Raw genomic sequence first — 94,940 nt, forward strand, 5'->3', positions numbered from 1 at the left:
ACCAACAACCATCGACCCCGACAACCTTGCAGCAACAACAAACAGCCTCGAAGGTGGCATCAACGCCCCCATAAAAGAACTAGCCCGCAGACACCGCGGACTATCACTACCGCATCAACGCACAGTGTTGGTGGGTTAAGGGTCAAAAAGTGTGTCCGGAATCGCGGATTTTCACGGATTGACCTGTAGGTTTCCGGAAAGTATATGCTCCGGAAGCATATATCTAGCCCCCGACGGGAAATCCTCGGTGTGGCAGCCGTGATGTGCTATGCGCGGCGTGGTGTGGTGTCGCAATGTCGAAGAACCAACCACGCTGCCACTGCGGCGGTGAAATGAAACGCAACGGCACCACCAGCAAAGGCACCACCAGATGGCGCTGCAAACAATGCGGCGCCTCCAGCGTCAAACGTCGAAACGACATCACCAACGCGGCAGTGTTCACCCAGTTCATCGAGCATTGCACCACCGCAATATCACTCGACGACCTAGCCAAACGAAACGGTGTTAGCCGCGCCACCATGAAGCGGCGCTTCAAGTGGTGCTGGCTCGTTGATGTGCCTGACCCCACCGCCGGCCACCACAAGCGGATCTACGACCAGGTATTTCTCGATGGCACCTACACCGCCGGTGGCTGCCTGATCGTCGCGGCGACCATCGACCACGTGATCGCCTGGCACTGGTGCAAACACGAAACCACCCGCGACTACCAACTGCTGCTTGAACGCATCGAAGCCCCACTCATCGCCGTCATCGACGGCGGCCAAGGCGCATACAGCGCAATCAAAAAGTGCTGGCCGACTACGAAATTCAACGCTGCCTCGTCCACGCCCAACGCGTGGTCCGCCGCTACACCACCACCAACCCACGCACCGATGCCGGGCGCACCATCTACCGACTTGCGCTGAAACTGACCCGGATCACCACACTGGATGAAGCCGCCGCGTGGGGTGTGCAACTGCACGAGTTTTCAACGATCTACCGGGAATGGATGAACGAGAAAACCATGATCAAAGACCCCAAAACAGGTGCATGGACCCGCGTGTGGACCCACCACAACGTGCGCAAGGCCTACAACAGCCTCAACCATCTTTGGCGGTCCGAGATGCTGTTTGTCTACCTCAACCCGCCAGCAGGAGTCCTTGCGCCCGAGCGGATCAAATCCACCACCAACAGCTTAGAAGGCGGCATCAACGCCCAGCTCAAACTGCTCGCCAGAACCCACCGCGGCAGATCAGGCGAACGACAACGCCGCATGCTGGATTGGTGGCTCTACTTAAAAACGGAACTGCCTGACGATCCAGTACGAATCGCCAGGCAGTCCGACTGGGGCCAGGGCCAACTCGCCAAAGTATCCACCCTGACCCAAACCGAGAACCAAGCCGACCACGAAACAGGACGCCCAGCCCTCTACGACAACGCTATCGACACCGACTACACCCACTCAATCGGCATTCAAAAAGGCCAAATCTAACCCCCGCGACACGCCGAGCCAGACACACATTTTGACCCTTAACCCTTTAAATGGATATAATTAGACCCATGTTGATTTCAGGTACCGCTTTCTTGCGGTTGCGCACCAACCGCTAAGGCGGTTTCCTACCCCGTAGGTTAAAAACCGCTCCGGTCCTTTAGCCGGGCGGCTATTTGTCATGCCCGGCTCCCTTTCAAATCCAAGGAGCACACCTGATGTCTGCATACGGACACGGCCGTCACGAGCATGGCCAAAATTTTCTCACCAACCACAAGATCATCAACTCCATCATCGACCTTGTGAAACAAACCTCCGGCCCCATCATTGAGATCGGACCAGGAAGCGGTGCCCTCACTCACCCGATGGCCCACTTGGGGAGGGCGATAACGGCAGTTGAAGTGGACGCAAAACTAGCTGCCAAAATCACACAAGAAACCTCCTCGGCGGCGGTCGAAGTGGTCCATGATGATTTCCTTAACTTCCGGTTACCCGCCACTCCCTGCGTCATTGTGGGAAACATTCCCTTTCACCTCACCACTGCCATTCTTCGAAAGTTGCTGCATGCGCCAGCATGGACTGACGCTGTACTCCTCATGCAGTGGGAAGTCGCTCGCCGCCGGGCCGGGGTAGGCGCAAGCACGATGATGACGGCTCAGTGGTCCCCATGGTTCACATTTCACCTGGGTTCTCGGGTACCAAGGCCTGCTTTCCGGCCACAGCCAAACGTTGACGGGGGGATCTTAGTGATCCGCCGGGTGGGTGACCCGAAGATTCCGATAGAGCAGCGCAAAGCCTTTCAGGCGATGGTGCACACCGTTTTCACTGCCCGGGGACGCGGGATAGGGGAAATTCTCCGAAGGGCAGGGTTGTTTTCATCACGTTCAGAAACACAATCATGGTTGCGCTCGCGAGGAATCGACCCCGCGACCCTACCTCCCAGATTGCACACCAACGACTGGATCGATCTCTTCCAGGTGACTGGTTCCTCTCTACCTCACCATCGACCCATTTCACCATCGGGAAGTAGTCAACGACCTCCTCAACGGAAAAACCGAAGCCGGCGGCGTTAATCCCCACCAAAACCGAAATCCACCAGTAGTACTAAAAGGGCTCTTCCGGTTTTAGAGTGCATTGATTAGTTCGCCGGGGGTTCGGGCGTGGCACAAGATATTGGGGTCCTTGGCTTTGTAGGAAAAAGGTATCTAATCCATCCGTACAAAACTAAGGACCTACTGTGCAGCCTAACGGAAATGTCATCGTCGATACCATCTGCCGCACCGCAAAACTAGGAACTACTATCACCGGTGCCACAGAAAACGGTGACGTCACTGTTATTGAAGCCGAACCCGTCGAGCCGATCAATGAATGCCCTACCTGCGGGCAGCCTGGAGTATTCCGCGACCACGTCATCCGCAGCCTGGTCGATCTGCCCATCGTCGGCCACCCAACAACTTCATGTGCGCCTTCCACGCTACCGGTGCACCAACAAGCGTTGCTTGCAGAAGATCTTCCGTGCTGGCCTTGCCTGCGCGCCCGACAATTCAAAGACCACGGACCAGGTGACCCACTGGATCCTGCAACGACTCTGCCTAAATCGGATGAGCGTTGCCGCTGCACCCAAGTCATTAGGCCTGGGGTGGGATATGAAGTGTCCCAGGTTTTGTTCCGTTTGATGAAACCCGTTTTTGAAACAACGTACGGAGCACAACGCACGCCGATGCCAAAGCTTCCGCAACATCGACTACCTCATCAAACCCACGACAGTGGGATTCACACCCTCAATCCCCACGCGTGCAATCTGGGTTAAGGGTCAAAAAGTGTGTCCGGAATCGCGGATTTTCACGGATTGACCTGTAGGTTTCCGGAAAGTATATGCTCCGGAAGCATATATCTAGCCCCCGACGGGAAATCCTCGGTGTGGCAGCCGTGATGTGCTATGCGCGGCGTGGTGTGGTGTCGCAATGTCGAAGAACCAACCACGCTGCCACTGCGGCGGTGAAATGAAACGCAACGGCACCACCAGCAAAGGCACCACCAGATGGCGCTGCAAACAATGCGGCGCCTCCAGCGTCAAACGTCGAAACGACATCACCAACGCGGCAGTGTTCACCCAGTTCATCGAGCATTGCACCACCGCAATATCACTCGACGACCTAGCCAAACGAAACGGTGTTAGCCGCGCCACCATGAAGCGGCGCTTCAAGTGGTGCTGGCTCGTTGATGTGCCTGACCCCACCGCCGGCCACCACAAGCGGATCTACGACCAGGTATTTCTCGATGGCACCTACACCGCCGGTGGCTGCCTGATCGTCGCGGCGACCATCGACCACGTGATCGCCTGGCACTGGTGCAAACACGAAACCACCCGCGACTACCAACTGCTGCTTGAACGCATCGAAGCCCCACTCATCGCCGTCATCGACGGCGGCCAAGGCGCATACAGCGCAATCAAAAAGTGCTGGCCGACTACGAAATTCAACGCTGCCTCGTCCACGCCCAACGCGTGGTCCGCCGCTACACCACCACCAACCCACGCACCGATGCCGGGCGCACCATCTACCGACTTGCGCTGAAACTGACCCGGATCACCACACTGGATGAAGCCGCCGCGTGGGGTGTGCAACTGCACGAGTTTTCAACGATCTACCGGGAATGGATGAACGAGAAAACCATGATCAAAGACCCCAAAACAGGTGCATGGACCCGCGTGTGGACCCACCACAACGTGCGCAAGGCCTACAACAGCCTCAACCATCTTTGGCGGTCCGAGATGCTGTTTGTCTACCTCAACCCGCCAGCAGGAGTCCTTGCGCCCGAGCGGATCAAATCCACCACCAACAGCTTAGAAGGCGGCATCAACGCCCAGCTCAAACTGCTCGCCAGAACCCACCGCGGCAGATCAGGCGAACGACAACGCCGCATGCTGGATTGGTGGCTCTACTTAAAAACGGAACTGCCTGACGATCCAGTACGAATCGCCAGGCAGTCCGACTGGGGCCAGGGCCAACTCGCCAAAGTATCCACCCTGACCCAAACCGAGAACCAAGCCGACCACGAAACAGGACGCCCAGCCCTCTACGACAACGCTATCGACACCGACTACACCCACTCAATCGGCATTCAAAAAGGCCAAATCTAACCCCCGCGACACGCCGAGCCAGACACACATTTTGACCCTTAACCCGGATTGGTGGCTGTATCTACATACAGAAGTCCCTGACGATCCGGTCAAGATCGCCAGGGACCAACGATGGGGTCAAGACGCACTTTCCACAGCAACAGACCTGATCACCCACAACACCACAGCCACTACCAATGACATCGGTGCACCAGCAGAATACGACACCGCCATCGACACCAGCTACCAACACAACCTCGGCATCCAAAAAGGCTGGATCAAATAACCGCAACACGCCCGGAAAAGACACACTTTTCTTTACTTAACCCTAACCCCGCGCTACTCCCCTTTTCCAGCGGTGACAGATACAACAAAACCCCCGGTCGGTGAAGACCGGGGGTTGGAATCCAGTGGAGCTAACGGGATTCGAACCCGTGACCCCCACACTGCCAGTGTGGTGCGCTACCAGCTGCGCCATAGCCCCGCTGCCTACCAGGCGATTTACTTCTAAATCCCTGTGAAGCGAACGGTGTTAAAGCTACAACACTGGAATTAACTTCTCCAAATCGCCTGGTTGCGCTGGGGTAGCAATCGCTTGAGCGCTATTTGCCTTCCAGCACATTCGGAACCCAGGAGCCCAGAGTCTCATCCGGATTCATCGGCGGGTCGAAGCGCTTGCCATTCTTGTACAGCAATGGCGAGGAGACGTCACCCTCTCGCTTTTCGACTTCCTTGTCATTCTCGCGGGAGATCTTCGCCCCCTCGTCCTTAACGGACTTGTCACGAATCTTGTCAACCACGCCGCCGTCGACGCCCATCTTGTCTGCAGCGTTAGCCAGATCGTCCCACTCCCACTGACGGGTAACGGTGGACTGCTCTTCCATCATCAGGCGGTGAAGGTTCCAAAACGCATCCACGTCACCAGTCTTTGCCACTGCCCAGGCGACAGCCGCACCACGGGTGGAAGGACCGGACTCGTCGCCACGATCCAGGAAGTTCAGGAAGCGGAACTCCACCTTCACCTTGCCGTCTTCCAGTGCCTTCTTCACATCGTCGCTAGAGGCAGTCTCCAGCTGCGCGCAGTAGTGGCAGCTGAAATCCTCGAAGACCTCGACGGTCGGCACGTTGTCGCCTGCATTCTCTGCTTCCAGGGTGACGATGCTGTCCTTGGCCGTCATCTTCACCTTTACCTCGTCGTTCGGCAGGCTGATGTTATCGACCTTGTGCTTCTGGTTGTTGTACACAATGAAACCAATGGCTACAGCTGCAATGACGAGAATTGCAATGATTCCCCACAGGAAGCCGTTGCCCCCTTTAGATGCATTAGGGGCCTTAATCTTTTGGCTCACCGAGTGTTCCTTTCCGAAATGGTGACGTGTCTACTGCGCATGAGGGTATCGCAAGAGTCTGGCAAAACACTGAATCGACCCCGTGATTTTACGCAAACCTGCAGCGATTGCCCCAGGGAAGAGGCCGCCCCAATGTTGTGGGTCTAGCCCAGCACGCCATCCACGACAACCTGCGCCTCCTCCAGCACCTTCTCCAGGTGGTCGGCACCGTTAAAGGACTCAGCATAAATCTTGTACTTGTCCTCCGTACCGCTTGGGCGGGCGGCAAACCAAGCGTTTTCAGTGGTCACCTTCACTCCCCCAATAGCCGCGCCGTTGCCTGGAGCCTCCGTCAAGATCGACTCGATCTTCTCCCCCGCCAATTCGGTTGCTTCTACGTCGTTGGCGCTGAGCTTCTTCAGACGCTCCTTCTGCTCACGGTTGGCCGGGGCATCGATGCGCTTGTACTGCGGCGCGCCTAGTTCCTCGGCCAGCTCCCGATAACGCTCTGAAGGGCTCTTGCCGGTCGTTGCCTTAATTTCGGACGCCAACAGGTCAGCGATGATGCCGTCCTTATCAGTGGACCAGACCTGCCCGTTGCGACGTAGAAAGGAAGCACCTGCGGATTCTTCTCCGCCAAAGCCCACGGATCCATTGACCAGCCCCGGCACGAACCACTTGAACCCGACCGGAACCTCCATCAGGTTGCGTCCCATACGAGCCACAACGCGGTCAATCATCGAGGAGCTCACCAGGGTCTTGCCCACGGCGGCCTCTTGCGGCCAGTTCTCACGGTGACTAAAGAGGTATTCGATGGCCACGGCAAGGTAGTGATTTGGGTTCATCAGGCCTGCGTCTGGGGTGACGATTCCGTGGCGGTCGGAGTCGGCGTCATTACCAGTAGCGATGTCATAGGAAGACCCGCCGGCGCCTGCGACAGAATCGACCAGCGAGGCCATCGCGGACGGCGAAGAGCAATCCATGCGGATCTTGCCGTCAGAGTCCAAGGTCATGAAACCGAAGGCGGGATCGATGGTGGGGTTGACAACCGTGAGATCGAGGCCGTGCACATCAGCGATACGGTCCCAATACGCCACGGAGGCACCACCCATGGGATCGGCGCCGATGCGCACGCCTGCGTTGCGGATAGCCTCGATGTCGATAACCTCCGGCAGAGCGGCAACATAGTTGCCCAGGTAGTTGTGGCTCTCCACTAGTTCGGTGGAAGTGGAACGCAGTACGCCAGCGAGGTTTGCGTCCAGGTATTCGTTGGCACGGCGGGCAATCCAGCTGGTGGCGTCGGTATCCGCAGGCCCACCGGTCGGCGGGTTGTACTTGAAGCCGCCGTCACGTGGCGGGTTGTGAGAGGGAGTCACGACAATACCGTCGGCGCGGCCAGCGTCGTTGCCTTCCGGCCCACCGGGCAGCTGCTTGTTGTACTCCAGGATCGCGAAGCTGACAGACGGGGTGGGCACAAAACCGCGTTCCTGATCCACCTTGACCGTCACGCGGTTACCAGCCAGAACCTCCAGCGCGGTAGCCTCGGCCGGTTCAGATAGAGCGTGCGGGTCACGTCCAATAAAAACAGGACCGTTGATTCCCTGCTCGCGGCGGTAATCGACGATGGCCTGGGTGGTTGCCAGGATGTGTGCCTCGTTAAAGGCACCGTCGAAGGCGCTACCTCGATGGCCGGACGTGCCGAAGCTGACGCGCTGGCCCGGATCAGCCAAGTTTGGAACCGTAGCGGAGTAGGCCTCGAGCAGGGCCGGGATATCGGTAAGGTCTTCGGGGGTGGCGGGCTGGCCAGCGCGTGGGTGCATTTTTAATCCTTCGGTCGGTGCCTGAAGCAGTGGTGCCTTAAAGCAAATTTTTGTGCTCAATATTTATGGTGCCCGATTCTGCACCGTTTTTCAGCGCTCTTGCACCCGAAAAACGCCCCCTTGATGACTCTTTAACACCGGGTAGCCGCAAAGCGGAACCTATCGAGGAATTTTTGGAAACCGTTTCATCTCTCCCCGCTACCGGCGTACTGTCTGTAGTTCATGCAAGACGTTTCATTCGCGGAGAACCTCCAGAACATTCTGGACTCGATCGACAAGTTTGTGTGGAGCCAGTGGCTGCTCATCCCACTGCTGCTTCTCACCGGACTTTGGCTCACGTTCCGCCTGCGTGGTGTGCAATTCCGCAAACTGTGGGTAGCGCTGCGGCACGGCCTGATCGACCGCGATGACGAGGGCGGCGAGGGCGACATCACCCAGTACCAGGCGCTCACCACTGCCCTGGCTGCGACCGTGGGAGTGGGCAACATTGTGGGTGTGGCCACTGCAATTTCTGTCGGTGGTCCCGGCGCACTGTTCTGGATGTGGGTTACTGGCCTGGTGGGCATGGCTTCGAAGTATTCGGAGGCATTCCTGGGTGTGCGTTTCCGCGTTGCCGATTCAAAGGGCAACGTATCCGGCGGCCCGCAGCGCTACCTGTCGCTAGGTATTCCCGGCGGACTCGGAAAATTCCTCGCGTGGTTCTTCACCATCGCGGCAATCATCGCCTCCTTTGGCATCGGCAACCTAACACAGGGCAATGCAGTTGCCGCTGGTTTGGAAGATACCTTTAATGTCAGCCCCACGGTCACCGGCGCGGTGATGTTCGTGCTCGTGGGTGCGGTGCTGTTGGGCGGCATTGGCTCGATCGGTAAGGTCACCTCGGCGTTCGTGCCACTCATGATCCTTATTTATATCGGCGGTGGACTTGTGGTGCTGACGCTGCACGCCAATGACATCCCGGCGTCTTTCGGACTTATTTTTAGTGACGCCTTTACGGGAACCTCTGCAACCGGTGGATTCCTAGGCTCGGGGATCATGCTGGCTATGCAAATGGGTGTGGCTCGTGGCATTTTCTCCAATGAGTCGGGCATGGGGTCGGCTGCAATTGCCGCTGCAGCGGCAAAGACCACCCACCCCGTGCGTCAAGGCCTGGTGTCTATGACTCAGACCTTTATCGACACGATCATTGTGGTGACGATGACCGGCCTGGTGATCATCACCACCGGTGTGTGGGATACCGGTGAGGACAATGCGGCCAACATGACAGCTCAGGCGTTCAGCAAGGGCATCGGCTCGGAGTGGGGCGGCACTATCGTCTCCCTCTCCATCGTCTTCTTCGCTTTCTCCACCATCCTGGGGTGGTCCTACTATGGCGAGCGCAACGCAGAGCGGGCCTTTGGCCCCTGGGCTTCCCTGCCCTATCGCATGCTGTTTACCTGTGTGGTCTTTGTTGGCGCGACCACAGAGATCGGATTGGCATGGACTTTCGCAGATATTGCCAATGGCCTGATGGCACTACCGAACCTGGTGGGTCTGCTGATCCTCTCCGGCCTTATCGCCCGAGAAACCAAGGCGTACTTGGCCTTCGACCCCACCCTGCGGGCACGCCCGGCAGATGTCGAGAAGTTCCTCATCGATACCAAGAACCCCTGGCGCAGCGCGCTTTAATGAGGGCACCTGCAGGCAGTTCTAAGTCCCTCTGTTTTTATGATTTCGCCTCGCACGGGAGTGATCTAAATTACAGTCTCGGGCATGACTTTCGCATCGCAACACGGCCTTAACGCACCACTTACTCCCCTGCGCTTCTTGCAGCGTTCCGCCCAGGTTCACCCGGACAAGGTAGCCGCGATCGACGGGCCACGCCGAATCACCTTTGCGGAGTTCAACCAAGATACGCAAGCCTTTGCTCACGCACTGATCGCCGACCACGTGGCCGAAGGCGATCGTGTAGGCATTCTCGCCGCCAATAGCTACGAGGCTCTGCTGGCACAGTTCGCCGTGCCGCTGGCCTGTGCAGTGACCGTACCGATCAATACCCGTCTGGCTCCGGCGGAAGTCAACTACATTCTCGATCACGCCTCCATCGACGTACTCATTGGAGAAAAGGATTTTATCGACCCCATCCTCGCTTCCGGAGAAAGGAAACTCCGCCGCGCGGTGTACATCGCCAATAAGGAAGGCGTGGAGCCCCAGGTTGATAGCCCAGCTACTGACCCCGAAGGGGCGTCACTAGTAACGACCTTTAGTGAGTACCTGGCCGAGCATCGCGATGAAGAGCCTCTGCCCTACCGCGTGCGTGACGAGAACGAAACCATCGCAATCAACTACACCTCCGGCACAACCGGCAAGCCGAAGGGCGTGATCTACACCCACCGCGGCGCATACCTGAACGCGCTAGGGCAGGCTCATACCCAGCATTTCAGCCACGACACGGTGTATCTGTGGACCCTGCCGATGTTCCACTGCTCCGGCTGGTGCACGGGTTGGGCAGCTATGGCCGTCAGTGCAACCCAAGTGGCGCTGCGCGCGGTTCGTGGCCCTGAGATGTGGGAACTCATCCGCACCGAGGGCGTGACCGCTATGTGTGGCGCGCCGGCTGTACTAAACACCCTGGTAGACGACGAAAACAAGCGCCGGGTAACAAACCTGCGCGTGACCACAGCAGGCGCACCTCCGAGCCCGACGACCATCACCCGCTGCGAGAACATCGGCGTGGAAGTCACGCACGTCTACGGTCTGACCGAAAGTTACGGCCCGTTTACCGTCTGCGAGGCACAACCCGAGTGGGAGGACATGACGGTTCGCCGTCGCGCGGTGCTGAAGGCGCGCCAGGGTGTGGCGTCCATTACCAACGAGGATGTGCGCGTGATCGAGCCGACGGAAGGCCAGGACGAGGCACTTATCGACGTACCCGCCGACGGTGCGACGTTGGGTGAGATTGTGCTGACCGGTAACGGCATCATGGCCGGGTACTTCAACGACGAAGAGGCCACTGCACATGCCTTCCGTGGCGGTTGGTTCCACACCGGCGACCTGGGCGTGATGCACCCCAATGGCTATATCCAGCTGATGGACCGCGCGAAGGACGTGGTGGTTTCCGGCGGCGAGAACATCTCCACCATCGAGGTTGAGCAGGCCGTTATTAGCTATCCGGATGTCTCCGACTGTGCTGTGATCGGCGTGCCGGATGAAAAGTGGGGCGAGCGCCCACGCGCGTATGTGGTGCTGCGCCCGGAGGCTCATGGTGCGGATCAGTCCGCGGTGGAAGAGGCCGTGATCGCCCACTGCCGTGCCCACATCGCGGGCTATAAGGTGCCACGTGATGTACGGATTCTGGACGAGCTTCCCCGCACCTCCACAGGCAAGGTGCGCAAAAACGAGCTGCGCGAAGAGGCCTGGGCGGGTCACGAGCGAAACATCAATTAGCCGTTAACCCAGTATTCGCCCGACCTTTCCCTGCCCGCTGCCTCGAGGCCGACTGTTCGTCACGCACGCCCTTTACCCTGTGCGCTCATGGGCAATAAAGGTATTTTTTCTCGACGCCGATTCTTCAAAGCACTAGGCTTCAGCGCCGGTTCCGCAGCCTTCGTGGTGGGGCCGCTTGCCAATGCGGGTGCTGCTCCAGGCACGGGTGCGGGCAGTTCCGGCCTGGCCGGTAGCGACCTCGCGGGCAGCGGGCTGACCGGTAGCTCGGCGCTGGGTTCGGCGAATACGCCGAATATGGCCAGCTCGGCCAGCTACACCCCAAGCAACATCGGTAGCTCCGAGACCGGTTGGGTGATGGGCCGTAAGGGTTCCGGCCCGAAGGGCAAGTTCCTGGCTGGCGACCTGCAGGTCGTGACTGTCACGGAGGATTCGGCGACGATCAGCTGGCTGACGTGGGATGCGAAGGTCAGCATCGCAGAACGCCCCGTGGGCATGCCGACCGAAGGCACGCTGCGCGTGTGGCCGGAGGACAACCCACAGGATACGAAGATCGTCCGCTCCGAAAAGAATGCCTTCTTCCACATCATGACGGTCGAAGGACTGCAGCCCGAGACGACGTATCGTTTCAGCGCTTCCTCCCACGGGGTCGAAGCCAACGCGACGCACAATTACTTCCAGGAGAACAAGCGGGAGTTCACCACCCTGCCGCGTCTATCCGGTGACCTGCTGCAGACCGTCATTGTGGCAAACGACCTACACATGGGTGAGGCCCAAGATGGTCTGTGGTTCGATGGCTTTCCACCACCGGCGGTACCTAATCCAAAATCTGCACCCTACCCGGAGGTGTGCCTGGACGCGGTGATTCAGACCGCCGAGGCTTACGGAGCCACGCACCTGTTTGTCAACGGCGATGTGACCAGCGAGGCCCGCCCGGCCGAGGTCCGTCGTGCGAAGGAGATGCTGGACAAGTTCTCCGGCACATGGCGCGTGACCCGTGGCAACCACGACCGCCCGCACAAGGCGGACGGTTCCTCTGGATACGAGACTGCTACTCCTTATGGCAAGGAGCACTTCGACCCCTTCGGCGATGTTTTCGAACCCCGGCAGCAGGCCTGGATGATGGATCTGGAGCCCGCGGGCGTGCGCGTGATCGGCATCGATTCCACGGAGCTGGATAAGTCCGGCGGGCGGATCGAGCCACAGCAGTTCCGTCAGATCGAAGGCTTCCTGCGCCGCGATCCAAACAAACCGACCGTTCTGATGCTGCACCACCCCATGACGCGCGAAGCCGGCTGGTCGAACGCCGCCGGACCTGCTTTCATCCTGCGCGACCCGGATTTGATCCGACTGCAGAAGATGATCCAAGCAGCCCCGGGCGTGAAGCTGGTGCTGGCGGGCCACACCCACCGCGCCCACCGCGATAAGCCGGACTTGGATACCCACGCGGTTTTCCTGGAGACTCCGGCGGCGAAGAACTGGCCCACCGGCGCCACGCAGCTGCGCTTTTACTCCGACGGCATTGCCGTGAACTTCCGTCACAACATGGGTGAGGAGGCTCTGGACTGGGCCAGCCGTACCCGCTGGACCAACTTCGGTCTGGCGCCGGAGATCCTGCTGGGGCCGACGGACGCGCGCAACCTGGTGGTGCGCTACTAAGGCGCCCCAGCGCGGCTGGAGCGCGCGGCTTCGCTATAGAACCATCGCCGCGACCCAGCCGGCGATCAGCAGCGGAATATTGAAGTGCAGGAACGTCGGGATCACGGAATCCCGGATGTGGTCGTGCTGGCCATCCGCGTTCAGGCCCGACGTGGGGCCTAGGGTCGAGTCGGAGGCCGGGGAGCCGGCGTCACCAAGAGCACCCGCAGTACCCACGATCGCCACAGTAGCGAGCGGCGAGAAGCCCATCGACGCGCACAAAGGCACGTAGATCGTTGCGACAATCGGCAGGGTGGAGAAGCTAGAGCCAATGCCCATGGTGACCACCAAGCCGACCAGCAGCATCACCAGCGCGGCGGCGGCCTTGTTGCCCGCGAACAGATCGGCGGAGGTGTTGACCAGGCTTTCGACCTCGCCGGTAGCCTTCATGACTTCGGCGAAGCCCTGAGCGGTGATCATAATGAAGCCGATCAAGGCCATCATGCGCATGCCAGCGGTGAAGACATCGTCGGCCTTCTTCCAATCAACTGCGCCGGTACCCATGAAGATCGTCAAGCCAACCAGGGCGCCGATCAGAAGCGAATTAGCCTCCATATCCATGGACTGCATAACTACCTGCACGGCGAAGGTCGCGATAATCGCGATGATGGAAACGAAGATCTTGTAGCGGGAGATCTCCTCGTCCGATGTGGTCCCGGCATCCGTGATCGGGCGATCCTCGTACGTGCGTGGCTTGCGGTACGTAATAAACACCGCCACCAACAGGCCACAGAGCATGCCCAGCGCCGGGATTCCCATTGCCGACATCACGTTGATGCCGTCAGTGTTCATACCCGCTTTGGAGATGTTAGCCATCAGAATGTCGTTCAGGAAGATCGAACCGAAGCCCAGCGGAATCCACATGTACGTGGTGATCAGGCCGAACGTCAGGATACAGGTGACCAGGCGGCGGTCCAGCTGCAGCTTATTAAAAACGCTCAACAGCGGCGGAATGATCAGCGGAATGAACGCGATGTGCACGGGGATGAGGTTCTGGCTCATCACGGCCATTGCGAGGATGCCTGCCAGCATCAGCCATTTCGTTGCGGCGACGGCGCGACTCTTTGTTTCTTCGTTTGTGACGCCCAGTCGCCCCAAGATCGAATCTGCCAAAAGCTTGGGCAGTCCTGCGCTGGCTACGGCCATCGCGAAGGCGCCAAGGAGGGCATAGCTCAGTGCAATTTGTGCGCCGCCGGAAAGGCCTTCTTGGAATGCCACCATCGTGGCATCGAGGCCAAGGCCGCTAAGGAGACCACCGATAAGAGCTCCGATGAACAGCGCCAACACCACATGCACCCGAAGCAGGGCGAGGGCCAGCATGACGACGACGGCAACGAGGACTGCGTTCATGCACCTTAGAGTAGTGTGAGGGGCCAGACAATAGGAAATCCCAACAGTAGCTACCGTCCGTAGCGCCGTGTCTGTTTCGTCAGGCGGGCTGCAATATTGGCACCGCTGAGCTTTCGCGCCTGCAGCAAGAACTCCCGCCCTTCCGAATTGCGGGTGAATACCGCGCGCATCGGCAGCCCCACGCGCTCTAACTGCCCCACGAATTCATCCACGTTCTCCCGGCGCGTGCCGATAACATCAGGCACAGACTGGGCGCAGAAGATTCCGCGGATGTGGAGGTGATGCGCGGGCGTAATCAGATAGCGCGCGTTACGGACTTCCCCAGACAGCTGAGACATGGCGTCCGCAAAAAGCTTCCTTTCGGCGAAGGTCCCGCCGGACAGGCGCACATTCGCCCCGACAGCCCCTTCGTCGACGATGGCCATGAGGTTGCGAGTTTCGATCAAGCCGAGTGCGCTCAGCGTGCGCGCTAACGCCGTGGCCTCGGCCTTCAGGCGCTTGGTGGTATCTGTCAGCTGTTGGACTTTCCGCGTGCGCATTAGCGCCGCAGCGCCACCGAGCAGCGCAAGCACCCCGAAAGCCAGCCACTGTCCCCCGACCGGGAGGTGCGGCAGAACGCGCCCCACCGCCAGCCCGAACATGACCGCGAGGAAGAAGATGTAGCCCAGGATAACGTCCAGGTACGGCACTACTCCGGCCGAGGCGGGCTTTTCAACGTCGACGTGGAACTGCATCTCGTAGGGCTGGCCATCCGGCACATTCCCCATGCCCAATGCCTCTAGCCACTGGTTGCGCATGAGATCCCGGCGGAAGGCTCGGGCCAGCATCTGTTCGTTGGCAGCATCGATGCTGCGATAGGCGCGCAGGGGTGGCTCGGCGAAGCAGCGCTCGAAGCCGTTCTCGATCACTGGCGCATCGGCACGCGGCGCGACGAAGGCCTCGAAGCGCTTCTGCAGCGAACGCACGTCGTGCGAGCCCAGGACTTCGAGCGACTCCCCCGCACCGACGTTCAGCGCCTGCGCCCCGCTCTGTACCGCCTGGTCGAGCCATGTCCCGCGCCCGGCACCTTGGCTCGGTTCGCACGTTGCGATATGCCAAATGTTCGCGGTCTTATCTGGAACGGCGGGATCCACCCGGATCACCCGGCCGCGCATCTGGTTGGTCAGCATAAACGCCCGCACGGAGCTGGCGATGATGAGCGCATTGGCGCAGGGTGAATCCCACCCCTCCCCCAGCAGGGCGGCGGTGCCCACCAGGATCGTGAACAGTCCTTCCTGGAAGGCGCGGGTAATGGCGGGAACGGATACCCGCGTGCCGCCGGAAAAGCGCACCTCCACATACTCGTCGTTGAGGTTCTTGGTGGCGGTGACTTCCCCATCGAGGTCCACCGCGAAGCGCTTCACCTCGTCCAGCGCCGCCCGCGGGATGACGATCACCGAACCACTGATGGCGGCGATCCTTGCGGTACCTCCTACGCGCCGTCGCAGTGCTTCGAAGATGGGGATGACGCCCACGTGGACCAGGGCATCGTCGCTGCCCACGCTGGACAGGTAATCCCGTTGGACGTAATCCGCGAGGATCACCAGGCGCAGGTTGTCGGACATCGCGGAGACTTCTTCTTCGGCAATGTCACTAACGGCGCGGATTTTGCCCGCGGAATGGGTGAGGATGCTGTTGACCCTCGTCTCCCCGGTGACGGAAATCTTCCCCTTGTTCAGCAGATTGTTGGCCCGCAGAGCGGAGGCCACTGAAGAGCTGGCGCGGAAGAAGTCGGGGTGATCGATGACGAACTGCAGCCCCAGCTCGCCGGCGAGTTCCGGGCGCTTTTCGCTGAGTATCGCCTGGACATGTGGCGCAATCGGATGCCCAGCAGCGGCAAGAAGGATTTTGAGGGCGTAGAAATTCTCCTCGTCGTCGAGGGCCACCTGCAACTGTTCGTCCGTGAGTTGGCCGAGATCCTCCGCCAGTTGCGCCAAAATCCCCTGCCGTTGCAGGTCTACTAACACTTCGTTTCCACGCCGACGCAGCTCGGCGATTTCCTGCTCTTCTGCCTGGCTGGGCTTCGTAACGTAGACGTAGTCCTGATGCGGGCACAGGTTACCGGCGGCCACGAGTTCGGGGGCGAAGATTTCCTCGTCGATAGGGCCGCACAGCTGTTCATAGCGTTGCCATTCGCTGGGGGTGGAATCGTACGGCGGGGTAGCCGTGAGCGCGATGGTGTTGGGCACTGCTTTTCGGCGGCCCAGCTGTTCCATGAAGGCTGTCAGGGCGCGGTGCCACTGGGAGCGCAGGTGGTGTGCTTCGTCGAGGCACACCGTTCCGATGTCGCGGACTGCGTCCAGGATGTCGAGGTCCGCGAAGTCCTCCCCCGTTTCCTCGTCGAGCGCCTGGGTGTATGCGGAGTACAGCGCCTGGTAGGTGATGACCGTCAGGAAGGCCGGGTTGTGTAGCGAGGTGGAACACCACTCCCGCGGGTTCGATGCGCCGTTGTGTTGGAAGTGCGCTGCAAAACGATCGATCCACTGGTCGCGGATAGTGATGGTGGGAGCCAGGATCAGGGCTGGTTTGCCGAGGCGGCAGATAAGTTCCAGGCCGAGAATCGTCTTGCCGGATCCAGGCGCGGCAACGACGTGGATGCGGTGATCCTGCTTCAGGTCATCGAAGCGTTCGAGGATACGCTGTTGATACGGCCGGAAGGTCCCGGCAAAGCGCCAGCTGGGTTGCGGTTGTGTCTCGGGCGCTACCATGCGGGCAAGTCTAACCGATCAGGCACACATGCCCTCCTTGTAGTCAGCGAAAACCTTCGCCTAAATGCGTTCCTACCTCTCCTCTTCCAGACACTGCCCACTAAAACCTTCAAGCTCTTCAGAAGCGCAATATACTATGGACAGCGTCTTTCACCTCGAGCGTTGAAGCTCTATTCACCGAGACAAGCAAACTTGGCACCCAATCAAAGCCGACTCCAGTACATTCCACACAAAACAGACTACAAGGGATAATATGTCACACTTTCACCCATTCTTATCCATCGTGAGCGTCATATCGATAGCAATGGGCAGCGGTCCGATACCCAGCCCTCCGACTCCAATAACATCTGAAAACAAGCCCCCTCTTCCTGAACTAGAAAAATCGATAGAGTACATTCAGTCAGATACCCCCTCCGAAGCAATAAGAATAATAAACCAGAAGGATAAAATCACACAACCTTACGCCCTTTCTCAAAGATTTGGCCCTTGTACACTAATTCCGAGAAATATACACGTGAGAACAAGGACCAACAACGGGGATGCTCGAGTAATTGGATTTAAACCAGTTACCATCTGCAACCAAAAGGTTCAATCCATTCGGCACGAAAGTAGACTAAAGTATAAATATTATTTGTGGTGGAAAGACGCTAGCCTTAAGCACGGAGTCCCCACCCGTTCGACAAACAGAGGCGCAGCGCGACTAGAACAAAAAAATATTGAATTCCAATGTAAAGGTCTAGTCAACACTTCTTTCATCGGCAATACGGTAGGCACAGTAGTCGCCAACGGGGTAACCTATCATGCCGTCATTAATACTGATACATTTCGCACCTCCTGTAGAGCCTGAGGAGGCCCCATGCTTAAAGCTGCATACCCGAGCGTGCTCGCACTCTTCTCTCACCAAAAAGAAACTCTTCAAGAAGACTTCGTCGGTGTCGCACGTAATCGAAAACAAGCAGACGCAATGGCCGAATATGTAGAATCAAAAATGTACAGCTGCTGGATTGAAGAAGTAACCATTAAAGACTGGTATAGGACCCTACTCAGAAAACTCCCTTCCGATGTAATCTTTCTGGTTTTCCGATCTGGACCTGCCCAGGAGGAAGAAAGAAGAGCAGACGATTTTGACCCAGAACTAGTGGGGGCGTTCACTTCTAAGCTAGCCGCTGAACGATGCGCGGTTGCCCTAGATCGGAGGGTCGAAACTGGTAACCCCCTGCATAATAAACTAAACCAGCACCATGTTTGGGAAGCACATTATGGCTTTCTCCCTAAATATCTGAAAGCGGATGGCATTCCAATTCCAGCTTGTTAATCGAGCACGGCAAAACCCCAGCTCATTTCTGAACTGGGGAAATGCGTTCTGTGGAGCCGCCGGGAATTGAACCCGGGTCCTTTGCGACCTCGCCAGGGCTTCTCCGTGCGCAGTTCGCTCATGACCTCTGCTCGACCCTCCAGCACTCGCGAACCAGCCTGGATGATGGGCCCAGTTGCTCGAAAGGTGTCCCGCACGGCCCAAGCAACAAAGCCGTGCGGCAAGTCCCTTTAGTCGATGCCAGCTACCGGGTCAGGGACATCCCCGGGCTGACAGACACGCGGTCGCTGTAATTAGGCAGCGAGGGCGTAGTCGCGCTGAGTGTTCTCGGCGCTTATAAATTCGCAGCGACGCTTAAAATCGGTGGTCGTCTGCCTTCACCGGCACGCTTCCCCTGGCTCAATGCACAAAGTCGAAACCAAGTCGACCCCATGATCCCTGCTGCGGAAACGCTTGTACAACAGGAAATTTAACCTTACACCCCTGCACCGCGGCAGTTCAAGAACCCTACTTTTCAGCCTCGTTTTCCGGATCAGCGTCCTGCGCGGAGTCGAGCCCAGTCTCGTCCCACTTCGCCTTACGCTCCTTGGACTTCCTATTGTTCTTCACTGCCATGAGTCCCACTGCGATGCCGATGACGATCGGTACCCATACCTTGCTGTAATCGGCCATAAATCCGATCACGCGCAGAATCGGCTCCATCCATTCGGGTAGGTGCCAGTCCGGTAAATGCCAATCCGGCCAGGGAATGGAAGGAAGATTAATGTCCGGCCACGGGATCGATGGCAGGTTGATGTCCGGCCAGGGAATATTGATATCCCAGTCGGGTAGAAAGCTAAGTAACCATGCAATCAGCTTGGAAGCCAGAGGGCCTAGCACGATGACGGCCAGCGCCCAGCTACCCTTCCCTAGGCCAGTAATCAGCGGATAGAACCAGCGTTTGAACGGTGATTCCTCCATCGCTGCCCAACGCTGCGCCGCCCGCGACCCCTCTGGCGGGTCGAGGTGCACTACCCCTTCTTCATCCTTGACCTTTACCTCGAGCATCCAAATATCTAGAAAATTCGAGGTCCACCCCAGGTACGGCGCCGCAAGCGTCACCTCCCCGCCGTATTCCCCGGGTTCTAAGGTCGTGTCGGTCTTTCCCAGGTCAAGTTTCTGGTTAGCCAGGTTCTTAAAGCGTCCGATCGTCACCCCATCACGGCGCACCAGCAGTTCTAGATTCTTATCTAGGTCTTCTTCCAGCTTGGCGAATTTCTGCACCAGTTTATTGCTGCTCTGGTCGCTGTCTTTACTTGTGGACGCCCCCTCGTCCACCTCCACGACTTCATCGTCCGCTGTCTTTTCCGCCGTTTCTTCCGCGGATTTTTCTTTCTTGCTTTTAGGAAAGTCAGGATCGATGCGACGCAAGGCCGGTGGTTCCCCAACAATTACTTCGAGCAGCCCGAACTCCGGGTGTTGAAGAGACCAACGTTCCACGTGCACTGCCTAGCCCTTAATCCCCTTGATTCGGCGCCCCATCTCGCGCGTTATCTCGCGCTCCTCGGTGCGTCGCTTGATGTCTTGGCGCTTGTCATACTCCTGCTTACCGCGAGCCAGTGCCAGCTCCACCTTCAACTTGCCAGAGACAAAATACAACTGCAGCGGAACCAAGGTGTTGTTACCGTCACGAACCTTACCCATCAAAGAGTCGATTTCCCTGCGGTGCAGCAGCAGCTTCCGCGTACGTCGAGGACTGTGGTTTGTCCAATGTCCCATGGAATACTCCGGGATATGGAGACCGCGGAGCCAGACTTCACCTTCATCAATGGTGGCGTAGGCGTCCACAAGAGAAGCCTTACCCTCCCGCAGAGCCTTTACTTCAGTGCCCACCAGCACGACGCCACACTCGTAGGTATCGATGATGTGGTAATCGTGGCGTGCCTTGCGGTTAGTGGCAACGACAAACTGACCCTTGGGGGTCTTTCCCTTTTTCCCCTTCGATTTCCCCGAATCGGTGGGAGTGCTCTTTTTTGCTGCCATGACAGACACACACTACCACCGGGTTCTCCCCTAATGAAAAGGCGTCAATGTTAGTTCTTCACGTACCAGCGCAAGGTCACCTGGGCGGTGACCGCAGCGACGACCACGCCAACCAGCACGACAAACGGCGCCGCCAACCACAGGTCACTGTTAGTAACCCGCGCCACCAACTGTTGGTCGTACACAGCCTTCAGGGCACGGTCCACTACCAGCACCTTAGCTGCGAACATCCCGGCGACAGCCAGCACCGCACCGATCAGGGCGGCCATCATGGCCTCCAACACGAACGGGGCTTGGGTGTACCAGCGCGAAGCGCCGACCATGCGCATAATGCTGGTCTCGCTGCGGCGCGAGTAGGCGGTGATCTGCACCATGTTCATAATCAGGAAGATGGCAGCCACGGCCTGCACAAAAGCAACGATGAACGACGCATTGCGGATGGAGTCCAGGTTTCGCATCGCAGACTGCAGGTTATCGCCTTGATCCACGATATTCGTCACTGCCGGGTTGTCACGCAGCGCTTCGATGGGGCCATCGTTTTCCGGATCCGTCAGGCGAACGTGGAAGGCGGCGGGCAGCGCGTCTTTCTCGGTCTGCTCCACCAATTGCGGATCGGATTCTCCGAATAGTTCCACAAAGCGTTCGTAGGACTGTTCCTTATTGCGGAAGGTCACCGACTTCACGCCCTCGTCACCCTCCAGCTGCTGCTTAATACTGGAGCACTCCGGGGAAGTACATGTGGGATCGGAGCTCGAGATTTTGTCGTCGAGCTGCACCATAACCTCGATGCGGTCGAAGTAAATATCCTTCGTCCGTTCCGTCATCGCACTGAGCAAAAAGCCGGTAGCCAGCAGTGCTAGGGCGATGGAGGTCGTGATGATCATCGCGATGGTCATCGTCATATTGCGGCGTAGGCCCGAAAACGCCTCGCGGAGCACAAAGTTGGTTTTCATAAATGTTTCCCTTATTAACTTCTAGCTTTGCTAGGCCCGGTCTAGCGGCCTACGCCGTACATACCTAGTTCGTCATCGCGCACAAGCTTGCCCTTGGAAAGCTCGATCACGCGCTTACGCATGGAATCAACGGCCACGTCGTCGTGAGTAGACATCACCACGGTCGTACCGTTCTGGTTGATGCGGTTCAACAGCATCATGATCTCTGTGGACGTATCGGGGTCCAGGTTGCCGGTCGGCTCGTCCGCCAGCAGCACCAAAGGCTTATTTACTGACGCCCGCGCGATCGCCACGCGCTGCTGCTCACCACCCGACAGCTCGTGTGGGAAGCGGTTTTCCTTTCCGTCGAGACCGACAGTCTTCAGCGCTGCTGGAACCAGGTGCTGGATCTCCGAGCGCTTCTTGCCGATAACCTCCAGGGCAAAGGCAACATTGTCAAAGACTGTTTTCTTCGGGAGCAGACGGAAGTCTTGGAAGACATAGCCGATGCGCTGACGCAGCTTCGGCACATCGCGACCCTTGATCTTGTTTACGTGATAGCCGGCGACGTGGAGGTCCCCGGAATCCAGCTTTTCCTCGCGCAGAATCAACTGCAGAAACGTCGACTTGCCGGAGCCCGACGGTCCGATGAGGAAGACGAACTCACCCTTCTCGATGTCCAGGGTGATGTTGTCCAAGGCGGGGCGCCCGGACGACCTATAACTCTTGGTTACGTTTTCGAAGGTGATCACGAGCACACAGTGTAGCGAAACTAATGAGCTAAAGATAGTCCAAAGCGACTGAAGTGACTCATGTGACTGCTTTTCTAGAGCCAGAATTCGGCTATCTTCTGTCCCGACGCACCTCAGAATGTAAAGTCACAACCTAATCCGGTTGAAGTTGGCGTCACAAAGAAATGGCGCCAGTACCCTACCCTCCTCGACCCTCCTCGATTTGGCGAGGATAGAAAGAGCTCATGAGCGAAAAGAAGACCGCGACGAAGAACGACAACCAACCCGGGGGCTTCCTCGGAACGATCGAGAAAATCGGAAACAAACTTCCAGACCCTTTTTGGCTGTTCGTTATCCTCGGCGGCCTAGTTCTCATCTCCAGTTTCATCTTTAACAAAATCGGTTTGACCGCCACCAACCCGGAGGATGGCAAACCCGTGGAGATCGTGAACCTATTGAGCTCCGAAGGCTTAAAAGAGATCCTCTCGGGCGTGGTGGAGAACTACGTCAGCTTCCCACCGCTCGGCCTCATCATTACTGTCATGCTGGGTGTTGCCGTGGCGGAATACTCGGGCTTGATCAGCGCAGTGGTGCGCGCGATTGTCTCTCGGGTCGGAGCTAAAACCCTGACCTTTGTGGTGGCATTGGCAGGTGTAACAGGTTCCGTGGCCTCCGACGCGGTGTATGTGATTCTGATTCCTCTCGGTGCCGTCTCGTTCCGTGCGGTGGGACGCTCCCCGATCGTCGGCGCCATGGTTGCCTTTGCAGCATCCTCGGCGGGCTTTAACTCCTCGCTAGTACTCAACATCACCGACGTACTGCTGGGTGGAATTTCCACCTCGGCAGCGCACATCGTAGATAAGGAGTACGACGTCTCCCCGCTGGCCAACTACTTCTTCGTGGCCGCTAGCGCCGTCGTGCTGGCGCTGATCATCACGGTTCTTACCGAGCTATACATGAACAAGCGAGCTCAGGAACTGGTAAACCACGACGAGATCGACTATTCGGAAGTCACCTTTAATACCGGCCGCGAGGGGGACGACGAGCTCGCGGGCAACGTACCGCAAGAGAAAATCACTGCGGCACTGCAGCTTGACGACGATGAATCGCGTGCGCTGCGCGTTACCGGTCTTGCTGCGGCAGTGATGACAGCACTCTACTTTGCCTTGCTTTTCGTTCCTTTCTCTCCGCTGCAGGGCGAGGGCGGCGAGGTAATGTCCAGCCCACTTATCACTGCAGTGGCCGTGCCGATCGGTGCTTCGTTCCTTATCCTCGGCCTGATTTACGGCCTGGGCATCAAGTCCATCACCAAAGCCAGTGACGTTCCGGACTTCATGGCTCGCGGGCTGAAGTCTCTGCTGCCGATGATGGTGCTCTTCTTTGCCGTTTCCCAGTTCCTCGCCTGGTTTAAAGCCTCTAACCTGGGAGCTTGGACAGCAATTAAGGGTGCGGAGCTGCTACAAAAGGCCGATCTTCCGCCGCTGCTACTCTTCGCCGCCTTTGTAGTTCTGGTAGCGGTGGTCAACCTCTTCATCACCTCAGGCTCCGCACAGTGGGCGCTGATGGCCCCCATCGTTGTGCCGATGTTCATGTACGTAGGCTTCTCCCCCGAGGTCACGCAGATGCTGTTCCGTATCGGCGATTCCCCATCGAACATCATCACCCCGATGAGCCCCTACTTCGCCCTGGCACTAACCTTCCTGCAGCGCTACTACAAGAAGGCGGGAATCGGAACCCTAATGTCGCTGGCACTTCCCTATTCCATCGCAATGCTCGTGGGCTGGTTCCTGTTCTTCGCGCTGTGGTGGATGGTCGGCCTACCTCTCGGCCCCGGCACGCCGATGGATTACCCCGCCGCACAATAGGGCGTTCCTGCCTGAATTAACCCCACAACACACATAGTCGACCCCACGGTAGCCCGTTTCACCCCGCCTTATTAGGGTGGGAAACGTACCCGTGCACATAGCTTGGCCAAGGCTCACACATGATGCCCTGGCTAATGATTTAAGAATTGAGGTCGGCGTTGAACAGCCAGGCTAATACTCCTTTACCTAATAGTTCCGATGTCGAAGCGGTGGTCACTAAAGCCATCCACCGCGCCGAACAGTGGCTCGAGGTCGAGGAAACTTCTGCATCCACCAAACAGCTGGCAGACATGGTGCACGATCCCGACGGCGTAGAGTTCACCTTTGCCTTCGTCGACCGTGTAGCCCGTCCTGAAGACAATCATGTTTCAGCCAAGGAGTTCGCCAAGATCGCAAACCCCTTTAAGCGCACCGAACCGGTGCCGGGGTTCATGAGCCTGATCGATTCGATCCTGGTCACTGCTGGCTCCATTGCCGCACCACTGTTGCCGAATATCGTGATGCCGATTGCGCGTGCCTACCTGCGCACCACTGTCGGTCACCTGGTGCTCGACGCGGAATCCAAAGCCCTCGACCGGATGCTGGATGACTACCGCGACAGGGGCTTCCAACTCAATCTCAACCTGCTGGGTGAAGCCGTGCTGGGCGAGGCCGAGGCTCAGCGCCGTCTCGATAACACCATCGACCTGCTGAAGAATCCGCGGGTCGATTATGTCTCCGTCAAGGCGTCCTCTGTGGTCAGCCAACTCAACCACTGGGATTTCGAGGGTTCCATCGAGCGCCTCAAGGATCGCCTACGCCCGCTTTATCGCCAGGCGATGAAGCGCAACCCGCACCCCTTTATCAACCTGGACATGGAGGAATACAAGGACCTCCACCTGACCATCAAGCTATTCACCGAGCTGCTCGACGAAGAAGAGTTCCGCGACATGGAAGCGGGCATCGTGCTGCAGGCGTACCTGCCTGATACCTTCGATGCTCTCCAGGAACTGGCGGAGTTCGCCGCGCAGCGTCGCGCCAAGGGTGGAGCGAAGATCAAGGTGCGCCTGGTGAAGGGCGCGAACCTTTCCATGGAGCGCGTGGATTCTGAGATCCACGACTGGCCGCAGGCTCCTTTCCTCACCAAGGCGGAAGTCGACGCAAACTATGTGCGCCTGCTGGACTGGATCCTGCAGCCCGAACACGCAGAAAACCTGCGCGTTGGCGTGGCCTCGCACAACTTGTACCACCTGGCACTGGCTCACGAGCTCTCTGTTGCCCGAAACGTCGAGCACCAGCTGGATGTGGAAATGCTGCAGGGCATGTCCCCTGCACAGTCCGAGGCCGTGCGCGATGTTGTCGGCAATATGATCCTCTACACCCCGGTGGTAAAGAAGGAAGACTTCGACGTTGCCATCAGCTACCTGGTGCGCCGCCTGGAGGAAAATGGTGCGAAGCAGAACTTCCTCTATGCACTGTTTACCCCGGAGGATGACGAGACGGACGTCACCGGCATGACCCCGATGCAGGGCCAGGAGCTGCGCTTCCGCAACTCCGTCCGCGATCGCTGGGATACCTTCGCCGGTTCGCGTCGTACCCAAAACCGTTTGGAGGAAGAGGCCGAGAAGAAGGGCACCCAGTCCGCAGGCCTGCCGGGCAACTTCGTCAACGAACCCGATACCGACCCGACTCTTCCCGCAAACCGCGAGTGGGCTCTGCAGATCGTCGATCCTGCTAACGATCCAGGCCCTGCCCAGACTCCGCAGGTTACGGATCCTGCAGTTATTGACGCCGCCGTCGCGCGTTGCCGCGAGGCTTCCGAGCAGTGGTCTAAGAAGACCGGCGCGGAGCGTGCAGAGCTCCTGGACCGTGCAGCAGATGCACTGGCCAACAACCGTTCAAAGCTGATCTCCGCGGCGGTGTTCGAGGCCGGCAAGACCGTCGCAGAGACCGATCCCGAGGTCTCCGAGGCTATCGACTTTGCCCGCTACTACGCTGAGAGCGCCCGCCAGCTGGATCACGTCCGCGGCTCCGTGTTTACTCCCTACAAGTCGGTGGTTGTCACCCCACCGTGGAACTTCCCGATTGCGATCCCGCTGGGCGGCGTGTTTGCCGCACTGGCAGCTGGCGCTTGTGTGATCATCAAGCCCGCCCCGCAGGTCCTTCGTATCGCAGAGGTATTCATGGGTATCCTGCGCGAGGCTGGGATTAGCGAGGATCTGGTACAGCTGGTCAACGCAGACGAGGCCGAGGCCGGCAAGCGCTTGGTCAGCCACCCGGATGTAGAGTCCGTAATCCTCACTGGCGCGTCCGAGACCGCGAAGCTGTTCCGTAGCTGGAAACCGCGCATGGTCATTAACGCGGAGACATCCGGTAAGAATGCAATCATCGTCACACCTGCCGCGGACCCGGATCTGGCGGTCGCGGACATCTTCAAGTCCGCTTATGGCCACGCTGGTCAGAAGTGCTCCGCCGCCTCACTGATCATCACGGTCGGTTCGATCGGCAAGTCCAAGCGCTTTATCAACCAGCTGGTTGATGCGGTGCGTTCCATGAAGGTGGGTCCGGGATCCGACATCTCCACGTACATGAATGGAGTGATCGAAGCTCCGGGAGACAAGCTACTGCGCGGCCTGACCGAATTGGAAAAGGGCGAGAAGTGGCTGGTTAAGCCCCGCAAGCTAAACGACGAAGGCACCCTGTGGTCCCCGGGTCTGCGCGATAATGTGAAGCCCGGCAGCTGGTTCCACACCCACGAGTGCTTCGGCCCGGTGGCGGGCATCATGCACGCCGAGACCCTGGACGAGGCCATCGAGTGGCAGAACTCCACTGGCTTCGGCCTCACCGGCGGCATTCACACCATCGACGTGGAGGAAACTGCCTACTGGCGCGAGCGCGTGGAGGTCGGCAACGCATACGTGGAGCGCGGCATCACGGGCGCCATTGTGCAGCGTCAGTCCTTCGGCGGCTGGAAGAACTCCTCCTTGGGCAGTGGCGCGAAGGCCGGCGGACCGAATTACGTTGCCCAGCAGGGCGTGTGGACCGAAGGGGATATCAGCGAGCTGGCTGCCGGCACCCTTCCGACGCACATCACACAGCTGCTCCGCGAGATCCGTGGACTGGGTTCCCCTGCTCTGTCCAAGGACGATCACGTGTGGCTGCGCCGCGCCGCGGAGTCGGACGCCTACGCAATGTCCACCGAGTTCGGCGTCGAGCACGATAAAACGGCACTGGTGGTGGAATCCAATGTGTTCCGCTATAAGCCGCTGCTCGAACCGCTGCGCGTGCGCGTGTCCGAGGGTGCGAATCCTCGCGATCTGCTGCGCCTGAAGCTGGCTTCCGCCGCCACGGGTACAGAGTTGGATATTTCCGCCAACCCGGAGATTGCCCGCGAGTGGGGTGAGCTGGGCGAGCAGATGCGTACCTCTTCTGACCGGGACTTCGCCGAGGAGATCGCCATCGCTCAGTCTGTGCGCGTCCGCGCCCTGGGCAATAGCCCGGAGGAGTTCTACGAGGCCGCTGCGAAGTCCGGCTCCGTGATCCTGGATCAGGATGTGTTGCCCGATGGTCGCCGCGAGCTGCTACCGCTGCTCCTCGAGCAGGCAATCTCCACTACGGAGCACCGCTTCGGCTACATCCACGGCCTCACCCCTTAAAAGGCTGAGGCTTAGGCCTCCTGCTGCTGCGCCATGCGCCAGCGGATGCCTGCCTCAAGGAAGCCGTCGAGGTCACCGTCTAGCACCTTGCTCGGATCGTTAACCTCGACGTTCGTCCGCAGATCCTTAACCATCTGGTACGGGTGCAGCACATAGTTGCGCATCTGGTTACCCCAGGAGTTCGAGCCGTCGCCCTTGAGCGCATCCATTTCGGCTTGTTCTTCTTGACGCTTCCGCTCCAGCAGCTTCGCCTGTAGCACTCGCATGGCGGAGGCCTTGTTCTGGATCTGCGATTTCTCGTTTTGGCATGTCACCACGATGCCGGTGGGCACGTGGGTCAGGCGTACTGCCGAGTCGGTGGTGTTCACCGATTGCCCACCCGGGCCAGAGGACCGATAGACGTCCACGCGCACGTCGTTTTCATCAATGTCGATGTGGTCGGTCTGCTCCACGACGGGCAACACCTCTACCTCGGCAAAGGACGTTTGACGACGGCCTTGGTTGTCGAATGGGGAAATGCGCACCAGGCGGTGGGTGCCCTGTTCCACGGAAAGGGTGCCGTACATATATTCGCCATGGATGACAATGGTGGCGGATTTAATGCCGGCCTCCTCGGCATAGGAAATGTCGTAGACCTCGACCTTGTGCCCTGCCTTTTCCGCCCAGCGGGTGTACATGCGCAAAAGCATGTCTGCCCAGTCGGCAGCATCCACGCCACCGGCGGCACTGCGAATATTTACCACGGCTTCGCGCTCGTCATACTCCCCAGACAGCATGGTCGTCACCTCAAGAGATTCAATCTCCTGACGCAGTTCTGTCCGCTCTGCATCGGCTAGCTGCACGGCTTCCTTGGCTGCCTCCGGGTCATCCCCGGCCTCTTCGTCGGCCATGTCGTAGAGCACGGGCAGATCGTCCAGACGCTGGCGTAGCCCCGTCACCTTCTTCAGCTTCGCCTGCACACGAGAAAGCTCGGAGGTTACCTGCTGTGCGTAGTCCGGATCATCCCACAGCGAGGGGTCGGCGGACTTACCCTCCAGTTCGCGGGCGCGGTCGCCCAGCTCGTCGAGATCCAGCACCTTCTCGATGGTGGTCAGGGTGCCGTCCAGGTCGCTTAAGTCTGCAGAAACTTCCGGTTGCATAATGCGCAAGTCTACCCCGCGGCATGCACAATGGAATGCATGGCTACTAACGGTTCTGATTCTTCATCCCCTATCCCCGAGGACATGCTGAACGCGATCATTAAGACGTTCATCGTGGCGCATGTCGACGATTCCGATCATCATCTGGCTCAGGCGCTGGTCTACAACGCAGGTCGACTTGCGTGGCGCATGCGTCAGACGGGAGTGGATACAGAGCACAAGACATCTGTCAGCGATGTCGTCACCGCGGCCGATCGGGCTGCGGAGAAGTTCATTGCCGACGCCCTGCGTGCGATCCGCCCTGAGGATGGGCTCTTGGGCGAAGAGGGCACGCGAGTGGAGTCGAAGTCGGGTCGCACGTGGGTTATCGACCCGGTCGATGGAACGTACAACTTCACTACTGGCTCCGATTACTGGTGTTCCGCCCTAGCTTTGGTCGAGGGTGACCCGGATGAACCGGATGCCCTGTTGTTCGGTGCAGTTCACCGTCCGGCGATGGGCTATACGTGGTTCGGCGGTCCTGATATTCCTACGACTCGTGACGCCACTAGCATCAGTCTGTCGAATACCTCCGCGGAGCTGACTTGCCTCGGTGGCTACCTACACCCCACCGATATTGCGGACAGTACCCGACTACGCAGTTGGTCCGCTGTGGCCACGCAGTTTGCCACGGTGCGGATGCTGGGGTCTGCGTCCATTGACTTGGCCTGCGTCGCCGGAGGCGAGCTCGGCTGCTGGATGCAGCACAGCGTGGCCAGCTGGGATTGGTTGCCGGGGCGTGCTTTGGTGGAGGGCGCTGGGGGCGTCACAAAGAAGGAAGAGAAAGACGGCACAACCTGGTTTATTGCCGGGGCGCCGGACGCGGTGGAGCAGGCTGCCACAGCTCTGCGTGAGGCGTAGCCCCTACCCCTTATTCACACCAGTCACATCTTCCCCATAGCCTTACGCGCGCCACAGGGTTATCATGTGTTGCATGACGGACGCGGTTTCCACATATGCAGATGACCTAACCCTGGCGCTTTCGCTTGCCGACGCAGCCGATGCGATCACCATGGCGCGCTTCGAGGCCAACGATCTCAGCGTTGAGTCTAAGCCGGATCTCACCCCTGTCAGCGATGCCGACACCGCCGTGGAGAAGGAGCTGCGCTCTATCATCGCCGCCCACCACCCCGATGACGCCCTGCTGGGTGAAGAGTTCGGCGGCGACGTCACCTTCGCTGGTCGGCAATGGGTCATCGACCCCATCGACGGCACCAAGAACTTCGTCCGCGGGGTACCCGTATGGGCCACGCTGATCAGTCTGCTCGTGGATGGCAAGCCCGTCGTGGGCGTGGTCTCCGCTCCTGCATTGGGTCGGCGTTGGTGGGCAGCCGAAGGCGCTGGGGCGTGGAGACTTTTCAATACTCCAGCCAGCGCAAGCATCGAGGCTGGTACTACTGAGGGCGGAATCCCCTCGGCAGGCGCGCGACAACTTGAAGTATCGAAAGTCGGCCAGGTCGAGGATTCCTCGATCGCCATTTCTTCACTGTCCGGGTGGGCACAATGTGGCAAGCGCGAACAGCTGATCAGCCTCACGGATTCCGCGTGGCGCCTCCGTGGCTACGGTGACTTCTGGTCCTACATGCTGGTCGCCGAAGGAGCGGTGGATATCGCGGCGGAGCCGGAGGTGAGCCTCTGGGATCTGGCCGCACTAGTGCCGATCATTACGGAAGCCGGCGGGCGATTCACTGCCCTCAACGGCGAGGACGGTCCGCACGGCGGATCCGCCGTCGCGACGAACGGCCTGCTGCACGAGGCCACTCTTCAAGCGCTGTCCTAGACCTCTCTAGATCTCTACACGTCGAGTGCCAGGTACACGGTCTCCAGGTACTCCTCGATACCCTCAAACCCACCTTCGCGCCCCAGACCGGACTGCTTCACGCCACCGAAGGGCGCAGAAGCATCCGACAGGGCACCCCGGTTCACGCCCACCATGCCGGCTTCCATTCGCTCGGCAAAGCGCAGCGTCTTTTTCATATCCTCACCCATGACATAACCCGCCAGTCCAAAGACCGTATCGTTGGCGATCTTTAGTGCCTCATCATCACTGGAGACCCGCTGCACAGCAGCAACGGGGCCAAAGATTTCCTGGTTAGCAATCTCAAACTTGGGCGTCACACCCGTAAGCACCGTGGCGGGGTACCAGAAACCATTCGGATCCAGATCAGGGTGCGTCTCCCCCAGCTTCTCCAATGCCTCATTGCCGCCGAGAGCCACATTCGCACCCTCCTCAACGGCCTTCGCAACCAGGTCGCGCACGCCATCCCGCTGCTCTTCGCTCACGAGCGGCCCCATCGTGGTCTTCGAATCAGTACCCGGCCCCATGACGAACTCGCTCATCTTCTGAACCAACCCGGATTCAAACTCGTCGGCCAAAGACTCGTGGACGATGAAACGGTTAGCAGCCACGCACACCTGCCCTGCCCCACGCATTTTGGCCGCGATAGCCTGCTCCACAGCTTTGTTCACATTTGCATGCTCCAAAACGACGAAAGGCGCGTTGCCACCAAGCTCCAGGGATGTGCGGATCGTCTTCTTCGCTGCGGTGGCCGCCAGCGTTTGCCCCACCTCAGTGGAGCCGGTGAACGTCAGCTTGCGCAGGCGATCATCGTCCAGCAACGCGGAAACGCGACGAGCCGAAGACGTCGGCAGGACCTGGAACACCCCATCTGGAATACCCGCAATTCGGCCCAGCTCCGCGAAATACAGCATGGTCAATGGCGTGAGCTGAGCCGGCTTGGCAATCACGGTGCATCCCGCGGCCAACGCAGGAGCAAGCTTGCGGGTAACCATCGCCAGCGGGAAGTTCCATGGAGTAATAGCCAATACCGGCCCCACCGGGCGGTGTGTAGTCACGATGCGTCCATTGCCCGCGGGCGCAACCCGATACTCGCCACTAATAGCCGCGGTTCGCTCACTGAACCACCGCAGATATTCAGCAGCGTAAGTCACCTCGCCCTTCGAATCCGGTAGCGCACGTCCCAGCTCCAGAGACTGCAAAGCCGCCAATTGTTCAGCGTGCTCGTTTACCAGGTCGAACAGCCGTCGCAAGATCTCGGAACGCTCCCGAGGTGCAGTTTCGCCCCACTCTGCTTGCACCTCCACAGCCTTTTCCATGGCCTCTCGCGCATCATCTTCTGTTGCCGCCGCGACTTCCGCGAAAGGCTTCCCCGTGGCGGCGTCAAGAACAGAAAAGGTTTCCCCTTCGGATCCAGAGCGCCAGGCTCCACCCAAGAACAACCCCGTGGGCACCTCGAAGGTTTGCCCGGCTGCGCTCAAAGTAGTGCTGAAATCAGATGGAATGGTGAAAGAAGTCATGCCTCCACATATACGCGCCTTCCGCGCCCACTACATTTACGCGCCTTCAGCGCCCACTACGCAGACCACCACGCACCCGCGGCATTTCCACTACCGTGGAAAGTGACATTTGCAGTGATGAAAGGAGCCCGGCAGTGCCCATGCCACAACAACGCGAATCCGCACATAAGACTCGGGAGTGGAAGAAGCTCACCGAATACGCCGACGCAACACGCGGCACCCAACTGCGGGAGCTTTTCACCGAGCAGCCGGGGCGCTCCAGTGACATGACCTATAACGTTGGCCCGCTGCATGTGGACCTGTCTAAGAACCTCATCGATGAGCGTGGTCTGCGACTACTGCTAGACCTGGCTCGCGCGCGTGGCCTGGAAGATCACCGCAGCGCCATGTTCGATGGCGAACACATCAATAGCACCGAGGACCGCGCTGTACTGCACACCGCGCTGCGCATTCCCGTGGATCGGGAGTTTAGTATCCCGGTTGATTCCGAAACAGGCGAGACACAAGACGTAGCCGCCGATGTACACGCCGTGCTGGGCCGTATGCGCGATTTCGCAAAGGCACTGCGCTCTGGCTCGTGGCAAGGTGTCACCGGCCACACCATCAAGCATGTGGTCAACATCGGCATCGGCGGCTCCGATTTGGGCCCGGCAATGGCTGCACAGGCGTTGCGCCCGTACATGACGGCGGGAATTACGCCACACTTCATCTCCAATATTGACCCTGCGGACGTGGCCGGCACCCTCGACGGACTCGATGCTGAATCCACGCTGTTCGTCATTGCCTCCAAGACCTTCACCACGTCCGAGACACTGGCCAACGCCCACGCCGCGCGCCGTTGGCTGCTGCAAAACCTCTCCGATGCTGGGGTTGAGGTCGAGGGAGATGACGCCATCCGCGACATCACTGCCAAGCACTTCGTGGCCGTATCCACCGCTGCAGAGAAGGTCCAGGACTTCGGCATCGACACGAAGAACATGTTTGAGTTCTGGGATTGGGTAGGCGGCCGCTACTCCGTGGACTCCGCGATTGGCCTGTCGCTGATGGCGGCCATTGGCCCACAGGACTTCATGCGATTCTTGGAGGGTTTCCACGAGGTAGATGACCACTTCCGCACCGAGCCGTTGGAGATGAACATTCCGGTACTGATGGGCATGCTCGGTGTGTGGTACACGGACTTCCTGGGAGCACAATCGCATGCCGTGCTGCCGTACTCCGAAGACATGGCGCGCTTCCCCGCGTACCTTCAGCAGCTGACAATGGAGTCCAATGGCAAGTCCGCGCAGCTGGATGGCACGCCGGTGGAAATCCCCTCAGGCGAGATCTATTGGGGTGAGCCCGGCACTAACGGCCAGCACGCTTTCTTCCAGCTGCTGCATCAAGGCACGCACCTGGTTCCGGCGGACTTCATCGGCTTTGTGAACCCGCACGACGATGCGGTTGCTGCGGATGGTTCCACCAGCATGCATGACATGTTGATGTCCAACTTCTTCGCCCAGACTCGTGTACTGGCCTTTGGCAAGAACGCAGAAGAGCTGGAGGAAGAGGGTGTGGCTCCTGAGCTCATCCCGCACAAGGTGATGCCCGGCAACCGCCCGACCACCACCATTCTGGCTAACAAGCTGACCCCGAAGGCGCTGGGCGCACTGATCGCCCTGTACGAGCACATCGTTTTCGTCCAGGGCGTGATCTGGGGCATCAACAGCTTCGATCAGTGGGGTGTAGAGCTCGGCAAGAAGCAGGCAAACGCACTCCTTTCTGCGGTTACTGGCGCGGAGCGCAGTGACGCCGGCGACTCCTCCACCGACGATTTGATCGCTTACTACCGCCAGCACCGGGTCTAGCGCTAACAAGTGGGATAAGTGATTGGATACACAGGATTGCTAACACGGAGGTCTGGGGCGTCGATATCTAAAACGAACCCCGCTTCCGAGTGGCTTGGAGCGTTGCTTGAAATGCTCTAGGCATTTCTTTCCCTACAAAAAGCGGGGGTTCGCCACTGTCCGAGATTCGCAGGCCTCGCCTTCCCAACAAGGCGGTGCACCGAAATCTGCTAACCCCATCGCGGGATCCCTTAATGGAGTGCCGATGCTCCTGGCTGTCCCCATTTTGATTCCGTGGTTGGCGCTTTATGCAATTTGGGTTGCCCTGCACCCTGGCCAAGGATAAGCACTGTCCTTTCGCCGAGCAGGGCGAGAAGGTCGCGCCCAAAAGTTTGAGGGCACGAAGATCTAAGCGCGACAAAGGCTCCCCGCCGAAGCGGGGAGCCTTTAAAGTTGCTGCACTACCAGAGGATCTAACGTCCTTAGAACAGACCCTTGGTGGGCTTGTGCATCACGTCAGTGGTGGTGACTTCGCGGGAGTCAACGTTCTGGTCATTGGCGGTGGACTTGTCCTCCTCCAGACGACCAGTCTGCGTGACGGTGATGTAGTTCACCAGGCGGCCCAGCTTGGTCTTGCCGTCGCCGAAGTTCAGGTTAGCCAGCAGCTTGGACTCACCCGGGTTGACCGGGTTGGACAGGGTGACCTCGAAGCTGCGGACAGACTTGGCCTTGTCGAAGCCCAGGTCGCGAGTGTATGCACCGTTGAACCAGCCCGGAGTGATCAGGCGGTCAACACCCTTTGGTCCCTTTTCGGTGTGAACGTCGATGCGGAAGGTGGTAGCCGGGAAGTCCTGGTAGTAGATCTCGGAGCCAACGTTCTTAGCGGAGATGGAAACCAGGCCAGCGAAACCTGCGGACTTGCCAGCAGCAACGTGGATCTCAGGCTGCAGGTCGTACTTCTCGGCCGGAGCCTCAGCTTCCGGCTTCTCGGCAGGCTTCTCAGCCTCTGCCTCTGGCTTCTCAGCCTCTGCTTCTGGCTTCTCAGCGTCAGCGGCCGGAGCCTCTTCTGCTGGAGCTTCAGCGGGCTTCTCAGCCTCATCGGCAGTGACATCGGTTGCTACTACGTCGTTGTTGAAGCCAGGGTCAACGGCGTCTTCTGCGAAAGCGTTGCCAGCGCCTGCGAAGGCGGTGGTCACACCAATAGCGGCAGCGAGGGTCAGGGAAGCTGCATTCTTCTTCATGTGAGGGGGTTCCTTACTTTGTAGAGGTGCGGGTCGAAGCGTTGCGAGAGTTGATGCGAGATGAAGGTATTCAAGCGCTCCGACGCCACGGGAGTTTTAGCGAAGGGGGTTTTAAGCCTCTGCGGCTGCGTCGTCAGCAGGCTTGTCAGCAGCCTCGGAGTCGGCCGGCTTGTTTGCGGCAGCGTCATCGGCTGGCTTGTTGGCGTCGTCAGCTGGCTTCTCGGCCGGCTTGTTAGCCTCTTCAGCTGGCTTGTTGGCGTCGTCAGCTGGCTTCTCGGAAGGCTTCTCCGCATCCTCCGGCTTAGCCGGAACTGCGGAATCAGCCGGGTTGCCGTACAGCTTCATGTTGACCTGGTTCTTCACCGGGGTCAGAGCGGACCACGGGGTCGGGGTGGACCAGGTGCCGTTCGCCTTGCAGAACTGCTGGGTACCGGTCATGTTGATGGTGCGGAAGCCGTAAGTAGCCTCGCCGGTGTGGCCGGCCGGAACGTCGTACGGGCCGATCTTCTGGCCAACATTCCAGCTCAGGGAGTAGGAAGCCTCAGCGCCGATGCTCTTAGCCAGCTCGTAGGCAATTCCGACGCTGCCCTTGCCGCTCTTGGCAGATGCCTCGCCGCCCAGGTTTGCGCTGACCGTCTCGGTGCGGTCGCCCTTGATGCTGATGGTGATGGTCTGGGTCTTGGACAGTTCCTGGGTCAGCGGGATGGTGTTCTTGGACTGGTTGGTAGCAGAGATGGTGCCAGCCGGGGTGAACTTGTCGTCAACCTTGTAGACGACGGTGCGGTAATCCTCACCGGAGTTGCAGACCGGGTGCGGGTTCAGGATGTTGGCCTTGATGTGGTCGCTGCCGTGGGTGGTGTTGACGATCGGCAGGGTGGGGTTCAGCTTCGGGGTTTCCGGGTAGTGCTCTTCCTTGGTGATGGCAGATGCCGGGGATGCGACTGCAGCTGCAACGATGACAGCAGCAGCGGCAGCACTTGCGCCGTTCTTCCACAGGTTCTTCATGTTTTGTGCTCCTCTTGCACGCCCACTGGTCGAAAAATGCGGTCCGACTACAGCCGGTCCGCGTTAGCGAGTGCATTGGTGATGCTGCGATAGTGCACGTCGCTCTACTTCAAAGGGTCTTGCGAGTCTTCGCCCAGGTGGCTTTGTTCGAATCAGGTTAAGGGGTGCCCTCGCCTGGGTGATGCTCGGTATTCGTGAGGACCGCACACCGCTCAGGCTCTGAGTGACGAGATCCAACTTTAGACCCTCGAAGCTTCTCATTGTTCGACAATTTTGCACCGCAGTGCACCACATTCAATCCCAATGTCATCTTGCGTTAACCTCTAGTTAACCGTAGAAAACTTAGCCAACCCTTAAAACGCCTCTCAGGCGCGCCCGAAACGACATTCACTGTTGATGTACCCAATTCGAACTCGATTTCAATTAGCCTCAGGCCGCGACCATATAAAACTCGATCAAACTGTAGCCCCACCCTGTTCCCGCCGAACATTTCTCAAAATATAAGAACCCTCACCCCTTTTTCGAGCAAAACATTTCAACCATCAACCTGCGATTCACCCCATAACCCCCACTTTAGTGAACTTTAGGTAAACTCTTCTCACCAGGCATTTCTTTAATGGACGCGCTACATTTTACCCCAATATGGGGTTATTGTATCTCGCTTCACTACCCCTGCTGGAGCTTCAATCCTCAGTGCCCTTGACAGTTTGGGCACCACCAAATGATGCGCTCCAGCTCGCCTGCATCCAGTTCCGGATCTCCTTCAGCCCAGCGCCCGCCCAACGTCCCCTGCAAAATTGCCGCCCCACACCTCCGGCACGCTTTCCCTGCACGCCCAAACACCCACGTGCTGTACCCTGGCCGGCGATCTCCAGTAAAAACCCGGTGCGGTTCAAGACGGTTGTCCCACATCAATCGTCGCGCCATATCTATAGCCTTGGCGACGCCTTCTTCTCCCACTCTCCCGACTTCCACTTCCGGGTGCATTCCCACGAGGAACATCACCTCAGCGCGATTCTCGTTGCCAATTCCTGCAACATTCTTCTGATCCAGCAAAGCAGCCCCCAGGGAGCGCGTGGGCCGTGCCATAATCCGCTCGATTGCCTCATGCCTTCCCACCGTCTCCCACTCATCCGCCAGAATGTCCGGCCCCAAATGCTCCACCACCTGCGGGAAGTCGGCAAAGGGAAAGACCCGCACAAATCCCAGATCGTGCCCTACGATCTCAATCTCTGCCCCTCCCGGATGCTGCGGGCTGAAGCGCAATACAATGCGGGCACTGTAGCCAGGCCGACGCCAGCGTTCACCCGCCCGGTGAATCGCCCATACCCCCTCCATCTTCAGGTGGGTGTGGATCACCCGCTCCCCAATGTGCATGAATAGATGTTTGCCATAGGGCCAGACCCGGTGCACTTCATCCCCATCAAAAGTCTCGGTCGCAAACCGCGGTACACGAATATCCGTGTACCGCACCGTCCGCCCGGTCATCCATTGGAGTCGGTTGGAAAGTTGTAGAACGGAATCACCCTCAGGCACGGATACTCAATCCTTTCGGAGTAAGTCGCGCCCCAGCGGCTACCCAATCCGTCGTATTAATGTCCATCACCGAGGAACCATTGACCTTCTCCACGGTCACAGGACTCAATCGTCCAGCACGGACGGCTTCCCGTAGGACTCGAACCACCAGATCTATTTGCGCTGCGGGAATTGCCGGCGACTCCGATGTGGCGTCATTAAAATCGGGCCGAGCAAAAAACACCACGTTTTTACCTCCGCGAGAGACATACGCCTCGGCGCGACCTGCCGCAACGATAATCATGGCGCCAGCAGAACGCGTGGGAGCCATCAACTCGGCGCTCGAACTACCTGGCTGTACAGTGCTTGAACGCGGCCACGGCAGCGTGGAACCGTAGGGGTTCGCCGGATCCAGAACTGACAGCAGCAGCGGAACGGAGGCTTCCGAATTGTTCATTGCCTCTCCACCACGCCCATCCTGCGCGCGCCGCAATTGGGAGATCACATCGCGCGGGGCAAACTGCGCACCGCCCAGGCCTTCGACGATATAGCCGCGAAGGACTTCACCGGAATCCTCCCAAGCGCTCAAAGTTCGATAAGCCTCGGCAAAACCACCGGCGGCCTTTTCAGCAACGACGGCTCCGCGGGTCACCACCGCATAGCGGTCGATCCAAGCCTCGGACAGCACGAGAGCCTTTTCAGCAGCGTCCGGCCTTTCTACGCCACCGGCACCCGCAGTACCTATAGCACTCACTGGACTAACGCCCGATACCGCCGACCAACGCCCTGGCACGGACGAGTGCGCATTCAATGCCTGTCGGGCTGCTCGCGCAAAACCACTGCGCCCCATCCGTACCCGTCGCACCGAGCCACGCCCCTGGTTTCTCCGCGGTGCGCGATGAGCTTGTTTACCGGTGGTCCCTGCTTCCACCAACCGTGCTCTCAGAGCCGCGAAACTATCGGGAGTAACCAGCCCAGCATCGAAGAGTTCCCACAGCGCCGCGTCCACTTCCGCATGTCCCGCTCCCGTCGCCGACTGCAACTCAGCTGCCAGAAACGCACCACCTCGTTGCAGATGCTCGAGGATCTGCGTGGCCACCATGCCGAGGGATGTCCCTTCCTTCTTTTCGACGCCGCGTTCCAGCCCTGCATCACCTCCTAGCAGGTACTCGGCCATGCCAGTGGGCATAAAACTCACCCAGGCATCCTTGGCTCCGGCCTGTCCGGCACCAGTGGTGAGAACCTCCCCGGTGCTGAGCAGCTCATCTAAATCCCTCGGCTGATAGTCCGGAATGCGAGCTGGAAGCACCAGTGTTTCCCATGCACTGGCGGGAATTGGCACTCCGGCAAGTTGTTCGAGCACGCTGAGGAGCTCCTCGCGCTGCATGTGCCCCAACCCATGCCAATCAGCCAGGAACTGAGCATAAGTCTGCTGCGTTACGGGTTCCAGCGCTCCGCGGGCTGCGGCCAAAGTCGCTGAACGCAGACGGCGCAGCATCCCTGTGTACACGTATTGCATCTCGGACTGGGCATCTGCCTCTGCGCCACTTGGCGAGACGGAACCGGTGGCGTCCTCGAGAAACACAAAGTGCCCCGAGCTCAATCGACGCTGCTGTGCTCCCTTAGTATTTTGCGTCCATTTCGTAAGCAGGGCATCGGCCGTTGCGCGTCCCAGGCCAAACTCCGCTGCAGCCTCTGAGGCAGTAGTAGGTCCGCGGTTCTTCATCCACCGCAGCAATAATTGGTCAATGGCATTATCCACCTGATCAACCTGCTCAGCGGCGATGGCAACTCCCGGTGGAACTGGCACTCCCAGCCCATCGCGCAGCAGCGCCATGTCCTCGACAGCAGCCAATTTGGCCTGACCGCCGAAGTTGACCTCCATCAGGCGAGTCGGAATCAATTCGCGCAGTTGATTGAGGCTATCCTCCACTGTCCCCGCCCACGGCTCAAGGCGCTCACACACGCCCTCGGTGCTCAGCGGGCCGAGCGCACGCAGCATATCCACAGCCTGTTCCACGCTGCCAGCCTTGCGCCCCTCCGCCAGCCACTGAGCGGCGTCCACCACGCGCCGTACCGCAGCCGGGTCTAGGGCCATGCCCTCCTCACGGGTGCCCAGTACTTTGGCAAGCAACGCAGGATCCACGGCCAGGGCTGCGGCCCGTTCTGCAGAATCGCCCTCATAAATAAAGGCGCTGGTGTAGGTGAACAACAGCGACTCCGCAAAGGCACTTGGCCCCTCGGTTGTGACCTCCGCCAAACGCACACCACGCTGCCCTAGCCCCGCCACCAAGGTCTTCAAAAAATCCAGGTTGTACACGTCGTGTACACACTCCCGCATGGTTTCCACCATCACGGGGAACTCCGGATGCTCGCGGGCAACATCCAACAATTGGGCGGCACGCTGGCGCTGCTGCCACAACGGTTGGCGCTTGCCCGGGTTACGGCGCGGCAGCAGCAAAGCCCTAGCTGCACACTCGCGAAAACGCGCGGCAAATAGGGCGGAGGATCCCACTTCTTCCATCACATCCGATAGCGTGGCCTCTGCCCGCTCGGAGCCGCCAAAGCCGTGTTCGCCGAGCAAAAGCTCCATTCCCGGAGGTTCCTCGGAATACGGCAGGCGCAGCACCATACCGTCATCTCCTGCCACTGCCATTGCGTCGATACCTGTGCGGCGGTTCAGCTCTGCACCCAACGCCAGCGCCCAAGGTGCATTCACTCCCCGACCAAACGGCGTGTGCACCACCACGCGCCAATCACCAATGTCATCGCGGAAGCGCTCGATCAGCACGGTGCGTTCATCCGGGATGATTCCAGCGGTTTCCTTCTGTTCCTGGTAGTAGGCATCGAGGTTGGCGCGAGTGTGGGCGTCCACAAAATCGGCAGAACGTATATCCCCTAAAGTGTCAGAACCCCAGGTACGGCGGTTCTCACCAATGGCCATGCCCAGCTGCACCGGGCGGCCTGCGGCATCACCCACCCAAAATGGCAGTCGACCAGTGTGCCCGGCGGCGGGGGCAACGATCACCTGGTCGCGGTTAATTTCCAAAATCCGCCAACTGCTCGCCCCCAGGGTGAACACATCGCCCACACGAGATTCGTAGACCATTTCCTCGTCCAGCTCGCCCACCCGGCGCGCGCCGTCGTTCTCCCCGGCAGCCAGGAAAACCCCGAACATGCCGCGATCCGGGATGGTGCCGCCGCTGGTTACCGCAAGGCGCTGTGAGCCGGGACGGGCTTCTAGGGTGCCGGCCACAGGGTCGTACACCACGCGGGCTTTTAGGTCAGCGAAGTCAGTAGAGGGATAACGCCCGCTGAGCATCTCGACAACCCCATCGAAGGCCTCCCGCGGCAGCGTGGAATAGGGATGAGCGCGGCGTACCACCCGCCACCACTCCTCCACGTCGAGCGCGTCTTTTCCGGCACTCGCCTGCACACTTGCAGCCACGGTCTGCTGCGCCAGCACATCTAGCGCATTATGCACCACGTGCAGTGGCTCCAATTCTCCCTTGAGTAGCCGGTCGACGACCACCACCGCAGCCTCAGCGTCCTGCTTGTGCAATGGGTAGATCGTCGCGTGGCTGGTCGCTCCCACGTTGTGCCCGGCGCGACCACAGCGCTGCACTGCCGCAGCCACTGACGGTGGCGCCCCAACCTGTACCACGTGGTCCACCAATCCCATATCGATGCCGAGTTCCAAGGAACTCGTCGCCACCACGCAGCGCAGTTCACCGGACTTCAACGCTGCCTCAATGTCCGCGCGTTCCTCCTTCGACACGGAACCGTGGTGTGCCCGTGCCACGCCTTCACCGCTGATCCCTCGCACTGCGCCGGACTGTGCCATCAACTGTGCTGGGTCGCGCCGTGTTAAAGCCGCCAGTGCATCGGGATCATGTTCTTTCGCCCACTCCTCGTTGAGAGCCCCGGTGAGCCGCTCTGCTGCGCGCCGGGAGTTCACGAACACGAGGGTGGAGCGGTTTTCCATCACCTGCTGGTAGATCGCCTTTTGCACATGCGGCCATACGCTCTTTTGCTGCGGTAGCGCGGATTCTTTGTCCACGCCACTGGCCACCCGTGCGCCCGAGCCATTCTGTGTGCTGCCACCCACGCCCTCGCCAATGAGGCTGGGGCCAAGCAGTGCCTCATCTATGGGGCCTATTGGTTCCTCTTCTGGCTCTTCTGTTGACGCCCCCTCGTCCGCCACCTCATACTTCGCCAACGCGATGTCCTCCGCTGCCGGAGGATCTTGAAAATCCTCCACCACGCTGGTTACCTGCACATCCCACGATTTCGGCTGCTCTGGGTTCACCACCGTTACCGGTCGATCACCGCCGAGGAAACTAGCAGCCTTATCCACGGGATTCACCGTCGCCGATAGTCCGATGCGCTGAACTGCCTGACCCGTCAACATCTCTAAACGTTCCAATGACAGAGCCAGATGTGTGCCGCGCTTCGTTCCCGCCACGGCATGCACCTCGTCGACGATGACGGTGTCCACATTCGCCAGCGTGGCCGCGGCCTTGCTTGTCAGCATGAGGTACAGAGATTCGGGGGTGGTCACCAAAATCTCCGGTGGATTGCGCAGCAGCTTAGAGCGTTCCGACTGCGGGGTATCTCCGCTGCGCACTCCCACCCGTACGGGCGCTACGGTTTCCCCCATCGCGTCTGCCACGCGCGCAATGCCGGCCAGCGGGGCAGCCAGGTTTCGGCTGACGTCTACGCCCAGTGCTTTCAGCGGGGAAATGTACAGCACCTTGGTGGGACTGGACTTTTCAGGCGTGGGGGCGTCATTAAAAAAAGATCCCCCAGAAAGCTTTGACAGTGACCAGAGAAAAGCCGCTAGAGTCTTGCCAGAACCGGTCGGCGCTACAACCAGTGCATTCTGACCTGCAGAGATAGCCTTCCATGCTTGGGTTTGCACGACCGTCGGCTCGGCGAATACATCCCGGAACCACGCTGCAACGGGGGCATAAAAGGAATCCAGCGGGTCAACAGCCATGTGACCATTTAAACAGACCGCTAAAGTAAGAACTATGACGGCTGAACTCAATGATGCGACGCTGGCCCAGAGACTCGCGCAGGGCACCGGGGAAATCCTCAAAGGCGTAAGAAACGTAGGTCTGCTCCGCGGCACCGAACTCGGGAAAGCGGGCGACGCACTAGCACAGGACTGGATTGCCCGGTCCCTCATCCAGCACCGTCCGAATGATGCGATGTTGTCGGAAGAGGCCGAAGATGACCTCGCGCGCCTGGACAACTCCCGGGTGTGGATTATCGATCCGCTTGATGGCACCCGCGAGTACGCAGGCGGCCGCCAGGACTGGGCCGTGCACATCGCCTTGGCAGAAAACGGCGAGATCGTCGAATCCGCCGTGGGCATGCCGGATCTGGGGCGCGTGTTCAGCAGCGCCGAGGTCCGTGCCGTTCAGGGACAGCGCACTAACCGTCTAGTCATCAGCCAAAACACCACTCCCGCCATTGCAGAGTTCATCGCCGAAGACTTGGGCATGGAGCTGGTCACCATGGGTTCCTGCGGCGCTAAAGCCGTCTCCGTGATCCTGGGAGATAACGACGCTTATGTGCACGCCGGCGGCCAATACGAGTGGGATAACGCCGCTCCTGTGGGCATTGCACAGGCCGCTGGTCTGCACACCTCCCGCTTGGATGGCACCCCGCTGCGTTATAACTGCGAGTCTCCTTACCTGCCGGATCTGGTCATCTCCCGCCCCGACCGAGCCGACGAAATTCTGGCCTCCGCCGCGAAGTTCCACGAGAAGCACGGAGCTTATTCTCTCTAGATGTTTAGCCCCCTTAGCCCTTAAGCTAGGGCGGTATGCTTCCTTTTTCCTTCTTGACGCCCCGCCCGGCCTCCCGCAAAAAACTCCAGCTGGATGCCGATGTGCCAGCCACCTTGCAGGGGCGCTTCGTGCTGGGTGCTCCGGCCAATAACCCGCAGAAGGAGCTTTCGGAAGAGCACCCCTATCCCCTGGTTTTTATCCACGGCACGACGGATAATTCCTTCCGGTGGCAGAAGGCCACGACGTACTTTGCGGCCCGTGGCTACTCTGTGTGGGCCTTTAACTACGGCAAGCCGGAAGTCGGCCGTCCCGCTATACCTGGGGTGTTTGCTGTGAACGATATCGACGAATCCGCCGTAGAGATCGCGGAAACAATCGATTACATCCTGGACGTGACAGGCGCCAGCAAGGTGGATCTAGTGGGACATTCCCAGGGCGGGCTGCACATTAAGAAGTACATTGCAGAACATGGCGGACACGAGAAGGTGCATCGTGCGGTGGGCATTGCCGCGACCTATCACGGCACCACGATGACGGGTATGTCCTCGATCCTGCAGAATCTGGTGGATCGCAACCCGGAGTTTGCGGATCTGGTGGCGGGTAAGGCTGCGGTGCAGCAACTGAACCGTTCAGAGTTGATCCGCAAGCTCAACGAGCTGCCAGATACCCACCCAAACGTTACTTATACGAACATCTACACCTCGAAAGATCTTACGGCCACGCCGAATTCGACGTCCCAGCTGGAGTCGGTCGACGGAGCCGATGTTGCCGAGGCGGAGGTCGGCGAGGTCTGCGGGTTGTTGCTACCCCCGGGGCATGCTTCGCTACCTGAAAACGATCACGTCATTGGCCTAGTGGAATGGGGATTGACCCGCGACCAGGGGGATTGCACACCTGTGCACGTGGGTTGTAACGGTGGCCAACGGTGGAAATTAGGCTATCGTTTCTTCTATGACAACTAAGTATCTCGCAGTTGGGCGTATTCGCAGTGCCGCCCGTGCCAGTGTCGCCGCACTGGCTCTCACCCTGACTTCCTCTCTTTTCTCTGCCGCGCTCGCTCCTGCCGCTTTGGCCTCCCCTAGTGATGACGCCGCCGTGCCAGATGGGCTCGTAGGTAAGCATGTGGCAACTACCCCTGTGAACAATGCCCTGTGCGTGCCTTCGCCGGAACATCCGAATCCTGTCGTTTTCATCCACGGCACGTCGGATAACTCCACGCGCTGGCAGAAGGCCGCCAATGCTCTTACGGAGCAGGGCTTTTGCACCTGGGCTTTCAACTATGGAAAGCGTCAGGATAGCAAGCCGAATCTGCTTGGTCTTTATGCCACGGAGGATATCGACGATTCCGCCAAGGAGATCGCATCAACCATCGACTACATCTTGTCTGTCACGGGTGCAGAGAAGGTCGATTTGGTTGGGCACTCTCAGGGCGGACTTCACCTGAAGAAGTACATCGCGGAAAACGGCGGCGGAGAAAAAGTCGACCGCGTGGTCGGCGTGGCTCCGACATATCACGGCACCACGTTAAATGGCATGGATAAGATGCTGCGCCCGATCATCGAGCGCAACCCAGAACTCGCGGAATCCGTGGCGGGCAAGGCCGGCGTGCAGCAGCTGATCGGCTCGGAGGTAATCAACCGGCTGAACGAGAAGCCGGATACTGACAAGCGCGTGCAGTACACCAACCTGTATTCCTCGGCTGATACCACCGCCACCCCGAACAGCACCTCCCAGCTGAAGTCTGTCGACGGCGCTGACGTGGCCAACGTGGAGATCGGAAAGGCCTGTAACCTTCTGATTCCGCCGGGGCACGCCGCCCTGCCACAGAACAACCAGACCATCGGTCTGATTCTGTGGGGTTTAACACGCAAGGCGGGCGACCATAATCCCACTACCAGCGACTGCGCCAACCCGACCAGCAAGTCGACACTCAAATCCTGACAGGCTCCGCGCCCCGTGCGTGCCACCTCTGACTGTCCGACGTAGACTATGTGGGACTTTGAATTAGAGCAGGAAAGGCAGGCGGAGCGTCAGTGGATACCCAGCAACAGCCAGGCTCCATCCCCACCCCGTATGAAGATCTGCTCCGGCAGATTTTGGAGACCGGTACTCCCAAGGGAGACCGAACGGGCACCGGCACCACCAGCCTGTTTGGTCGTCAGCTACGCTACGACCTCTCTGCGGGTTTCCCCCTGATCACCACCAAATCGGTGCACATTAAGTCCGTGGTTGGCGAGCTGCTGTGGTTCCTCCGGGGTGATTCCAATGTGCGCTGGCTGCAGGAAAACGGCATCCGCATTTGGAATGAATGGGCGGACGAAAACGGTGACTTAGGGCCGGTTTATGGCGTGCAGTGGCGCAGCTGGCCCACCCCGAACGGCCAGCACATCGATCAGATCTCGGGGGCTTTGAACATGCTTCAGACCAACCCCGACTCCCGCCGCAATATCGTCAGCGCATGGAATGTTTCCGAGCTGAACAACATGGCTCTGCCACCATGCCACCTGTTGTTCCAGCTGTATGTGGCAGACGGCAAGTTGAGCTGCCAGCTGTATCAGCGCAGCGCGGACATGTTCCTGGGCGTACCTTTCAACATCGCGAGCTACTCGCTGTTAACTCACATGTTTGCCCAGCAGGCGGGTCTGGAGGTTGGCGAGTTCATCTGGACCGGCGGCGATTGTCACATCTACGACAACCACGTGGAACAGGTAAAGCTGCAGCTTTCTCGCGATCCTCGCCCGTATCCGCAGCTACAGCTAAACAAGGCGGCGGATATGTTCTCCTACGACTTCTCCGATATCAAGTTCACCGGTTACGACCCGCACCCGGTAATCAAGGCAAAGGTGGCCGTATAAATGACGACTAACGAAAAGCCCCACCGTCCGACTGGCTATGAGCCCGGAGATTACCCGGATCTCACCGCCGCAGCGGTGAGCTACGCGCTGGAGGCTAAGGGGATTTCCCGCGACCAGGTTGAGATTGGCATGATCTGGGCACAAACCACCGATGGCGTCATTGGTGATGGCGCAGACATGCCGTGGTATCTGCCAGAGGACTTGAAGCACTTCAAGAACGCTACAAGCGGCTATCCCGTCGTCATGGGGCGCACCTCCTGGGAAGCACTAGACGATGGCTTCCGTCCACTGCCGGATCGCACAAATTATGTGATCACCCGGCAGGATAACTATGACGCCCCCGGTGGCATTGTCGAACCGTCGATCCCCAGCGCACTGGCCAACGCCGCCGAGCAGATCCTGAACGAGCTGACGGACAGCGCCGACAAAGGCGAGGGCGCTGACGACCGCACCCCTACAGTGTGGGTGCTGGGTGGCGGTCAGGTGTACGCCCAGTGCATGCCCGTGGCTGACCGCATCGTCATCACGGAGATTGATATGGAGGCACCCGAACGATTCCAGGTGTATGCACCACTGGTTCCGGAAGAGGAATTTGAAGAGTCGGCGCAGGACTGGCAGGAATCGGAAAAGGGCCACCCGGTCGACCAAGAAGTCGATACCGAGCAGCCCTTGCGCTACCGCTTTTGCACCTGGACGCGACGCTAGTCCAGGGCATCAGTTCATTCTGCGCCTGCTTCGCGCGGCTTCTGCTCTTGGGTTTTGCCGCGCTTTCGCGGATGCTCTTGACGATCGCCTCTGAATCAAGGGTGCCATCCGCTTTGAAGAATCCGACTGATTTTGCCACCCCCGACGTCGCGGCACGGTACGGGGCGCCTGGCACCGTGCTCATTGGGCTCGGCTTGGAAGCCGTCGGCGTCCTTATCCTCGTCCTGCTTATGGTCATCGCCGCGCCGCTGAACCTGTACGGCTTGGGCCTGGGGTTCGCCTCCGCGCAGCTGACCGGCACGATGCTGCGGGATATTCCCGTCTATGACTCCAGGCAAGCCTCCGCAACGCAAACGACCGTGTGCCTGGGGCAGTGCTGTAGGCCTTAAGCGTAGGCATAGCCAACGCCGCGCAGTGGTCACTCGTAGCCGCTACCGTATTCTTCGCTCTGAGCTTTGTCGGTGCACTTAGGGTGCTCCGTGCTGCGGGGGGAGAAGGGTGCCCCCGCAAACAACGCCAATCTCGGTGCCCGCGTTAATCGCGTCCCGAATTGATTTTCCACCCGCGTGCTGCTTTGCGTTGCTGCCAGAAGTGACGGTAGATACCGGGGACATCGGAAAGCTCAGAATGCGTGCCCAGCTGGCTGACTTGCCCGTGTTCATCCAAGACTACGATTTGATCAGCAGATTTGATTGTATCCAGCTTATGGGCGATGACAATGAAAGTAGATTGCTCCCGTAGCTCGTCCATCGCAGCAAGAATGTTTGCCTCATTTTCTGCATCGAGCGCGGAGGTAGCCTCATCAAAGAGTACAATCGGCGCTTGTTTGAGAAGCGCGCGAGCTACAGATACGCGCTGGCGTTCACCACCGGATAGAAGCCGCCCGCCTTCACCAACTGGAGTATGCCACCCTAGGCGGTTGGCAATAGAAGTCACGCCTGAAAGATCAGCTGCGCGGAAGACTTCCTCATCGGAGGCGTCGGGACGACCAACGCGGATATTAGCGATTAACGAGTCGTCGAAGAGGTAGACGTCCTGAAAGACCATGGACAGTCTGGACATTAACTGTTCGGTTCCAAGCTCGCGGATATCTACGCCGTCAACCATCACCGACCCGGAATCTACATCCCAGAATCGCGAAATAAGGCGCGCAATTGTGGTCTTTCCGGAGCCAGAAGGACCGACAATGGCGGTAACGGTGCCTGATCGAGCATGGAAAGCGACATCTACCAATACTGGTTTATCGCCGTATCCAAACGTGACATTACGCAGCTCTACATTTCCCGAACCATCGCCTGGGCGCGGAGTAGTGGGTTCTGGCAGGGAAGGAGCATCGGTGATGAGCTCAGTTTCTGCGAGCGCGATACGGCCGGCATCTAAACCGACGAAAGAAGAACCCAGCTCCTCAAGCGTGCGGGTAAACCTCAAGCTGATTCCGATGATCGCAATTGTTTCTAGTGGCGATAGGGCGCCTTCAACGGCAAAATCCGCGGAGACCATAATGAGAGCCACGATGAAGATCTGCACTACTATGCCGTTGAGTAGCAAAGCTAATGTGGATACCCATAGCTCGCGTATTCGTGCTTTATGGTCGATTTCTAGCGCTTGCTCTAGTGGCGCAAAAACTTGTGATTGTCCTGCCGCGCGCAGGGCTGGTTGACGGTTAGCAAATTCTACGATGCGCTGGGAGAGCTCTTTACTCGGCCCCAGTGTGCGGTTCGATGCTTTCTCACGAATCCATGCAGCCAACTGCATCACCACGAGCGCCAATGGTGCGATGATAAGAAGGACCAAGCCCAGCTTCGGGTTCCAGAAACACGCTCCTACTAACAAGGTGACAAGTGCCGCGCTATCGCGGTATACCGTTCCTTGAATATGCGCAATGGTCTCGGCCGCCACCATAAAGCGATCTGAAACGAGGCGAGATAGGCCGCCAGTATTAGCCGGTACGAACCAGCCGAGCGGTAGCGTTGCTAATTTATCGCCCACAGTCGTGTGCGCGGTTCGGATGAAATCCAAGGCCGTGTGGTAAGAGGCCATGGTTGCGAAAAATCGTAGCGCAAAAGCTACGAGCGCAATTGCCAAAAGCGTCCACATCCATGGTGCGATCGTCGTATCCCCATCGAGTGCCTTTGTAAGTGGCACGAGCGTGAGAACGGCGAGGCCGTCAAGCACGCCCACGATAAGAGATAGACAAGCATACCTTTTATTGAGCTTATGGCCTACAGGGCCTTGCAGCTTTTTGACACTGCGAGTGAGTAGCGGATCACGAAGACGCGAACTAGCAGGCGTAGTGGCATTAGACATGAGAATTATCCTTCATAGGCTTGAGGCAGATTATTTGGTCTGCGCCTTGGATGGACTCCGGCTTGTGGGCGATGACTAAGACGGTCTTGCCTCTGACGAGTGTGGCTAGAGCTGCTTGAATTTCTGCTTCGCAGTCAGGATCAGTTGCCGCAGTAGCTTCATCCAGGATCAAGATTGGGGCATTGGTAACAATTGCCCGGGCAATAGAAATGCGTTGCTGTTGTCCACCGGATAAAGAGATGTCCTCACCAACAACGGTGTCGAGCCCAGCCGGTAAAGCGCGAATATCAGCAGCTATGTGCGCAGCCTCTGCAGCTTGCCAGATCTCTTCATCGCGGGCTTCTGGGCGTGCAAGGCGAATGTTTTCCCGAATACTCATACGCAGTAAGTGAGGATCTTGTAAGACGAAAGCCACAGTGCGGTACAAACTGTCGAAAGTGAGATCACGGATATCCACGTGGTTGATAGTGATTGTGCCCGAATCTGGATCCTGGAAACGCGCCAGCATCGTTGCTGCTGTGGATTTGCCAGCCCCAGAGGGGCCAATCAATGCCGTGACAGTGCCTGCTTTTAGTTGCGCAGAAAAGTCTTGGAGGACTGGTGTGTCTGGGGCGTAGCTAAAGCTGACCTTATGGAACTCCACCTCCATGTCTTGACTATTGGCATCGAGGCTCTTTTGGCCTTCTTTCACGTGGGAAATTGTCATGACTTCATCAAGGCGCAACGCCGCATTGCCAGCGAGCTGGTAAGACCACATCATTTGGCCGACGGTTTGAATCGTGCCCGGGAGCACCAGCGCAATTAACGTTGTTGCGATGACTTCAGCGACCGTTACATAGTCACCAGCTATCAGCAGGGAACCGACTCCTACATTGATAAGGATGAGGACAGGAACCGCCACCACAGACTCTGAGATTGCGCTAACACGCAGAAGAGGACGTACCCACTCGTAATAGAATTCCGCGAATTTTTGGGCAGCTTCGCGATATCGAGCGTGGGCTTTGCCAACGGTGCCGAAAGCCTTGATGACGGAAATACCTTCGGAGAACTCCACCGCAGTCGCAGAGACCTCACCCAGATAATTATCCATTTCCGCAGTTTTTGTGCCCATATCTTTCATTGAATACGCTTGGATTGCTAGGAAAATGGGCACAGTGGCAATAGAAAGAAGACCAAGGCGCCAATCCAAGATAAAGGCATAAACCAGAAGCGCGAGGGGCGTAAAGATCGCGGCGACCTTCTCTACAGGAGCGTGGGCTGTCAGGGTGTGCAGAGTTAACGTATCGTCCTCGACGGCTTTGCGAACTTTGCCGGAATTAGTCTGGCTAAACCACGAGAGTGGTGCTTTCGCAATAGCGTTAATAATTCGGCGCCGGTTAATCCCCACCAGCTTTGCATCAGCGAAGTGGGTGATCGCAAGGGCAAGGAAATAGAAGAATAGCTGGCCCAAAAAAGTAGCAAGTAGCCATTTCACAATGGACGCGACGTCATCAGTATTGCCGTCGATTAGAGCATTTCCCAGTGCCACCAACGCGACGTAGGGTGCTACGGCGAGTATCGAGGATATAAGCGCGAGAAACTGTGCGAAGTAGATGGTTGTTTGCACTGGGGCCAGTAGCTTTTTTAGAGCGACCTGGCCGGCTTTTAGTTTTGCGCGAGCCTCTTCTTCCGGTGACGCACCGTGTGATTCTGGTGCGTGGGTTCCGCTTGATTCTGTGGAACTCTGTCTTATTTCAGACATTTCTTTCTCAATCCTTGTTGATGTCAGTAATATCGATGATTCTGGTGACTGATTCTTGGATGAATTCGTGGTCATGGGTGATGACGATGACCACTGCTCCGCTTGCTGCAAGAGATCGAAGCAGCGCAGAGATGGATTGCAGTTGGCGCCAGCCCACACCAGAGGTAGGTTCATCGAAGATGTAGACCTCTGCTTGCTCGGCTTGGGCTGAAGCTATGGCTAAGCGTTGCCGTTGCCCACCGGACAGAGACTGCGGATGCCGTTGGGCCATTCCTGCCAGATCGAGGCGATGGAGAATCTCATTGACATCGATGTGGTCCCGCTTCTTCTTTGCCAGTCCGAGCGTGACTTCTTCTTCGGTGGTGGCTGCGAATAATTGGCGGCCAACATCTTGCATCACCATGTACGCGGCACGTCTGCGGGCAGCCGCTCCTACTCGTTTGCTGTTCAAACGGAGATTACCGCCGCGTTTGGGAGAAGCAAGACCACAAATGATCCTGGCGAGGGTGGTTTTTCCAGCGCCGTTGGGCCCGATTAAGGCAGTGACTTCGCCGCTGGGGAAAAATGCGTGGTCAATGTTTAGCACCTCATGCGTGCCATAAGAAAAACAGATGTTGCTTAACTCGAGTCCGCTCCGCTGGGGATCGGCGTTTTCGAGCGTGGGTGGTACCGGCACGCTCGCGGGCAGGGGAACGTGGTGTAAGCTGCGTAGCCCCAATTGTTTGCGTTCGGGTTCGTCTAAGCCATAAAACTCCTGAGCGTGGAAACTCCGCGTTATTTTTCCCTGAGTCAAGTAAATGACTTGGTCAGCGATATCTTTTAAGAAAAAGAGGCGGTGATCAGCGATAATGATCGTTGTGCCTAATTCCTTCAAGCGGTGTAGCACGCGTGCAAGAATATCGATGCTTTCCATGGAGAGATTGGACGTGGGTTCATCGAGAAGCACGAGACTGCCCGGGGACACAAGCGCGCATGCGCATGCCACGGTTTGTAACTGTCCACCAGATAATTCTTTGAATCGCCGGCCCCGAAGATCGTTAATGCCTAGTAGCTCGACCGCTGATTGAATCCTCGACTCAATTTCTGTGGGATCCACACCAAGGTTTTCTAGCCCGAAGGCCAATTCTGCATTGACGCTTTCAGTGAAAAATTGTGTCCTTGGATTCTGGAATACTGAGGCGCTGAACTCGATGGCTCGGAACAGCGGTTCTTCCGTAGGGTTAAAAGCCTGGTCATCCTTTATAATAGTGATGGTGCCTAGTAGCTCTCCTGGATTGAAATGGGGGATGAGCCCGTTGATCAACTTGAGTACCGTGGACTTTCCCGATCCGGAATCACCGGTAATCAGTAGGCACTGTCCTGGAGAGACAGAAAAAGACACATCAGATACACCTTGAATGCCTGGCCGAGCGCCCGATGGATATGTAAAAGAAACGTTGTGGGCGTTTACACTGGTTGCGATACTGCGTTCGTTCATAAGTGGACCTCCATGGGAAGCCAGACAGAGGCAACAACGAGGCCCAACCCAGCTAGTGCAGTTGCATCGACAAGCTTGAAGGAAAGATCGGCGGTGGTGGTCGGACGTATGGGGCCTCCCAATCCGCGGACAAGAGCAGAGGCAGCGAGCTCATCACCAGCGCGGACGACGGCGCCTAATAGGGGGATGATCAGCATCGCGGACGAATGTGTGGGCTGTGTGATCCAGCTTTTTACTCCAGGCTGGAGACCCCGAAGGACCATAGCATCGCGGATCGCTTTGGCTTCTGCCACGATTATCGGCAAAACGCGCAGGAAAACCGCCGGTGGAATGGTGGCCCAGCCTGGTAAACGCAGGTCCCGCAGTGCTGAGGTCAACGTGGATGGTGTGAGAGTGAGCAAGCCGAATGCGCCGATGGACATGCTGATGACAAAACGGCTTAGCCACGAAAAAATTGCCGCTGAAAAAGCGAAAAATGTGGAGCCAGGAAGCTGTAATAGGCCCCAATACCCTAGATAGGATAATGCAAAAGCGAACAGGCAAATAAGACCATAGTGTGGCTTTACTGTAGCTAGTGCGATGGAGCTGAAGGCGATAGAAATCAGCAGTGTCGGTAGGTGGCCGTGGCTGAGAGCTACCGCATTGATTACTAGAACAGAAAGCAGCACGGTCCGTGGATCGATCGAAGATCGACGAAGCACGCCCTGTTTTTGCAGGCTCACAGGAGACCAGCGCTTTCAAAGTGTTTGTGGCTGACGCGAACTCCGACCTTTCCTCCGATAAAGCCGACGATGAGCGCACAAATGGCCAGTACTCCAATGGTCCATGGCTGGAAGATATCCGACATAGCATCGGCGTATTCTTGACCCATTTGGTCTGCGATATCGACGTAGTATGAGTCTGTATCCAGAATTAGCGGGATAAAAGGCAAAGAAATCCAGACACAGAAGACGCCGTAGGCAATAGGGAAGGACTTGGCAATACTGAGGTGGCTTTTTGCAATAATCAAATCCGCGATAAACCCAAGAATTATGCTTCCCAGCAAGGTCCAGAAGTAGTGTCCGGTAAGCATGAATGCTAATCCGTTAATACCACCGACGAGGGTGAAAGCACCCATTTTGGGCGTGCGGGCGGCATAAAGCGCTAGCACGATTCCGTTTGCGATTGCCGCGATAAACCATCCAATAAACATGAATTGTGGTCCTGCGAATCCAATCATTCCGCTTATAAAGGTGATTACAAAGTAAAGTGCAGCAAAGATGCCAGCGTTGATGAGATCTCTGGTGTTTAAACGTGCCGTCGACCCACTGGATGAGCTTGCACTCCGTGCGGGCGTAGAGGACTGTTGGGCCATAGTAAACCTCAATTCATGAACAGCAGGAAAGGTAAGGCTTACCTAATACAGATAATACTCTTTATAAACTACTTCTAGTTTTGATCTGAAGATTCACCCTTAATGGGGGTGAATGCAGATAAGTAGACACCAAACCAGACCACGACTACCGACTACGCACCGACAAAGTCGGCACCAACGGCAAGACAACCCTGCGATGGGGCAGTAAACTACGCCGCCTCTACATCGGCCGCCGATGGGGCGGGGGAACCAATCACCATGGTGTCTGCATCGACAACCACGTCGACATCAAAATAACCGCCACCGGGGCACAAATCGCTGCCTACACACTTACCGAAGAAAAGATCTACTACAACAAGAAAGACAACGAACTCAACCCCAGTCGGGGCAACCAAAAACAAAAATCTCGAGACACCGACCGGAACGATGTCTCGAGACTTCCAGCGTGCCCCAGAGAGGAATCGAACCTCCGACACCGGCTTTAGGAGAGCCGTGCTCTATCCACTGAGCTACTAGGGCAATCGCATGGCAAACGGCAACCAGCGCTCATCCGCAGCCTGCCGACCATGCGAACTACATAATACAAGCCAGGCTTTGTTCCCTGTTAACCAGACCTTCGGCTCATTGACACTAGAGGCGTCAGCACCAAAATCGCCGGCGCTGCACCCGCAGCGAAGCTACGATCGATAAGTATGGGCGACGCAGTATCTAAAGATACCTACACACCGAAACAACGCACCCGCTTCCGCGAGCGGCTCAACGCCGAGCTGGAGGTCTTCGATAAGCACCTTCAAGACTCTGAGTTCATCAACCAGGGCACCATCGGCCTGGAACTAGAGATGAACCTCGTGGACACAAACATGCAGCCCAACCGCTGCAATGAAGAAGTGCTGGCGAAGCTGGAAGAAGCCTATCCGGGCGAATACCAGTCTGAAATCGGCTCCTACAACGTGGAGATGAACCATCCACCACTATCCATCACCGGTCGCGGGTTGGAGCAACTCCAAGAAGGTCTCGACGAACGCCTGCACGCCGTGCAAAAGGCTGCTGAGCAGTTGGATTCCCGCGCAGTGATGATCGGCACCCTGCCAACGCTGACCACTGACTTCCTCAGCGATCCCGCCTGGATGACGGACGAAAACCGCTACAAGGCACTCAACAATGCAGTCCTGGAATCCCGCGGCGAACTCGTGCGCATCCAGCTCGAAGGTGCACTGCCTGGCCGTGTACTCGGCACCGTGGATACCTACCGCCATGACTTCGAGGACATCGCCCCGGAGTCCGCCTGCACCTCCATGCAGCTGCACCTGCAGGTGGCGCCGAACCTTTTTGCCAACGCCTGGAATGCCTCCCAGGCCATCGCTGGCGTGCAAGTAGCGCTCAGCGCAAACTCGCCTCTTTTCGTCGGCCATAAGCTCTGGCACGAATCACGCATTCCCGTCTTCCAACAGGCCATCGATACCCGCACCGCAGAACTCGTCAACCAAGGAGTACGTCCCCGCGTATGGTTCGGCGAACGGTGGATCACCAGCGTATTCGACCTCTTCGAGGAAAACGGACGCTACTTCTCTCCCCTCCTCCCCGAGGACCGCATGGAAGCCGGCACACCAATCATGTCCGGCGACAGTCCCGGCCTGCACTACATGAACCTGCACAACGGTACGGTCTGGCGTTGGAATCGCCCGATCTACGACCCGAACCTGGAACGCTCGCACATCCGCGTAGAAAACCGTCTGCTCCCCGCCGGCCCCACTACCGCCGATATCGTCGCAGACGCTGCCTTCTACTACGGCCTCGTCAAGTTCTTGGGAACGCAGAATCGCCCCGTGTGGTCACGGCTTTCTTTTAACGACGCCCACAAGAACTTCATCACCGGCGCCCGCGAGGGGCTGCGCGCCAGCATGCGCTGGCCACGTCTGGGCAATGTTCCGGTGCGCACGCTCATTACTGAACACCTACTTGACCAGGCAAAGGAAGGGCTTGAGCTACTCGACGTAGATTCCGAACTGATTGACACCTACCTGGGGATCATCGAGGGGCGCGCACGGAGCGGCCAAAACGGTGCCACCTGGCAACTGGATACCATCAACCGACTCGCCCCGAACAGCGAACCGGATTCTGAGGAACGCGCCGAGGCGCTGTCCACAATGCTGCAGCGCTACGTGGCTCACCAAACCTCCGGCCAGCCGGTACACACCTGGTCCGTCGAGGGACACGCCTAGCACCCCTTACTGTGACTCGGCTGTTCCCGGGACTAGCGCCCCTTACTGTGCTCGGCTGTTCCCGGGATTAGCGCCCGGTGAAGTGCGGAGTGCGCCCCTCAGCTCGCGCCCGGCGCGCCTCCTGCACATCCTCACTGGCCCAGATGGCAGGGATCATCTGCTCCAACTCCGCATCGGCGTACATGTCGGAGCTGTTCAGCACTCGTTTTGAATGCTTCATAGACAGCGGAGCCTGCTGCGCCACCCGATATGCGATGGCTGTGGCATCCGGGGTGGCGTCATCAAGCAGTACAGAAAAACCTGTGGCTCTTGCCTGTTCGGCACTTACCCGAGCACCTGCCAAGAACACGTTCCGTGCCAGTGCCCCGCCCATCAGTTCGCGAGCACGGTCGTGGGTCCACAGATCCAGGGCGAAGCCGTGGGCGGCCACGGGCACCCAACAGGCCCCCTCGTCAGAGAAAACACGCAGATCGCACGCCAAGGCGATCTGGCAACCAGCGCCGACAGCAGGGCCGTCTATATCAGCAATAACTGGCACCGGGGCGGTTTGGATGGCCGACAGCATGTTCTCCATGGCTACCCAAAAATCATCGGCATATACGCCACCGGAGAGATCCGCACCGGCACAGAACGCAGGACCCTCGCCACGAATAAGAATGGCGCGCACCCCGGCTGTGGTGTGGGCGCGGACGGCCTCCGCTACCGCATTTGCGATGGTCGCGTTGAGGGCGTTGCGCTTCTCCGGACGATTAAGGGTGATCACACCGACCTGTGGGGCGGTGGGGTCAGCGGATTCGGTGTGGGTGAGGACATGCCCTGCGCTCATGGGTAGGAATGTACCGCAGACAAGCTACCGTGCGCTGGGCTTTCGCTAGAAGGATCTACCCCTCTAGCCCCGCATGGAAGGTAAAGGGGTCACCGCCAATGCGGCCGTCTTCTACGTCCAGAGCCTCGATGGCGGCAACCTCGTCGGCGGAAAGCTCGAAACCGAAAACGTCGAAGTTCTCGCGCACGCGCTCCACCTTGGAGGAACGCGGAATCACCACATCGCCGCGCTGAATGTGCCAGCGGATGATGGCCTGTGCCACGCTCACACCGTTCTCGGCAGCGATCTTTGCAATGGTCGGGTCGGTCAGGTTCTGCCCCTGCCCCAGTGGCGACCATGCCTCCGTCACAATGCCACGGTCGTGGTTATCCGCGCGCTGCTCAGCCTGGCTGAAGCCCGGATGAATCTCGATCTGGTTCACCGCTGGGGTGTGCCCGGCCTGCTTCAATGCATCCAGGGCCGCAGGGAAGAAGTTACACACGCCGATGCTAATCGCACCGCCGGACTGCTGGATCTCCGCCATCGAATCGTAGGCCTGCACAAATTTATCTGCCTTCGGGCACGGCCAGTGCAGTAGATAAAGATCCACATAATCCAGCCCCAGCTTGCGTTGGGACTCCGCGAAGGCCTCCGTGCCCCGCGCCTGGTCGGCGTTCCACAGCTTAGTGGTGATAAATAGCTCTTCGCGCTGTACGTCGCCCGCATTGACAGCATCGGCCACGGCACGGCCAACGGCTTCTTCATTTCCGTAGATAGCTGCCGTATCGATGTGGCGGTAGCCGGTTTCAATTGCGGCACGCACCGAGCTATACGTGTCCTCGTCACTCAGCTGCCAAACCCCTAGGCCCAATTGAGGAATGGTCTTTCCATCGTTTAGCTCTAGGGCTGGTACGACATTCTTAATTTCACTCATACCCCCATTTTTACGCCACTTGAATTGAACTTGCGATTGCGCTGTTAGAAGCTATTTTAGAAACTTTTTCCTACATAAGGCAGAAAACTATTGGAGGCAAAACCCTTTGCTTTATGATACAGTCCGCTGGAACTACCCACGCAGTTAACGTCAAAAACGTTTCATAGGACGAATTTCAAGGAAAACCAAAAACTATATGGAAACCCTTTATATCGACAATCTCAATAAGAGTTACGGGGATCACCAAGTCCTTCACGACATGACTCTGCAGGTCGCACCTGGCGAGATGTACGGCTTCGTCGGCTCCAACGGTGCCGGCAAGTCCACTACGATGCGCATCGCGCTCGGTGTGCTCGCAGCGGATAGCGGCGAGGTACGTATCGGCGATACCCCAATGAACGACGATCTACGCCGTCTCATCGGCTACATGCCAGAAGAGCGTGGCCTTTACGCCAAGGAGAAGATCGGTGACCAGCTGCAGTTCTTCGCCCGTCTACACGGCCTGAACGACGCTACGGCAAAGCGGAATGCAGAAGATTTGCTGGAGCAGCTCGGCCTAGCCGAGCGCGCCGACGACAAGCTGGAAGAGCTTTCTCTGGGTAACCAGCAACGCGTCCAGCTAGCGGCCTCCCTGATCCACGACCCGGAGCTGTTGATTCTCGACGAGCCATTTTCCGGCCTGGATCCCGTTGCCGTGAACGTCATGAGTGACCTGTTGATCGAGCGCTGCAAGGCTGGTGTGCCGGTACTCTTTAGCTCCCACCAACTGGATCTGGTGCAGCGTCTATGCGACCGTGTCGGCATCATCTCTAAGGGACGCATGAAGGCCGAGGGCACCGTCGAGGAACTGCGCACTCGTGGCCCTCTTGTCTATGAAGTACACACCCCAGCGCGCGACTGGTACCCCCAGGACACCCGCCTGGTTGAAGATTTCGGCGAGGGCGTGTTGCTCGAGGCTGAGTCCACTGATTTGGATCAGCAGATCTTGCAGTCCGCATTAGCTGTCGGCCCCGTCCATTCCTTCTCCCGCCGCATCCCGCACCTTGCAGAGCTCTTCCAGGAGGTCGTCGAATCATGAGTTACTCTTCCCCCAAGACCATTGCCATCGTCGCCAAGCGCGAGGTTCAGGTGGCATCCCGCAGCAAGGCCATCATGCTTTCATTGGGCATCGTCGCGGTCATCATGGTCGTCGGTATTGTCGCCGCCGCCTGGTTCACAGGTAAGGACGACGATAACGGCAAGCCCCAGCTCGGCCTAGTAGGGGTTGAGAAGGAATTTATTGACGCCCCCTCGTCATCTAATGCCGAGGATTCAAAGGGGACGGACAGCCCCAGCGGCGTTGATGCACGCACAATAGACTCCCGCGAGGACGCATCTGCACTGGTCAAGGACGAGGAACTGGATGCAGCTTTGGTAAAGACGGACTCGGGTTACGAGCTACTTAGCAATGGCGATCCAAACCCAGCGATTCTCAACGTAGCCACCACCGCGATCAATGCCAATGCACAAGCTGAGGCACTAAAGAAGGTCGGGGTTTCCCCTGAGGAGTTCGCCAAGGCCACACCGTCAGTACAGCTGGATACGGTGAACGTAAAGGAAGACGACGCAATGGAGGCAAACGGCCCGCAGATTCTCACCACCATGGTGGGCGTAATGCTGATGGCCTACTTCATCATCCTTTTCTCCGCGAATGTCGGCGGGCGCATCACCGAGGAGAAATCCTCGCGCGTGGTGGAGATCATTCTGGCTTCTGCTCGCCCGATGGATTTCCTGGCTGGAAAGATTATCGGCAGCACCCTATTCGGCTTCATCGGCACAGCAGTCCTTCTGGGCATCGGAACCGTCGCCCTGACAGTTTCCGGCCTACTGGGGGATGTTGACTTCGACTACTCCGTCGTCGCCCTCATGTTGGTGGCCTTCTTCATCGGCATGTTGTTCTTCGGCAGCCTCTACGCAGGCGCGGGTTCGCTGGTCTCCCGCACAGAGGATCTGCAGTCCACTCAGGGGCCGATCCTGCTGTTCATCATGGGCATGACCTACGCCCCACTCTTTGGCATCAGCAATATCGAGTCCAACTTTATGCAGGTACTGGGCTGGATTCCGCCGTTCAGCCTGACGGTAGCTCCGATGAACCTCGCAGCGGGCACGATGAGCCTGCCGGAGGTACTACTGAGCTTCCTGATCGCCGCCGTCGTCACGGTGCTGGTGATCGCGCTGGTAGCGCGCGTTTACCGCAACTCCATCCTCCATAATGGCAAGAAGATGACCTGGGCTAAGGCTCTTAAGGGAGCCTAGTGCGCGGCCTTCCCCCCGCTCTAAATGCGCAACGCAAAGGCGCCTGCCAGAAGCAGGCGCCTTTGCGTTGCACTCTCGTCCTCTACTGCACTGCTAGTTCACTGCAATCAAGTCGATGATGTAAACCAGTGTGCGGCCAGATAGATCCTGCCCCAGCTCGGCCGGACCATAAGCCTTCTCCGGGGGGATGGTCAGCTTACGGCGACCGCCAGCGCGCATGCCAGGGATTCCTTCCTGCCAACCGACAATCAGGCCAGATAACGGGAACTCTAAAGATCCACCACGATCCCAGGAAGAGTCGAACTCCTCGCCAGTATCAAAGTCGACACCCACGTAGTGAACCTCCACCATGCCACCCGCTACGGCCTCAGCACCATCGCCGATCATCAGATCTTCCACCACCAGATCTTGCGGGGCGGGACCAGCTGGGAGGTCGATGTGCGGTTTACTCATGGGAAGTCTCCTTAGATAATGATCGCTTCTCGAACCTTCACCCTAGCAAAACGCGAAACACCCCCTCGGGGGATACGCTTTGCGTAACCAGCCCGAGGGGGCGGCGTCACTCAGAAAAGAACAGAAGTTCTTAGAGCTTGCGCTCGCCTTCGCCAGTGTAGATCTGGCGCGGGCGGTTGATCTTCGCGGTCGGGTCGTTGACCTGCTCCAGGTAGTGAGCGATCCAGCCCGGCAGGCGCCCCATGGCGAACAGGACGGTGAAGAAGTCCGTCGGGAAGCCCATTGCACGGTAGATCAGGCCGGTGTAGAAGTCCACGTTCGGGTAGAGCTTACGGTCGATGAAGTAATCGTCGGCCAGGGCGATCTCTTCCAGCTTCATAGCCAGATCCAGCAGGTGATCGCCACCCAGGTGCTCCAGGATCTCGTGTGCGGACTCCTTGACGATGGCCGCGCGCGGATCGTAGTTCTTGTATACGCGGTGGCCGAAGCCCATCAGCTTCACGCCCGGCTCCTTGTTCTTCACGCGGTTCATGAACTCAGTAGCGTCGCCGCCGTTAGCGTGGATCTCCTCCAGCATCTCCAGAACAGCCTGGTTAGCGCCGCCATGCAGCGGGCCGGACAGGGCGTTGATACCCGCGGCGATGGAGACGAACATGTTGGCCTGGGAGGAACCAACCATGCGGACGGTGGAGGTGGAGCAGTTCTGCTCGTGGTCAGCGTGCAGGATCAGCAGCTTGTCCAGCGCGCGGGTAACTACTGGGTCATCCTCGAACGGCTCGGTCGGGTAACCGAACATCTGGCGCAGGAAGTTCTGGCGCGCGTTCATGGAGTTGTCCGGGTACATGTACGGCTTACCCTTGGACGCGCGGTAAGCGTACGCAGCCAGCATCGGCACCTTCGCCATCAGGCGGTAGGTGTTCAGCTTCTGGTGCTCCGGATCCAGCGGGTTCAGGGAATCCTGGTAGTAGGTGGACAGGATGTTCAGGGAGGAAGCCAGGACGCTCATCGGGTGTGCGTCACGCGGGAAGACGCGGAACTGAGCCTTGAAGTCCTCATCCAGCAGGGTGTGGTTGCGGATGTTGGTGTTGAATTCCTCAGCCTGCTCCTTGTTCGGCAGCTCGCCGTTAATCAGCAGGTAGGAAACCTCGTTGAAGGTGGCGTTGTTGGCCAGGTCTGCGATGTCGTAACCGCGGTAACGCAGGATGCCGTTTGCACCATCAATGTAGGTGATGGCGGACTTGGTGGAACCGGTGTTGACGTAACCGGGGTCCAGGGTGGTCAAGCCGGTCTCTGCCAGCATCTTGCCCAGTGCCACACCGTCGTTGCCTTCGGTGGCGTGGACAATGTCCATTTCGTACTCTCCACCCGGGTAGTGGAGAACGGCCTTGTCCTGATTATCAGTAGCCATTGACATCCCTTTCTGAAATGTTCACGTGCCTGCCCGCAGCGATAGTTAAGCGATTGCTTCGATAAAAGCTTGCGCCGGAACCGTTGGAGCGGAACACAGATTCACGGTTTCACTTAAAAATTGTAGCCGCTTTAGGGCTTCCCCGTATGGCATTGCTTGCATGGCTTAGCCCTCGGGGGGATACGGCACACTGTAACGCTTGTGTGACCCACATGACAGTTTGACAGTCGTGAGCGGGGGTACTCCCGCCGTCAAACTCCGCAATTCTTATATTTTTGGCACCTTTTGGCCAAGTAGAGCTCGCGACGGTCTACCCTGTTAAGGCAAGCACATCTACTAGGTAAAACCCGTACTAGGTAAAACACCTTCTAGGTAAAACGCTGCCCCGCATTAATCAAGCGAATCACCTGAGCGATCTGAGGGAGTCATGAACGCATCTGCCAACGACCAGAACACCTTGCCCACCATTCCCGCGGAGTTCATCCCCGCTGACGGCCGCTTCGGCTGTGGCCCGTCGAAGGTTCGCCCCGCCCAGCTGCAAGCGATCCAGGACAACGCCGCGATCTTGGGCACCTCCCACCGCCAGGCTGGCGTCAAGGACGTCGTTGGATCTGTACGCGAGGGACTTTCGCAGCTGTTTAACCTGCCTGAAGGCTACGAGATTGTCCTATCTCTCGGTGGCGCCACTGCTTTCTGGGACGCAGCCTCGTTCGGCCTGATCCGCAATAAGTCCGCTCACCTGACCTATGGCGAGTTCTCCTCGAAGTTCGCCAGCGTCTCCAAGAAGGCTCCGTGGCTTGACGAGCCGCAGATCGTTGCCGGCGATCCGGGTACCGCCCCTGCACCGAGCCAGCTGGACGGCACCGATGCAGACCTGATTGGTTGGGCTCACAACGAGACCTCCACTGGCGCCATGGTGCCGGTAACCCGCCCGCAGGCTGCGTCCAACGACACCCTGGTTGCCATCGATGCCACCTCTGGCGCTGGCGGCCTGCCTGTCGACATGAATGAGGCTGATGTCTACTACTTCAGCCCGCAGAAGTGCTTTGCTTCCGACGGAGGCCTGTGGCTGGCGGCTTTCTCCCCTGCTGCCCTGGAGCGTGTCGAAGAGATCGCTGCTTCCGATCGCTACATCCCGGCCTTCCTGGATCTGAAGACCGCCGTGGATAACTCCCGCAAGAACCAGACCTATAACACCCCGGCAGTCGCTACCCTGCTAATGCTGGATGACCAGGTGAAGTGGATGAACGCCAATGGTGGTCTAGACGGCATGGTTGCCCGCACCACCGAGTCCTCCCAGACCCTGTACAGCTGGGCAGAGTCCCGTGCAGAGGCTACCCCGTTTGTCCAGGATGCGGATTCCCGTTCCCTCGTCGTCGGCACCATCGACTTCGACGAGAACATCGATGCGGCAAGGATCGCAAAGATCCTGCGTTCCAACGGAATCCTCGATACCGAGCCTTACCGCAAGCTGGGGCGTAACCAGCTGCGCATCGGCATGTTCCCGGCGATCGACCCGGAGGACATCAAGAAGCTCACCGGTGCCATCGACTTCATCCTCGATGGCGGCCACTCAGCCAAGTAATTCTCTGTAGCTCCTTTTCTTCTCCACCCTCCAACTGTGCTTTAAGTATGGTTGGAGGGTGATGTTAATAACACAGCCGTCATTTGCTGCATCACCCGTCAGGAGGCCACGTTGCAAGAGCTGAAATTTGTCGTCGCCGATAGCGATGCCTCGTCACTCGTGCTACGCGCCGTTGACCCCGCCGTCGGCGGCCCAATCGCCGAATACTTTTTGCCTGTCACCGATGAGCTACGCGCTTTTCTTAGTGACGCCCCCACGTCCAGCGCTAATAGCTTGAACCAGGCTAGGCTTTCCGACACTGCGGATGGAGAGGAAGTACCCACGCGCGAAGCGGCCTCAACTGATGCAGATGACGTTCCTGCCTCGACTGCTGCGGCTGAGTCTTCCCCGGACACTTCTGCCAACCCTCCCGTTGACGCGGTGGACGCAACAGATACAGCTTCCACCGGTACTGCACCCGCTGCGACGGGAGCTGATAAGGGAGATGAGGAAGCGGAGGAGACCGAGGTGGCGTCGCTGTTCCAGGGGCGCTCTCGAGAACGCACGCAGGAACGCGGCAAGCACCGCTCTAACGCACGACCGCATCGCACGAAGATTGGGATGTCTCCACGTGTGATCCAAGATCGCATCCGCCATGGCGCGACCGTCGCCGAGTTGGCAGACGAGGCCGATACGGATGAATCGCGCATCGAGCCCTATGCATGGCCGATCCTGCAAGAGCGCTCGCGCATCGCCGAGCTGGCGCATGCTGCGCTCCCGGTCAACGGCGATGGCGTGTCGAACCAGCCGTTGTGGGAAGTTCTGGCTACCGCGCTCGCAGCCCATGGCGAGGCTCTTTCCGACGCCGAGTGGGACGCATTCCAGAACGATTCAAAGCAGTGGATCGTCACCGTGAGCTGGGAAAAGGATACCGCCGGGCGCACCGCAGCGCACACCGCAGAATTCATGATGGAGCTTCGTGGGTCGGAGAAGGCTCTGGCTCACCCACACAACAGCATCGCGGGAGATCTGGTGAACCCGCGCTACGGACAGCCTGTACGCAGCGTCTCCCCAGTGACTCCCCTCCTGCACCCCACCCAAGGTCAGGGCGCAAACAATTGGCAGGACAAGGCAGCACGGCGGGAGGAATTCACCCACTCCGCTAATGATGGTGCCACCGGAGCGGAAACCACTCCCCCCGCTGTACACGGTTCCCCTGCAGACCTAGACGACCGGGGAGATAATGAATTCTTAATACACCCTGACGCAAAGTCTGCGAAGCCTAAGCGGAAGCGCAAGGCCGTCACTCCTCACTGGGAGGACGTCCTGCTGGGTGTGCGTACCAACCCCAAGAAGAAGAACTAGACAGAAGAACTAGGCGATAGAAGGAGCCACAGCTGTGACCCTGGTGACCTTATGGTTTGTTAATGAGGCCAACCCCAGCACCGTAATGCACCAGGAGCATAAGGTCGATCGCGGTTTTGCCCGCAAGTACCTGGCACAGCTGAACCCCGCCTGGCCGTTGACGCACATCGGCGACTTTGACATGACGCGCAGTGCCACTCCTGGCCCTGACGAGTTCTATATCGGTGGCTACCCGGGACTCTCCGTGGTACAGACGGTGATCCCCGATCTACGGAAACTCTCTGAGCTGCCGGAGCGCTATCGCACACTTGTGAGCGCAGCCGACGTGTACGCCTCGTGCGTAGTTGCAGACCCGGAGACCGCCGCCTCGACAAAACCAGGTGACGGAGGGGATCCGGCTTCTAAGGAGGTCAACGAAACCTTCGGCGGCTTCGCACACTGGGCCGGAGGCACGCTCAAGCGCTCTTTCTGCGCGACCCGCGAGACGGTGTTTGAGGATATTGGCCTGCCGGGTGAGTTTGAGTCCGAGTTCTGGGCTGGCACTACTGAAGCACACGGTATCCAACTTCCGTTTATCCCGGCTGAGCTGGCCACCGCCGCCATCGAATCCTGGCTTGGCTTTTCCATTTCTGGTGCCGGTCCGGCGCTGCCGGTTGCAGCTTTCGCGGTAGACGGACGACCGGAGGCTAAGTCCTCCGAATACGATGGTCTCACCCACGGTCGCTCCACTCCCGAGGACAAGGTTTCCGTGTACGACGATGAGCAGGGCTACGACGATTATGCTGCCCCGTCGCGCGAGTCTGAGCCGAGCAGTGCAGAGGTAGCCAAGAACGTACTGAATTCCCTTAGCCGTGGCGCTCGCAAGGGTATTAGCGCTGGCGTGCAGGGGCTTCGCGGGATGTCGAAGAAGCTGGGTGAAGAAGTGCGCCGCCGCAGCCGCGGAAACTAGCGCACAGCCTCGTAGAACGCGATGGCCGCGGCCGTCGCCACATTGAGCGAATCGGTTCCCCTCGCCATTGGAATGCTCGCGCGCACATCCGCCGCACGCATGGCGTGCTCGGTCAGGCCGGGGCCTTCTGCGCCGACCATCACCGCCACCTTCTTTCCCTTCTCACGGGCAGATTCGGTGGCCTCCCGCAAAGTAGTATTCCCCGCTGGGGTCAGAGCCACGACCTCGTAGTCGCGCTTTCGCAACATCTCCAGGTCTCGCTGCCAAGTAGTGGTAGTACCAGGGAATTTTGCCCATGGCAGTCGCAGCACGTGCCCCATCGAAACGCGCACACTGCGGCGGTACAGGGGATCGGCGGTAGCAGCGCCGAACAGGACGGCATCCACTCCCAGCCCCGCGGCGTTGCGGAAGATCGACCCGATATTCTCGTGATCCCCCACACCTTCCAGCACCGCAATCACACCGCTGGATTCTGGAGCATTCTCCACCTGCTCCAGTACCGCTTCCACAGCGCTCACGCCATCGGCGGCGTAATCTCCCCCGTCTGTTCTCGATTCCGTGGAGGGAAGCCGATCTGCCGAGGCAACCAGGCCTCGGTGCATATCGAAGCCCGCAACCTCTTTGAGCACTTCGCGGGACACCTCATAGACGGAGAATTTGGCGTCAACACTAGAAAGAGCGCAAGAAAGCTCGGCCTCGATCGCCCGAAGCTTCCCCGGGAACCCCACAACCGCGCGAGTCGGGTACGGGCTGGCGAGCAGTCGGGGAACGACGAGGGTACCCTCGGCAATGATTAGCTGCTCACCAGACTTTTTATCGGAAGCATTGAGGTTCCGAAAATCGTCCAAGCGCAGATCGGCGGGATCAACAATTCGGATGGGCTCAAGCTCAGGCATTGTTCTAGCCTCGCAGCATGTCCATTACAGGGTCTGCGGCAAAGTACACCACGAACATGATGGCCACGAGGTACAGCAGCGGGTGCACCTTCTTCGCACGACCCCCAACCACGGCCATCAAAACGTAGGTAATGAAGCCCACGCCGATGCCGTTGGCGATGGAGTAGGTAAATGGCATAACGATAATCGTCAAGAAAGCCGGCAGAGCGACATCGAAACGGGCGAAGTCGATGTCCTTAATCTGTGCCATCATCATCGCACCGACGATCACCAGAACCGGAGCAGCAGCCTCAATCGGCACGATCTCGTACAGCGGGGTAAGGAACATCGCCAGGATGAACAGCAGGCCGGTCACCACATTGGCTAGGCCGGTGCGTGCACCGTCACCGATACCAGCAGCCGAGTCCACGTACACGGTGTTCGAGGAGCCGGACACCGCACCACCGACAACCGCACCGGCACCCTCGACGATCAGAGCAGTGCGCAGGTTAGGCAGGCGCCCCTCTTCGTCCGCAAGCTTGGCCTGCTTGCCCAGGGCAGTCATTGTGCCCATTGCATCGAAGAAGTTGGCTAGCACCAGGGTGAAGATCAGCATGCAGGCGGCCAGAACACCTACGCGGGAAAAAGCTCCAAACAAGTCCACAGCACCGACCAGTGAAAGATCCGGCACGCCACCCAAAGAATCTGGCCCCTGCGGAACTGCTAAGTTCCACCCCTTCGGGTTGGGCTCGCCTTCGACGAAGGACGGGCCGGTGTGGGTCACAGCCTCCACGATCATCGCGATAATAGTGTTGGCGACGATACCGATAAACAGGCCACCGCGAACCTGGCGAACTACCAGAGTGCCGCAGATAAACAGCCCCAGAATGAATACGAGCGTCGGCCAGGAAGCAATGGAACCATTAATGCCCAACCCGACGGGGACCGTGGTACCCGCAGCATCTGGAACACGGCGAACAAAGCCAGAGTCGACCAGGCCGATCAAAGCAATAAACAGACCGATACCCACACCGATCGCGGACTTCAACGAGGCGGGAATGGAGTTAAACACCGCTTCACGAAAGCCCGAGACAGCCAGCAGCACAATGACGATACCGTCGATGACAACCAAGCCCATGGCCTCCGGCCAGGTCAGCCCCTCCGTACCGACGAAGGTCACCGCCACTAGGGTATTGATACCCAGTCCTGCAGCAATGCCGAAGGGGTATCGAGCAATAATGCCGAAAGCGATGGTCATCACGCCTGCTGCCAAGGCGGTCACGGCGGCCACACGAGCGGTACCGAGCTCGTCACCATTGATGTCTGCGCTGGTTCCCAGGATCAGCGGGTTCAAAATGATGATGTAGGCCATCGCGAAGAACGTGACCACGCCACCACGGATCTCAGTGCCTACCGTCGACTGGCGTTCCGAGATGTGGAAGTAACGGTCTAGAAAGCCACGAGTTTGGGTTTCGCGGGCCGCTGATTCCTCTGTTTTGTCTTTGCCGGCCTTTGTGGCCCGTGCATCTGCCATGTGGGATTCTCCCCTACCTGTACGAACTGTTCGTGGCTACTACCCCTTCATCAGAAACGTAGGCAGACACCACAATATGAAACGACAAGTAATAAGTAACCACCCCGCAGGGCATTTATGCAACTATTAGGCGCCCCCTGGGCGGCTCTGCGCCGTCGGCGCCTTTGGGCGGCTCTGCGCCACCCCGCTACTCAAAGCGGGAAAGTCCCTCATCGACATATACGCCGTAGCTATTGGTGCCCTCTCCAAGTTCCTCACCAATGGATTCCTCCACCGTGGCCGAGTGCGCGCCGCAGCCGTAATCTTCCTGCACCACCCGCCCGTCGGCGGAAAACTCGTTGGTACATACCCCAATGCCGTTTTCTACGTCATCGAAAGGAAGGTAAAACGCGCAGGTTTCACACTGCAATTCCGCCTGCTTCGCAAACTCAGAGCGCGGCCCATACTCACCCTCGCGCCATCTCTTGCGAGCTTGACGGAGTCCGAGGTGCGACAAAGTGTTACCGGCCCGCGGGTTGCGCAAGAAACCATCGCCATCCTGCAGTTTCGCCCATGGCGTGAGCCGTTCGTCGTCGCGGCGCGGCGGCAGTGTATCGCCCGGCCCTAAGTCACCTGGCTGCACGCGATCCTCGTATGGCACCCATTCAGGCGCTAGTGCAGCGTGCTCGCCTGCTTGCAGGCTGACCTCATTGATCGTCAAGACCCCACTGCCCGGCACCGTCACCAGCACCACAACCCATTCCCAACCTCGGTAACCAGGCACCTGGCTAGCAAAGCGGTAAATCCCCAACCCTTCGCCGTCCGTCGCGATGCCGAGTGCCTTCCCCACCTCGTCGCCGCCAACCTCTTCCACTGCGGCGCGGGCTAGCTCCCTCGCCTCTGCAGAAAAAAGTATCGGATCTGCCTTAGTCTTCTTACTCACCTGAACCATTATGCCTGCCAGCTTCTCGCCGTGATGCATGATGGTTGCATGTTCTCTTATCGACGCCACCCTCACGCATCTATCCGCCAGCACTATAAGGGGCGCACAGCAGTCCACCTCGCCGCAGCTGTTAGCGCAATGACCCTGGCGTGTGCGCTGACCGCGTGCGCGGAGGACGATGGGACGTCACCAGTAAAGAAGGGTGCGACGGCGGAGGAATATAACGATGCGCCGATGCTTGAGGCAAAGGTAGATGAAGTACATCCCTGGGATAAAGCGGCATTTACCCAGGGGCTGGAAGCTAGCGACGATGGGCGATTGCTGGTTGGCACCGGGCTCCACGGGGAGTCGCAGATCTACTACACGAGCCTCGCCGGAGATAAGTCTGACGAACAAAAGCTGGATAAGGAATTGTTCGGCGAAGGGGTGACTATCCATGGCGATACGGTGTGGCAGTTGACATGGAAGGAACACACGGCGATTAAGCGCGATGCACGCACGCTCGAAGAGATCAGCCGCGCCGATTACGAGACCGAGGGGTGGGGGCTGTGCTCGCAGCAGGACCGGCTGGTCATGAGTGATGGGTCGGGAACGTTAACGTTCCGCGATCCAGAGTCTTTCGAAAAGACTGGCTCCGTTGATGTAACAGGCACCGATCAACTCAATGAGCTCGAATGCACTGCAGATGGCATGGTGTGGGCGAATGTGTGGCAAACCGACAAGATTTTAGAGATAGACCCGGAGAGCGGGAAGGTTACGCATGTCGTGGACACAGCTGGGCTATTCCCAGCAGCACAGCAGGACGGAGCGGATGTTTTGAACGGTATCGCGACTGTCCCAGGAAGTTCCCCCGAGGATCGTCGCTTTTATCTCACGGGCAAGCTGTGGGATGAAATGTACGAGGTGAGTTTTGCAGAGCCGCAGGGCTAATAGTGCTGGTATCTAGCACGGGCTAGTAAGAAGAAGTTAACGACGGTGAATTAGGATCGAGAAGCGTGAGCGAGCAAGAGAAAAACGACCCGAAAACCTCCGCTAAGCCTGCGCCGAAGCTATCAAAGAAGCAGCAGCGCAAGCGTGCACAGCGCAAGCAGCTGCTGACAATGGGCGCCATCGTGTTGTTAGTGGTGGTGGTTATCGGCGGTGTGCTGCTCTATAACCGCTGGCAGGACGGAAAGGTTGAAACCTTGCCGCAGGAACAGCGCATCACCGCCATCGTTGACGGCAAGGAGCAGGAGATTGCTCCCTATTCGGTCTGCGAGCTAGACGATCGTGACTGCAATCCCACCGAGCCCCACAAGCTGGAGGTTGGCGATGCCAAGGAAGTCACTCTCAAGTTGCCGGAGGATGTATACAACCACGATTGGTCGCTACTGCAGATTTTCGATGACCCGGGGGCAAATCAGGACAACTACTACAAGGGAGACGAACGTCAGGAAGTTACGCTGAAGACCGAAGCGGATGTGAAGTCTAAGGACGGCAGCACTCCGAAGTTGAAGGTTCTGGAGCTCCACTCCATGCTGATCGGGCTGGACGACAACGACGAACAAACCCCCTACGCAACTATCTGGTCGATCGAGATCGCCCAGTAGCTTCCCTAAAAAAGGGACGCGCAGGGGGTTTAAAAACTAAGGGCTGGGAGGGGCTATAGCCCGGCTCTCTAGCTATCGAGCTCCCGAGCAATGGTGCGCAGGATTTCCGCCACCTGGCGAGCTTCCTTACGCTCCGGACGGCGGCCGGACTGCAGCACTGGCAGCACACTGTTATCTAGCAGTGTGATCGTATCCTGCACCATCTGCTGAAGCTGTTCTGCATCGTACTTGTGCTGTGCACGGCGAGGACCATTGTCCAACACCGTCATAGTGTGAACCTGAGGTCCACGACGACCGGCGATGAACTCGTACTCAATGCGCTGGCCCTTGACTAGTTCGGTGACGCCGTCGGGCAGCACCTGGGAACCGACGTACACGTCCTCGTCCCCAGGGTTGCTCACGAAGCCGTAGCCGCGGTCTGCGTCGTACCACTTCACTTTTCCGGTTGGCATGGGATCACCCTATTTCCTTTGAATCATTAACAGAATGACCTAGATTAGCCACATTGACGAGGCAGAGCAAATCTCAACAATCACATCCGTTACATCACTAGTGTGAAATGTGTCACATTACGAAAGTGTAACGATTTAATCTAGATCCGGTAACTTCCAGGTCAGATCAGGTTTCAATCAACAACCTTAACGTTACATAAAATTTCAATCTTGTCGAAAACGTGACACAAACGTGACAAACCAGTACCGTAGCCCATGACCTTAAGGCGAACGGGCACACTGCTCGACGTCAGAACACTAGAAAGTTCTCGACTTTCAAGAGACAACGAAACAAAAGGTGCCACACAAGGAAGGCACCCGAAGGGAAACTCAGCGAAAATGGCACGTCACGCAAAGACCAGCTCTTTCTCCACCGCAGCACGTCTGTCCGTCGCAGGCGTTGCAGTTGCAGCATCCTCCGCTCTGCTGGCACCGACCGCTTCCGCAGCTCCGGATTCCGACTGGGATCGCCTGGCTCAGTGTGAGGCTGGCGGCAACTGGTCCATCAACACCGGCAACGGTTTCCACGGTGGCCTGCAGTTCAGCCCGTCCACCTGGGCTGCTTACGGCGGCAAGCAGTACGCACCGTACGCATACCAGGCAACCCGTGAGCAGCAGATCGCCGTTGCAGAGCGCGTTCTGGCTGGACAGGGTTGGGGCGCATGGCCGGCTTGCTCCGCCAAGCTGGGCCTGAACTCCAAGCCGACCCCGCGCAACGCTGCTGCTAAGCCAAAGGCTAAGCCGAAGGCAAAGCCTGCTGCACCGGCTCCGGTTGTACAGAAGGCCATCAAGGACCTGTCCCGCGATTCCAACGCTCTGGCTGTTGACAAGTTCTACGATGCACTGGTGAAGCGCATCGAGAGCATGGGCTTCTCCGTACCGAAGGAAGTCTCTGACTACTACAACGCCAACAAGAAGTCCCTGAACCACACCTACAAGAAGTACTCCGCTCAGCTGCAGGTCGTTCTGCCTCACTAAGAGCACATAGCTTCACCGGGTCGGCGCACCTTCGCGCCGACCCGTTTTTTCATGCGCACTGTAATGGTGCGCAACATTCACCCCCGCCCCACTCACCTCCCTCATTACCAGCACAAAGCAAAAGGTGGCGCGCCTCCCCGACTAGGGAGGCGCGCCACCTTTTAGATTCAGTTACTTGTTAATAACCGTGAACGAGTGCACGTACGGAAGCTCGGAAGCATCGACGGGAAACTCGATGTCACCGTAGGGGCTCAAAGCGCCCGCGGATTCAGCCACCAGCTCGGTAACAGCGTGGTGACCCTCTGGAATATCGGTCGGCCAGCCTGCGTCGACATAGCCCTTCTTCTCAACGTTAGCCATAGTTGTATCTTTGCACATCATGGCGCAAAAGGACACACGAAGTGGCAATTTCTACCCCACGGCACCCACCCTCCGCGACTACCGTTCAACGCAAGTCATTCCTCATTCGCGCTAAAATTGAGCGATTATGCACCCCAACTCCGCGAACTCCACCACCGAAGGTGCCTCCACCGTCCCCGCCCCAAACGGGTTCCCGTCATACGGAGACTGGCTATTTGCCCAGACGGATGAGTCTCTCGCGGATCTGCTCACCCGATTGCTCACCTCCAACCCCACTACCTTCGTGGAGAACCTCACAGGGAACAGCGCTGCTCTTGATAGCCTTTCCGAAGCCGTCACCTCGAAGACCAAGCATCATGCGGATGCATACGGCGATGCCCCTGACCCTGCGCTAATCCACCTGACGGCTCTTGAGCTGGCCGTCTGCCACGCGGCCTGTGAACTGGACGCTGTCCATCACCCTTGCACCGTTGCCGAGATCAAAGAAACACTCACCGAACTCTTCGATATAGCCAACACTCCTACTCCAAACCGCCCAACGGATCACGACGTTCGCGCAGCGATACAGTCTTTGTGCACCTGGGGATTAGTTTTTGGCCCAGACTTGTCTCTGCCGGCTCCTGCTGTGCCCGGCGCGGATACAAAGCTCAAGGTTCCACCCCACCTGCCCCAAATGTTTGAGCCTTCTACGGAGCAGCTCTGGCGCTTAGTCGATTCCACCCGCTGCCCCATTCCAACTGCGAAGCTACCCGCGGTTATCGATGAGCTGCCGCCCCGCCAACGCCGCCTGCTATCTACTTTGGCTGCAGGAGGAGGTGTGGGCCATTCAACTTCCCTACACGAGGGTGCAGACCCCTCCAAGCCACTCCCCACCTTGGTTCGCCACGGCATCCTAGACCAGTTAGACGATACAACCGCACGGCTGACCGGCCGCGTCCAGCAACTTCTCCACGGCACCATCATCACCGACCCAGGTGGGCATTTCACTCCGATAGCTAACGAAGGCGAAGCTATCGCCAGTTCGCGAGCTGACGACGCCAGCACTGCCCAGGCCATTCAACTGATTCAGGATCTCAGCCACCTCATTGAGGATCTCGGCACCAATCCAATCATCCCGCTATCTTCCGGTGGCATCGGCACCCGCGAAATCAATAAGGTCGCTCGCAGGCGCGACGAGTCTGCCGAGAGAACCCTTCATCTGCTTACCTGGCTTATCCACGCAAATCTCCTGGGCCATGGCCGCGCCACTCCAACCCCAGCGGGTCAGCCCGCACGTGACTATTGGGCTCCCACCGAGCTCGCCCTCGATTTCCTCGAGGCCTCCCCCGCCACTGCCTGGGCAATCCTGCTAGTCGGCTGGGCCAATAGCGCCTATGCCCCCTGGTTCGTCGACGATCCTGCCGTTCGCCCCTTTGAATCCGGCACTGCTTCGCACGCCGCTCGCGGCCTGCGCCGAATCTTTCCTAGTCTCTTTACTCACTCTGCTATTGATGACGCCCCTACGCCTGAACCATCAGAACTGCACCGAGAGCTTTGGCGCGTGCGACCCGGCGAGGCCTGGCGAACGACCCCCACCGCTTGGGATGCGGTGTGGGAGGAAGCCAAAGAGGTGGGGGTGTTGGCGTCATTAAGGAGGGACACAGTACCGACTCGGGCGATGAGCGCGCTCCGCGACGTTCTAAACAACAACATGGATCCTGTTGCGAACCTTGCCGAAGCACTTTCGGAAATCCTGCCGGCTCCCGTGGAAGAACTCATTGTCCAGGCCGATCACACGATCATGGCTCCGGGCTTGTTACGCCCCGCGGATCAGACGATGCTGGCGAGGTTCTGCGAGCAGGAATCCGGAGGCATGGCCAGCGTCTGGAGAATGTCTAAGGAATCCGTAGAGCGAGCTCTTCGAGCCGGGCTCAGCGCCGAGGAAATCGAGCAATTCCTCGACGACCGCGCCCTGGGCGGAGCGGATAATGTGCCCCAAGCGCTGCGATACATGCTGCATGACGCGGAGCGGAGCCTGTCGCAGGCCACCGCTGGTGTGGCTCAGATGTACCTGAGCGTGACGGATCCCGCGGCACTGGATCGGATTCTGGCGCTGCCGGATATTGACGGGCTCCGGCTGCGCAGGATCGCACCGACAGTAGCCGTTTCCGCTGCTCAGCTTTCGTTTGTGACTGATCGTCTGGAGGCCATGGGCGTGCAATTGCGTTTGGAAGGTGGCCGGGCGCATGCCGATGCTCCTGTGCTCTCCCGGGTGGCTACGCCAACGCGGGAAGGGCTGCAGTCCGCCGACGCCGACGAGAGCGTCATCGCTGGCGCTATCGAAGGATTCCGACGCAGTCACGAGCACGCCGTTGACCTGATGAGCGGATCTATGAAAGACGTCGCGAGTGTGTCCGCAGACCCGGCGGAGAGTCAACGCGACAGAGCCCGCGTCGTCCACTCAGCCGAGGAAATGATGGCGGCTATCTCGCGGGCGTATTCCTCCGGAACGATTGTGCGAATCAGTTACGTCAATCACGAGGGCAAACAGACGAGCGACCAGGTGTCGATCGTGATGATTCGTCCCTCGACTATTGCGGTGGTTTCGGAAATCAGTGGTGAGAGCTTCACTGTGCAACCCCACCGGCTTAGCAGCGTCGAATACTAACCTCTAGGGCGGTTGCAAGAACGGGCTAACATAGTAGGTTGTCCCAAAAATGTAGCTGTGGCCTTGATCTTCGTGCCGCAGCCCGAACCCGCTGTGAGGAGCATCCAGCTAGTGAGCATCGGCACCGGCCCCTTGATCGTCCAATCCGACAAAACTGTGCTGCTGGAGATCGACCACGAGCAAGCTCAAGAGGCGCGTACTGCGCTGGCACCATTCGCAGAGCTCGAGCGTGCACCCGAGCACGTGCACACCTACCGCATTACCCCGCTGGCGCTGTGGAATGCCCGTGCCGCAGGCCACGACGCGGAACAAGTCATGGATGTGCTCGAAAACTATTCGCGGTTCCCGGTTCCCCAGCCACTGCTCATTGATATTGCCGACACGATGGATCGCTACGGGCGGCTGAAACTTATCAAGCACCCGGCGCACGGGCTGGTGTTGGAAACGACGGACAGGGCCGTACTAACGGAGATCCAGCGTCATAAAAAGATCAAGCCGATGTTGGGCACAGCGATCGACGAAGACTCCGTGACTGTGCACCCTTCCGAACGTGGCAGGCTCAAGCAGGAACTGTTGAAGGTCGGCTGGCCTGCGGAGGACCTGGCGGGCTATGTCGACGGCGAAGCACATCCCATCGAACTGTCGCAGGAACACGAACAGTGGCAGCTCCGGGATTATCAGGAGATGGCTGCGGAAAGCTTCTGGGAAGGTGGCTCCGGCGTGGTCGTCCTGCCGTGCGGCGCGGGCAAGACCATGGTCGGCGCAGCCTCCATGGCCAAGGCGAAAGCCACCACCTTGATCCTGGTGACGAACACCGTCGCGGGCAGGCAGTGGAAGGACGAGCTAGTGCGCCGCACCTCCCTGACGGAGGAGATCGGCGAGTACTCCGGAGAGAAGAAGGAGATCCGCCCCGTTACCATTGCCATCTACCAGGTGGTGACACGCAAGTCGAAGGGCGAGTACCGGGCGCTGGAGCTTTTCGACTCCCGCGACTGGGGGCTCATTATCTACGACGAGGTACACCTGCTGCCCGCACCGGTGTTCCGCATGACTTCCGACCTGCAGTCTCGCCGCCGTCTGGGGCTCACCGCCACCCTGGTGCGCGAGGACGGCCGCGAAGGCGACGTATTCAGCCTGATCGGGCCGAAGCGCTATGACGCCCCATGGAAGGACATCGAGGCCTTCCTGGATCGCATGTCCCCCGGCGGTCTCTCGTCCGTTCCCCAGTCCCTGCGGTATTTGATTGACGACGCCACCAGGGCATTCCAGCAGGGCTCCGCCACCGAACCCCACTCGGCTCGTGTCCCGTCTCGCGTGGATACTCCCCAGCGCAACATCATGGACATCACTGGGGACTCCACCGAGATCGCCTCGGAGATCGACGGCGCCGTGGAGGGTTTTCGCCGCGCCCACGACCAGGCCATCGCCGTGGACCCGGCGGACGGCACGAAGGCCTCGGACACCCGGACCTTCCGCTCGCCGCGGGAGATCATGTCCGAGCTGCGCCGCGCCTATACCGCGGGCACACAGGTGCGCCTGCACTACGTGGACTATGCGGGTGCCACCAGCCATGACTGGATCTCCATCGTGATGATGACCCCCTCCACCATCTCCGCGGTGCTCGAATCCACCGGGGAGAGCCTCACGATCCAACCCCACCGCATCGCTGCGGTGGACGTGCCGTGCTAGAGGTTATGACGCAAGTTTATTGAATTCCAGAGAATTTCTGAACATCCGGCGAGCGAAGGAAACGCCCGGCCATTTCCACAGCTGGCTGAGAAGAATCTCCTTCGATTACAAGGGACGCAATCGCCAATTCCCCTGTCGTTCCAGCGAACCAGCCATTGGAAAGCTTGCCATCAATTTCTGCTGTACCAGTCTTTCCGCCAAGTGCACTAAGATCACTCAACGACCTAGCTGAACCGTGGTCAATTGTTGATTTCATCATCGTCCGGAGGCTTTGAATAGTTGTATCGCTGACATGCTGGTCTGCCTGTTTATTCACTACTGTCTGTTCGCCTTGAATGAGCTGTGGAGGAACAAGCAAGCCGCCGTTAGCGACAGTCGATTGCATGAGCGCAATCCCAAATGGACTAGCTAGAACCTCGCCCTGTCCAATAGAAGCCTCCACACGAGGAGGTCCAGCCGGTGTCCGCGGCACCGAACCAGTAAGTGTGGTCATCCCTGGTACGTCGAAGTCGGAGCCAATTCCGAGTTCTAAAGCAGTCCGTTGCAGATCATCTTCTCCCAAACGATCCGAAATGACCGCTTGGGTTGTGTTACATGATTGGGCGAAAGCTTCTTCCAGTCGAACGCTACCTAGATCGAAGTCATGATCGTTGGGAATCTTGCGTCCAGCGACGGTGATATTGCTAGGACAAGGTAGTTCCTCATCCATGCTGACTGCCCCTGCCTCTAGTGCCGCCGCTGTGGTCACAGTTTTGAACGTCGATCCCGGTGGGAATAGCCCGGTGAGTGCGATTGGCCCTTGGTTATTTGCCTTGTCATTTTGTGCAACGGCAAGGACACCTCCTGTTCTAGGATTGAGCACGACTAGAACTGCGGCACGTTGCTCACTGTCCACTGCTTGTTTTGCTGCGCTTTGCAGTGTGTTATCCAGAGTGGTTGCGATTGGCTGAACTCGGCGAGGCGGCTCAGAGGCTACCGTCGTCATACCTTGTGAACTCTCAGCGCGTATCGACCATCCTGAATTAGCATCGAGCACTGACTCCCAATATTTGTTCAATTCAGCATCCAGCGGAGAGTTAAGAGTTTTGGACACGCTTAAGAGACGCCCCTGCTCCACAGTGGAAATTCCCTCAAAGGTCCTAAGTTGCTCTTGTATCTTCCGGAATTCTTCCTGCCTCAAAGTGAGGAGCACGGTGTCTTCATCCTGAGACTCTCCCAAGGTCTGCTCGATCCACTCCTTAGTCGTTGTGGGAGACACTGGTGCAAAAATCTGGGCCAATTCCTGCGCTCTAGAGGCTATGTCTTTGCGACCTCGTACCTGAATAACTTTCGTCCAGGTCATATATTCATTGCCCAAGCGATCTTTAATTGGAAGATCGTACTGTTTATCTTCAGCAAAAAAGAGTGCGGAATCATCGCTCAACTGAGCTTCGAAGATCGAAGGCAACCATTGAGGCTTACCATCCTGTCCACTAAGGACGAGCCGACCATTGCTCTCCAACTCCACACCATCTTTGGACCAAGTCACATGAGTATTCTGCTTTCCATTGGAAATATCAGATTTTTCGATGTTGACCTTCACACCATGAAGTGACTGCCGAAATTCATGAAGGGCGCGCTCCGGGTCTGGATGATCCAGATACCGTGCAGCCTTGCTGTCATCTCCCGCGTTGAAAGCTTTGAGAAATACGTCTGAGTCTGATTCCCACGGTAGAGCTGAACAGCTGCTCAACATCACTGCGGAGAGCGAACAGAGTGCAATCACCGACTGACGGAAACGATTGTGCTTAGTCATCATGGGAGTGACGTTAAGTGAGACGCATTGGATGCCACCAATATCACATAATGCAATTGTCTCATTTCATTCACATATAGGCGATGGTAGAAGTGTGTATTCAAGTGGCAGAAATTCTAACGAAGAGCGTCCACGAGCAGTCTAGCCACTTCGCCAATAGCACCATCGTGAGTACTCATTGCTTGTTCTGGCACCACCTGTTTCAGCATGATGGACACCACAATGGGCTCCTCGCCCTCAACCTGGATAATCGAAGCTTCACCATGAAGAAGTCCTACAGTGCCCGTTTTTCCATAGATATCAACGCCGCTTGGAGGAAAGCCTGAAGGAACACGGTGACGCCACACCTGCAACCCCAAGAGTTCACACATAGATCGACGTACCGCTGCACTATCGTCTTTCCAAACCTGTTCCAAGTCATTAGTTATTTCCGCCAACGAAGAGACTGCAGAAAACGCTATATCTGTACTTCTCCCCCCTTGGGATTGAACATATTGACGCAATTGTTTCTCCGCCGTCACTAAGCTATTCCGATCTTGCAAGTCATAATGAGGTGGAAACCGTTTAAGAAATGCTTCTCGAGCCCACGCAGGCAGTAGACGCAAAATCTCGTGGGCGGCCACGTTATCTGACACCGATGCGACTTGTTTCATTAAGTCTCGGAGACTCACGTTCACTGCGTCATCAAAGGCAGCGAACCCATACCCTTCGTAAGTTCCTTTGGACGGTGCAACGTCAACACGAAGACGAGGATCCAGATCACCTCGTTGAATCGCTTCCAAAGTGAGGTGGAGGAGCCGGATTTTATATAAGGATGCCACCGTAATTTTCTCGTCTTGTTTGCGTCCGATAGTCACCCCATCGTGCAGTCGCGATGCACACCACCATCCCTCACACCCCGACCGCATCAACACGTTTTCCAGGGCCATCTCCATCCGTGCAGTCATTGGTTAATCCTTCGACAAATTCTTTCGGCGACCACCATGGCCTCGGCGCCATTGTCCATCCCACCTCGGCGAACCACTACATCCACGGAAAAATCGAAACGGGAAGGAAGCTCAATAGCATTGTCAAACTGGTGAAAACCGCGAAATACCAAAGACATCCCCTCCCCTCTTCCAATCAATAAGCCCCTACCTAGAGCATCCTCTGAATCATTAATTTCGCAAGACACACCCGACCGAAATAGCTCTCTCGCCAAACCACTGGCTGCACTTGAATTGTCATTCAGGTTCTCCACCAGCAGATTCAATTGAGACAAGGTCTTATCCAACCTTGAATACCCCGGCGGCACCACTAGATCACGTGACAGAGAAAACTGCCTCGCACTGCGGTGAGTACCCAAGGGAACCGGAGCTTGAACAAGCCCCGCATGAATAGCGCCTTCTTCAACACGGGCAAGAATCTCAACAGAAGGCAGTGACGACAAAACTACTCCATCATGCTGCTGTGCCTTTGCTGCAATACGCGATCCTATCTCGCTTGGAAGCGCACTACTGATGGCCAAACGAAACCCGCTTTGCGCACCACTTCGGATACCGTCAATCATCGAATGCATAGTCTGAAGATCGCGATTAATCACCCGGGCATATGGAAGCAAGGTCAACCCTGCCTCGGTTAGTTTCACTTCCCCCGCCCCTCGGATAAATAGCGGTGTACCTACACCAGCTTCTAAGCGCTTAATGGCATTGGAGACAGGCGGCTGACTCACTCCCAGTCGCGCTGCCGCCGCTGTAAAACTACCGGTCTCCGCTAAAGCCACGAAATACTGCCATTGGCGCAGATTTCCCGTCTGAGCAATCATGGGTCTCAGCATAGTGGAGCACGAGTTCGCACCACTGCAGCGTAAAATGATGTCTTTGGCTTGAGCAACACCGTCGCGGTGGCGTCGATAAACAAAAAGGAAGTGACACACAGCGTGGGCATTGGAAACGGACCGCTCATTGTGCAGTCGGATAAGACCGTGCTGCTGGAAATCGACCACGAACAGGCGCAGGAGGCGCGCACCGCGCTGGCACCGTTCGCGGAGCTGGAGCGCGCGCCCGAACACGTGCACACCTACCGCATTACCCCGCTGGCGCTGTGGAATGCCCGTGCCGCAGGCCACGACGCGGAGCAGGTCATGGACGTGCTGGAAACCTACTCGCGGTTCCCCGTCCCGCAACCGCTGCTGATCGACATTGCCGACACGATGGATCGCTACGGGCGACTGAAGCTCATCAAGCACCCGGCGCACGGGCTGGTGTTGGAAACGACGGACAGGGCCGTACTAACGGAGATCCAGCGTCATAAAAAGATCAAGCCGATGTTGGGCACAGCGATCGACGAAGACTCCGTGACTGTGCACCCTTCCGAACGTGGCAGGCTCAAGCAGGAACTGCTGAAGGTCGGCTGGCCCGCAGAGGACCTGGCGGGATACGTCGACGGCGAAGCGCACCCCATCGAGCTGTCGCAGGAACACGAAGAATGGCAACTGCGCGACTACCAGGAGATGGCGGCCGATAGCTTCTGGGAAGGCGGCTCGGGCGTGGTAGTGCTGCCGTGTGGTGCGGGAAAGACGATGGTCGGCGCGGCCTCGATGGCCAAGGCAAAGGCCACCACCCTGATCCTGGTGACGAACACCGTCGCGGGCAGGCAGTGGAAGGACGAGCTAGTGCGCCGCACCTCCCTCACCGAGGAGGAGATCGGCGAGTACTCCGGCGAAAAGAAAGAGATCCGTCCCGTTACCATTGCCACCTACCAGGTGGTGACACGCAAGTCGAAGGGCGAGTACCGGGCGCTGGAGCTTTTCGACTCCCGCGACTGGGGGCTCATTATCTACGACGAGGTACACCTGCTGCCCGCACCGGTGTTCCGCATGACCTCCGACCTGCAGTCTCGCCGCCGTCTGGGGCTCACCGCCACCCTGGTGCGCGAGGACGGCCGCGAAGGCGACGTATTCAGCCTGATCGGGCCGAAGCGCTATGACGCCCCATGGAAGGACATCGAATCGCAGGGCTGGATCGCCCCGGCGGACTGCACCGAGGTGCGCGTGCAGCTAACCGAGGCCGAGCGGATGGTTTACGCCACCGCCGAGCAATCCGACAAATACCGACTGGCCGCCACCACACCAACGAAAACCAAGGTGGTACGCAAGATCATGGAAATGCATCCGGACGAGCCCACCCTGATCATCGGCGCGTACATCGACCAGCTGGAGGAGATCGCCGAGGAGCTGGACGTGCCCGTCATCGACGGCAAGACCGGCAACGCCAAGCGCGAGAAGCTGTACCAGCAGTTCCGCGACGGTGAGCTACAAACTCTTGTGGTGTCCAAGGTGGCGAACTTTAGCATCGACCTGCCCGGCGCGTCCGTGGCCATCCAGATCTCCGGCACGTTCGGCTCGCGGCAGGAGGAGGCGCAACGCCTGGGCCGCATTCTGCGCCCGAAGCCGGACGGAGGCGGGGCGTTTTTCTACTCCATCGTCGCCCGTGACACACTGGATGCGGACTACGCCGCGCACCGCCAGCGCTTCTTGGCTGAGCAAGGCTACGGCTACCGCATCGTCGATTCTTTCGACCTTTAGAATTATCCCTGCCTTTAGACCGCCACGTTAAGGAGCCCCATGTCCGCCGCCCAGCAACCGATGCAGGTTGACTTCCATTTTGATGTCGACGACGAATACGCCCGTAAGCACAATGAGTTTCTGCGCGATGCCAAGCGCATGCAGGTCTCGGCGGGCATTTTGGCGCTTGTGTTGGCCGTGATCGTGGTTGTTCTGCTGGTGACCGCTGGCACGCACTGGTGGGCAATCGCCATTAGCTTCGCTCTCGGTGTATTCGCACTGTTGTGCCTGGCGCTGATCCCGATCCTGCCGCGGAAGATGGGGACGCCGCAGCAGTACTTCGACATGTATGACCTGGCTCCGGCGATGATTGCAGAGGTCAATGCACGGGATATGGTGCTGTTGATGCTGGTCGACGCCTCCGCAGATCCAGCGCGGACCGTCCCCGCTCTGGCCTATCGCACCGTCACCTCCATTCCGGGAGTTCCTCGGGAGGTCGGCGCCAAAGTGCCGTCTATGGCGGTGACTGGCTACCGTCCTACGCGTGGCCCCAAGGTGTATGAGGAGATTTCCCCAATGCCGGTGGCATGGGGAACCGGGGATGCCAAGGTGTGGAAGCGTGCGGAGCGTGCCATCAGCACGAACCTGTGGAAGCGCCTGGAGGGACTGCTGGATCAGGTGGATAAGGCCAAGGCGGCTCCCCGCAGTGTCTATCTGCTCGACAATCCCGGCGATAAAAAGGCTAAAAACTAACGTAGATCACGATTGCGAAAACCGGGTGATTGATTTCACAATGGTTGCGTAGGTCACTACACTGGCACGCACATTGTTGAACAATCCAGCCGGCGGTGCGGAAACCCGCGCTACTGGCCATACAAGGAGTCGATCACATGTCCACCTCCCGCAACCCGATTTCCATCGACCTCAACGCTGACCTCGGCGAAACGACCGGCGGCAACCCGGTCAGCGACGATGCAGCAATGGTGGCCATCGTCTCTAGCGCCAACGTCGCCTGTGGATTCCACGCTGGCGACCCCCATGCCATTTCCTCCACCCTCGCCGCCGCTGCCGAAAACAACGTGACCGTCGGCGCCCATGTGGGCTACAACGATGTAGCTGGCTTCGGCCGCCGCTTCATCGACTACTCCCCCGCGGAGTTGGCCGACGAGGTGCTCTACCAAATCGGTGCTCTCGACGCGCTCGCCAAGGCTCGGGGCACGCAGGTGCGCTACGTAAAGCCCCACGGCGCGATGTACAACACAATCGTCCACCACGAGGCACAGGCAAAAGCCGTCATCGAGGGAATCAAGGCTTTTGGAGCAGATCTTCCCGTGATGTTGCTGCCAGGAGCCGTAGCCGCCACATACGCAGAACGGGCCGGCCTCCGCGTAATCAACGAGGTCTTCGCCGACCGCGCCTACAACCCAGACGGCACATTGGTATCCCGTCGCGAAGCCGGCGCAGTACTACACGACCCGGATACCGTCGCCGACCGCGTTGTCCGCATGGCGCAGGAAGGCACCATCGAGGCCATCGACGGCACCACCATCCACACGTCAGCGGATTCAGTGTGCGTCCACGGTGATTCACCCGGCGCGGTCGCCATGGCAGAGCGCATCGCCGCAGAACTGAAGGCCAACGACATCACTATCGGGAGCTTCCTGTGAGCCACACCGTTTCCCCCGTCGGCACCCGTGCCGTCATCGTAGATCTACCCGACCTCGCCACAGTCATGGCTTGGCACGCATCACTTGTCGCCAGCCCCTTGCCCGGGCAGGTCGAAGCTATCGCCGCGGCGCGCACTGTACTGGTTTGTTTCGACGCCCATTCCTCCGCCATCGCAGGCCTGAAGGCACTGCGCGACTTCCGTCCGCAGAGCTCCGCCGAGACCACCCCGCGAGAGGTCACCATCGACGTCATCTACGACGGCGAGGACTTGGCGGATGTCGCAGAACTGATGGGCATTTCTACCGAAGAATTGATCGACCGCCACACGCAGCAACAGTGGCTGGCAGCTTTCGGCGGTTTTGCTCCCGGTTTCACCTATTGTGTGCCTGCAGAAGACGATCATTCCTACACCTGGGATATTGCCCGTCGCAGTTCCCCGCGCACAGCGGTTCCCGCCGGCGCCGTGGGTCTGGCGGGACAGTTCTCCGCCGTATATCCCCGCACCTCCCCTGGCGGGTGGCAGTTGCTGGGGCACACGACCCAGCCAATGTGGGATACGCACGCCGAGCAGCCCGCCCTGCTGCAGCCTGGCGATACTGTCCGCTACCGCCAGGTGCGCGAATCCATCAATGTGGAAGCAGGTGTTGATACCACGTCCAGCGATGCACACGCTGGCACCCTAAAGGACACGTCCACGAGCGCGGGCGTAGGGGCGTCACAAAGCAACAAACCTCACGTTCCCGTCCGGCCGAGCCTTAAGGTTCTCGACGCTGGATTGCAGACACTCTTCCAGGACACCGGTCGTGCGGGCTACGGCGACATTGGTGTGAACAGCTCCGGTGCGATCGACCGGGCAAGCGCCTGGGCCGCGAACGATGTGGTCGGCAATTCATCGACGGCAACGGTGCTTGAAAATATCGGCGGCTTGGAGCTAGAGGCTCTGGTGGATACCGCGGTCTGCGTCACGGGTGCACGGGCACAGGTATCAATCGACCGTAAGACTTTTGAACTCGGTGCCCCTGTACAGGTCAAAGCAGGCCAAACGCTGAAGATCGAACCCGTTGGCGGCAAGGGCAATGGTCTGCGCAACTACGTTGCAGTACGCGGCGGACTAATCACAGACCAGGTGCTGGGTTCCAGCGCAACCGACATTCTCTCGGGCTTGGGTCCACAACCCGTAGCTACTGGTGATGTGCTGAAGGCAGGACGTCGAACCGCACAGGCTTCCGTCGGTACGACCACAACCAACCCCTTCGACGGCAGCAATGTTTTGCGCTGTGTGGCCGGTCCGCGCGCCAACTGGTTCAGTGACGAGGAGCTGCAGCGATTCACCGAGATCGAGTGGATCGTTACGGGACAGTCGAACCGCGTCGGGCTCCGCCTGGCACTGCCGGAGGGCGGCGACGACAGTCACGGTAGCGAGGGCAGCCCCACCCCTACGCCGCTGCAGCGCAGCCGCGACGGAGAACTCGCCAGTGAGGGCATGGTCACGGGCAGCATCCAAGTACCTCCGAACGGCCTGCCCGTAGTGTTTATGGCGGACCACCCGGTAACTGGCGGCTACCCTGTCATCGCAACCGTCGTCGACAAGGATCTTGACAAGGCTGGTCAGCTTGCGCCAGGCGACACAGTGCGTTTCGAGCTTATGGAGTTCGATCAGCAGTCACAGCAGGCGCCGCAACCACAATAAGACACCCGACACAACACCTAAGAACGCTAAAGGAAACAAGGAACAACCAATGAGCCAAGATACCTTCCCACTGCAGACAGTCCTCATCGCCAACCGCGGTGAAATCGCGATTCGCATCGCACGTGCCGCTCGCGATCTGGGCATCCGTTCCATCGCTGTCGTTTCCGAGGCAGACGTGGACAACCTGCACGCAAAGATCGCCGACGAGGCCTACACCCTGCCTGGCAATACCGCCGCTGAAACCTACATGAATATCCCGGCTCTACTGGACATCGCTCTGCGCGCCGGCGCGGACTGCGTGCATCCCGGCTATGGTTTCCTCTCCGAGAATGCAGACTTCGCTCGTGCCGTCACTGAAGCTGGCCTGACCTGGGTTGGCCCGGCGCCGGAGGCCATCGAGACCTTGGGCAACAAGGTCGCCGCGCGCGCCTTGGCCACCGAGGTTGGAGCCCCGCTGGCTCCCGGCACTCCGGACCCGATCCCGAACTGGGAGCAGGCCCGCGACTTCGCAGACCAGCACGGCATGCCTATCGCGATTAAGGCTGCCTTCGGCGGCGGTGGCCGTGGCCTGAAGGTCGTCCACGACTACAACGACATCGAAGCTGCGTTTGAGTCCGCAGGCCGCGAGGCCAAGGCGGCATTTGGTCGTGGTGAGTGCTACGTGGAGAAGTTCTTGACCAAGCCCCGCCACGTCGAGGCGCAGGTACTGGCCGATACGCACGGCAACGTGCGTGTCATCGGCACGCGTGACTGCTCGGTGCAGCGTCGCTTCCAGAAGCTGGTCGAAGAGGCTCCGGCTCCGTTCCTCACCGACAAGCAGCGCAATGACATCATCGAGGGCTCCCGCGACATTTGCCAGGCCGCGAACTACACGGGCGCAGGCACGGTGGAATTCATTGTCGCCGAGGATGGCACCGTTAGCTTCTTGGAGGTCAATACTCGCGTGCAGGTCGAGCACCCAGTCACCGAAGCCGTGACCGGTGTGGACATTGTCGGCGAGCAGTTCCGCATTGCCGCAGGCCTGCCGCTGAGCTTCGATGAAGATCCAGCTAGCGATGGCCATGCCTTCGAGTTCCGTATCAATGCAGAGGATGCGGCCAACGGCTTCGTCCCCTCCCCTGGCGCCGTGACCCAGTTCGAGATCCCAACTGGTCCCGGCATTCGTGTGGATGCTGGTGTGCGCGCTGGCTCCACGATTCCGGGTTTCTACGATTCGCTGATGGCCAAACTCATCGTCAAGGGGCCGAACCGTGAGGTCGCGCTGCGCCGCGCCCAGGCCGCACTTGCTGAGATGCGTATCCAGGGTGTACGCACGGTATTGCCGTTCCACAAGGACATCGTGACCCACCCTGCGTTTTGCGGCGATGATCTGCACGTATACACCGACTGGGTGGACAAGGAGTACGAGCCGGGCATCGGCGCTGGCTACGCAGGCTCTTCCCCCGAGGACGTCGAGGATGCGTACACGGAGCGCACCACCCTTACCGTAGAAATCGATGGTCGCCTACACCGCGTGAGCGTTCCTTCCTCCTTCGGCGTTGCTGCCACCCCTTCGGCTGGTGCTGACGCCACCTCAACCTCGTCTGCTGCTGGTTCCAACGCTGGCGCTGACAAGTCCGGGGCAGGCGCTTCTACCGCCGGCAACGCGGTGGAGTGCCCCTACACTGGTGTGCTGGTGAAGTGGCAGGTTTCCGATGGCGATTCGGTGGAGGTCGGTCAGCCGATCGCGACGATCGAGGCGATGAAGATGGAATCCACAGTGGAGGCTAAAACATCTGGCACCATCACTCTGGCGAGCCTCAACCCGGGCGACAATGTGTCCAAGGGCGACGCGCTGGGCCACATCGCTTAATCTTGAGCACCGTTGCGTAATAGGCTGTAGTGCTATGCACTCCCAGTCAGCTATTGCGCACTCTCGCCTCCTCGACGGCATCGCCTCCGGGACTTATGCTCCCGGCGAAAAGCTGAACGAGGTGAATGTGGCTAAAACACTGGGAATCTCCCGTAATACCTTGCGGGAGGTATTCGCCACCCTGGTTTCGGAGGGGCTGCTGGAGCGGATCCCCAACCGGGGTGTTTTTATTGTGGAACCCACCCGCGAAGATCTGCGTGACATGTACGCCAGTCGCCTGGTGTTGGAACCGGGTGCCCTCTTGTGGGGAGCACGACAAGGGCTACAGAAGCTGGAGGGCATCGTATCCACGGCGGAAAAGCTACGAGATTCCACTGGCCGGGATGCCTCTGATGACGATATCCGCGCGATTGCGGATGCAAACCAGGCGTTTCACCGTGCGATCGTGGTCAGCGCGGGGTCGGAAGGGCTCAATCAGACGATGGATCGTATTTTGGCTCAGATGCGCTTGGGTTTTGTGCGCGCTAACCGACTGAATCACCAGTTCCATGTGGAGTTCATCGCCCAGAACCGAGCCGTAACGGATCTGATTGCGGAGAAGCGCTGGGAACTTGCAGCTAACCAGTTAGCTGGTTCCCTGCAGCACACGCATGACAATATCGATCGCTACTTCGGCTAGTTTGCTGTGCCGGAGTTATAAGGCTTGAGGGTGATAAGGCTTGAGGGTCGAGTCCCCATAACGATCAGGGCACCTGATACTGCACGTCGCGTGCATCGGTAATCAGCATGTGGCCCGGTGCATGGCAGATAGCGAACTCCGGCTTGGACTCCATCACCACCGATTGCGGGGTCACTCCACATGCCCAAAACACCGGAATTGTGCCCGCAGGAATATCCACGGATTCGCCAAAGTCGGGTTGATCCAGGTTCTCGATGCCGATTGCGGTCGGGTCGCCCACATGTACCGGAGCGCCGTGCACTGCCGGGTAACGCGAGGTGATCCGCACCGCATCGGCCACCTGGGAGGCGGGAATTGGTCGCATAGATACAACCAACGGCCCGGAAAACACTCCCGCAGGGGTGGTCTCAATATTCGTCCGATACATGGGCACGTTCCGCCCTTGGGCGATGTGTTCTACTGGCACATTGTTATCCAGCAGTGCTGCTTCGAAGGTAAAGGAGCAGCCGATAATGAAGCTCACCAGGTCATCGCGCCACACGTCACGCACGTCCGGAACCTCCGCTTCCAGCTGCCCATCGCGGTATACGCGGTACAACGGAATATCGCTGCGGATATCACCATCCACCAGCAGTTCGGAGGAGACTTGTCCAGCCTCTAGCACTCCCAGCAGCGGGCAGGGCTTGGGATTGCGCTGAGCAAAGAGGAGGAAGTCGAATGCCTGTTCCTGGGGCAATGTGATCAGATTTGCCTGCGCGTAGCCCCGTGAGTAGCCGGAGGTGTGTGTCACAGTGCCCCCGCGGAAGATCTCACGCGCCTGTCGTGGTGAGAGCACTCCAGGATTCTGGAATGTCTGCACTTCCACTCCCCTTTCCTTCGAAAAACGTCTTAGGCCCAGATTTCTGGCAACTTGCTCATCGAGCTCCAACCCAGGTAAAGCGTCAACAACCAGGTGATTACGCCGAGGACCAGCAGCCATGCCGGGTACTTGTAGTTCTGCATCAGATCACGGCGGCGCCAGGCTACCCACAGCACAACAGCGAAGCCGATCGGCAGAATCAGACCATTAAACGCGCCGGCAAAGATCAGTAGCTTCTGCGGTGCCTTGTTGAGGACCAGGTAAATCACTGCGCACACAGCGATGAACGCAACAACAAGCCAGTTGAAGGTGGACTTCTTCATGGACTGTGGCGTCACAAAGGTCAACGAGGTGTAGGAGGCGCCCACCACAGACGTCAAGCCTGCAGCCCACAGCACCACGCCGAAGAAGCGCACGCCGATGTCACCGGCTGCGTGGCGGAATGCATCAGCGGCCATGTTGTCGCCAGCCAGGGTCACACCCGAGGCGACCACTCCGAGGATTGCCAGGAACAGCAGCATACGCATCACGCCTGTGACCACGATGCCGGAGACCGAGACCTTGGTAATCGTGCCCACGTTATGCACGCCAGTCTGTCCGGAATCGATCATGCGGTGCGCTCCTGCAAAGGTGATGTAACCGCCGACGGTGCCACCGATCAGCGTGGTGATCACCAGGAAGTCCACCTCGTCCGGCATCACGGTATTCTGCAGCGCTTCGCCCAGTGGCGGCGAAGAGACAATCGCGACGTAGATCATCAGCAGGATCATGATCGCACCCAAGCCGACCACGATACGGTCCAGAGCCATGCCCGCACGCTTGGACAGGAAGACGAAAATGGCGATGGCCGCTGACAGACCACCACCGATAAGCGGATTCAGACCAAGCATCGCATTGAGGCCCAGACCCGTGCCACCGATGTTGCCGATGTTGAAGATCAGGCCACCAACGAAGACGAAAGCAGCCATGACCCAGCCGAGCCCCGGCAGAATCTCATTGCCTAGCTCGTTGGCACGCTTACCGGATACGCCCAGTACGCGCCAAACATTGAGCTGAATGGCGATGTCCACGAGAATCGATACCAAGATTGCGAACGCAAAAGCTGCGCCCATCTTCACTGTAAAGACGGTGGTCTGGGTGATAAAGCCCGGGCCGATGGCGCTGGTGGCCATGAGGAACATTGCGCCCAGCGATGCGGTGAATGTGGCAGCGCGGGCGGTTTCGGGCTTGTTACCCGTGTGCTCGTCTGTGTTGGACATTAAAGCACCTTTCTATTAGTGATCCGTATCACCTTAGAATGTTGTTCAACAATCTGCAACTGCCTGTCGCAGCCACCCAGCCAGATCATCAATGCGCTGCCGCCACACAGCAGGTGCTGCAATGATGTGCTCACTGTCGTACTCGTAAAACTGCACCTCGGCGCCACTTTCTTCGAAGTACTTCTTTATGACGCCACCCGCGGTTCCCCTGCTATCGAAACGTGCAATGGAAATAGCCGTCGGCACCCCTGCAATATCCACCGCGAACCCCTCCGGGATTCGCGGACTTAAGGCCGCCAGGAAATTCAAATCCGGCGCCGTGCTCACCACCTGACCGGCAGCAACGAGCCCACTACCAAAGACGACCAGACCGAATGCCTTCGGCGCCAGCTCCGACTTGATCTGAACGATAGCCTCCGCAACATCCTGCTGACTGAGCTCCCAGGATCCATAGCCAGGTAGTGGATATGTCAGATCCACAATCGTCACCCCGGAGCGCTCCGCTAGTGCCGCGAAAAGCGGCAGCCAGAACTGGTCGTGGCTCGCACCATCCCCAAACCAACCCGGGCCTCCATGCAGACTGACAGCTACTGCCCCACTGGGGTTAGGGGGCGTCAGAACCGTTCCAACAACCCCATCCGGCAGCGCACCATGCTGTGCTGTCCAGGGCTCTGCTCGCACTTGTGCGGTATAAGCAACGTGGGGCATGCGGTGATCCAAACCAGCCCCCAGCACCAATAAGCTGCTGTGCGCTAGCAGGTCAGGTACCCGCGCCCACATACGCTCAGTATCATCCACGAGGTCCGCAGGGACGGGGCAGGATTGCTCCTTGTAGGTAACCCCCTCATCGGTGACCAGGGAGTTGAAGATCTCCGGGTAATTATCCTCGAAGAAGTTATTCAGCTGCTCCAACTGCTGTTGCGCGGTCAGCGGCTCCACGCCCGCCTGCACGTCACGACTGCTGCCGGGCAGGCTCACGATATCGGAGTTCGGGGTCTGCTCACTCATAGTTTTTCATTGTAAGACTTTCGCAAGACTTTCCGAACCCCATATACGTAGCTCCCCTAGTCGGCGATCGCCTCGAGCGGGGATGTCTTTGCCGCCTTATGTGCCGGCCATAGCGCAGCAAGCACGCCAACGATACCGGAGCCAACCACCATTGTGAGTAGCAACTGCCAAGGTAGAACGGCCTTGTCCAGACCTTCGGTGGCCAGCACCTTCACAAATACCCAGCCCAGGCCCACGCCGATCAGCACACCGAGTAGTGCACCGTAGATGGCAATTTGTACAGCCTCTAGGGTGATCATCCGCCTTACCTGTCGGCGGAACATACCCACCGCACGCAACATGCCGATCTCTTGTTTACGCTCAATCACATTCAATGCCAGGGTGTTGATAATGCCCAGGATGGCCACCAGGATGGACAGCGCCAGCATTGCGTTGAGGATCATCAGCAGCTGGTCAATGGATTTCGACACCGTACCTGCGTACTCGGTAGTGGTGAGGACATCAGCCACGATGAAGGGCTCCACCGACTTGCGCACATTCTCCTGTAGTTCGTGTTCCCGGACGCCGTCCTTAGCGTGAACGAAGACCTGCATAACTCGTAGATCATCGACCTCGGAGATCGGTTTCCCCTGACCGAGGTAGGGCTTGAGCGCAGCTTCATTGAGTAATGTCTGCGGTTGAATCGGCTCCGTATAGATTCCCAGAAGTTTTACTTCGCCTAGCTTTTCTTGGCCTACGCGGTAGATCGGCACGGAATCGCCGACCTTCCACTTCATTTGGCTGGCCTTACTCTCAGAGGCATAGAAGCCGGGCTTTTCAGTCTCCAGGTTTCCGCCCAAGGACTTCAGCCCCATGGACTTCCCCAGATCCCCCTTGTAGAAGAAGGAAAAACTGCCGGAGTAGTTCACGCTGCTTTCACCCTTGGCTTTGCCGACGCTGATGGGTGTCGTGCCGACGGTGGAAAGGGACTCCACACCATCCGTATCTGCCACTGCCTTTTCTACTCCCTTAGGCAATGGGAACCCCTGGTTCGCAGGACCGCTCACCACCAGATCGGACTTGACGGTATCTCCAATCATGTCCTCCATGGCGCTTTTCATCGTCGCACCGACCATGCCAAATGCGGCAACGAGTGCCACGCCGAGGGTTAGCGCGAATGCAGTTGTTGCGGTACGTCGCGGATTCCTGCGCGAGTTTGTGGACGCCAACTTTCCAACCGCACCAAAGGGAGCCCCAAGTACGCGTCCCAGTGCTGGGACAACTGGAATCGATAGTGCCGGAGAGACCAGGAAAGTGCCGACAATCACCAGTAGAGCGCCGAGTCCGAGGATCGATGCCCGGTTGCTCGTTTCGGCGTCACTAAGCAACAGCGCGGTAACTGCAGCGGCGACACCCGCAAGAACTACGACCAGCCCCGAAATGGTACGCAACTTCAACGGCGACGAGCTGGAGACATCGCCGGAACGCATCGCCTCGACTGGATGCACGCGACCGGCACGACGGGCAGGTGCCCATGCCGAGAGAATCGTGATCAGGACACCAACGATCAAAGGCAGAATGATTGCCTGTGGGGTCAAGGTGAGCCCTGAGTTCGGGAGGCCGAAGCCGAACTGATCCATGAGAGCGAAGATCCCCTTCGCCAACCCCATGCCCGCGATAATGCCCAGGACGGATCCGACGATGCCAACGAGGATGGCCTCGAACACCACGGAGGTTGTGAGTTGCCCACGTGAAGCTCCCAGGGAGCGGAGCAGCGCAAACTCACGGATACGCTGCGCCACCACCATAGAGAAGGTGTTGGCGATAATGAAAGCTCCGACGAGAAGGCTGACCAGGCCAAAGGCAAGGAGGAAGTAGGTGACGAAGCTGAGGCCTTCTTTGACCTCCTTGGAGGACTTCTCCACGATCGAGTCGCCGGTAACAACCTTGAAGTCGGGGTACTTCTGTTCAATTGAACTCTTGAGTTGCTCCGGAGATACTCCGTCGCGAGCGGACAGCCAGAAGCCGTCTGGGAAAGTACCGTCCGTGTATCGCTTGATATAAGTCTCAGGATCTACGCCCAAGCCTAGGTAGCCGCCTACGGCAAAATCCGTGTCATAGATACCCACGATCTCGTACTCATGGCTATCCCGAATGTCGATGGCTTTGAGCGTATCGCCGATGTGCACGCCATGCTTTTCCGCAGCATCACCATTAATCATCGCCTCCTTCTCCCCCTTGGGCGCGCGACCGTCAGTCACGTTAACCGAGGGGCCGGGAGCGCCTTCAGTGAAGTCATTGGGGAAAAGTACGGAAGGAGCTCCGCCAGTGCTAAGTTGCTTTCCGTCCTTAGCAACTACTGCAGTGGTTTCGGACGCCATGGAGATACCCTTGACATCCTGGTTTTCTTGCAGCTGCTTCTTTGTCTCGACAGTGATTGGCTTGGTCGGATTCTTCTGGGAGACTTCTACGTCTACAGCGGAGTAGACGTTTTCGAAGATTCCGGTGAAGGACTTCTGCATCATGTCAGTGAACATGAAGGAACCGGAAATAAACGCAGTTCCAAGCACTACGGCGATGATCGTGAGAAGGAAGCGAATCTTGTTGGCAAGGACGCTTCGATAGGAGACCTTTGCTACAGCGCGGGTGTGTCTACGCATGACTAGTGATCCTCCAGCTTGCCCATGACTCCGAGGATGGACTCTACATCGGGCTTGGCTAATTCATCGGCGATGCGACCATCGGCAAGGAACACCACGCGATCTGCGTAGGAGGCTGCCTTTGGATCGTGGGTCACAATAACAACTGTTTGCCCATCCTTGTCCACTGCGCTGCGAAGAATGCTTAGCACTTCAGCGGAGCTGTTCGAGTCCAGGTTGCCGGTGGGCTCGTCACCGAAAATGATGTCGGGTCGGGAAACGAGAGCGCGTGCACATGCTACGCGCTGCTGCTGACCACCTGAAAGCTCAGAGGGGCGGTGTTGCAAGCGTCCTTTGAGTCCAAGACGCTGCACTACTTCATCGAACCATTCTTGATTAACCTTCTCCCCTGCAATGTCCAGTGGGAGCGTGATGTTCTCTTTTGCCGTTAGCGTGGGAACCAGGTTAAAGGACTGAAAAATGAAGCCCAGTCGATCGCGGCGAAGAGCAGTAATCTCCTTGTCGCTGAGGGTTGAAATATCGGTATCACCGATATATGCCTTGCCGCTGGAAATGGAGTCAAGTCCGGCCATGCAGTGCATCAGCGTTGATTTGCCGGAGCCGCTTGATCCCATAATGGCGGTGAATTGGCCGTCGAGGAAGTCGATAGAAATACCGTCAACAGCGCGAACCTCTGTTTCACCGTGTCCATAGATGCGCTGCAGGTTTACAGCGCGAGCAGCGCTATTGGAATGGGTGGTCTCTTTTTGCTGTTGCATTAGCCTAGCTCCCTTAACTCCTCTGTATTCCCCAATATGTATGGGGTAGTGCCTGCTCTGCGGGTAGCACCGCAGGAAAACTATTCGATAAAACTAATTATAAGCTGTGCTTCACGAATTTTCGGAGCCAAGACCGAGATCACAATTGAACACGCGAAAAAGACCCAGAGCACTTTCCCCTATTCGGAGAAAGGCTCTGCGCCTGATTCTTTTTAAGTTTTAATGCCGGCGGTGACTTACTCTCCCACACCCTCCCAGGTGCAGTACCATCAGCGCAGGTAGGCTTAGCTTCCGGGTTCGGAAAGGGACCGGGCGTGACCCCACCGCTAACAACCAC

70 protein-coding genes, 2 tRNA genes, 1 rRNA gene, 1 other RNA gene and 6 pseudogenes are annotated in these 94,940 nt (G+C 58.4%); 40 read left to right on the top strand and 40 right to left on the bottom strand.

Features of this window, described 5'->3' with window-relative positions; genetic code table 11:
- The 7 genes and pseudogenes from AC05K6_RS07700 to AC05K6_RS07730 all read left to right on the top strand — a co-directional run.
- Positions 1 to 130 (top strand): annotated as a pseudogene (locus AC05K6_RS07700) (IS1249 family transposase); the annotation flags it as partial.
- A gap of 163 nt (positions 131 to 293) precedes the next feature.
- A pseudogene (locus AC05K6_RS07705) lies at positions 294 to 1,471 on the top strand (IS256-like element IS1249 family transposase).
- A gap of 68 nt (positions 1,472 to 1,539) precedes the next feature.
- Entirely contained in the window at positions 1,540 to 1,587 is a 48-nt protein-coding gene (locus tag AC05K6_RS07710; RefSeq protein WP_011116968.1) for an erythromycin resistance leader peptide, read from the top strand.
- A gap of 99 nt (positions 1,588 to 1,686) precedes the next feature.
- Complete coding sequence (erm, locus tag AC05K6_RS07715; RefSeq protein WP_016459102.1) at positions 1,687 to 2,541, top strand: 23S ribosomal RNA methyltransferase Erm; 855 nt, start codon at positions 1,687 to 1,689, stop codon at positions 2,539 to 2,541.
- A gap of 164 nt (positions 2,542 to 2,705) precedes the next feature.
- A pseudogene (locus tag AC05K6_RS07720) lies at positions 2,706 to 3,123 on the top strand (transposase family protein); the annotation flags it as partial.
- 309 nt (positions 3,124 to 3,432) lie between these two features.
- Positions 3,433 to 4,610: pseudogene (locus tag AC05K6_RS07725) on the top strand (IS256-like element IS1249 family transposase).
- A 46-nt stretch (positions 4,611 to 4,656) separates the two neighbouring features.
- A pseudogene (locus AC05K6_RS07730) lies at positions 4,657 to 4,875 on the top strand (IS1249 family transposase); the annotation flags it as partial.
- A gap of 125 nt (positions 4,876 to 5,000) precedes the next feature.
- On the opposite strand, the gene AC05K6_RS07735 reads toward AC05K6_RS07730, so the two are convergent.
- The 3 genes from AC05K6_RS07735 to pgm form a co-directional block, all read right to left on the bottom strand.
- A tRNA-Ala gene (locus AC05K6_RS07735) sits at positions 5,001 to 5,073 on the bottom strand.
- Positions 5,074 to 5,191: 118 nt separating this feature from the next.
- Entirely contained in the window at positions 5,192 to 5,938 is a 747-nt protein-coding gene (locus tag AC05K6_RS07740) for a DsbA family protein (protein WP_034987101.1), read from the bottom strand.
- A gap of 143 nt (positions 5,939 to 6,081) precedes the next feature.
- Positions 6,082 to 7,737: a phosphoglucomutase (alpha-D-glucose-1,6-bisphosphate-dependent) gene (gene pgm / locus AC05K6_RS07745; RefSeq protein ID WP_476728237.1), complete on the bottom strand. Its 1,656-nt coding sequence runs from the start codon at positions 7,735 to 7,737 to the stop codon at positions 6,082 to 6,084.
- A 222-nt stretch (positions 7,738 to 7,959) separates the two neighbouring features.
- Between pgm and AC05K6_RS07750 the strand changes: the two genes are divergently transcribed.
- The 3 genes from AC05K6_RS07750 (at position 7,960) to AC05K6_RS07760 (ending at position 12,819) form a co-directional block, all read left to right on the top strand.
- Positions 7,960 to 9,405 carry an alanine/glycine:cation symporter family protein gene (locus AC05K6_RS07750; RefSeq protein WP_476728238.1) on the top strand — a complete coding sequence of 482 codons (1,446 nt, stop codon included), beginning with the start codon at positions 7,960 to 7,962 and terminating at the stop codon, positions 9,403 to 9,405.
- An 84-nt stretch (positions 9,406 to 9,489) separates the two neighbouring features.
- On the top strand, positions 9,490 to 11,163 hold the full coding sequence (locus AC05K6_RS07755; protein ID WP_476728239.1) for an AMP-binding protein: 1,674 nt from the start codon (positions 9,490 to 9,492) through the stop codon (positions 11,161 to 11,163).
- A gap of 87 nt (positions 11,164 to 11,250) precedes the next feature.
- Positions 11,251 to 12,819, top strand: a complete 1,569-nt coding sequence (locus AC05K6_RS07760) for a metallophosphoesterase (RefSeq protein WP_476728240.1) — start codon at positions 11,251 to 11,253, stop codon at positions 12,817 to 12,819.
- 33 nt (positions 12,820 to 12,852) lie between these two features.
- Here the strand turns inward: AC05K6_RS07760 and AC05K6_RS07765 are convergent, their stop codons facing one another.
- Both AC05K6_RS07765 and AC05K6_RS07770 read right to left on the bottom strand, forming a co-directional pair.
- Entirely contained in the window at positions 12,853 to 14,208 is a 1,356-nt protein-coding gene (locus tag AC05K6_RS07765) for a Na+/H+ antiporter family protein (protein ID WP_034975140.1), read from the bottom strand.
- A 50-nt stretch (positions 14,209 to 14,258) separates the two neighbouring features.
- Complete coding sequence (locus AC05K6_RS07770; protein ID WP_293791916.1) at positions 14,259 to 16,955, bottom strand: DEAD/DEAH box helicase family protein; 2,697 nt, start codon at positions 16,953 to 16,955, stop codon at positions 14,259 to 14,261.
- An 880-nt stretch (positions 16,956 to 17,835) separates the two neighbouring features.
- Between AC05K6_RS07770 and AC05K6_RS07775 the strand changes: the two genes are divergently transcribed.
- Entirely contained in the window at positions 17,836 to 18,270 is a 435-nt protein-coding gene (locus AC05K6_RS07775; RefSeq protein ID WP_476728241.1) for a hypothetical protein, read from the top strand.
- A 48-nt stretch (positions 18,271 to 18,318) separates the two neighbouring features.
- Here the strand turns inward: AC05K6_RS07775 and ssrA are convergent.
- The 5 genes from ssrA to ftsE all read right to left on the bottom strand — a co-directional run bounded on the left by ssrA (position 18,319) and on the right by ftsE (position 21,976).
- Positions 18,319 to 18,701: a transfer-messenger RNA gene (ssrA, locus tag AC05K6_RS07780) on the bottom strand.
- Between the two features lie 76 nt (positions 18,702 to 18,777).
- Positions 18,778 to 19,749 (bottom strand): hypothetical protein, encoded by a 972-nt coding sequence (locus AC05K6_RS07785; RefSeq protein WP_246817852.1) that lies wholly within the window; start codon positions 19,747 to 19,749, stop codon positions 18,778 to 18,780.
- A 9-nt stretch (positions 19,750 to 19,758) separates the two neighbouring features.
- Positions 19,759 to 20,292 (bottom strand): SsrA-binding protein SmpB, encoded by a 534-nt coding sequence (gene smpB / locus AC05K6_RS07790; RefSeq protein ID WP_034975289.1) that lies wholly within the window; start codon positions 20,290 to 20,292, stop codon positions 19,759 to 19,761.
- Between the two features lie 50 nt (positions 20,293 to 20,342).
- Positions 20,343 to 21,245 carry a permease-like cell division protein FtsX gene (ftsX, locus tag AC05K6_RS07795; RefSeq protein WP_034975291.1) on the bottom strand — a complete coding sequence of 301 codons (903 nt, stop codon included), beginning with the start codon at positions 21,243 to 21,245 and terminating at the stop codon, positions 20,343 to 20,345.
- A gap of 41 nt (positions 21,246 to 21,286) precedes the next feature.
- Positions 21,287 to 21,976: a cell division ATP-binding protein FtsE gene (gene ftsE, locus AC05K6_RS07800; protein WP_034975322.1), complete on the bottom strand. Its 690-nt coding sequence runs from the start codon at positions 21,974 to 21,976 to the stop codon at positions 21,287 to 21,289.
- A 224-nt stretch (positions 21,977 to 22,200) separates the two neighbouring features.
- Here ftsE and AC05K6_RS07805 point away from each other — a divergent pair, with 224 nt between their 5' ends.
- Both AC05K6_RS07805 and AC05K6_RS07810 read left to right on the top strand, forming a co-directional pair.
- A complete protein-coding gene (locus AC05K6_RS07805; RefSeq protein ID WP_192816803.1) occupies positions 22,201 to 23,820 on the top strand; it encodes an AbgT family transporter in 1,620 nt (539 codons plus the stop codon).
- Between the two features lie 158 nt (positions 23,821 to 23,978).
- Positions 23,979 to 27,455: a bifunctional proline dehydrogenase/L-glutamate gamma-semialdehyde dehydrogenase gene (locus AC05K6_RS07810; RefSeq protein ID WP_476728242.1), complete on the top strand. Its 3,477-nt coding sequence runs from the start codon at positions 23,979 to 23,981 to the stop codon at positions 27,453 to 27,455.
- Between the two features lie 11 nt (positions 27,456 to 27,466).
- Here AC05K6_RS07810 and prfB read toward each other — a convergent pair whose 3' ends face one another.
- Positions 27,467 to 28,594, bottom strand: coding sequence for a peptide chain release factor 2 (gene prfB / locus AC05K6_RS07815; protein WP_473964018.1), 1,128 nt, complete (start codon positions 28,592 to 28,594; stop codon positions 27,467 to 27,469).
- Between the two features lie 30 nt (positions 28,595 to 28,624).
- Between prfB and AC05K6_RS07820 the strand changes: the two genes are divergently transcribed.
- Both AC05K6_RS07820 and hisN read left to right on the top strand, forming a co-directional pair.
- Positions 28,625 to 29,494: an inositol monophosphatase family protein gene (locus AC05K6_RS07820; RefSeq protein ID WP_473964038.1), complete on the top strand. Its 870-nt coding sequence runs from the start codon at positions 28,625 to 28,627 to the stop codon at positions 29,492 to 29,494.
- A gap of 73 nt (positions 29,495 to 29,567) precedes the next feature.
- Complete coding sequence (gene hisN, locus AC05K6_RS07825; protein ID WP_293791926.1) at positions 29,568 to 30,413, top strand: histidinol-phosphatase; 846 nt, start codon at positions 29,568 to 29,570, stop codon at positions 30,411 to 30,413.
- Positions 30,414 to 30,427: 14 nt separating this feature from the next.
- Here hisN and AC05K6_RS07830 read toward each other — a convergent pair whose 3' ends face one another.
- On the bottom strand, positions 30,428 to 31,951 hold the full coding sequence (locus AC05K6_RS07830) for an NAD-dependent succinate-semialdehyde dehydrogenase (RefSeq protein WP_476728243.1): 1,524 nt from the start codon (positions 31,949 to 31,951) through the stop codon (positions 30,428 to 30,430).
- 140 nt (positions 31,952 to 32,091) lie between these two features.
- On the opposite strand from AC05K6_RS07830, the gene pgi reads away from it, so the two are divergent.
- Positions 32,092 to 33,795 carry a glucose-6-phosphate isomerase gene (pgi, locus tag AC05K6_RS07835; RefSeq protein WP_476728244.1) on the top strand — a complete coding sequence of 568 codons (1,704 nt, stop codon included), beginning with the start codon at positions 32,092 to 32,094 and terminating at the stop codon, positions 33,793 to 33,795.
- A gap of 461 nt (positions 33,796 to 34,256) precedes the next feature.
- Here pgi and AC05K6_RS07840 read toward each other — a convergent pair whose 3' ends face one another.
- The 4 genes from AC05K6_RS07840 to AC05K6_RS07855 form a co-directional block, all read right to left on the bottom strand.
- The gene (locus AC05K6_RS07840; protein ID WP_476728245.1) at positions 34,257 to 35,015 is read right to left on the bottom strand and encodes a neuraminidase; all 759 of its coding nucleotides are present in this window, start codon (positions 35,013 to 35,015) and stop codon (positions 34,257 to 34,259) included.
- A gap of 111 nt (positions 35,016 to 35,126) precedes the next feature.
- Positions 35,127 to 36,020, bottom strand: a complete 894-nt coding sequence (locus tag AC05K6_RS07845; protein WP_293791931.1) for a hypothetical protein — start codon at positions 36,018 to 36,020, stop codon at positions 35,127 to 35,129.
- A 690-nt stretch (positions 36,021 to 36,710) separates the two neighbouring features.
- Positions 36,711 to 37,556, bottom strand: a complete 846-nt coding sequence (locus AC05K6_RS07850; protein ID WP_476728246.1) for a DNA-formamidopyrimidine glycosylase family protein — start codon at positions 37,554 to 37,556, stop codon at positions 36,711 to 36,713.
- Complete coding sequence (locus AC05K6_RS07855) at positions 37,549 to 42,534, bottom strand: DEAD/DEAH box helicase (protein ID WP_476728247.1); 4,986 nt, start codon at positions 42,532 to 42,534, stop codon at positions 37,549 to 37,551. The genes AC05K6_RS07850 and AC05K6_RS07855 overlap by 8 nt, the downstream gene beginning before the upstream one ends.
- Positions 42,535 to 42,568: 34 nt before the next feature.
- On the opposite strand from AC05K6_RS07855, the gene AC05K6_RS07860 reads away from it, so the two are divergent.
- From AC05K6_RS07860 to AC05K6_RS07885, 6 genes are all read left to right on the top strand, one after another.
- Positions 42,569 to 43,333: a 3'(2'),5'-bisphosphate nucleotidase CysQ gene (locus AC05K6_RS07860; protein ID WP_034993066.1), complete on the top strand. Its 765-nt coding sequence runs from the start codon at positions 42,569 to 42,571 to the stop codon at positions 43,331 to 43,333.
- A gap of 35 nt (positions 43,334 to 43,368) precedes the next feature.
- Positions 43,369 to 44,295, top strand: a complete 927-nt coding sequence (locus AC05K6_RS07865; protein ID WP_034993064.1) for an alpha/beta fold hydrolase — start codon at positions 43,369 to 43,371, stop codon at positions 44,293 to 44,295.
- Complete coding sequence (locus tag AC05K6_RS07870; RefSeq protein WP_237744320.1) at positions 44,285 to 45,274, top strand: lipase family alpha/beta hydrolase; 990 nt, start codon at positions 44,285 to 44,287, stop codon at positions 45,272 to 45,274. Before AC05K6_RS07865 ends, AC05K6_RS07870 begins: the two co-directional genes overlap by 11 nt.
- Before the next feature lie 92 nt (positions 45,275 to 45,366).
- Entirely contained in the window at positions 45,367 to 46,188 is an 822-nt protein-coding gene (locus tag AC05K6_RS07875) for a thymidylate synthase (RefSeq protein WP_476728248.1), read from the top strand.
- Positions 46,189 to 46,893: a dihydrofolate reductase gene (locus tag AC05K6_RS07880; protein ID WP_034981157.1), complete on the top strand. Its 705-nt coding sequence runs from the start codon at positions 46,189 to 46,191 to the stop codon at positions 46,891 to 46,893.
- 113 nt (positions 46,894 to 47,006) lie between these two features.
- On the top strand, positions 47,007 to 47,282 hold the full coding sequence (locus AC05K6_RS07885; protein WP_232501695.1) for a hypothetical protein: 276 nt from the start codon (positions 47,007 to 47,009) through the stop codon (positions 47,280 to 47,282).
- Between the two features lie 145 nt (positions 47,283 to 47,427).
- On the opposite strand, the gene AC05K6_RS07890 is transcribed toward AC05K6_RS07885, so the two are convergent.
- Genes AC05K6_RS07890 through AC05K6_RS07910 form a run of 5 tightly spaced genes read right to left on the bottom strand, consistent with a single transcriptional unit; the run spans position 47,428 to position 53,772 of the window.
- The gene (locus AC05K6_RS07890; RefSeq protein WP_011273121.1) at positions 47,428 to 49,200 is read right to left on the bottom strand and encodes an ABC transporter ATP-binding protein; all 1,773 of its coding nucleotides are present in this window, start codon (positions 49,198 to 49,200) and stop codon (positions 47,428 to 47,430) included.
- On the bottom strand, positions 49,193 to 50,941 hold the full coding sequence (locus AC05K6_RS07895; RefSeq protein ID WP_011273120.1) for an ABC transporter ATP-binding protein: 1,749 nt from the start codon (positions 50,939 to 50,941) through the stop codon (positions 49,193 to 49,195). The genes AC05K6_RS07890 and AC05K6_RS07895 overlap by 8 nt, the downstream gene beginning before the upstream one ends.
- Before the next feature lie 7 nt (positions 50,942 to 50,948).
- Positions 50,949 to 52,418 carry an ABC transporter ATP-binding protein gene (locus AC05K6_RS07900; protein ID WP_011273119.1) on the bottom strand — a complete coding sequence of 490 codons (1,470 nt, stop codon included), beginning with the start codon at positions 52,416 to 52,418 and terminating at the stop codon, positions 50,949 to 50,951.
- A complete protein-coding gene (locus AC05K6_RS07905; protein ID WP_011273118.1) occupies positions 52,415 to 53,140 on the bottom strand; it encodes an energy-coupling factor transporter transmembrane component T family protein in 726 nt (241 codons plus the stop codon). Before AC05K6_RS07905 ends, AC05K6_RS07900 begins: the two co-directional genes overlap by 4 nt.
- Positions 53,137 to 53,772, bottom strand: coding sequence for an MptD family putative ECF transporter S component (locus tag AC05K6_RS07910; protein WP_448307471.1), 636 nt, complete (start codon positions 53,770 to 53,772; stop codon positions 53,137 to 53,139). The genes AC05K6_RS07905 and AC05K6_RS07910 overlap by 4 nt, the downstream gene beginning before the upstream one ends.
- 140 nt (positions 53,773 to 53,912) lie before the next feature.
- Here AC05K6_RS07910 and AC05K6_RS07915 point away from each other — a divergent pair.
- Positions 53,913 to 54,188: pseudogene (locus AC05K6_RS07915) on the top strand (IS481 family transposase); the annotation flags it as partial.
- A 30-nt stretch (positions 54,189 to 54,218) separates the two neighbouring features.
- Here the strand turns inward: AC05K6_RS07915 and AC05K6_RS07920 are convergent.
- Positions 54,219 to 54,291 (bottom strand) — tRNA-Arg (locus AC05K6_RS07920).
- Between the two features lie 173 nt (positions 54,292 to 54,464).
- Here AC05K6_RS07920 and AC05K6_RS07925 point away from each other — a divergent pair.
- Positions 54,465 to 55,994: a glutamate-cysteine ligase family protein gene (locus tag AC05K6_RS07925; RefSeq protein ID WP_293792087.1), complete on the top strand. Its 1,530-nt coding sequence runs from the start codon at positions 54,465 to 54,467 to the stop codon at positions 55,992 to 55,994.
- 67 nt (positions 55,995 to 56,061) lie between these two features.
- Here AC05K6_RS07925 and AC05K6_RS07930 read toward each other — a convergent pair whose 3' ends face one another.
- Entirely contained in the window at positions 56,062 to 56,820 is a 759-nt protein-coding gene (locus AC05K6_RS07930) for an enoyl-CoA hydratase (protein ID WP_476728249.1), read from the bottom strand.
- 55 nt (positions 56,821 to 56,875) lie between these two features.
- Positions 56,876 to 57,733, bottom strand: a complete 858-nt coding sequence (locus AC05K6_RS07935; RefSeq protein ID WP_476728250.1) for an aldo/keto reductase — start codon at positions 57,731 to 57,733, stop codon at positions 56,876 to 56,878.
- A 196-nt stretch (positions 57,734 to 57,929) separates the two neighbouring features.
- On the opposite strand from AC05K6_RS07935, the gene AC05K6_RS07940 reads away from it, so the two are divergent.
- Together AC05K6_RS07940 and AC05K6_RS07945 are read left to right on the top strand one after the other, a co-directional pair.
- Positions 57,930 to 58,811 (top strand): ABC transporter ATP-binding protein, encoded by an 882-nt coding sequence (locus AC05K6_RS07940; protein WP_293792091.1) that lies wholly within the window; start codon positions 57,930 to 57,932, stop codon positions 58,809 to 58,811.
- Entirely contained in the window at positions 58,808 to 60,028 is a 1,221-nt protein-coding gene (locus AC05K6_RS07945; protein WP_293792121.1) for an ABC transporter permease, read from the top strand. The genes AC05K6_RS07940 and AC05K6_RS07945 overlap by 4 nt, the downstream gene beginning before the upstream one ends.
- A 93-nt stretch (positions 60,029 to 60,121) precedes the next feature.
- Here the strand turns inward: AC05K6_RS07945 and AC05K6_RS07950 are convergent, their stop codons facing one another.
- A complete protein-coding gene (locus AC05K6_RS07950; protein WP_293792124.1) occupies positions 60,122 to 60,481 on the bottom strand; it encodes an FKBP-type peptidyl-prolyl cis-trans isomerase in 360 nt (119 codons plus the stop codon).
- A gap of 130 nt (positions 60,482 to 60,611) precedes the next feature.
- Positions 60,612 to 61,889 carry a citrate synthase gene (locus tag AC05K6_RS07955; protein ID WP_293792127.1) on the bottom strand — a complete coding sequence of 426 codons (1,278 nt, stop codon included), beginning with the start codon at positions 61,887 to 61,889 and terminating at the stop codon, positions 60,612 to 60,614.
- Positions 61,890 to 62,316: 427 nt separating this feature from the next.
- Between AC05K6_RS07955 and serC the strand changes: the two genes are divergently transcribed.
- From serC to AC05K6_RS07970, 3 genes are read left to right on the top strand one after another with little or no spacing between them, the layout of a single operon-like run.
- On the top strand, positions 62,317 to 63,474 hold the full coding sequence (gene serC / locus AC05K6_RS07960; protein WP_293792130.1) for a phosphoserine transaminase: 1,158 nt from the start codon (positions 62,317 to 62,319) through the stop codon (positions 63,472 to 63,474).
- Between the two features lie 51 nt (positions 63,475 to 63,525).
- Positions 63,526 to 64,818, top strand: a complete 1,293-nt coding sequence (sepH, locus tag AC05K6_RS07965; protein ID WP_293792132.1) for a septation protein SepH — start codon at positions 63,526 to 63,528, stop codon at positions 64,816 to 64,818.
- Positions 64,819 to 64,852: 34 nt separating this feature from the next.
- Positions 64,853 to 65,767 (top strand): DUF6928 family protein, encoded by a 915-nt coding sequence (locus AC05K6_RS07970; protein WP_293792134.1) that lies wholly within the window; start codon positions 64,853 to 64,855, stop codon positions 65,765 to 65,767.
- Here the strand turns inward: AC05K6_RS07970 and AC05K6_RS07975 are convergent.
- The 3 genes from AC05K6_RS07975 to AC05K6_RS07985 form a co-directional block, all read right to left on the bottom strand.
- Complete coding sequence (locus AC05K6_RS07975; protein ID WP_476728251.1) at positions 65,764 to 66,663, bottom strand: TrmH family RNA methyltransferase; 900 nt, start codon at positions 66,661 to 66,663, stop codon at positions 65,764 to 65,766. The two genes, AC05K6_RS07970 and AC05K6_RS07975, sit on opposite strands and share 4 nt — an antisense overlap.
- A 4-nt stretch (positions 66,664 to 66,667) precedes the next feature.
- Positions 66,668 to 68,176, bottom strand: coding sequence for an NCS2 family permease (locus AC05K6_RS07980; RefSeq protein ID WP_293792138.1), 1,509 nt, complete (start codon positions 68,174 to 68,176; stop codon positions 66,668 to 66,670).
- Between the two features lie 187 nt (positions 68,177 to 68,363).
- Positions 68,364 to 69,107: a DUF3027 domain-containing protein gene (locus AC05K6_RS07985; RefSeq protein ID WP_293792166.1), complete on the bottom strand. Its 744-nt coding sequence runs from the start codon at positions 69,105 to 69,107 to the stop codon at positions 68,364 to 68,366.
- A gap of 39 nt (positions 69,108 to 69,146) precedes the next feature.
- Between AC05K6_RS07985 and AC05K6_RS07990 the strand changes: the two genes are divergently transcribed.
- Together AC05K6_RS07990 and AC05K6_RS07995 are read left to right on the top strand one after the other, a co-directional pair.
- Entirely contained in the window at positions 69,147 to 70,028 is an 882-nt protein-coding gene (locus AC05K6_RS07990) for a glutaminyl-peptide cyclotransferase (RefSeq protein WP_476728252.1), read from the top strand.
- A gap of 65 nt (positions 70,029 to 70,093) precedes the next feature.
- Positions 70,094 to 70,687, top strand: coding sequence for a DUF2771 domain-containing protein (locus tag AC05K6_RS07995; RefSeq protein WP_473964037.1), 594 nt, complete (start codon positions 70,094 to 70,096; stop codon positions 70,685 to 70,687).
- A 68-nt stretch (positions 70,688 to 70,755) separates the two neighbouring features.
- On the opposite strand, the gene AC05K6_RS08000 is transcribed toward AC05K6_RS07995, so the two are convergent.
- Positions 70,756 to 71,139 (bottom strand): cold-shock protein, encoded by a 384-nt coding sequence (locus AC05K6_RS08000; RefSeq protein WP_293792142.1) that lies wholly within the window; start codon positions 71,137 to 71,139, stop codon positions 70,756 to 70,758.
- 378 nt (positions 71,140 to 71,517) lie between these two features.
- Between AC05K6_RS08000 and AC05K6_RS08005 the strand changes: the two genes are divergently transcribed.
- Positions 71,518 to 72,156 carry a resuscitation-promoting factor Rpf1 domain-containing protein gene (locus AC05K6_RS08005; protein ID WP_476728253.1) on the top strand — a complete coding sequence of 213 codons (639 nt, stop codon included), beginning with the start codon at positions 71,518 to 71,520 and terminating at the stop codon, positions 72,154 to 72,156.
- Between the two features lie 171 nt (positions 72,157 to 72,327).
- Here the strand turns inward: AC05K6_RS08005 and AC05K6_RS08010 are convergent, their stop codons facing one another.
- Positions 72,328 to 72,516, bottom strand: coding sequence for a hypothetical protein (locus AC05K6_RS08010; RefSeq protein WP_293792145.1), 189 nt, complete (start codon positions 72,514 to 72,516; stop codon positions 72,328 to 72,330).
- Between the two features lie 127 nt (positions 72,517 to 72,643).
- Between AC05K6_RS08010 and AC05K6_RS08015 the strand changes: the two genes are divergently transcribed.
- Entirely contained in the window at positions 72,644 to 75,163 is a 2,520-nt protein-coding gene (locus AC05K6_RS08015) for a helicase-associated domain-containing protein (RefSeq protein ID WP_476728254.1), read from the top strand.
- A gap of 111 nt (positions 75,164 to 75,274) precedes the next feature.
- Positions 75,275 to 76,852, top strand: coding sequence for a helicase-associated domain-containing protein (locus tag AC05K6_RS08020; protein WP_476728261.1), 1,578 nt, complete (start codon positions 75,275 to 75,277; stop codon positions 76,850 to 76,852).
- A gap of 16 nt (positions 76,853 to 76,868) precedes the next feature.
- Here AC05K6_RS08020 and pbp2m read toward each other — a convergent pair whose 3' ends face one another.
- The 3 genes from pbp2m to AC05K6_RS08035 all read right to left on the bottom strand — a co-directional run bounded on the left by pbp2m (position 76,869) and on the right by AC05K6_RS08035 (position 80,451).
- On the bottom strand, positions 76,869 to 78,650 hold the full coding sequence (gene pbp2m / locus AC05K6_RS08025) for a penicillin-binding protein PBP2M (RefSeq protein WP_016421369.1): 1,782 nt from the start codon (positions 78,648 to 78,650) through the stop codon (positions 76,869 to 76,871).
- Between the two features lie 113 nt (positions 78,651 to 78,763).
- A complete protein-coding gene (locus AC05K6_RS08030) occupies positions 78,764 to 79,594 on the bottom strand; it encodes a serine hydrolase (protein ID WP_034987125.1) in 831 nt (276 codons plus the stop codon).
- Positions 79,591 to 80,451 (bottom strand): LysR family transcriptional regulator, encoded by an 861-nt coding sequence (locus AC05K6_RS08035; RefSeq protein WP_434820004.1) that lies wholly within the window; start codon positions 80,449 to 80,451, stop codon positions 79,591 to 79,593. The genes AC05K6_RS08030 and AC05K6_RS08035 overlap by 4 nt, the downstream gene beginning before the upstream one ends.
- Before the next feature lie 114 nt (positions 80,452 to 80,565).
- Here AC05K6_RS08035 and AC05K6_RS08040 point away from each other — a divergent pair, with 114 nt between their 5' ends.
- From AC05K6_RS08040 to AC05K6_RS08065, 6 genes are all read left to right on the top strand, one after another.
- Positions 80,566 to 82,212, top strand: a complete 1,647-nt coding sequence (locus tag AC05K6_RS08040; RefSeq protein ID WP_476728262.1) for a DNA repair helicase XPB — start codon at positions 80,566 to 80,568, stop codon at positions 82,210 to 82,212.
- 39 nt (positions 82,213 to 82,251) lie between these two features.
- On the top strand, positions 82,252 to 82,944 hold the full coding sequence (locus tag AC05K6_RS08045) for a DUF3239 domain-containing protein (RefSeq protein WP_035002612.1): 693 nt from the start codon (positions 82,252 to 82,254) through the stop codon (positions 82,942 to 82,944).
- Between the two features lie 137 nt (positions 82,945 to 83,081).
- On the top strand, positions 83,082 to 83,858 hold the full coding sequence (locus AC05K6_RS08050) for a LamB/YcsF family protein (RefSeq protein WP_476728255.1): 777 nt from the start codon (positions 83,082 to 83,084) through the stop codon (positions 83,856 to 83,858).
- Entirely contained in the window at positions 83,855 to 85,549 is a 1,695-nt protein-coding gene (locus AC05K6_RS08055; RefSeq protein WP_476728256.1) for a 5-oxoprolinase subunit B/C family protein, read from the top strand. Before AC05K6_RS08050 ends, AC05K6_RS08055 begins: the two co-directional genes overlap by 4 nt.
- Positions 85,550 to 85,598: 49 nt before the next feature.
- On the top strand, positions 85,599 to 87,401 hold the full coding sequence (locus AC05K6_RS08060; protein ID WP_434820488.1) for an acetyl/propionyl/methylcrotonyl-CoA carboxylase subunit alpha: 1,803 nt from the start codon (positions 85,599 to 85,601) through the stop codon (positions 87,399 to 87,401).
- 34 nt (positions 87,402 to 87,435) lie between these two features.
- Positions 87,436 to 88,080, top strand: a complete 645-nt coding sequence (locus AC05K6_RS08065) for a GntR family transcriptional regulator (RefSeq protein ID WP_476728257.1) — start codon at positions 87,436 to 87,438, stop codon at positions 88,078 to 88,080.
- A gap of 64 nt (positions 88,081 to 88,144) precedes the next feature.
- Here AC05K6_RS08065 and AC05K6_RS08070 read toward each other — a convergent pair whose 3' ends face one another.
- The 6 genes from AC05K6_RS08070 to rrf all read right to left on the bottom strand — a co-directional run.
- On the bottom strand, positions 88,145 to 88,939 hold the full coding sequence (locus tag AC05K6_RS08070; protein ID WP_476728258.1) for a putative hydro-lyase: 795 nt from the start codon (positions 88,937 to 88,939) through the stop codon (positions 88,145 to 88,147).
- Between the two features lie 29 nt (positions 88,940 to 88,968).
- Positions 88,969 to 90,198 carry an NRAMP family divalent metal transporter gene (locus AC05K6_RS08075; protein ID WP_473964255.1) on the bottom strand — a complete coding sequence of 410 codons (1,230 nt, stop codon included), beginning with the start codon at positions 90,196 to 90,198 and terminating at the stop codon, positions 88,969 to 88,971.
- Positions 90,199 to 90,243: 45 nt separating this feature from the next.
- Entirely contained in the window at positions 90,244 to 91,206 is a 963-nt protein-coding gene (locus tag AC05K6_RS08080) for an alpha/beta hydrolase family protein (protein ID WP_293792163.1), read from the bottom strand.
- A gap of 56 nt (positions 91,207 to 91,262) precedes the next feature.
- Positions 91,263 to 93,845: an ABC transporter permease gene (locus tag AC05K6_RS08085; protein ID WP_476728259.1), complete on the bottom strand. Its 2,583-nt coding sequence runs from the start codon at positions 93,843 to 93,845 to the stop codon at positions 91,263 to 91,265.
- A gap of 2 nt (positions 93,846 to 93,847) precedes the next feature.
- The gene (locus tag AC05K6_RS08090; RefSeq protein WP_476728260.1) at positions 93,848 to 94,603 is read right to left on the bottom strand and encodes an ABC transporter ATP-binding protein; all 756 of its coding nucleotides are present in this window, start codon (positions 94,601 to 94,603) and stop codon (positions 93,848 to 93,850) included.
- A 223-nt stretch (positions 94,604 to 94,826) separates the two neighbouring features.
- Positions 94,827 to 94,940 (bottom strand): 5S ribosomal RNA (gene rrf / locus AC05K6_RS08095); the annotation flags it as partial.

The sequence above is a fragment of the Corynebacterium sp. TUM25020 genome (assembly GCF_056388495.1).

Excerpts from the sequence above, each read along its gene's own strand:
- AC05K6_RS08000 (WP_293792142.1), bottom strand. The coding sequence starts at position 71,139 with ATGCCAACCGGAAAAGTGAAGTGGTACGACGCAGACCGCGGCTACGGC.
- AC05K6_RS07770 (WP_293791916.1), bottom strand. The coding sequence starts at position 16,955 with ATGGTAGCGCCCGAGACACAACCGCAACCCAGCTGGCGCTTTGCCGGG.
- AC05K6_RS08015 (WP_476728254.1), top strand. The coding sequence starts at position 72,644 with ATGCACCCCAACTCCGCGAACTCCACCACCGAAGGTGCCTCCACCGTC.
- AC05K6_RS08010 (WP_293792145.1), bottom strand. The coding sequence starts at position 72,516 with ATGGCTAACGTTGAGAAGAAGGGCTATGTCGACGCAGGCTGGCCGACC.
- AC05K6_RS07865 (WP_034993064.1), top strand. The coding sequence starts at position 43,369 with ATGCTTCCTTTTTCCTTCTTGACGCCCCGCCCGGCCTCCCGCAAAAAA.
- AC05K6_RS08080 (WP_293792163.1), bottom strand. The coding sequence starts at position 91,206 with ATGAGTGAGCAGACCCCGAACTCCGATATCGTGAGCCTGCCCGGCAGC.
- smpB (WP_034975289.1), bottom strand. The coding sequence starts at position 20,292 with ATGGCAGCAAAAAAGAGCACTCCCACCGATTCGGGGAAATCGAAGGGG.
- AC05K6_RS07990 (WP_476728252.1), top strand. The coding sequence starts at position 69,147 with ATGTTCTCTTATCGACGCCACCCTCACGCATCTATCCGCCAGCACTAT.
- AC05K6_RS07935 (WP_476728250.1), bottom strand. The coding sequence starts at position 57,733 with ATGAGTGAAATTAAGAATGTCGTACCAGCCCTAGAGCTAAACGATGGA.
- hisN (WP_293791926.1), top strand. The coding sequence starts at position 29,568 with ATGACGGACGCGGTTTCCACATATGCAGATGACCTAACCCTGGCGCTT.
- AC05K6_RS07945 (WP_293792121.1), top strand. The coding sequence starts at position 58,808 with ATGAGTTACTCTTCCCCCAAGACCATTGCCATCGTCGCCAAGCGCGAG.
- AC05K6_RS08065 (WP_476728257.1), top strand. The coding sequence starts at position 87,436 with ATGCACTCCCAGTCAGCTATTGCGCACTCTCGCCTCCTCGACGGCATC.
- AC05K6_RS07980 (WP_293792138.1), bottom strand. The coding sequence starts at position 68,176 with ATGGCAGATGCACGGGCCACAAAGGCCGGCAAAGACAAAACAGAGGAA.
- prfB (WP_473964018.1), bottom strand. The coding sequence starts at position 28,594 with ATGCAACCGGAAGTTTCTGCAGACTTAAGCGACCTGGACGGCACCCTG.
- AC05K6_RS08090 (WP_476728260.1), bottom strand. The coding sequence starts at position 94,603 with ATGCAACAGCAAAAAGAGACCACCCATTCCAATAGCGCTGCTCGCGCT.
- serC (WP_293792130.1), top strand. The coding sequence starts at position 62,317 with ATGAACGCATCTGCCAACGACCAGAACACCTTGCCCACCATTCCCGCG.
- AC05K6_RS07895 (WP_011273120.1), bottom strand. The coding sequence starts at position 50,941 with ATGTCTGAAATAAGACAGAGTTCCACAGAATCAAGCGGAACCCACGCA.
- AC05K6_RS07880 (WP_034981157.1), top strand. The coding sequence starts at position 46,189 with ATGACGACTAACGAAAAGCCCCACCGTCCGACTGGCTATGAGCCCGGA.
- AC05K6_RS08005 (WP_476728253.1), top strand. The coding sequence starts at position 71,518 with ATGGCACGTCACGCAAAGACCAGCTCTTTCTCCACCGCAGCACGTCTG.
- pgm (WP_476728237.1), bottom strand. The coding sequence starts at position 7,737 with ATGCACCCACGCGCTGGCCAGCCCGCCACCCCCGAAGACCTTACCGAT.
- AC05K6_RS08060 (WP_434820488.1), top strand. The coding sequence starts at position 85,599 with ATGAGCCAAGATACCTTCCCACTGCAGACAGTCCTCATCGCCAACCGC.
- AC05K6_RS07855 (WP_476728247.1), bottom strand. The coding sequence starts at position 42,534 with ATGGCTGTTGACCCGCTGGATTCCTTTTATGCCCCCGTTGCAGCGTGG.
- AC05K6_RS07940 (WP_293792091.1), top strand. The coding sequence starts at position 57,930 with ATGGAAACCCTTTATATCGACAATCTCAATAAGAGTTACGGGGATCAC.
- AC05K6_RS08045 (WP_035002612.1), top strand. The coding sequence starts at position 82,252 with ATGTCCGCCGCCCAGCAACCGATGCAGGTTGACTTCCATTTTGATGTC.
- AC05K6_RS07755 (WP_476728239.1), top strand. The coding sequence starts at position 9,490 with ATGACTTTCGCATCGCAACACGGCCTTAACGCACCACTTACTCCCCTG.
- pgi (WP_476728244.1), top strand. The coding sequence starts at position 32,092 with ATGCCACAACAACGCGAATCCGCACATAAGACTCGGGAGTGGAAGAAG.
- AC05K6_RS08035 (WP_434820004.1), bottom strand. The coding sequence starts at position 80,451 with ATGATTGCTCAGACGGGAAATCTGCGCCAATGGCAGTATTTCGTGGCT.
- AC05K6_RS07930 (WP_476728249.1), bottom strand. The coding sequence starts at position 56,820 with ATGAGCGCAGGGCATGTCCTCACCCACACCGAATCCGCTGACCCCACC.
- ftsX (WP_034975291.1), bottom strand. The coding sequence starts at position 21,245 with ATGAAAACCAACTTTGTGCTCCGCGAGGCGTTTTCGGGCCTACGCCGC.
- AC05K6_RS07985 (WP_293792166.1), bottom strand. The coding sequence starts at position 69,107 with ATGGTTCAGGTGAGTAAGAAGACTAAGGCAGATCCGATACTTTTTTCT.
- AC05K6_RS07890 (WP_011273121.1), bottom strand. The coding sequence starts at position 49,200 with ATGTCTAATGCCACTACGCCTGCTAGTTCGCGTCTTCGTGATCCGCTA.
- AC05K6_RS07870 (WP_237744320.1), top strand. The coding sequence starts at position 44,285 with ATGACAACTAAGTATCTCGCAGTTGGGCGTATTCGCAGTGCCGCCCGT.
- AC05K6_RS07765 (WP_034975140.1), bottom strand. The coding sequence starts at position 14,208 with ATGAACGCAGTCCTCGTTGCCGTCGTCGTCATGCTGGCCCTCGCCCTG.
- AC05K6_RS07860 (WP_034993066.1), top strand. The coding sequence starts at position 42,569 with ATGACGGCTGAACTCAATGATGCGACGCTGGCCCAGAGACTCGCGCAG.
- AC05K6_RS07975 (WP_476728251.1), bottom strand. The coding sequence starts at position 66,663 with ATGCCTGAGCTTGAGCCCATCCGAATTGTTGATCCCGCCGATCTGCGC.
- AC05K6_RS07900 (WP_011273119.1), bottom strand. The coding sequence starts at position 52,418 with ATGAACGAACGCAGTATCGCAACCAGTGTAAACGCCCACAACGTTTCT.
- AC05K6_RS08075 (WP_473964255.1), bottom strand. The coding sequence starts at position 90,198 with ATGTCCAACACAGACGAGCACACGGGTAACAAGCCCGAAACCGCCCGC.
- AC05K6_RS07830 (WP_476728243.1), bottom strand. The coding sequence starts at position 31,951 with ATGACTTCTTTCACCATTCCATCTGATTTCAGCACTACTTTGAGCGCA.
- AC05K6_RS07760 (WP_476728240.1), top strand. The coding sequence starts at position 11,251 with ATGGGCAATAAAGGTATTTTTTCTCGACGCCGATTCTTCAAAGCACTA.
- AC05K6_RS07845 (WP_293791931.1), bottom strand. The coding sequence starts at position 36,020 with ATGAAGAACCTGTGGAAGAACGGCGCAAGTGCTGCCGCTGCTGCTGTC.
- pbp2m (WP_016421369.1), bottom strand. The coding sequence starts at position 78,650 with ATGATGACTAAGCACAATCGTTTCCGTCAGTCGGTGATTGCACTCTGT.
- AC05K6_RS07805 (WP_192816803.1), top strand. The coding sequence starts at position 22,201 with ATGAGCGAAAAGAAGACCGCGACGAAGAACGACAACCAACCCGGGGGC.
- AC05K6_RS07750 (WP_476728238.1), top strand. The coding sequence starts at position 7,960 with ATGCAAGACGTTTCATTCGCGGAGAACCTCCAGAACATTCTGGACTCG.
- AC05K6_RS07910 (WP_448307471.1), bottom strand. The coding sequence starts at position 53,772 with ATGGCCCAACAGTCCTCTACGCCCGCACGGAGTGCAAGCTCATCCAGT.
- AC05K6_RS07840 (WP_476728245.1), bottom strand. The coding sequence starts at position 35,015 with ATGAAGAAGAATGCAGCTTCCCTGACCCTCGCTGCCGCTATTGGTGTG.
- AC05K6_RS08030 (WP_034987125.1), bottom strand. The coding sequence starts at position 79,594 with ATGACTGCACGGATGGAGATGGCCCTGGAAAACGTGTTGATGCGGTCG.
- erm (WP_016459102.1), top strand. The coding sequence starts at position 1,687 with ATGTCTGCATACGGACACGGCCGTCACGAGCATGGCCAAAATTTTCTC.
- AC05K6_RS07955 (WP_293792127.1), bottom strand. The coding sequence starts at position 61,889 with ATGGCTACTGATAATCAGGACAAGGCCGTTCTCCACTACCCGGGTGGA.
- AC05K6_RS07925 (WP_293792087.1), top strand. The coding sequence starts at position 54,465 with ATGGGCGACGCAGTATCTAAAGATACCTACACACCGAAACAACGCACC.
- AC05K6_RS08050 (WP_476728255.1), top strand. The coding sequence starts at position 83,082 with ATGTCCACCTCCCGCAACCCGATTTCCATCGACCTCAACGCTGACCTC.
- AC05K6_RS07950 (WP_293792124.1), bottom strand. The coding sequence starts at position 60,481 with ATGAGTAAACCGCACATCGACCTCCCAGCTGGTCCCGCCCCGCAAGAT.
- AC05K6_RS08085 (WP_476728259.1), bottom strand. The coding sequence starts at position 93,845 with ATGCGTAGACACACCCGCGCTGTAGCAAAGGTCTCCTATCGAAGCGTC.
- AC05K6_RS07820 (WP_473964038.1), top strand. The coding sequence starts at position 28,625 with ATGGAATGCATGGCTACTAACGGTTCTGATTCTTCATCCCCTATCCCC.